Origin of the sequence: Acinetobacter sp. YH12064 (assembly GCF_013419735.1) — a bacterium.
GTDB lineage: Bacteria > Pseudomonadota > Gammaproteobacteria > Pseudomonadales > Moraxellaceae > Acinetobacter > Acinetobacter amyesii.
On the sequence record NZ_VOZP01000013.1, the window covers coordinates 1 to 115,343 of the forward strand.

The 115,343-nt window shown below is 40.8% G+C and carries 116 protein-coding genes, 3 tRNA genes and 1 pseudogene (1 of these 120 running past the window's edge); 56 read left to right on the forward strand and 64 right to left on the reverse strand.

Features of this window, described 5'->3' with window-relative positions; all coding sequences use genetic code 11:
- Positions 1-225: 225 nt before the first annotated feature.
- The gene (locus tag FTU13_RS12895) at positions 226-423 is read right to left on the reverse strand and encodes a hypothetical protein (RefSeq protein ID WP_180128498.1); all 198 of its coding nucleotides are present in this window, start codon (positions 421-423) and stop codon (positions 226-228) included.
- 21 nt (positions 424-444) lie between these two features.
- Between FTU13_RS12895 and FTU13_RS12900 the strand changes: the two are divergent.
- Positions 445-1,103 (forward strand): annotated as a pseudogene (locus tag FTU13_RS12900) (oxygenase MpaB family protein); the annotation flags it as partial.
- Positions 1,104-1,150: 47 nt separating this feature from the next.
- Here FTU13_RS12900 and FTU13_RS12905 read toward each other — a convergent pair.
- From FTU13_RS12905 to def, 3 genes are all read right to left on the reverse strand, one after another.
- Positions 1,151-3,265 (reverse strand): TonB-dependent copper receptor, encoded by a 2,115-nt coding sequence (locus tag FTU13_RS12905; protein WP_180128499.1) that lies wholly within the window; start codon positions 3,263-3,265, stop codon positions 1,151-1,153.
- Positions 3,266-3,337: 72 nt separating this feature from the next.
- Positions 3,338-3,757 (reverse strand): DUF2946 family protein, encoded by a 420-nt coding sequence (locus FTU13_RS12910; protein ID WP_180026133.1) that lies wholly within the window; start codon positions 3,755-3,757, stop codon positions 3,338-3,340.
- A gap of 90 nt (positions 3,758-3,847) precedes the next feature.
- Complete coding sequence (gene def, locus FTU13_RS12915) at positions 3,848-4,378, reverse strand: peptide deformylase (protein WP_180079234.1); 531 nt, start codon at positions 4,376-4,378, stop codon at positions 3,848-3,850.
- Positions 4,379-4,497: 119 nt separating this feature from the next.
- On the opposite strand from def, the gene FTU13_RS12920 reads away from it, so the two are divergent.
- The 3 genes from FTU13_RS12920 to FTU13_RS12930 all read left to right on the forward strand — a co-directional run bounded on the left by FTU13_RS12920 (position 4,498) and on the right by FTU13_RS12930 (position 7,545).
- Complete coding sequence (locus FTU13_RS12920; RefSeq protein WP_180128500.1) at positions 4,498-5,652, forward strand: LysM peptidoglycan-binding domain-containing protein; 1,155 nt, start codon at positions 4,498-4,500, stop codon at positions 5,650-5,652.
- A gap of 110 nt (positions 5,653-5,762) precedes the next feature.
- Positions 5,763-6,944: a DNA-processing protein DprA gene (gene dprA, locus FTU13_RS12925; protein ID WP_180128501.1), complete on the forward strand. Its 1,182-nt coding sequence runs from the start codon at positions 5,763-5,765 to the stop codon at positions 6,942-6,944.
- Between the two features lie 31 nt (positions 6,945-6,975).
- Complete coding sequence (locus FTU13_RS12930; RefSeq protein ID WP_111885874.1) at positions 6,976-7,545, forward strand: L-threonylcarbamoyladenylate synthase; 570 nt, start codon at positions 6,976-6,978, stop codon at positions 7,543-7,545.
- Between the two features lie 437 nt (positions 7,546-7,982).
- On the opposite strand, the gene FTU13_RS12935 is transcribed toward FTU13_RS12930, so the two are convergent.
- Complete coding sequence (locus tag FTU13_RS12935) at positions 7,983-8,864, reverse strand: DMT family transporter (protein ID WP_180022164.1); 882 nt, start codon at positions 8,862-8,864, stop codon at positions 7,983-7,985.
- Between the two features lie 122 nt (positions 8,865-8,986).
- On the opposite strand from FTU13_RS12935, the gene FTU13_RS12940 reads away from it, so the two are divergent.
- The 5 genes from FTU13_RS12940 to FTU13_RS12960 all read left to right on the forward strand — a co-directional run bounded on the left by FTU13_RS12940 (position 8,987) and on the right by FTU13_RS12960 (position 12,954).
- Positions 8,987-9,745 carry a helix-turn-helix transcriptional regulator gene (locus FTU13_RS12940; RefSeq protein WP_180128502.1) on the forward strand — a complete coding sequence of 253 codons (759 nt, stop codon included), beginning with the start codon at positions 8,987-8,989 and terminating at the stop codon, positions 9,743-9,745.
- A 144-nt stretch (positions 9,746-9,889) separates the two neighbouring features.
- On the forward strand, positions 9,890-10,435 hold the full coding sequence (locus FTU13_RS12945) for a glutathione peroxidase (RefSeq protein ID WP_180128503.1): 546 nt from the start codon (positions 9,890-9,892) through the stop codon (positions 10,433-10,435).
- Between the two features lie 250 nt (positions 10,436-10,685).
- The gene (locus FTU13_RS12950) at positions 10,686-11,012 is read left to right on the forward strand and encodes an RcnB family protein (protein WP_249707230.1); all 327 of its coding nucleotides are present in this window, start codon (positions 10,686-10,688) and stop codon (positions 11,010-11,012) included.
- A gap of 141 nt (positions 11,013-11,153) precedes the next feature.
- Positions 11,154-11,783: a hypothetical protein gene (locus tag FTU13_RS12955; protein ID WP_180128504.1), complete on the forward strand. Its 630-nt coding sequence runs from the start codon at positions 11,154-11,156 to the stop codon at positions 11,781-11,783.
- 157 nt (positions 11,784-11,940) lie between these two features.
- Positions 11,941-12,954 (forward strand): pirin family protein, encoded by a 1,014-nt coding sequence (locus FTU13_RS12960; protein ID WP_180128505.1) that lies wholly within the window; start codon positions 11,941-11,943, stop codon positions 12,952-12,954.
- Between the two features lie 7 nt (positions 12,955-12,961).
- On the opposite strand, the gene FTU13_RS12965 is transcribed toward FTU13_RS12960, so the two are convergent.
- On the reverse strand, positions 12,962-13,429 hold the full coding sequence (locus FTU13_RS12965; RefSeq protein WP_180095223.1) for a hypothetical protein: 468 nt from the start codon (positions 13,427-13,429) through the stop codon (positions 12,962-12,964).
- A gap of 105 nt (positions 13,430-13,534) precedes the next feature.
- Between FTU13_RS12965 and FTU13_RS12970 the strand changes: the two genes are divergently transcribed.
- Positions 13,535-13,978, forward strand: a complete 444-nt coding sequence (locus FTU13_RS12970; RefSeq protein WP_180128506.1) for an AAA family ATPase — start codon at positions 13,535-13,537, stop codon at positions 13,976-13,978.
- Positions 13,979-13,984: 6 nt separating this feature from the next.
- Here FTU13_RS12970 and FTU13_RS12975 read toward each other — a convergent pair whose 3' ends face one another.
- From FTU13_RS12975 to FTU13_RS13030, 12 genes are all read right to left on the reverse strand, one after another.
- Positions 13,985-14,290: a hypothetical protein gene (locus FTU13_RS12975; protein WP_168378803.1), complete on the reverse strand. Its 306-nt coding sequence runs from the start codon at positions 14,288-14,290 to the stop codon at positions 13,985-13,987.
- 140 nt (positions 14,291-14,430) lie between these two features.
- Positions 14,431-14,910 (reverse strand): DUF2846 domain-containing protein, encoded by a 480-nt coding sequence (locus FTU13_RS12980; protein ID WP_180085711.1) that lies wholly within the window; start codon positions 14,908-14,910, stop codon positions 14,431-14,433.
- Positions 14,911-15,040: 130 nt separating this feature from the next.
- Complete coding sequence (locus FTU13_RS12985) at positions 15,041-15,460, reverse strand: F0F1 ATP synthase subunit epsilon (RefSeq protein WP_078194022.1); 420 nt, start codon at positions 15,458-15,460, stop codon at positions 15,041-15,043.
- A 26-nt stretch (positions 15,461-15,486) separates the two neighbouring features.
- Positions 15,487-16,881, reverse strand: coding sequence for a F0F1 ATP synthase subunit beta (gene atpD, locus FTU13_RS12990; RefSeq protein WP_078191473.1), 1,395 nt, complete (start codon positions 16,879-16,881; stop codon positions 15,487-15,489).
- 29 nt (positions 16,882-16,910) lie between these two features.
- Complete coding sequence (gene atpG, locus FTU13_RS12995; RefSeq protein WP_078191474.1) at positions 16,911-17,780, reverse strand: F0F1 ATP synthase subunit gamma; 870 nt, start codon at positions 17,778-17,780, stop codon at positions 16,911-16,913.
- An 88-nt stretch (positions 17,781-17,868) separates the two neighbouring features.
- A complete protein-coding gene (gene atpA / locus FTU13_RS13000; protein ID WP_078194023.1) occupies positions 17,869-19,413 on the reverse strand; it encodes a F0F1 ATP synthase subunit alpha in 1,545 nt (514 codons plus the stop codon).
- A gap of 42 nt (positions 19,414-19,455) precedes the next feature.
- Positions 19,456-19,992 (reverse strand): F0F1 ATP synthase subunit delta, encoded by a 537-nt coding sequence (locus tag FTU13_RS13005; protein ID WP_078191476.1) that lies wholly within the window; start codon positions 19,990-19,992, stop codon positions 19,456-19,458.
- A gap of 12 nt (positions 19,993-20,004) precedes the next feature.
- Positions 20,005-20,475, reverse strand: coding sequence for a F0F1 ATP synthase subunit B (locus tag FTU13_RS13010; RefSeq protein ID WP_078191477.1), 471 nt, complete (start codon positions 20,473-20,475; stop codon positions 20,005-20,007).
- A gap of 38 nt (positions 20,476-20,513) precedes the next feature.
- Positions 20,514-20,759 carry a F0F1 ATP synthase subunit C gene (gene atpE / locus FTU13_RS13015; RefSeq protein ID WP_000424060.1) on the reverse strand — a complete coding sequence of 82 codons (246 nt, stop codon included), beginning with the start codon at positions 20,757-20,759 and terminating at the stop codon, positions 20,514-20,516.
- 84 nt (positions 20,760-20,843) lie between these two features.
- Positions 20,844-21,719: a F0F1 ATP synthase subunit A gene (gene atpB / locus FTU13_RS13020; protein ID WP_078194024.1), complete on the reverse strand. Its 876-nt coding sequence runs from the start codon at positions 21,717-21,719 to the stop codon at positions 20,844-20,846.
- Between the two features lie 102 nt (positions 21,720-21,821).
- Positions 21,822-22,220 carry an ATP synthase subunit I gene (locus FTU13_RS13025; RefSeq protein WP_078194025.1) on the reverse strand — a complete coding sequence of 133 codons (399 nt, stop codon included), beginning with the start codon at positions 22,218-22,220 and terminating at the stop codon, positions 21,822-21,824.
- Between the two features lie 170 nt (positions 22,221-22,390).
- Positions 22,391-23,230 (reverse strand): metal ABC transporter solute-binding protein, Zn/Mn family, encoded by an 840-nt coding sequence (locus FTU13_RS13030; RefSeq protein WP_180107643.1) that lies wholly within the window; start codon positions 23,228-23,230, stop codon positions 22,391-22,393.
- Between the two features lie 139 nt (positions 23,231-23,369).
- On the opposite strand from FTU13_RS13030, the gene FTU13_RS13035 reads away from it, so the two are divergent.
- The 3 genes from FTU13_RS13035 to znuB are packed head-to-tail and all read left to right on the forward strand — an operon-like array spanning position 23,370 to position 25,435.
- Entirely contained in the window at positions 23,370-23,867 is a 498-nt protein-coding gene (locus tag FTU13_RS13035; RefSeq protein ID WP_078191481.1) for a transcriptional repressor, read from the forward strand.
- 2 nt (positions 23,868-23,869) lie between these two features.
- The gene (gene znuC / locus FTU13_RS13040) at positions 23,870-24,631 is read left to right on the forward strand and encodes a zinc ABC transporter ATP-binding protein ZnuC (protein ID WP_078194027.1); all 762 of its coding nucleotides are present in this window, start codon (positions 23,870-23,872) and stop codon (positions 24,629-24,631) included.
- A gap of 3 nt (positions 24,632-24,634) precedes the next feature.
- Entirely contained in the window at positions 24,635-25,435 is an 801-nt protein-coding gene (gene znuB / locus FTU13_RS13045; RefSeq protein WP_180089681.1) for a zinc ABC transporter permease subunit ZnuB, read from the forward strand.
- 108 nt (positions 25,436-25,543) lie between these two features.
- Here znuB and FTU13_RS13050 read toward each other — a convergent pair whose 3' ends face one another.
- Entirely contained in the window at positions 25,544-26,164 is a 621-nt protein-coding gene (locus FTU13_RS13050; protein WP_180024704.1) for a LysE family transporter, read from the reverse strand.
- A gap of 159 nt (positions 26,165-26,323) precedes the next feature.
- Between FTU13_RS13050 and FTU13_RS13055 the strand changes: the two genes are divergently transcribed.
- A complete protein-coding gene (locus FTU13_RS13055) occupies positions 26,324-27,244 on the forward strand; it encodes a Dyp-type peroxidase (protein WP_180128507.1) in 921 nt (306 codons plus the stop codon).
- Positions 27,245-27,294: 50 nt separating this feature from the next.
- Here the strand turns inward: FTU13_RS13055 and FTU13_RS13060 are convergent, their stop codons facing one another.
- From FTU13_RS13060 to FTU13_RS13075, 4 genes are read right to left on the reverse strand one after another with little or no spacing between them, the layout of a single operon-like run.
- Positions 27,295-28,950 (reverse strand): DUF2235 domain-containing protein, encoded by a 1,656-nt coding sequence (locus tag FTU13_RS13060; RefSeq protein WP_180039766.1) that lies wholly within the window; start codon positions 28,948-28,950, stop codon positions 27,295-27,297.
- A gap of 12 nt (positions 28,951-28,962) precedes the next feature.
- Positions 28,963-29,379 (reverse strand): hypothetical protein, encoded by a 417-nt coding sequence (locus FTU13_RS13065; RefSeq protein WP_180039768.1) that lies wholly within the window; start codon positions 29,377-29,379, stop codon positions 28,963-28,965.
- Positions 29,380-29,401: 22 nt separating this feature from the next.
- Entirely contained in the window at positions 29,402-30,307 is a 906-nt protein-coding gene (locus FTU13_RS13070) for a DUF4123 domain-containing protein (protein WP_180128508.1), read from the reverse strand.
- Positions 30,308-32,923: a type VI secretion system Vgr family protein gene (locus FTU13_RS13075; RefSeq protein WP_180128509.1), complete on the reverse strand. Its 2,616-nt coding sequence runs from the start codon at positions 32,921-32,923 to the stop codon at positions 30,308-30,310.
- Between the two features lie 230 nt (positions 32,924-33,153).
- Here FTU13_RS13075 and FTU13_RS13080 point away from each other — a divergent pair, with 230 nt between their 5' ends.
- From FTU13_RS13080 to FTU13_RS13090, 3 genes are all read left to right on the forward strand, one after another.
- On the forward strand, positions 33,154-34,308 hold the full coding sequence (locus FTU13_RS13080; RefSeq protein ID WP_180128510.1) for a methionine aminotransferase: 1,155 nt from the start codon (positions 33,154-33,156) through the stop codon (positions 34,306-34,308).
- Between the two features lie 146 nt (positions 34,309-34,454).
- Positions 34,455-35,822, forward strand: a complete 1,368-nt coding sequence (locus tag FTU13_RS13085; RefSeq protein WP_180128511.1) for an MATE family efflux transporter — start codon at positions 34,455-34,457, stop codon at positions 35,820-35,822.
- A gap of 253 nt (positions 35,823-36,075) precedes the next feature.
- Positions 36,076-37,440 carry an LLM class flavin-dependent oxidoreductase gene (locus FTU13_RS13090; RefSeq protein ID WP_180110235.1) on the forward strand — a complete coding sequence of 455 codons (1,365 nt, stop codon included), beginning with the start codon at positions 36,076-36,078 and terminating at the stop codon, positions 37,438-37,440.
- 165 nt (positions 37,441-37,605) lie between these two features.
- On the opposite strand, the gene FTU13_RS13095 is transcribed toward FTU13_RS13090, so the two are convergent.
- A complete protein-coding gene (locus FTU13_RS13095) occupies positions 37,606-38,430 on the reverse strand; it encodes an ABC transporter ATP-binding protein (protein WP_180128512.1) in 825 nt (274 codons plus the stop codon).
- A 45-nt stretch (positions 38,431-38,475) separates the two neighbouring features.
- Positions 38,476-38,691, reverse strand: a complete 216-nt coding sequence (locus tag FTU13_RS13100) for a molybdopterin-binding protein (RefSeq protein WP_180122452.1) — start codon at positions 38,689-38,691, stop codon at positions 38,476-38,478.
- A 230-nt stretch (positions 38,692-38,921) separates the two neighbouring features.
- Between FTU13_RS13100 and FTU13_RS13105 the strand changes: the two genes are divergently transcribed.
- Entirely contained in the window at positions 38,922-40,016 is a 1,095-nt protein-coding gene (locus FTU13_RS13105) for a sigma-54-dependent Fis family transcriptional regulator (RefSeq protein ID WP_180128513.1), read from the forward strand.
- A 173-nt stretch (positions 40,017-40,189) separates the two neighbouring features.
- Here the strand turns inward: FTU13_RS13105 and FTU13_RS13110 are convergent, their stop codons facing one another.
- The 10 genes from FTU13_RS13110 to FTU13_RS13150 all read right to left on the reverse strand — a co-directional run bounded on the left by FTU13_RS13110 (position 40,190) and on the right by FTU13_RS13150 (position 50,124).
- On the reverse strand, positions 40,190-41,020 hold the full coding sequence (locus tag FTU13_RS13110; protein ID WP_078194039.1) for an ABC transporter permease: 831 nt from the start codon (positions 41,018-41,020) through the stop codon (positions 40,190-40,192).
- A 20-nt stretch (positions 41,021-41,040) separates the two neighbouring features.
- Complete coding sequence (locus FTU13_RS13115) at positions 41,041-41,874, reverse strand: ABC transporter ATP-binding protein (RefSeq protein WP_180128514.1); 834 nt, start codon at positions 41,872-41,874, stop codon at positions 41,041-41,043.
- Positions 41,875-41,876: 2 nt separating this feature from the next.
- Positions 41,877-42,932 (reverse strand): ABC transporter substrate-binding protein, encoded by a 1,056-nt coding sequence (locus tag FTU13_RS13120; protein ID WP_257226761.1) that lies wholly within the window; start codon positions 42,930-42,932, stop codon positions 41,877-41,879.
- A gap of 12 nt (positions 42,933-42,944) precedes the next feature.
- Positions 42,945-43,739: an ABC transporter permease gene (locus tag FTU13_RS13125; protein ID WP_180128515.1), complete on the reverse strand. Its 795-nt coding sequence runs from the start codon at positions 43,737-43,739 to the stop codon at positions 42,945-42,947.
- On the reverse strand, positions 43,736-44,584 hold the full coding sequence (locus FTU13_RS13130; protein WP_180107655.1) for an ABC transporter permease: 849 nt from the start codon (positions 44,582-44,584) through the stop codon (positions 43,736-43,738). The genes FTU13_RS13125 and FTU13_RS13130 overlap by 4 nt, the downstream gene beginning before the upstream one ends.
- Positions 44,581-45,834 carry an MFS transporter gene (locus tag FTU13_RS13135; RefSeq protein ID WP_180128516.1) on the reverse strand — a complete coding sequence of 418 codons (1,254 nt, stop codon included), beginning with the start codon at positions 45,832-45,834 and terminating at the stop codon, positions 44,581-44,583. The genes FTU13_RS13130 and FTU13_RS13135 overlap by 4 nt, the downstream gene beginning before the upstream one ends.
- Before the next feature lie 9 nt (positions 45,835-45,843).
- Complete coding sequence (locus tag FTU13_RS13140) at positions 45,844-46,761, reverse strand: ABC transporter substrate-binding protein (protein ID WP_373423904.1); 918 nt, start codon at positions 46,759-46,761, stop codon at positions 45,844-45,846.
- A complete protein-coding gene (locus FTU13_RS17505) occupies positions 46,743-46,898 on the reverse strand; it encodes a hypothetical protein (RefSeq protein WP_257226762.1) in 156 nt (51 codons plus the stop codon). Before FTU13_RS17505 ends, FTU13_RS13140 begins: the two co-directional genes overlap by 19 nt.
- Before the next feature lie 32 nt (positions 46,899-46,930).
- A complete protein-coding gene (locus FTU13_RS13145) occupies positions 46,931-48,412 on the reverse strand; it encodes a carbohydrate porin (protein WP_180128517.1) in 1,482 nt (493 codons plus the stop codon).
- Between the two features lie 881 nt (positions 48,413-49,293).
- Complete coding sequence (locus FTU13_RS13150) at positions 49,294-50,124, reverse strand: SDR family oxidoreductase (protein ID WP_078194047.1); 831 nt, start codon at positions 50,122-50,124, stop codon at positions 49,294-49,296.
- A gap of 224 nt (positions 50,125-50,348) precedes the next feature.
- Here FTU13_RS13150 and FTU13_RS13155 point away from each other — a divergent pair, with 224 nt between their 5' ends.
- The 3 genes from FTU13_RS13155 (at position 50,349) to phoR (ending at position 53,354) form a co-directional block, all read left to right on the forward strand.
- Entirely contained in the window at positions 50,349-51,032 is a 684-nt protein-coding gene (locus tag FTU13_RS13155) for a TetR/AcrR family transcriptional regulator (RefSeq protein WP_078191503.1), read from the forward strand.
- A gap of 229 nt (positions 51,033-51,261) precedes the next feature.
- Positions 51,262-51,972 (forward strand): phosphate regulon transcriptional regulator PhoB, encoded by a 711-nt coding sequence (gene phoB / locus FTU13_RS13160; RefSeq protein ID WP_078194048.1) that lies wholly within the window; start codon positions 51,262-51,264, stop codon positions 51,970-51,972.
- A 23-nt stretch (positions 51,973-51,995) separates the two neighbouring features.
- Positions 51,996-53,354 carry a phosphate regulon sensor histidine kinase PhoR gene (phoR, locus tag FTU13_RS13165; protein WP_078191505.1) on the forward strand — a complete coding sequence of 453 codons (1,359 nt, stop codon included), beginning with the start codon at positions 51,996-51,998 and terminating at the stop codon, positions 53,352-53,354.
- Here phoR and FTU13_RS13170 read toward each other — a convergent pair.
- From FTU13_RS13170 to FTU13_RS13180, 3 genes are all read right to left on the reverse strand, one after another.
- Positions 53,351-54,028, reverse strand: coding sequence for a glutathione S-transferase family protein (locus FTU13_RS13170; RefSeq protein WP_180102792.1), 678 nt, complete (start codon positions 54,026-54,028; stop codon positions 53,351-53,353). The genes phoR and FTU13_RS13170 overlap by 4 nt on opposite strands.
- 151 nt (positions 54,029-54,179) lie before the next feature.
- On the reverse strand, positions 54,180-54,578 hold the full coding sequence (locus tag FTU13_RS13175; protein ID WP_180128518.1) for an OsmC family protein: 399 nt from the start codon (positions 54,576-54,578) through the stop codon (positions 54,180-54,182).
- 68 nt (positions 54,579-54,646) lie between these two features.
- Positions 54,647-55,594 (reverse strand): pirin family protein, encoded by a 948-nt coding sequence (locus FTU13_RS13180; RefSeq protein ID WP_078194052.1) that lies wholly within the window; start codon positions 55,592-55,594, stop codon positions 54,647-54,649.
- A gap of 392 nt (positions 55,595-55,986) precedes the next feature.
- Between FTU13_RS13180 and FTU13_RS13185 the strand changes: the two genes are divergently transcribed.
- A complete protein-coding gene (locus FTU13_RS13185) occupies positions 55,987-57,162 on the forward strand; it encodes a diguanylate cyclase (protein ID WP_180128519.1) in 1,176 nt (391 codons plus the stop codon).
- Between the two features lie 143 nt (positions 57,163-57,305).
- Positions 57,306-58,640 (forward strand): GGDEF domain-containing protein, encoded by a 1,335-nt coding sequence (locus FTU13_RS13190; protein WP_257226238.1) that lies wholly within the window; start codon positions 57,306-57,308, stop codon positions 58,638-58,640.
- A gap of 46 nt (positions 58,641-58,686) precedes the next feature.
- Here FTU13_RS13190 and FTU13_RS13195 read toward each other — a convergent pair whose 3' ends face one another.
- The 3 genes from FTU13_RS13195 to FTU13_RS13205 form a co-directional block, all read right to left on the reverse strand.
- Positions 58,687-59,622: a restriction endonuclease gene (locus FTU13_RS13195; protein WP_078191511.1), complete on the reverse strand. Its 936-nt coding sequence runs from the start codon at positions 59,620-59,622 to the stop codon at positions 58,687-58,689.
- A gap of 163 nt (positions 59,623-59,785) precedes the next feature.
- A complete protein-coding gene (gene guaA / locus FTU13_RS13200; protein WP_180128521.1) occupies positions 59,786-61,354 on the reverse strand; it encodes a glutamine-hydrolyzing GMP synthase in 1,569 nt (522 codons plus the stop codon).
- Between the two features lie 212 nt (positions 61,355-61,566).
- Entirely contained in the window at positions 61,567-61,989 is a 423-nt protein-coding gene (locus FTU13_RS13205; protein ID WP_180128522.1) for a DoxX family protein, read from the reverse strand.
- A gap of 194 nt (positions 61,990-62,183) precedes the next feature.
- Between FTU13_RS13205 and FTU13_RS13210 the strand changes: the two genes are divergently transcribed.
- The gene (locus tag FTU13_RS13210; RefSeq protein ID WP_078191514.1) at positions 62,184-62,810 is read left to right on the forward strand and encodes a DedA family protein; all 627 of its coding nucleotides are present in this window, start codon (positions 62,184-62,186) and stop codon (positions 62,808-62,810) included.
- A 19-nt stretch (positions 62,811-62,829) separates the two neighbouring features.
- On the opposite strand, the gene FTU13_RS13215 is transcribed toward FTU13_RS13210, so the two are convergent.
- From FTU13_RS13215 to FTU13_RS13235, 5 genes are all read right to left on the reverse strand, one after another.
- The gene (locus FTU13_RS13215) at positions 62,830-63,423 is read right to left on the reverse strand and encodes a LysE family translocator (RefSeq protein WP_111885784.1); all 594 of its coding nucleotides are present in this window, start codon (positions 63,421-63,423) and stop codon (positions 62,830-62,832) included.
- Between the two features lie 307 nt (positions 63,424-63,730).
- The gene (locus FTU13_RS13220; protein WP_180026158.1) at positions 63,731-64,135 is read right to left on the reverse strand and encodes a hypothetical protein; all 405 of its coding nucleotides are present in this window, start codon (positions 64,133-64,135) and stop codon (positions 63,731-63,733) included.
- Between the two features lie 13 nt (positions 64,136-64,148).
- A complete protein-coding gene (locus tag FTU13_RS13225; RefSeq protein WP_078194059.1) occupies positions 64,149-64,985 on the reverse strand; it encodes a ParA family protein in 837 nt (278 codons plus the stop codon).
- A gap of 63 nt (positions 64,986-65,048) precedes the next feature.
- Positions 65,049-65,441, reverse strand: coding sequence for a SirB2 family protein (locus tag FTU13_RS13230; RefSeq protein ID WP_078194060.1), 393 nt, complete (start codon positions 65,439-65,441; stop codon positions 65,049-65,051).
- A gap of 8 nt (positions 65,442-65,449) precedes the next feature.
- Complete coding sequence (locus FTU13_RS13235; RefSeq protein WP_078191519.1) at positions 65,450-65,761, reverse strand: BolA family transcriptional regulator; 312 nt, start codon at positions 65,759-65,761, stop codon at positions 65,450-65,452.
- A 241-nt stretch (positions 65,762-66,002) separates the two neighbouring features.
- Here FTU13_RS13235 and FTU13_RS13240 point away from each other — a divergent pair.
- The 9 genes from FTU13_RS13240 to FTU13_RS13280 all read left to right on the forward strand — a co-directional run bounded on the left by FTU13_RS13240 (position 66,003) and on the right by FTU13_RS13280 (position 73,233).
- Positions 66,003-66,075: transfer RNA gene (locus tag FTU13_RS13240), tRNA-Gly, on the forward strand.
- 47 nt (positions 66,076-66,122) lie between these two features.
- Positions 66,123-66,198, forward strand: a tRNA-Gly gene (locus FTU13_RS13245).
- Positions 66,199-66,244: 46 nt separating this feature from the next.
- Positions 66,245-66,320 (forward strand) — tRNA-Gly (locus FTU13_RS13250).
- A gap of 399 nt (positions 66,321-66,719) precedes the next feature.
- Positions 66,720-67,946, forward strand: coding sequence for an SfnB family sulfur acquisition oxidoreductase (locus FTU13_RS13255; RefSeq protein ID WP_218955151.1), 1,227 nt, complete (start codon positions 66,720-66,722; stop codon positions 67,944-67,946).
- Positions 67,947-67,957: 11 nt separating this feature from the next.
- On the forward strand, positions 67,958-69,181 hold the full coding sequence (locus tag FTU13_RS13260) for an SfnB family sulfur acquisition oxidoreductase (protein ID WP_180128524.1): 1,224 nt from the start codon (positions 67,958-67,960) through the stop codon (positions 69,179-69,181).
- Positions 69,181-70,617 (forward strand): LLM class flavin-dependent oxidoreductase, encoded by a 1,437-nt coding sequence (locus tag FTU13_RS13265; RefSeq protein ID WP_180128525.1) that lies wholly within the window; start codon positions 69,181-69,183, stop codon positions 70,615-70,617. The genes FTU13_RS13260 and FTU13_RS13265 overlap by 1 nt, the downstream gene beginning before the upstream one ends.
- A 64-nt stretch (positions 70,618-70,681) precedes the next feature.
- Positions 70,682-71,512 carry a MetQ/NlpA family ABC transporter substrate-binding protein gene (locus tag FTU13_RS13270; protein WP_180128526.1) on the forward strand — a complete coding sequence of 277 codons (831 nt, stop codon included), beginning with the start codon at positions 70,682-70,684 and terminating at the stop codon, positions 71,510-71,512.
- A 10-nt stretch (positions 71,513-71,522) separates the two neighbouring features.
- Positions 71,523-72,593, forward strand: a complete 1,071-nt coding sequence (locus FTU13_RS13275) for a methionine ABC transporter ATP-binding protein (RefSeq protein WP_180128527.1) — start codon at positions 71,523-71,525, stop codon at positions 72,591-72,593.
- Complete coding sequence (locus tag FTU13_RS13280; protein WP_078191524.1) at positions 72,574-73,233, forward strand: methionine ABC transporter permease; 660 nt, start codon at positions 72,574-72,576, stop codon at positions 73,231-73,233. The genes FTU13_RS13275 and FTU13_RS13280 overlap by 20 nt, the downstream gene beginning before the upstream one ends.
- A 137-nt stretch (positions 73,234-73,370) precedes the next feature.
- On the opposite strand, the gene FTU13_RS13285 is transcribed toward FTU13_RS13280, so the two are convergent.
- The gene (locus FTU13_RS13285; protein WP_078194067.1) at positions 73,371-75,071 is read right to left on the reverse strand and encodes an NAD-dependent malic enzyme; all 1,701 of its coding nucleotides are present in this window, start codon (positions 75,069-75,071) and stop codon (positions 73,371-73,373) included.
- Positions 75,072-75,471: 400 nt separating this feature from the next.
- Between FTU13_RS13285 and FTU13_RS13290 the strand changes: the two genes are divergently transcribed.
- Positions 75,472-76,683, forward strand: coding sequence for an iron-containing alcohol dehydrogenase (locus tag FTU13_RS13290; protein ID WP_180078990.1), 1,212 nt, complete (start codon positions 75,472-75,474; stop codon positions 76,681-76,683).
- Between the two features lie 246 nt (positions 76,684-76,929).
- Positions 76,930-77,892, forward strand: a complete 963-nt coding sequence (locus FTU13_RS13295) for an alpha/beta hydrolase (protein WP_180128528.1) — start codon at positions 76,930-76,932, stop codon at positions 77,890-77,892.
- 21 nt (positions 77,893-77,913) lie between these two features.
- On the opposite strand, the gene FTU13_RS13300 is transcribed toward FTU13_RS13295, so the two are convergent.
- Positions 77,914-79,095 (reverse strand): transcriptional regulator, encoded by a 1,182-nt coding sequence (locus tag FTU13_RS13300; RefSeq protein ID WP_180128529.1) that lies wholly within the window; start codon positions 79,093-79,095, stop codon positions 77,914-77,916.
- 221 nt (positions 79,096-79,316) lie between these two features.
- Between FTU13_RS13300 and FTU13_RS13305 the strand changes: the two genes are divergently transcribed.
- Positions 79,317-80,828, forward strand: a complete 1,512-nt coding sequence (locus tag FTU13_RS13305) for an aldehyde dehydrogenase family protein (protein ID WP_180128530.1) — start codon at positions 79,317-79,319, stop codon at positions 80,826-80,828.
- A 98-nt stretch (positions 80,829-80,926) separates the two neighbouring features.
- Here the strand turns inward: FTU13_RS13305 and FTU13_RS13310 are convergent, their stop codons facing one another.
- Positions 80,927-81,520 carry a 2-hydroxychromene-2-carboxylate isomerase gene (locus FTU13_RS13310; RefSeq protein WP_180128531.1) on the reverse strand — a complete coding sequence of 198 codons (594 nt, stop codon included), beginning with the start codon at positions 81,518-81,520 and terminating at the stop codon, positions 80,927-80,929.
- A 50-nt stretch (positions 81,521-81,570) separates the two neighbouring features.
- The gene (locus tag FTU13_RS13315; RefSeq protein ID WP_180128532.1) at positions 81,571-82,320 is read right to left on the reverse strand and encodes an SDR family oxidoreductase; all 750 of its coding nucleotides are present in this window, start codon (positions 82,318-82,320) and stop codon (positions 81,571-81,573) included.
- A gap of 131 nt (positions 82,321-82,451) precedes the next feature.
- On the opposite strand from FTU13_RS13315, the gene FTU13_RS13320 reads away from it, so the two are divergent.
- The 8 genes from FTU13_RS13320 (at position 82,452) to glmS (ending at position 90,071) form a co-directional block, all read left to right on the forward strand.
- Positions 82,452-83,030, forward strand: a complete 579-nt coding sequence (locus FTU13_RS13320; RefSeq protein ID WP_180128533.1) for a TetR/AcrR family transcriptional regulator — start codon at positions 82,452-82,454, stop codon at positions 83,028-83,030.
- Between the two features lie 309 nt (positions 83,031-83,339).
- On the forward strand, positions 83,340-84,461 hold the full coding sequence (gene ribBA / locus FTU13_RS13325; RefSeq protein ID WP_180128534.1) for a bifunctional 3,4-dihydroxy-2-butanone-4-phosphate synthase/GTP cyclohydrolase II: 1,122 nt from the start codon (positions 83,340-83,342) through the stop codon (positions 84,459-84,461).
- Positions 84,462-84,472: 11 nt separating this feature from the next.
- On the forward strand, positions 84,473-84,943 hold the full coding sequence (ribE, locus tag FTU13_RS13330; RefSeq protein WP_111885509.1) for a 6,7-dimethyl-8-ribityllumazine synthase: 471 nt from the start codon (positions 84,473-84,475) through the stop codon (positions 84,941-84,943).
- A 4-nt stretch (positions 84,944-84,947) separates the two neighbouring features.
- On the forward strand, positions 84,948-85,397 hold the full coding sequence (gene nusB, locus FTU13_RS13335; protein ID WP_180024787.1) for a transcription antitermination factor NusB: 450 nt from the start codon (positions 84,948-84,950) through the stop codon (positions 85,395-85,397).
- Positions 85,398-85,417: 20 nt separating this feature from the next.
- Entirely contained in the window at positions 85,418-86,335 is a 918-nt protein-coding gene (thiL, locus tag FTU13_RS13340; RefSeq protein ID WP_180128535.1) for a thiamine-phosphate kinase, read from the forward strand.
- A gap of 22 nt (positions 86,336-86,357) precedes the next feature.
- Positions 86,358-86,834 (forward strand): phosphatidylglycerophosphatase A, encoded by a 477-nt coding sequence (locus FTU13_RS13345; RefSeq protein WP_180128573.1) that lies wholly within the window; start codon positions 86,358-86,360, stop codon positions 86,832-86,834.
- Between the two features lie 21 nt (positions 86,835-86,855).
- Positions 86,856-88,220, forward strand: a complete 1,365-nt coding sequence (glmU, locus tag FTU13_RS13350; protein WP_180128536.1) for a bifunctional UDP-N-acetylglucosamine diphosphorylase/glucosamine-1-phosphate N-acetyltransferase GlmU — start codon at positions 86,856-86,858, stop codon at positions 88,218-88,220.
- 12 nt (positions 88,221-88,232) lie between these two features.
- Positions 88,233-90,071, forward strand: coding sequence for a glutamine--fructose-6-phosphate transaminase (isomerizing) (gene glmS, locus FTU13_RS13355; RefSeq protein ID WP_180128537.1), 1,839 nt, complete (start codon positions 88,233-88,235; stop codon positions 90,069-90,071).
- Between the two features lie 69 nt (positions 90,072-90,140).
- Here glmS and FTU13_RS13360 read toward each other — a convergent pair whose 3' ends face one another.
- The 14 genes from FTU13_RS13360 to tviB all read right to left on the reverse strand — a co-directional run bounded on the left by FTU13_RS13360 (position 90,141) and on the right by tviB (position 105,473).
- Positions 90,141-92,015 (reverse strand): nucleoside-diphosphate sugar epimerase/dehydratase, encoded by a 1,875-nt coding sequence (locus FTU13_RS13360; protein ID WP_180128538.1) that lies wholly within the window; start codon positions 92,013-92,015, stop codon positions 90,141-90,143.
- A gap of 127 nt (positions 92,016-92,142) precedes the next feature.
- Positions 92,143-93,312: a DegT/DnrJ/EryC1/StrS aminotransferase family protein gene (locus tag FTU13_RS13365; RefSeq protein ID WP_180161120.1), complete on the reverse strand. Its 1,170-nt coding sequence runs from the start codon at positions 93,310-93,312 to the stop codon at positions 92,143-92,145.
- Between the two features lie 32 nt (positions 93,313-93,344).
- Positions 93,345-93,998, reverse strand: coding sequence for an acetyltransferase (locus tag FTU13_RS13370; protein WP_180024793.1), 654 nt, complete (start codon positions 93,996-93,998; stop codon positions 93,345-93,347).
- Positions 93,998-94,606, reverse strand: a complete 609-nt coding sequence (locus FTU13_RS13375; RefSeq protein WP_373684832.1) for a sugar transferase — start codon at positions 94,604-94,606, stop codon at positions 93,998-94,000. The genes FTU13_RS13370 and FTU13_RS13375 overlap by 1 nt, the downstream gene beginning before the upstream one ends.
- Positions 94,606-95,838, reverse strand: coding sequence for a glycosyltransferase family 4 protein (locus FTU13_RS13380; RefSeq protein WP_180014425.1), 1,233 nt, complete (start codon positions 95,836-95,838; stop codon positions 94,606-94,608). Before FTU13_RS13380 ends, FTU13_RS13375 begins: the two co-directional genes overlap by 1 nt.
- Before the next feature lie 6 nt (positions 95,839-95,844).
- Positions 95,845-96,915 (reverse strand): non-hydrolyzing UDP-N-acetylglucosamine 2-epimerase, encoded by a 1,071-nt coding sequence (wecB, locus tag FTU13_RS13385; protein WP_218955872.1) that lies wholly within the window; start codon positions 96,913-96,915, stop codon positions 95,845-95,847.
- Positions 96,916-96,920: 5 nt separating this feature from the next.
- A complete protein-coding gene (locus tag FTU13_RS13390) occupies positions 96,921-98,024 on the reverse strand; it encodes a glycosyltransferase (protein WP_180161121.1) in 1,104 nt (367 codons plus the stop codon).
- Entirely contained in the window at positions 98,021-99,109 is a 1,089-nt protein-coding gene (locus FTU13_RS13395) for a hypothetical protein (RefSeq protein ID WP_218955873.1), read from the reverse strand. Before FTU13_RS13395 ends, FTU13_RS13390 begins: the two co-directional genes overlap by 4 nt.
- Positions 99,106-100,251 carry an O-antigen ligase gene (locus FTU13_RS13400; RefSeq protein WP_180161122.1) on the reverse strand — a complete coding sequence of 382 codons (1,146 nt, stop codon included), beginning with the start codon at positions 100,249-100,251 and terminating at the stop codon, positions 99,106-99,108. Before FTU13_RS13400 ends, FTU13_RS13395 begins: the two co-directional genes overlap by 4 nt.
- On the reverse strand, positions 100,241-101,521 hold the full coding sequence (locus FTU13_RS13405) for an oligosaccharide flippase family protein (protein ID WP_180161123.1): 1,281 nt from the start codon (positions 101,519-101,521) through the stop codon (positions 100,241-100,243). The genes FTU13_RS13400 and FTU13_RS13405 overlap by 11 nt, the downstream gene beginning before the upstream one ends.
- A 3-nt stretch (positions 101,522-101,524) precedes the next feature.
- Positions 101,525-102,610, reverse strand: a complete 1,086-nt coding sequence (locus tag FTU13_RS13410; protein ID WP_180161124.1) for a DegT/DnrJ/EryC1/StrS aminotransferase family protein — start codon at positions 102,608-102,610, stop codon at positions 101,525-101,527.
- A 2-nt stretch (positions 102,611-102,612) separates the two neighbouring features.
- The gene (gene wbpD / locus FTU13_RS13415; protein ID WP_078194089.1) at positions 102,613-103,194 is read right to left on the reverse strand and encodes a UDP-2-acetamido-3-amino-2,3-dideoxy-D-glucuronate N-acetyltransferase; all 582 of its coding nucleotides are present in this window, start codon (positions 103,192-103,194) and stop codon (positions 102,613-102,615) included.
- A 14-nt stretch (positions 103,195-103,208) separates the two neighbouring features.
- Complete coding sequence (locus tag FTU13_RS13420) at positions 103,209-104,153, reverse strand: Gfo/Idh/MocA family protein (RefSeq protein WP_078194090.1); 945 nt, start codon at positions 104,151-104,153, stop codon at positions 103,209-103,211.
- Positions 104,154-104,177: 24 nt separating this feature from the next.
- Positions 104,178-105,473 (reverse strand): Vi polysaccharide biosynthesis UDP-N-acetylglucosamine C-6 dehydrogenase TviB, encoded by a 1,296-nt coding sequence (tviB, locus tag FTU13_RS13425; RefSeq protein WP_180128575.1) that lies wholly within the window; start codon positions 105,471-105,473, stop codon positions 104,178-104,180.
- Between the two features lie 418 nt (positions 105,474-105,891).
- On the opposite strand from tviB, the gene FTU13_RS13430 reads away from it, so the two are divergent.
- The 12 genes from FTU13_RS13430 to FTU13_RS13485 form a co-directional block, all read left to right on the forward strand.
- Positions 105,892-106,947, forward strand: coding sequence for a polysaccharide biosynthesis/export family protein (locus tag FTU13_RS13430; protein WP_180022948.1), 1,056 nt, complete (start codon positions 105,892-105,894; stop codon positions 106,945-106,947).
- Positions 106,947-107,375 carry a low molecular weight protein-tyrosine-phosphatase gene (locus FTU13_RS13435; RefSeq protein ID WP_078194091.1) on the forward strand — a complete coding sequence of 143 codons (429 nt, stop codon included), beginning with the start codon at positions 106,947-106,949 and terminating at the stop codon, positions 107,373-107,375. Before FTU13_RS13430 ends, FTU13_RS13435 begins: the two co-directional genes overlap by 1 nt.
- A gap of 16 nt (positions 107,376-107,391) precedes the next feature.
- Positions 107,392-109,578, forward strand: coding sequence for a polysaccharide biosynthesis tyrosine autokinase (locus FTU13_RS13440; protein WP_180161125.1), 2,187 nt, complete (start codon positions 107,392-107,394; stop codon positions 109,576-109,578).
- 246 nt (positions 109,579-109,824) lie between these two features.
- Positions 109,825-110,538: an FKBP-type peptidyl-prolyl cis-trans isomerase gene (locus FTU13_RS13445; RefSeq protein ID WP_078191625.1), complete on the forward strand. Its 714-nt coding sequence runs from the start codon at positions 109,825-109,827 to the stop codon at positions 110,536-110,538.
- A gap of 54 nt (positions 110,539-110,592) precedes the next feature.
- Positions 110,593-111,285 carry an FKBP-type peptidyl-prolyl cis-trans isomerase gene (locus FTU13_RS13450; RefSeq protein WP_180128548.1) on the forward strand — a complete coding sequence of 231 codons (693 nt, stop codon included), beginning with the start codon at positions 110,593-110,595 and terminating at the stop codon, positions 111,283-111,285.
- 193 nt (positions 111,286-111,478) lie between these two features.
- Complete coding sequence (locus FTU13_RS13455; RefSeq protein WP_180128549.1) at positions 111,479-112,219, forward strand: dienelactone hydrolase family protein; 741 nt, start codon at positions 111,479-111,481, stop codon at positions 112,217-112,219.
- Positions 112,220-112,271: 52 nt separating this feature from the next.
- Positions 112,272-112,631, forward strand: a complete 360-nt coding sequence (locus tag FTU13_RS13460; RefSeq protein ID WP_180128550.1) for an HIT family protein — start codon at positions 112,272-112,274, stop codon at positions 112,629-112,631.
- A 155-nt stretch (positions 112,632-112,786) separates the two neighbouring features.
- The gene (gene mutY, locus FTU13_RS13465) at positions 112,787-113,833 is read left to right on the forward strand and encodes an A/G-specific adenine glycosylase (RefSeq protein WP_180128551.1); all 1,047 of its coding nucleotides are present in this window, start codon (positions 112,787-112,789) and stop codon (positions 113,831-113,833) included.
- Between the two features lie 85 nt (positions 113,834-113,918).
- Complete coding sequence (locus FTU13_RS13470) at positions 113,919-114,425, forward strand: M23 family metallopeptidase (RefSeq protein ID WP_180128576.1); 507 nt, start codon at positions 113,919-113,921, stop codon at positions 114,423-114,425.
- 15 nt (positions 114,426-114,440) lie between these two features.
- On the forward strand, positions 114,441-114,686 hold the full coding sequence (locus FTU13_RS13475) for a hypothetical protein (RefSeq protein WP_180003637.1): 246 nt from the start codon (positions 114,441-114,443) through the stop codon (positions 114,684-114,686).
- Positions 114,687-114,706: 20 nt separating this feature from the next.
- Positions 114,707-115,276 carry a DNA-3-methyladenine glycosylase I gene (locus FTU13_RS13480; protein ID WP_180128552.1) on the forward strand — a complete coding sequence of 190 codons (570 nt, stop codon included), beginning with the start codon at positions 114,707-114,709 and terminating at the stop codon, positions 115,274-115,276.
- A gap of 24 nt (positions 115,277-115,300) precedes the next feature.
- On the forward strand, positions 115,301-115,343 hold the 5' portion of the coding sequence (locus FTU13_RS13485) for an NAD(P)-dependent alcohol dehydrogenase (RefSeq protein ID WP_180022938.1). It continues 980 nt past the right edge of the window; only the first 43 of its 1,023 coding nucleotides appear in the window; it begins with the start codon at positions 115,301-115,303; the stop codon falls past the right edge of the window.

Below are 115,343 nucleotides of genomic sequence, written 5' to 3' on the forward strand. Positions count from 1 at the left end.
ACCAGTAATTCAAATTATTTTTAAACTTATCAAATAAAACCCAACTCAATCAATTTAACCAAGTCATTGTTTTATCAGAAGTTTTAATCTTCATCACCGCCGATGGATGTGCATTCTACAGCATTTCTGATCCAACGCAACACCCTTTTCCATTTATTTTTAGTTTTTCATTACGTTTGTTTATTTATTCTACTAAATCAGTGTTTTTTACTTAAAAAAGTGCTTTTAGCGTACAGAAAGCATGCAATACGCCACAGGCACCCATAAGATAAACATTAAAACTGGCATAACACCGTACACTTCTTCAGGCTTTCTATACAACCACTGAATAAATGGAATGACGATACCAAATAATGTCGCCATCAATAGCACACCTACAAATCCACCTTTCAGCAGTAGCCAGACCAAAACTGGCACACTCATCAACAAGCCAATTATAAATAAAACACAGTTTATGTGCGTTTTATTCACGCTTTGGTACGGCATCAACTCCCAAAAGGCAAAGACTGGGATTTTGCAACGTGGGGGGGGCGCCGATGAATCAATTTGACTTGGCGATGACCCATCTTGCCTTTAGCAGTGTGGTACTTTTGGGCATTCGCGCTTTAGGGATTTTCCCATCAAAACAAGAAACTGAAAGTTTTTTGCATTTTTGGCGTTATGTGGGTTGGTTAATGGGTATTGATGAAAAATGGTTAATTGAAAAAGAATCTGACGGTTGGAAACTGCTGTATTGGATGCAATTTGTACACCCCCAATCCGATGCAAGCAGTATGGCACTCGGCGCCAGTCTCTCTAAGGAACCTTTTGAACGACAATACAAATACCTTCGACCACTTCAGCAAAAACTGGCTTATCGACAACATCTGGAGCTGACACAATTTTTTATTGGCAAAAAACGCATGCATAAATTAGGGCTCAAACCCCAGTTTGCCGCATGGTTTGCTTATTATTTATTGGCTAGAAATCTTGTCCTGTATTCAGGTGCTAAGCATCTCCCAAGTTTAAATCAAAAATTACAGCAAAAAGGCCGTGCGATTCAAAAACTCGGTTTAGCACTGTATCAAAGTAAGGCCAAACAACTGGCGAGTATGCACCAATAAAAAAAGCAGAGCGATCGCTCTGCTTTTTGGATGACAAATATCAAGATTTAGAATTTCATCGAAATGCGTGCCCAATAATTGCGACCAATATTATTAAACTGTTGATCGGTCGCTAAACCTGTCCCTGCATCACCCAGTTTATTTAGATGTTCGGTATAGGTTTTATTCAGGAGATTATCTACACCCACAGATACATCTACACCCTCATCAATATGATAAGTACCATTTAAAGACAGTGTGCCAAAACCTGCACTTTCTTTCAGGTCATAACCCACGATATTGCCTTGGTACGCACTGATACGATTTTGTCCATCAACCACACGCCAAAACGCTCCCAAAGTATAATTATCTTGGATATAACGTAGGTTGATACGTGCTTCTAAAGGTGAAATTTGTGGTAATGGCTTGCCATCTGTGGTGTTTTTTCCCCACGCATACATTGCGCTGACATCGGCTTGAATATGATCGTTAAATTGATAGCCAATCCCCGCTTCAGCTCCCGCAATAGTCGCATCGACATTTTTCGCACCCGCGCTAAAGGTTGAACCATGATCATGCTCACCTGTATTTGGATGATCGTGATAACTCATCAAAATAAAGTCTTGAATCAGTCCCGCATAGGCAGACGCCCATGAACTGAATGCGCCATGTTCATGTTGATAGCCCACATCTAACTGCAAGGTTTTTTCAGGCTCAACGCCATTAAAGGTGTTTGTTGTGCCTGCATTGCCATGTTTAGGACTAAATAATTCCCAATAATCTGGCATGCGTTCCACATAGCCTAGACCGATATAGGTTTTACCATTGTCATGTTCAGGGTGTTTATTTTCAAAACGAATAAAAGCACTTGGCAATGTTTCATTCAGCTCCGTGTTATAGCCACTCGCTTTCGAAGCGGCACGCTCATCTTTCACTTGCACTTGATCAAGACGAAGACCTGAAACCAACTTATTGTTGTCACTCAATTGATAACTGACTTCTCCAAAACCACCATAGGACTGAAATGCCATATCTTGCGTTAAGGGCTTATTCATCGAAGGCATCATTTTCGACGTCATGCTGCCAGCGTGTTTATTATTCTGCGTATCCAGTCCAGTAATGAACTGCAGCTTATCCCATTCATGGGTTACCGCCATACGTGCATTTAATGTACGGCGTGTAACCTGCATCGCCATTGGATTCGGCATCAGCATAGTCATACCATGACGGGTCATTTCAGCTAAAGGTGGCTCACGCAAACTAAAGTTGTCCATGATATGGTCGTTATAACTATAGTTGACCTGTGCTTCGATTTTTTTAATCACCTCTGTGGCATTCTTTTTCTCGACACGAAGGCCTAAGCTTTCACGGGCAAATTGCGAACCATCCATTGAACGGCCTGCGTATACCGCCTCACCATCGGCTTTACCTCCGGTAAGTTCTACCCATGTATCTTCGTTTGGCGTCCAACCGATTGCCAAATCTGTATTCCAGCGCTCCCAGTCTGACGGCACAGTATTACTATCTCCATCTTGGTAGCTGTCTGCAACAGAACGGCTGGCATTTAGACGGACATATTTATGTTCATCCCCCACGGCCGCTTCGACATTATGATCTAAACGACCATAAGAACCGATCATCACACCGGCTTGACCACGGTAGTTTTTATCAGCATCGAATTGTTCAGGTTTGCGTTCAAACAAGACTGTTGCAGCAGAACCTGTATTGGCATATTGAACCGTTTGAGGTCCTTTAATCACTGAAATACGATCATAGCTTTCAGGGGAAATATAAGAAGTTGGTGCATCCATTCGACTTGGACACGCCCCTAAATTTTCTGTGCCATCGGTCAATATTTTAATGCGTGAACCAAACATGCCACGGAAAGTTGGATCTGCATTGGTTCCCCCATTTTTAATGGCACTAAACCCCACAATACTTTTTAAATAATCGGCCCCATCACTGGCAGGTATCGGTTGAATCGGCTGTTTGGGATTGGCACGAACAATCAGGCCATTGGCATCATTACCCTGATGTGATGTCACCACAATCGGTGCCAAAGTCTGAACAGCATTGGTTTCCATCATCTCTACGGACATCTCGTCAGCCATCACCGTAGTTGAATAGCAGGCAACACAAATTGCAGCCGCAAGAGGCTGTAGAAAAAATTTAGGCTGAGCCATGTTTATCTCACAAAATACATAAATAAAGGCGTACCTGAGTCCTCAAAGACCCAAGTTAAAAAAACGTCGGATTTATGCAGCGAGTGGCGGGGCTCGACCTTGCGGAAGTAAAAAGAGTTGTTGAAGAACAAACCAGACATGCTTGAAAGCTTTTTGAAAAGCAATTAAACGAACTTGAATTCGATCAAGCACTTCTTTCACATCAAGCTCAGGGGGCAAAACCAAATTGCCATAGACCGTACAATACTGACATTGATGACTGGCATCATGTTCATGGGCAGTATGATCGACTTGAACTTGCTCAGCGTGAGCGGAAGATGAATGGTGTGAATGTGCGGTATGTTCAGCATGAACATTGGGAAGTAAAAGTGCACGCGTAATGGTTTCGCAGACCGGAGCAACTTGATATTGCTTGGGCAACAATGGCTGTAAAAAAACAGCAATCTGCAAAAAAACCGCTGCAAAGGACAGCAGCACTCCACTACGAAACAATACAGGCAAACCCTAACATTTGTCTGAACCAAGTATAACAAAGCCCAATCGAAATTGGGCTTGTCTCAGGTATTTTTTAACCGCGATCAATTAACGCTTAACTGCGACTTTATCTTTTTGGCGTTGGCGCACCAATTTTTCCACTTTGTCACGTGCACGTTGACGTTTCAAAGGCGATAGATAGTCGACGAATAACTTACCATTTAAGTGATCCATTTCATGTTGGATACAAACTGCGAGAAGTCCGTCTGCTTCCACTTCAAATGATTGACCTTCAAGATTAATTGCCTCAATTTTTACACGTGACGGGCGCTCAACTTTATCGTATATTTGAGGCACTGATAAACAGCCTTCTTCATAGGGCTGCGTCTCTTGCGTCAATGGCGTAATTTTGGGGTTAATAAACACCATGGGTTGATCTTTTTCTTCAGATAAATCCATGACTATCAGCTGAATATGGTGATCTACCTGTGTTGCTGCCAGGCCAATTCCCGGTGCTTCATACATAGTTTCAAACATGTCGGCTGCTAACTGACGAATTTCATCAGTAACTTCTTCGACTGGTTTTGCAATGGTACGAAGACGGGGATCGGGGAAACTTAAAATAGGTAATAAGGCCATACGACGTCCTCACTTATGCCATTGATCAAAAAACAAAATGAAGGAATGCTTCATCAAAAAATTGTGTGTAATATCGTTATTATAACGCAGTTACATACATAATTTTAGGAATTATGATAATGAAAAAGGTTTTGAAGGGCATGCCAACTTTTAGTGCCTTGGGGTTTAAAAAACAATTATTGGCACTTACAGTCTGTGTAAGTGTGGGGATGGGAATGGTCAGTGTTGCAGAAGCTGCCCCTGCTCGCAACGTCAATCCACCATCATTGAAGGCAGGTGCGCCTCAAGTTTATGTGGTGAAAAAAGGCGATACGTTGTGGGATATTTCCAAACGTTTCTTAAAAAATCCTGTGCGCTGGCCTGAAATCTGGGCAAGCAATAAACACGTGAAAAATCCACACTGGATTTTCCCAGGTGACCGCCTATTAATGTGTACCTACAATGGCCGCCCAATCATCGGTAAGGATGAAGGTGATGGCTGTGAAGGTATTATTCGTCGCTATACAGGTGGCACTAAACTTCAACCACAAGTTCGTGTTGAATCCCTCAACAGTGCGATTCCGGTTATCCCATTAGAATATATTAAGCAATGGCTTGAGCGCAGCATGATTGTTTCAGCTGATTCTGTTGAAGGCACACCTTACATTTTAGGTACAGCTGATCAACGTGTATTGGCAGCCAAAGGCCAAACAGTTTATGCACGCGGCCAAGGCATGCAAGTCGGTCAACGATATGCTGTTTACCGTGAAGGCGAACCGTACATCTTTACCGATGCAAACGGCAAAAAATACAACGCAGGCTTAGAACTGACTCAAGTCGCTTCAGGTGTTGCCGTTCGTGGTGAAAATGACATTACCACTTTAGAACTGACCGATACTTATAATGCCGAAGTTCGTCGTGGCGATCGTGTTCTTCCTGAATATGACCCAATGCTACCAACGCTGTTCTATCCAACCAATGCTGAAAATGTCACTGCTGGCGGTAGTATTGTTCGTGTCATGGGCTCGATTGGTACTGCAGCGGTTCACAGTGTTGTGACAATCGACCGTGGTAGCTTGCAAGGCGTTCAATCTGGTCAAGTCTTTAGCGTGAACCAAAAAGGTGAAATCGTGACTGATCCGAAAACCAAAGAACGTGTTCAACTTCCAGGACAACGTATTGGCAACATCATGGTATTCAAAACGTTTGATAACTTAAGCTATGCTTATGTACTTGAGAGCGAATTACCAATCAAAGTGGGTGCAACGATTCAGCCACCACTGATGGATGACTAAGACCAAATCCATAAAAATGAGGCTGTATTCAGCCTCATTTTTTATTATCCAACAACGATATCACTAATAATTTTAACCCATAAAAAGAAGACATATTCAAAGGTCTCATTATGCTCAACTCATTGACTGACTTGCATTTAGATTACATTCGCCTGTGGTTTGTGGTGCAACACTCACTTCGTAGTTTCTATAAAATTCAGCAGCACTATCCTGCCCTACACTACGCCCTTAAGCCTAATCAAATCACCACATGGCAAAAATTAGGACTGCATAAAAATCATTTAAAGCGCTTTGAGGAATTTCACAGCCCAAGTGGACAGCTTAGCTTTGAAAAATGTCTCAAGGATATTGAACAATACAGTGACTTTGTACTGATTCCTGAAGACCTGAACTATCCTCAACAGCTTTTACCTTATAGCGACAAGCCGCCCATTCTATTTGGACAAGGTAATGCTCAAGCCTTGATGCAACCCCAAATTGCGATTGTGGGTAGCCGCAAACCCAGTCCCCAAGGTCGACAAATTGCCTATGATTTTGCTTATTATCTGAGTGAGCAAGGGTTCTATATCAATAGCGGTTTAGCACAAGGAATTGATGAAGCGGCACATCGCGCTGCCATACAACACCACAGAACCATTGCCGTGATGGGTACAGGTTTAGATCAAACTTATCCGACCGCACATCAGCGTTTAAGACAAGAGATCATCCAACATGGGGGAACTGTAATCAGTGAGTTTCTTCCACACACTCCCCCATTGCAACACCATTTTCCACATCGAAATCGTATCGTGAGTGGGCTCAGTCTTGGTGTCATCGTAGCGGAAGCGGCATTAAAAAGTGGCTCACTGATCACAGCTCAACGCGCTGCCGAACAAGGCAAATCTATTTTTGCCATTCCAGGCCATATTTATAGTGAGTCGCATCAAGGTTGCCATCAACTCATACGCGAAGGTGCAATTTTGATTGATCATCCACAACAGGTCATTGAAGACTTGGCATTGGCTACACAATGGCAATCGCAGGCTGCCGAAACCTTAACAACCACCGAAATAGAGACACCCAAAACAGCAACACCAGACACCCCTCCACCCGAACCTATACCAGAACATTTAATTGCGCTGTATCGGCAGCTTGATTGGGTCGGCCAAAGCCTTGATCAATTGTCCATTCAACTCAAAATTGATACCGCGACATTGACCAGTCAACTGATGGAATTAGAGTTAATCGGCTATGCCACACAACAAGCCGGACACTACTTACGTTGTCGAATGGGTAAATTAGGTTCACAATAGTCCTTTGTCGAATCAGATAAGGTCTATAGAAATGATTACCACCTCTGTTGCAGAAGCAGCTTCCTGTCTAAAAAAAGGTCAGGTTCTCGCATATCCTACAGAGGCTGTTTGGGGATTGGGCTGTGATCCCTACAATGAGCAAGCCTTTCTCGAAATTTTGCGCTTAAAACAACGTCCCATTGAAAAAGGTGTGATTTTATTGGCTGCGAATGTCGCTCAAGTTGAACACCTGCTTCAAGGCTTAACAGAAGATATGCGTCAGCAAGTCATTGCAACATGGACCAACCGTAAACCCAATGAACGTGCAACTACATGGTTATTACCGGCTGGCGACCATATTCCAACATGGATTAAAGGCAATCATCCAAAAGTCGCAGTCCGTGTGACTACCCATTCTTTATGTGTAGCTTTATGCCAAGCTTTTAATGGCTTTATTGTGTCTACCAGTGCCAATCCTGCGGGATTAACCCCTGCACGTTCCTTACAAGAAGCCAATCAGTATTTTGCTAATGAACTAAATTACTTAAATGGTGATCTCGGCCTAAGCCAAGAACCAAGCAAAATAATTGATGCTGAAACAGGTGAAATCATCCGCGCATAAGCTCGGATGCCTGTCTATACCTGCCTTTTAGAAAATACAAACAAAAAAAAGCTCAGCCATATAGGGATGGCTGAGCATAAAAAAGGATGTGTATAAAATCACATCCAGAGGGTCTTGCAATCTCTGGGTAAATATCAAGTAATTATTAAGAATTACTTCCTCATTTACGATGAAAGTATTATGTAATATTTTTTTAAATTTAACAAATATATTTTTTATATAAATAAAACTACTGATAAGCACTTTATTTGTGATTTTATAACCACTTAGTCAAAATATGTATCTATTTTTGATTGATTTTTAAGACGAGAATTCGTTTTTTTAATTCAGTTTTACACTCAAAAATCCATTTTCAAAAGATTTGCTCTATAAAAAATAAGTTTGTTTGCCTATTTTTTAATCAATAATTCTCATAAATTTTCAACTTTTTACTAGATTTACTTACGCTGCGCCAAGATCACCCCAGTAATCGCCATCACTGTGCCGACGGTATGATAAAACATCCACTGCTCAGCCAACCAGAAATAGGCAATAATCGCGGTAAATACCGGCATCAAATTCATAAAAATACTGGTGCGATTCGGCCCGAGATGTTGCACAGCCAACATCCATACCAACGGTGCAATCAATGATGGAAAAATTGCCGCATAAAATACACTTGGCGCATTCGCAGGATTAATCGCGTCAATGCCTAAATACAACACGAATGGCAAGTGATATAAAACGGCAAAGAAAATTTGTACATATAAGCTCAACAGTAGCGGAAGTTTCAATTGCCATTTTTTTAAAAACACCCCATAAAAGGCATAAAAGAACACTGCGAAGATCATGAGGATGTCGCCGAAATGTCCGCCCATATTGAGTAATTGACTGAAATCTCCTTGCGCAATGACAAACAATAGCCCCGTAAATGAAATCGCGCAGCCCAAGATGGCATAGCGGTTAGGTACATCTTTAAGTATGAAAAATGCAACGGCAATCGTAAAAACAGGGATAAAGGCATTAATGATGCCCATATTGGTCGCCGTCGTATAATGCGCAGCGGTATAGCCCAAACCTTGATATAACACCATGCCAAAAGCACTCAGCACAGCCAACTGCTGCCAATGCTGCTTGATAAGCTGTCTTTGCTGCCAAACGGTTTTCAGCATAAAGGGGGTTAAAATCAAAAATGCAATAAACCATCGATAAAAACTAATACTGACTGGTGAAATATAATCAGTCACATAGCGGGTGACGGTAATATTCAACGACCATATAAATACTGCGATCAGAGGCAAACAAATTGCAAATTTCGCCCAACGCGCTTGAAGCAACATGTCTGACTCCTCAATATATCGTGCAAAGATTGGTTTAGGTATTTTGAGTGATGTCTGTTTTAATTGAAATACATGATTTCAGACATTTATATTGTAGTTCCGACATTGACTCTTAGGCTTATATGGCATCAGCACCGATTGAACAACAGATCGAGCTTTTTGAAGCGCACTACACCACATTAGATGCGGTCTATCCGCACAGTTGTCTGTGGGGTGATTTTAATTTTTGTCTCGATGGTATTTTCGAATATGAAATACAAGGGCAACATCATCTCTCACCTGCCAGTTATGGGGTGTGGATTCCCCCCCAGACAGAACATTGCTCAGTCGCGATTGATGAGCAACCCATTCATTATGTGGCAATCCGACTGGCACCTGATCTCTGCATAAATTTCCCCAAGCAGACGGAAGTATTTAGCATCCAGCCTTTCTTTCGTTTGTTGGTGCAAGAAATTTTGGCCTTTCCTACAGAGCAACATACCACACCACCCTATCGACACCTGCTACAGGTCTTATTCGACCAGTTAAAAACAGCACCCAAACATCAACATTATTTACCGCAAAGCCATGATGCGGTGTTAAAGCCGATCTTGGTGCAGCTCGCAGATGTAGATCATTTTAGCTTGAGCCTACAGCGATGCTTAGCCAATGTGGGTTTGAGTGAGCGTCAGTTACTGCGGCTGAGTCAGCACGAACTACAAATGAGCCTTTCTGAATGGCGAAACCGTGCAAAAATTATTTATGCCATTCAACAACTCCGCGCTGGTCAGTCTATTAAAGCTCTCAGCTATGAATTGGGCTATCAACACAGCTCAAGCTTTATTGAGTTTTTTAAACGCTATACAGGAAAAACCCCAAACCAACACCGTGCCACTAGTTAAATGCCAAGCACTCAAGCAAGCCTCAGCTCGAATTCTGCAAACTACTACAAAAATTATGCGAAAAGCCTATCGATAAAAGCTTGCTGTTCACCAGATTTCCCTTTAAAACAAGGATGAAAGGCACAACTTCAATTAGGAACGAATATGTCAGCTTCAGTTTACGATATCCCGGTAAAAACCATCCAAGGTGATAACACCACACTCAATCAATACCAAGGCAAGGTTTTATTATTGGTCAATGTGGCCTCTAAATGTGGGCTAACACCGCAATATGAAGGCCTAGAAAAACTCTATACAGAAAAGAAATCACAAGGTTTTGAAATCTTAGGTTTTCCTGCCAATAACTTTTTAGAACAAGAACCTGGTTCTGAAGCTGAAATTCAAGAATTTTGCTCAATCAACTACAAGGTTGATTTCCCACTTTTTGCAAAAATTTCTGTGGCAGGCGCGGATAAACACCCACTTTATCAAACCTTAACCCAAGCCATCCCTGAACGCATTGGTGAAGGCCCATGGTGGGATGATTTAGTTGAATACGGTTTAACACCAAATCCAAAGCCTGAAGTGCTCTGGAACTTTGAAAAATTCCTCGTGAATAAACAAGGCGAAGTTGTGGCTCGATTTGCACCTGACATCAAGGCAGATGATGCACGTATTGTCGATGCCATTAACGCTGAATTAGCCAAATAATTCGACAATATCTCAATATCTCAGTTAAGATTGTTGTGATTTTAACTGAGATTGATCATTTTAAATTATCACAATAATAGCTATTAATTATCATATGATGACAATTTAAATAATTTATTCATTATTTAAATATTTCACATACACATTGTTCAAAGTTTCCCTGTAAATACTCATTATGATGAGTCTTATCAATTCATATCCAGCAGTAAACAGGTGAACTTATGAATACATTAATGAAAGCTATCGTTTTATGTATTTTTTGACAGCACGTGTATCTGCGCTAACAATAGATGCACGGCAAAATCCTCAAAAGACGAAAACCCAACAGCACACTAAACAATACACACGAGTAAAAAACCAAAGCCAGAACAAGAAGAAAGCTGTAAATCCTTCACATGATTGGCGTTCTGGACAAAAAGTACCTTCTGAATACCGTTGTCATCGCTACAAAGGTGACCACAACAAATATAAAAAAATGTCTAAATCAGGCAAAAACCAACAATGGATTAAAGTGAATGGCGACTACATTTTAATGAATGCCGTCAGCCACGCCATGATCAAAATCATTGCAGGTTAAACCCATCAAAACATCAAAAGAGGGCAAATGCCCTCTTTTTTGTTCGAGCGATTATTTTGTTATTGCTTTGCAACAATCTATTTTTTATCCACATTCTGCCCCTATATTCAAAGCATAGACTTAACACATAGTGATGATTGAATGAAAAAGCTTGTGCAGAATGCCCTTCTCCCTTTTGCCATTTTTAGTGGTGTTTTGGTGCTGATTGGCTGTGAACCTGCCACAGCACCGCAACAGGAACAGGAACAAGAAATCGCAGCAGAAAATGATCGCCCTGCAACAACATCAACAAACGAAGATCAATCTGCGACACAAAGTCAGGCGACAGATCAAAGCCAATTAAAAAGCGGCAATATGTTTTATATCGTTCGCGATGTTGCGGATATGCAACTTAAAGCCGGCAATTATGTTGAACAACTCAAACAAACGCAGGTCGATTTAGAAGCCGCAGTCAGCAACCAAGATCATCTCCAATTGCAAAAAGCAGCAACCCAGCTGCAACAGCAGCTCAAAGGTTTCAATCAAGCATTGAATGATTTAAATCTAAAAAGCACTGAGATTAATGATATTCGCAGCAATCTACAGGCAGCGAATCAGCAAGTATTGGCCTCACCTTTTCTCAATGGACAAGTCGATTTAAGCAAAGTTGATTTTCAGAAAATCCAAAATCAAATGGGAAATATTCAAGCGGAAATGCTGAAATTGGCAGGTATGTTGATCCAAGACCAAGCAGCTAAAAGCTCATCTAATGCAACCACTAAAACTGAATAAGTAGCGAAATTTAGTATTTCCATTGCATTCCACCTGTTGTAAATCAAAAAAGCGTTAGACCTTGAGCTAACGCTTTTTTCTTACAGTTCCGCTATAGAACACGACTGTTTTTCCTTTTAGATTAATGCTGAATAATAAAGCCAATGATGGAACAGTTATGTCAAACGCTGTGATTTATAACATTACACCCATTACCTTTCGTTTAGATTTAAAAGATCCTTTCTTATTTACTGCTCATCATATTGATCATTTTCCTGCTGCAAATGCAGACATGGGGCCAAAAACAGCCGCAGAGAATGATGAATTCAATATGTACTATGGCGATGTGGTTCCAGGTTTCCCAGAGCATCCACACACTGGCTTTGAAACCATTACCTTGGTTGAACAAGGCTATGTCGATCACTTTGACTCATTAGGCAATGGCGGACGCTATGCTGCGGGTGATGTGCAATGGCTGTCTACAGGCAATGGCGTTGAACACTGTGAAATGTTCCCCCTACTGCATGAAGATAAAGCCAATCCTTTTGAACTTTTCCAAATTTGGTTTAATTCATCAGCTGAACAGAAAACCCATGATGCTGACTATAAAATGTTTTGGCGTGAAGAGATTCCTCACGTCTTTGAAACGGATAATGAAGGAAAAAAATCGGATATTCGCGTGATTTCAGGGCAGTTCAAATCCACTGATGCTATTTCCCGACCGCCACACTCATGGGCGGCTGCCGCAGAAAATAAGGTCAACATTTATTTAATCACCATGCAAGCAGGTGCAGAGTTGGTGATTCCCGCAACAACAAGTAGCTCCAACCGTTTTGCTTATTTCTATCAAGGCAATACATTAGAAATAGAAGGTCAAACCATTCAGATGAAGCATTTGGTTGAACTCCAATCAGATGCCGACGTCCATCTCAAAGCAGGTGGATTAGAAGCACGGATTCTGTGGTTAGAAGGTGAACCGATTAATGAACCCGTGGCGATGCGCGGTCCATTTGTGCTCAATACCACGGAAGAACTCGATGCAGCTTTTAAACGCTATCGTGAAACCCATTTTGGAGATTGGCCTTGGCCAACACCCGCACCGGTCTTCAAACGTGATCAGGCTCGATTTGCCAGTTATGAAGGCGGTAAACGTGTAGAGCACCCAGAGCAGGAAAACTCACAAGCGTCTTAAAGTTCAATTAGTTGGATTGAGCAAATTCAAAAGTATTACAGTTTTTATCTTGTCCAAGTGCGCGCTGAACATCTTGTTTAAAACGTGCTTGGGCAAAGGTATATTGCTTCGGTAAAAATAAGGTAATACGTGTCGTCTGCGGATCTAAACTTTCGACCAACATTTTATGCAAATACGCCCCATGCTCAGTTCGTGCCATCAATGTCCCCTGCTCCAAATGCTCTTCCAAACGATTATCGGTATAGACGTAGCGATTGTTTGCGGTAAACGCAACACAGTGATTATAGGCTTGTCGCAGATTTCGAAAGGCGGTCATATATGGGATTTTAAGCTCCGTACTGATGCCATTATCAACCGATTCAGCGACAAGTGCAGCTTCAGTGGGAAGATTGGGTGTCGTGACGTATTGGCTTTGACATGCAACGAGCAAACTATAACAAAGACACAGCGATAAACTGTTGAAAAATTTGTGCATACGGACCTTTGCAACTTGTTCTTATTTATTTTGCAGAGATTGTAGCAAAACTGGGTTGCTGATTTAATACTCTACTATTCATTCCGTGCTTTCATTGCAAATGCTATGCAGCTGATTATTTTTACAGGCGTTCAAGCCTCTGGCAAATCCACCTTTTACATGTTGAATTTATATCATAGCCATTTACGTATTAATTTGGATATGTTGAAAACCCGACATCGGGAAAATATGATCTTTGAAGCAGGTTTGGCATCCAAAACCAAAATGGTGATTGACAATACCAACCCAGATCGGGAAGCTCGTGCTCGCTATATAAAACGCGCAGTTGCTGCAGGGTTTGAAGTGATTGCTTATTATTTTGAAACCGATTTGGACAGTACCTTAAAGCGCAACAGTTTTCGTGAAGGCAAAGCCCATATTCCAGAAGTTGGCGTGCATGCGACCTATCGAAAGCTTCAAGTCCCGTCACAAGATGAAGGCTTTGATCAAATTTTTAAAATTAAAATTATCAGTCACGGCGAATTTTCAATTTTACCCATGTATGAATAACGAGCATTAACCTGCTTTTTGACTATCTTGCCATTTTTTAAAAGCTGATTGCATGGCCTGACGTTCATATGGTTTCACTAAACGACTTTCTAATGAAGCAAAATCACCTTTATAGGCAGCAGCGACCATCGATTTTGCCAGTTCTTGAATACTCACGCGCCCACGGTGTTCATATTGCTGGACTTCTTCATGGGTGAGTTCAACATCCCAACATGACACGACAGAACTTAGATCAACCGCAATGCTCAAATAATATTGATCAAAGTCTTGATAAAGTTCCCAAAAATGCGGCTCATAGGCGATAAGGTTCATGGTGCAATGCTAGCTGATTGAATTTAATCACCATAAAGATTGTATTGAATAAAATATATTCAACTTTAGATTGATCAATTTCAAATAATTTAGGGATAAAAACTACCCTTTCGAGTAGTTTTTTATCTACATATAAACCTTTATTTCAATGCGATGGTGGCTTTGCTGCAATTACCACCTTGTGCAAATGCATATTCGCTTACGGCCTTTTTGCCTGTTTGCTCATCAACCAGTTTTAAATTTGCCCCACCTACAAATGCGCCCATTTTAATAAATTGCTGAACAAAATATTGTTTACCTGCTTCAGTTTCAATATCCAAATGGTTAGGTGAAAATTCTGATTCAGTCGATATTGTATGTTTTTGATTACCCATTACTTCTTTATAAAAAAATACTCCACGAGAGGTTTCACCTAAACATTCCCCATCTACCCATACATCTTTCTTTAAGGCAGCGCCTTTCACAGAAGCTGAACGATATACATAAATTCCTGCATTGCCTTCTTGTGGGGCATTAAATTGTTTTACTGCTGTTGAAGCATTTTGATCTGCTTTAGGTACGGATGCACACCCAACAAATCCCAAAGATAATAGTAATGTACAAAAGATTTTATTAGACATCATTAATTCCATTGATATATTTTTAAGCATATGAAAAATAACAATTAATCAAAATATAATCAAATTTATTTATTATTCAGCCATAAAAAAACCACCCTCTCGGGTGGCTCTTTCAATCTCAAACTGCGTCTTATTGAGCGCGGTTTTTGATTTTGCGGATGGTTTCCAACTGAGCAGCAGTTTCTGCAAGAGCAGCCAAAGCAGCAGCTGAGTCCAAGTCGCTCTTTTGATTTGCTAACAATTGTTCAGCTTGTTTACGAGCTTCAATAATTGCTGCTTCATCAAGGTTGTCAGCACGTACTGCAGTATCTGCAAGTACAGTAACAACGTGCGGTTGAACTTCTAGTACACCACCTGATACATAGATTAATTCTTCTGTACCATTTTCAAGCAGAACGCGGATTGCGCCCGGCTTGAGCAAAGTTACTAGTGGCGCATGGCCAGGCATAATACCTAACTCACCACCAGCACCTTTAGCAATTAGCATAGTTACAGCGCCAGAGTACAAAGACTCTTTAACACTTACAACGTCACATTGCATAGTCGCCATGAGAATCTCCTAAATTAGGGAACTAATTAAAGTTTCTCAGCTTTAGCAATAACTTCATCAATACCACCAACCATATAGAACGCTTGTTCTGGAATGTGGTCGTATTCACCAGCTAGAAGACCTTTAAAGCCACGAATTGTTTCTTTAAGCGGTACAAGTTTACCAGGAGCACCAGTAAACACTTCAGCTACGTGGAACGGTTGAGAGAAGAAACGTTGGATCTTACGTGCACGGTATACAGTAAGTTTGTCTTCTTCTGCCAATTCGTCCATACCAAGAATTGCGATAATGTCTTTCAATTCTTTGTAACGTTGAAGAACGTTTTGAACTGAACGAGCGATTTCGTAATGCTCAGTACCCACTACAAGTGGATCTAACTGACGTGAAGTAGAGTCAAGTGGATCGATCGCTGGGTAAATACCAGAAGATGCGATGTCACGACTCAATACAACAGTCGCGTCCAAGTGAGCGAAGGTAGTAGCAGGCGATGGATCTGTTAAGTCATCGGCAGGTACGTATACCGCTTGGATTGACGTAATAGAACCAGACTTAGTAGACGTAATACGTTCTTGAAGAACACCCATCTCTTCTGCAAGAGTCGGTTGGTAACCTACTGCAGATGGCATACGACCTAGAAGTGCTGATACTTCAGTACCCGCTAGTGTATAACGATAGATGTTGTCGACGAACAATAGAACGTCACGGCCTTTACCGTTTTCGTCTTTTTCGTCACGGAAGTACTCAGCCATAGTCAAACCAGTCAACGCTACACGTAAACGGTTACCTGGTGGCTCATTCATCTGACCGTAGACCATTGCTACTTTGTCTAGAACGTTTGAGTCTTTCATTTCGTGATAGAAGTCATTACCTTCACGAGTACGTTCACCAACACCAGCAAACACAGATAAACCTGAGTGAGCTTTCGCGATGTTGTTGATCAACTCCATCATGTTTACAGTTTTACCAACACCGGCACCACCGAACAGACCAACTTTACCACCTTTAGCGAACGGGCAAAGTAAGTCAATGACTTTAATACCAGTTTCTAAAAGGTCAGTAGAAGCCGCTTGTTCTGCATAAGAAGGCGCTTGACGGTGAATTGGTAAACGAGCTTCAGTACCAACAGGACCAGCTTCGTCGATAGGGCGACCAAGAACGTCCATGATACGACCTAAACATGCAGTACCTACAGGTACAGAGATAGGCGCGCCAGTGTTAGTTACAGTAAGACCACGCTTAAGGCCTTCAGTAGAACCCATTGCAATAGTACGAACTACGCCATCACCAAGTTGCTGCTGAACTTCTAATGTAGTTTCAGTACCATCAACATGGAGAGCGTCATAGATCTTAGGAACGCTGTTACGTTCAAACTCGACGTCGATAACCGCGCCGATGATCTGAATGATACGACCGCTACTCATTGCTGTCTCCTCAATTCAAACTAATAATGTTAAACGGCAGCGGCACCACCAACGATCTCAGAGATTTCCTGAGTAATCGCGGCTTGACGCAGCTTGTTATAAATAAGTTGTAGGCTCTTGATCAATTCACCCGCGTTATCAGTTGCAGCTTTCATTGCAACCATACGAGCAGACTGTTCACATGCGATGTTTTCAATCACACCTTGATAAACCATAGACTCAATGTAACGAACCAATAAACCATTTAGAAGCTCTTCAGCTTCTGGTTCATAGATATAGTCCCAACCGTATTGACGATTTAGGCCTTCGCTTTCCTCAGCAGCTGCTAAAGGAACAAGCTGTTCGATTTTTTGGTTTTGAGTCATGGCGTTGACAAAGCCGTTTGACACTAGATAAATACGATCTAACTCGCCTTTATCAAACGCGTCTAACATCACCTGTACAGAACCAGTTAACTGTTCAAGACTCGGAGCATCACCTACGTTTGTAGTTGCACCAAGAACTTTACCGCCGTAGTTTTTAAAAAACGAAACCGCTTTTTGACCAATTAAAGCAAATTGAACTTCAATTGACTGCTCTTGTTGCTGTTGTACGTGTTTGACCACTTTTTTGAACAAGTTAATGTTCAAACCACCAGCAAGGCCGCGATCTGAAGAAACAATGATATAGCCAACGCGCTTTACAGGACGTTCAACCATATAACGGTGTTTGTATTCAGGGTTCGCTTGTACCAAATGAGCAATTACACGGTGCATATTTTCGGCATACGGACGGCCTTGAGCCATGCGCTCTTGCGCACGACGCATCTTAGAAGCTGCTACCATCTGCATCGCGCGAGTAATTTTCTGCGTGCTTTTGATACTAGCTACTTTGGCGCGAATTTCTTTTAAATTTGCCATACGCTTAACCTAGTATTCGAAAGCCCTTTCGAGCTTTCGAAGGTTGATCCGTGAACCAAACCAGAACCAGATTCAACATCGTTGAATCTTAGTAAGTTTGAGTCGCTTTAAAGCTTTCAATACCTGCTTTGATTGCTGCTTCGATTTCTTTATCGTAAGCACCAGTCTCGTCAATTTTTTGCATTAACGCAGCATGTTCTGAACGGAAGTAAGAGATCAACGCAGCATCAAATGCAACGATTTTCTTCACTTCTACGTCAGCCATATAGCCTTCGTTAGATGCATAAATTGAAACAGCTTGGTCAGCAATTGAGTACGGAGCATATTGTTTTTGCTTCATAAGCTCAGTTACACGTTGACCATGTTCAAGCTGTTTACGAGTTGCTTCGTCAAGGTCAGAAGCGAACTGAGCAAACGCAGCTAATTCACGGTATTGCGCAAGAGCGGTACGGATACCACCTGACAATTTTTTGATGATCTTAGTCTGAGCAGAACCACCAACACGTGATACAGAGATACCCGCGTTCACAGCAGGACGAATACCTGCGTTGAATAATGATGTTTCTAAGAAGATCTGACCGTCAGTAATCGAAATTACGTTTGTAGGTACGAATGCAGATACGTCACCGGCTTGAGTTTCAATAATCGGTAATGCAGTTAATGAACCAGTTTGGCCTTTAACTTCACCATTAGTGAATTTCTCAACGTAGTCAGCAGATACACGTGAAGCACGTTCAAGTAAACGTGAGTGTAGATAGAATACGTCACCAGGATATGCTTCACGACCTGGTGGACGACGTAGAAGCAATGAAATTTGACGGTAAGCAACAGCTTGTTTAGACAAGTCATCATAAATGATAAGCGCGTCTTCACCGCGGTCACGGAAGTACTCACCCATTGTACAACCAGCATACGGAGCAAGATACTGCATCGCTGCAGGATCAGCTGCAGCAGCTGCTACAACAGTTGTGTACGCCATAGCGCCAGTTTCTTCTAGCTTGCGCACAACGTTAGCGATAGTCGATTGTTTTTGACCAATTGCTACGTAGATACATTTAATGCCAGAGTTTTTCTGAGCGATGATCGCATCGATCGCCATAGCTGTTTTACCAGTTTGACGGTCACCGATGATCAACTCACGTTGACCACGACCAACAGGGATCATTGTATCTACTGATTTATAACCAGTTTGTACAGGTTGATCCACTGATTGACGCCAAATTACGCCTGGTGCTACTTTTTCAACAGCATCAGTAAGTTTTGCGTCAATAGGGCCTTTACCATCAATTGGGTTACCCAAAGCATCTACTACACGGCCTAAAAGTTCTGGACCAACCGGAACTTCTAATACACGACCTGTGCAACGAGCTTTTTGACCTTCTTGAAGGCTTAAGTAGTTACCTAAGACAACGGCACCCACTGAATCCTGTTCTAGGTTCAGTGCCATACCAAATAAGCCGCCGTCGAATTCGATCATTTCACCGTACATTGCATCAGCAAGGCCGTGAATGCGCACAATACCGTCGGAAACCATAACAATGGTCCCTTCGTTCTTAGCGGTCGCGCTGGTGTCCAGATCGCCGATACGCTGTTTAATGAGCGCACTGATCTCGGATGGATTCAGTTGTTGCATTGCGCTATACCTCAATCTTTTTAAAGTTCAGTCTTCAAGCTGTTAAGCAAGAAGACGAGTCCGCATTTTTTCAAGCTTGTTAAGCGCAGAATCATCTATCACTTGGTCGCCTGCACGAATAACTACACCCGCGATTAACGCTGGGTTAACTTCGACAGAAACATTTACAGCAGCTTCGAATTTTTTCTCTAATGCATGCGCAAGTAATTGTTCTTGTACAGAAGTCAATGGGAATGCAGATTCAATCACTACATCCACAGTATTGTTATTCTGTGATTTGAGCTGTTCGTATTCTTCTGAAATTTCAGGAAGAAGTGCCAGACGGTCATTATCAGCAAGCAATGTCAAAAAGTTTGACACTGCTGCAGTCTGGTCTTCACCTAAAACTTTTGCGAAAACACTTACCTGCTCAGCAGGAGTAAGCTCAGGGCGATTTAGATAAGCTGAAAATGCTTCGTCTTGCACCGCAGCACTGAGCAAGTTTAATGCATTTGACCAAGCGTCAGTTGCATTTTGCTCAGAAGCGTAAGCAAATGCTGCTTTAGCGTATGGGCGTGCCAACGTCAAGAGTTCAGCCATAATCCGCCTCTCTTAAAGTTTAGCAGCCAGCTGAGTCAGCATGGCATTGTGAGCTTCTGCGTCAACTTGCTGGTTCAGAATTTTTTCTGCGCCAGTAACTGCAAGAGCAGCAACTTGTTGACGTAATTCTTCGCGAGCAGCATTGATTTCAGTATCAACAGCTTCTTTAGCTTGTTGACGAATACGCTCACCTTCAGCCGCAGCTTGAGTACGCGCTTCTTCTACCAATTGCGCACCACGACGGTTCGCTTGTTCGATCAATTGAGCCGCTTGTGCTTTAGCCGCATCTAATTCAGCTTTCACTTGTGCTTGCGCATCCGCAAGGTCAGCTTTCGCTTTTTCAGCAGCGTTTAAGCCATCAGCGATTTTACGCTGACGCTCACTAATCGCATTGATTAGTGGTGGCCAAACAAATTTCATGCAGAATGCGACAAAAATCGCAAAAGCAATCGCTTGGCCAATCAATGTGAGGTTGATATTCATTGCTATTCCTCAATAGTTTAATTTAGGAATTAAGCTGATTAACCTACAAATGGATTAGCGAAGATGAAGAACAAGCCAATACCAACACCGATCATAGGCACAGCATCAAGAAGACCCGCGATTAAGAACATACGAGTTTGAAGTTGTGGAGCCAATTCTGGTTGACGAGCAACAGCTTCTAAGAAACGGCCGCCTAGAAGACCAAAACCAATCGCAGTACCTAAAGCACCAAAAGCGATCAAGATAGCAGATGCAATTGCAACTAGACCTAAAGTGAGTTCCATGATAATTCCTCAGAGGTTAGGTTTATACCAAATTAAGTTAAAAAATTGTGTGCCCAACCACCCTTTGACAGTTGAGCAATACCATTAATGCTTTTCGCTAGCCATACTCATATATACGATAGTCAACATCATGAAAATGAATGCTTGTAACGTAATAACAAGAATATGGAAGATCGCCCAAGGCACAGACAACGCCCACTGGATCCAGAACGGCAATAATGCGATCAAGATGAAGATCAACTCACCCGCATACATGTTACCGAACAGTCGTAGAGCCAATGAGATTGGACGTGCAATAAAAGTTACTAATTCAAGAATAATGTTTACTGGAATAAGTAATGCTTTTAAAACTGGGTTACTTGGGTTAAATGGGTTAAGTGCAAATTCTGCACCGAATCCGACAAGACCTTTCTCACGGATACTATAGAAAATAGTTAACGCAAATACTGACAATGCCATACCAAGGGTAATGTTAGGATCAGTAGATGGAACGATTTTGAAGTAAACGTGGTGAGGATCCATACCAAACACGTTAGCACCGATCAATTGAGCTGTATAAGGAATCCAGTCAACAGGGATCAAGTCCATCAAGTTCATGAGGAAAATCCACACGAAGATGGTCAACGCTAACGGCGCGATTAAGCGCGATTTGCCATGGAAAGTGTCACGGACACTTGAGTCAACGAACTCGATAATCATTTCGATTGCAGACTGGAACTTGGTCGGAACACCAGAGTTTGCAGCTTTCGCCACAACCCAGAACAACAAACAGAAAACAATACCAAGGCCGATAGACCAACCCATTGAATCCAAGTGAATAGCAGTGAACCCCATCTCTTGAGCTTCTTTAGCAGTCTCAGCTAACTTCCAAGTACCATCTGGCATTTTGCCATAGGTCATGTTAGTCAAGTGATGCTGAATGTACTCGGTCGAAGTAAGGGCATGTTCTTCAGCAGCCATAAATCACACCTGGTCAATGTCAAAACTAATAGAGAAAACGAATATCGCGTGCTGCCTGATATCTCGTTACTCTCCAAAAAACTTTTCAATTTTTTGTTGTGCTTATACTCGTTTTTTTAAGCGTGTTGCCCAAAAAGGAGCGACCCACGACATACTTTGTACGAGCATAAAACCACAAAACAATGCCACCGCTGACAACGGTTTGACATTGATCAAAATCAAAATGAATCCAACAATCACGATTGCAAACTTGCCCATTAAGCCACGATACATGTTTGACAGCACCTGTTTAGAGGCACGGGCACCAGCCGCACGAAACGACTGCCATGAAAAGTAGCTACTTGCTAGCCAGCATACCAACGCACCCAAAGCTGCACTATATGCTGTGATTGTGTCTTTAAGGACCCAACCAATAAGGGCTGAAACAGGAATCATTACTGCTTGTAAGATGACTAAAGCTTTCGCTAATCGTCGATCAATCATGCGACTAGTTCGACTCATTTTTGTTCACTCACAGCAATTCTGCTTGACAAGTTTAACTGATGATTATTTTTAATCGCAGGCATTATAGAGTTACACCCCTTAACTTGCAATCTTTTCCCGACCTTAGTCGTGTTTTTTTAAATTGGTAAACTGCTTTCAAACTAATCAATAGTTGTTTGTTTTTTACATTACTTTCGCGCATTTAGTGTGCACTTAAGGGTTTTATCAGCCAACTTCTTCCATGCTGTTACAAAATCCCCTGCCCCACTCATGGTTTCGTCAACAGGTTGAAAGATGATACCACCGAGCTTTTGATACTGATTTTGACTGGCATGTGCTTCTGCAAGTAAGCATACTTTGGGCTGTGCACGATGGTCTTTCAGGTATTTGATTTGTGCCAATGTCGGTGCGACATGTGGATCATCTGTCAACGCACCGGTAAATTTCAAATTCAGTGAGCGCTCAAGATATTGATAGGCATCGTGGTAAGACCAGTAAGGCTGAGCACGGCTCGACACATCTGTTTTTTGGGCTGTGATCAAGAGTTTCTGCGCAAATGCACGCGCATTAGCCCAATATTTTTCACGATGTTCTGGAAACTGTTGTGAACGTAAAGCAGCAATAAAAAAGCCGATTCGAACTGCATTGTTAGGTTCAAGCCAGACATGTGTATCGATTGTGCCTTTTAATGCATTGCCACGAACATCCCGTAATGGCAAAGCACTGATAATGCCTGAGTCTAAAATAGCGATACTTTTGCCACTTTCACCTAACATTTTTGCTAAAGGTGCTTCGTGTGCATGGCCTAACCATAAAACGAGATTGGCATCTTGCACGGTTTTACGGTGTGCAGGCGTCAAACTCACATCATGTCCAGATTGATGGTCAAGCAATAGTTTTGGCTGCTCTACACCCTTGAGTACATCCTTCGCGATTAGATAAATCGGTTGTGTAGAAACAACGAGGCCTTGCGCCCAGCTCATCACACTAAATAAAGCCAAACTACAAAAAAGAATTACACGGGACATGGGGAGAGAGCACCATAAAATGAATAGTGTTATAATATAACAAAATCGTAAAAAAACCTACGTCTGTTCGTAAGTCCTTACGCTTCATGTTAAGATTTAAAGTCTTTTTCTTTATACAGTTTCGTACTCGAGGTTGGCTATGAGCGCATGTTCACACGAACATCATAATGCTTTGCATGGTGTACACGATCATCATAATGTCGAACAGCGCCTTGCTGAAGCTGAGAGTCTCTGTAGTGCGACGGGTGCTCGACTTACGCCCTTGCGTAAAGAAGTATTAGAACTGATCTTAAATGCAACGGGACCAATGGGCGCTTATGACCTTTTGGCTAAAATCAAAAGCGAGTCTGACCGACCTGCAGCGCCGCCGACGGTGTACCGTACGTTGGATTTTCTGCTTGAAAAAGGTTTGATTCACCGCCTAACGTCGATTAATGCTTACATCCCGTGTTGCCATCCGCGCGAAGGACATCAAGCTGCATTTCTGATTTGCACCGATTGTAAAATAGTCAAAGAAGCATCTGCTCAAGGCTTGATGGCGCAACTCGATGAATTGTCTGCATCCGATGGCTTTACTGCACATCACAGTATTATTGAAATTTCAGGGATCTGTCAGCAGTGCCGCAGCAAACACTAAATATGAAGCCCATTGTGGCTTTAGAGCATGTTCATGTCCGAATCGATGAACGTGACATTTTAAAAAATGTAGATTTCGCCTTACACGAAAAAGAAATTGTCACCTTGATTGGTCCCAATGGTGCAGGCAAATCCACACTCATCAAAGTGTTGTTGGGTATTGTAAAACCTGTCTCCGGCAAAGTGATCAGCACACAAAAATTAAAATTTTCGTATGTGCCACAAAAATTTAATCCATCACACAGCTTACCGCTACGTGTGTGTGATTTATTGGCACTAGAAAAATGTGATGCCAATATCAAGCAAGAAATTATTCGTGATACAGGCATTGCCAAGCTACAACAATCTAAAGTTCAGCAATTGTCCGGCGGCGAACGTCAACGTGTATTGATTGCACGGGCATTATTGCGTCAACCGAATGTATTGGTTCTGGATGAACCTATGCAAGGCTTGGATATCCAGTCTGAAGCGGAACTGTATGACTACGTACGTAGCTTGCCTGAAAAATATGGTTGTGCGGTTTTGATGGTTTCTCATGATTTACAGTGGGTCATGCAAGGAACACATCGTGTGGTTTGCCTCAACAAGCATATTTGTTGTAGTGGCTTGCCTGAAAATGTGCAGCAACATCCTGAATATCAAGCGATCTTTGGAACAAATCGTGTGTTCTATCAACACCATCATGATCACTGTGCGCATGGCGATAGTGCAACGCCTTGCCAGCACGACTCTCGTCCCCATATTCACCCTGAACCGGAAGCATAATCCATGATGGAATGGCTACAACTCCTTTTGCCAGCATGGATCATGGGCACTTTGCTGGTGTTCCTGACTGCACCCCTCGGCTGTTTGATGCTATGGCGTCGCATGTCTTTTTTTGCGGATACCATGGCACATGGCACTTTACTCGGTGTCGCCATTGCCGGTGCAATGAGTCTACCGCTTTGGACAGGCGTTACATTGATTGCGCTCTTATTGGTTGCAATCTTATGGGTGTTACACGACCCTCGCTTGCCCAATGACGCCTTGCTCGCGCTATGTTCAGCAACACTCCTGTGCTCTGGCTTACTCTTCATACAACATTTGCCCAGCTTAAGACCTGAATTACTCAGCTATTTATTTGGTGATTTACTCACCATTTCTTGGTCAGATTTGCCTGTCTTTGCAGTGGTGATCATTGTGGCACTGACCGTGCTGTATAAAAGTTGGCAATCTCAAATTCAGATTGCCATTGACCCCGATATTGCGGTCAGTGAAGGTGTCAGTGCCAAATGGCAACGTCTGATTTTTATGTTATTACTGGCATTATTTACCGTATTGGCTTTACGTGCTGTCGGCTCATTGCTGATGGGTGCATTGTTAGTGATTCCTGCATTAACCGCTCGTTTATTGGCAAATTCCCCGAAACAAATGGTGCTGTGGTCTTTCATCATTGCCCAAGTCGGTGTGACCGTGGGGTTATGGTCAAGTGCTGGTTTAAACACCTCTACAGGACTGACTATTGTATTAACCATGGCGCTGCTCTTTGCCCTAATTTTTATTCTACAAAAATTTAAGAAAGTGGCTTAAGTAGCACCGTTCATTGTTCAATTCGCGACATATCAAAATGAAAAAGCCATGCAACTGCATGGCTTTTTTTGCACGTCAAATACGATGCTCAGAATCATCTAACTGGATTTATTGATGCACCAAACTCAATAAGCTCGCCGCACAAGCAAATAATACCGCAAAGGTTCGATTCAAATATTTTTGTTGTTTAGGTGATTTTAATAACCGCAGCACTTTTGCAGCGAGACCAGTATACCCCGCCATGACAATCAGATCGATGCTAATCATCGTTGCAGCCATAATGACATATTGAATCCATTGGGGTTTGGATAAATCTAAAAACTGCGGCAAAACTGCCAACAAAAATACAATCGCTTTAGGGTTGCTCATATTGACCAAAAAGCCATGTAAAATTAATTTTGAACGTGATTTATTTGATAAATCTTGTTGGATTTCAATTGACTCAGTTGGCGCTGTCCACTGTAAATAAGCCAAATACAATAAATAGACCACTCCAAACCATTTCACGATCAGAAAAGCCCATGGTGTCGTCGCAAATAAGACCCCTGCCCCAGCTGCAACAATGGCGATCTGAACCAAAAGTGCCAATTGCAGGCCGATTGCATTCCAATACCCATGCTTAAACCCATAATTCAAACCACTCGACATAGACGCAATTGCACCTGCACCTGGGGAAACACTAATTACCCAACATGCCAACATGTATGCAATCCAGATTTGATAGGACATCATTAGCTCAAGTTTGAAATGGGTCTGTATTATATGACATTTACTCTATTTTCATGACAATAATGCGAGCTAAAAGGCCAAATGAAGGCTACACTCTCAGCGCTGCTTAAGGCACAATATACACAGCCACTCAGAAATTATAATTTTTAGGAGCCATGAATGTCTGCTCAATCTGTAATTTTGCCATTACCCTCAGATCATGCTCGTTTTATTGTTTTACGTTTAAAAGATTTAACGATTAGCGAATTAAAAGAACAACTTGAAGACTTATTTAATACTCGTGATCGTCTGATCACCCAACATCCTAATGCACAGATTAAAACGGCTGTGGCTTTTGGACCAGAACTTTGGGCGCAACTTTACAGTCAAGCTCCGGCAGGCTTTAAACAACTTGATCCAATTCAAGGTTCGTTTAACATGCCTGTAGTGCCAGCAGATGTGCTGATTCACATTGCGGCACAGCGTACAGATATTTGCTTTGCTTTAAGCCAAACTTTCTTTGATGGCATTCAAGATAAAGTTGAGGTTTTAGATGAGCGTGTTTGCTTCCGTAATTTCGATGGCCGTGACTTAACTGGCTTTATTGATGGTACTGAAAACCCTCAATTTCCAGATGACCGTGCTGAAACAGCATTATTAGCAGAAGATGCGGGTATTTTTGCTGATGGTTCTTTTGTCTTTGCACAGCGTTATGCACACAATTTAGATAAGTGGAAAAAGCTCAAAGTTGATGCACAAGAGCATGTGATTGGGCGTACCAAACTTGAATCGATTGAGTTGAACGAAGACGAACAACCTGAAAACTCACATATATCACGTACCGTTGTTGAAGATGGTGAGGGTGAAGAACTCGCAATTTTGCGTCATTCATTGCCTTATGGCGATGGCCGCGGTGACCAAGGTTTGTTCTTTATTGCTTATACCAAAGATCTCAGCATTATCGACAGTATGTTGGTTCGTATGTTTGGCACCAGTGGTGACGGCATTCATGACCGCTTACTTCACTTTGTTACGCCAATGGACGGAGCGTATTACTTTGCACCAAGTGAAGAGCTGTTGGAAGAAGTTTTAGAAGGGTAAAGTAGAAAAAGCCGACGAGTGTCGGCTTCATTTATTATATGTTTATACATTCATGACGCTATTTCATAATTACTAGCAACAGCAGATTCATATGAATCAATAAATTCCTCTTGAGGAATATCATCAGCATTAATTTCACAAACGGCTTTTTCTTCACTAAGCTTTTTATCTATTTCTTTACCTTGATCACTTCTACGTGATTCATATACAGTTCTTTGTCTAAAATAACTAAATGGTTCAGCATTGAATAAAAAACCATATTTAGAATCATGCACAAAGTCAGAATAAAATTTTGTTACATCTTCATGAGCAGGTTCATTCCAACTCTCTAAAATCCAGTTTTCCATATTAATTAGATATTCATAACTTTCAGATACGGGTGAGGTCACCTTAAATATTCCAGCACCATTTCTTAATGCCTGCAACCGGTCCATTTCTGTAGCCATGTCTCGAGGACTCCAAAACATCAAAGTATCTTTTACTTTATTACCTATGCCTTTTCTCGCATTTTCACTAACTGAATCCACATTATTTCTAGATAAGGTGCCATAAGCACTGTAATAAACTTTCATAAATGAAATAATCTGCTCTTCAATACTTCCAGCATTAGATATTTTATCTTTTACTGCATTATATAATCTTTGCGTTTCTTCTTTAATTTCAAATTGCTGTTCAAAAAGTTGGCTATGATCTTTCTCTAACTCCTCATAACTCAGCATTCTTACACCAGCATTTGTTGCCTCTTGAAGCATGTCTTTTAACGGAATTCTAGCAAAGTTATCATTTACATTTTGGCTACCTGGCGTATAGCCACCACCCACATCAGAATGCATACCTGGGTATACCAACTCTTTCCAATTAGAGTTAGATATTTCACCATTTTTTTTATGTATTAAATCAACAGGAAATGCAAAACGCAATTCATTACCAGCCACATGATGAACACACATTTTTACGCGCTCATCAATTACCATATCACGGCCTTTAAATGTAATATTATTGTTTAAATTTGCTGCAGGCAAACCAAAAGATGCAACAGTATCGAATATACCCATAAATTTAAACTCAATGGGATATTTACCTGTTCCATAGGTTAAACCATCACAACTGGATTCGCACTGCCACATAAACTGATTTGTAAATGCCCTTGCTAAAGCAGCTCCTCGAGAAAATCCAAAGGTGGAAATATTAATTTTTTTTATTAAACGATGCTCATCCAAACTTTTAGCTATTTCAGCAAAACTATAATCTTTTTTCTCATTAACATATTTACTAACATCAATCTCAGCTTTCTGTGCATTAAAAATCATGACTTGCTTAAGTGCATCGTTTAACTGCTCTTCGCTATAATCTAAACGCCTAGCCCCACCTAACCCTAAACCTGCACCTAAACCCAAATGATCTTGAAGTACCGAAATAGCACGTTGAAAAAAATTTAAGTCGGCGTTAAAACGAGTACCAACACCAGAAGCATAAATCGCATAATTCGAGCAATCTCCCTTTTGACTATCAATGAATGTACGAGCATTTCGCCATAGTCGTGCTGGATTAGACCATTTCTTTTTATCACTGTCCTTGTCCTTGTTATTTCCAGTCCCGTCGAAGAAAACTGAAATATGTACTACATCGCTACAATCTTGTTTAGCAGTAGGTTCATTATTTGGAACATCACTATTTGTTTCAATTACACGATTTATTTCAGACATTTTAAATCTCGCTTAATTATTATTTTTTAGTTTATTTAACCATTTCAAGCCTTTTTCTGTCGGTACTGGTAAATTATTAGATGTAATTATTTCAACAGTATCATCTGGGTAAATATGAGCAGCAAGATATTTTTTATTCCTTAATTCAGCTTTATTAAGAAAAATTTCATTTTTAGAAAAGTGGATATTTTCACTATTAGTCTCACCCCATACTATTTCTTGTTTACCAACATGAATTTTATTTGTAGAAATTGCCTTACCAAACCCTCCTCCTATTTCCTCTCCATTTACTTTCAACATATAATCGGAATAATGAGGACTATAATTAAATGAAGTAGTAGCCATCATATAAGAAGTCTTTACTCCAGCACACCCTATAGTGCTTAAAGCCAAACTAACAGGTAAAATTATTATTTTAAAAATATTCACTATTCTCTCCTAAATATTTATACTAACTAGCCTTAATAACTAACAATTTCATTGCTTCATCCATATCTATTTTTTTATCTTTTAATAGATTTAGAACCTCATTAACTTTTAAATTATTTAAGTAATCATTTCCATAAATTATTTTCATACAAATAAAGTTTAAAATATCTCTTGTACCACTTAATCCATACAATCTAGCCTCAGGAATTGAACAAGTAACAAAATCATATAATTCAATTTCAGGGATATCTTTTATTAAGAAAGAGTTATTTAATTTCAGATAATAGATTATATTATCAGGAAAGGTTGCTTCAACCATTAATTCTTCCTGATCAGAGGTAAAAACTAATGGGGGGGGTTTGTTTTCTTTAAAATCGTTATAAACATTATTTAAACCAAATAAAACCTGTAACTTGCCTAATCTATCCCAGTACCACCAACTTTGAATAGGTTCCAATAAAACTGAAGCTTGCTCACAATCAAATACTGGTCCATTAACATATAAAGTTTTATCTTTCTCATTACCAATTAATGTTGCCAGTATTAATGGATCCCAAAAAGCTAGTATCATTTCAAGCCCACCTTCAAATTTAACCTCCAGGAAACTACGTAAATGATCATATAACTCCTCAAAAGAAAGTTTACTAATTATAATTGTCATTTTAGGAGTACCTGAAATATTTTTTGAAATCCAACTCCACTCTATACTTTCAAAGTCTTTTGGTAATGTAATTAAATGAGGAGAGATTTCTCGCGCTTTATCACCACTTGCTTCCTTTAATAAACATTTCATTCTTAAATTATTTAATTTAGTTAAAAACTTCTTGTCTTGTGCTGCATCTGCAAGTGCATATATATTTAACCCTATATCTTCTAAAGGATATTTTTCAAATGTCTTAAATAAAATATTAATTTGATTATCTATCATTTACAACCCGTCCCCTTTATTTACAAATGCACCTCTTTGAGAGGATCTACGAGCAAGACATTCCCAACAAATATTATTTGGAAAAATTGGCAATTTAGGAGTTACAGATACACCCGTTGTGAAAATATGTTGACTTGCTTTTGATGTAAATGTTTGAGGAGTAATAATAGTGACTCCATTACCATCAATTTTAATAGCACTGTTTTTTGCCTTCAAAACTATTTCATTTGGGCTGTTTATTTCCACTTTCCCTTCAGAAGATGTAATGGTTAAGTCCAACCTTGAGGATAAATCCATCGTATTATCTTGGACTTGTACATCCATCTTTCCTTTGGCTGTATAAACTTTTAAATCATCTTCACCAACAAAAAAACTAGCTTTCTTTTTAGCATTTAAAATAAGATTTTCACTACTACTTAAGTTTATTGATTTTCCGCTACCGATTGTTAAACTATCTAATGCATTTAGATGAATATTTTTCCCTGCAAGCATTCCTATACTTTCAGGTGAAGCTATCAACATAAAAGCTTCTTTCATTGCATTTAATTCAAGCCATTGCTCTTCAATTTTTTTTATATAAATTTCAATATTTTGAAGCATATCAGCAGGCTCAGCCTTTTGCTTTTCAGCATACTCAGAAAGTATTTGCATCTCTGATAAACTTTCAGAAAGTTGATCAATTGCATCTTTAATTTCTAATTGATTTTTTTCAGCTTTGGGTTGTTCATATGTAGATATATATAGCCCTTTACTGCGTATTGCACCAGCTAAATCACTCCTTAATTCAAACCCAGCGCCTCTACCTTCACTTGTATCGTTTTCTTTTGAGTGACTAAGGTTTCCTAAATTTAACTGGCTATTTCCATGACTACTCTGTAATTGGGTACTGATCTGCCCCGTCGTGTCATCAAAGCGTAGTTGGTTAAAGCCTGCTCCCGCAACTTCCTGCGAACGGATACCACTGAGCTTTTTGGTTTCAGGAAGCTGACCTTTGAGATCAAACATGGTCTGAGAGCGCTCAGCCTCATGTATTCGTCCTACTACAAAGGGTCGATCCACATCGCCCTCAAAAAAGTCGATGACCACGATCTCGCCAATACGAGGATGAAAACGTGCGCCATAACCTTCACCTGCCCATGGGGTCAGTACATCAACCCAAGCCGAGTCACTGTCATTATCATTACTCCCTGCTCCGCCATCATGACTGTGGTCATCGCTACGGGTAAACGTAAAACGAACTTTGATACGCCCCCAAGCATCGACATAAATACTTTCACCTTCTGGACCGACCACTTTAGCCCGCTGTGGAAACGCAGGTGGCCGGTGTAATAAAGGATCATATTCAGGCACCACGAAAATTTGCCGACGGACCACATACAACTCATTGGCCTGCCGTTCATCCCCTAAAGATAGCCAACGGCTCGCCGCAAGTAACTTTTCTAATTGAACCAAAATATCTTTGGGTAAATTATTTTGGTTATAAAATGCTTTGCCCAATATGAGAAATTCACGATCTGTCGTTTGATGTTGATCGATTTCAGGATGATTTTCTAATTCAAACCAATACCCAACTTGTGCATCCCTTACGCTACTGCTGGCGGTAAAATATTTGGCTTGTAATTCCTGATATTGATTGAGTTGCCGATTCAACTGATCCAATTGCTGTGTATTTGAAGTGGTCGCCTGATCTGCACCTTTAAGGTCAGTTGTCCAAGCCGAACTTACGGTCCACGCCTGCTCTAAACTTAAGGTTTCATTATGCTGTTGCTCACTCTGTGCATGGGCACTTAAGAGCGGATTACTTTGGTCTTGTGCCAATTGTTGAGCTTGCCAACGCTGCGTTTGAATCGTGGTCGATTGTAAAAAGCGTTCTGCCACAAAACTGGTAATCGTGTCCAAACGTTCCGTGGCATGACTCCGATGAAAGCGAATTTTTTTCCGCTCTAAAGCACTATAAGCCTGATTCGTATCAATTAAACGCAGCCTCTGTGCTTGCATCGGTGCAGCCGAAAATGCGACAAATAACTCCGCTTCATCAATTAACCAATTGATCCCTTCACTGCGCCAAAGGCGGGTTAAAAATGCATAATCACTTTCATTCGCCTGCATGGTGAATGGACGCACATCATAAGTACGTGCCAACCCCTCTAAGTTCAGACTTAAACTGGCAGCAAACAGCGCACTTTTTTTCTGCCATTCACTAAAAATAATCTCGGTCATCTCCCGTACCGATTTATTCATAAAGACACGGCTGTTACGACGCTTATGCCAGAGCGCTGTGGCATCCTCAATCACCAGTTTATAAACGGTCAGTGCACCATCACTTTGACCTTGGCTAGCCCCCGTAATTACACCAGTCAGGCGACTGAGTTGTCCCAAATCTGTCACTTGATCGACAGCCACTCGGCCACCGATAAACTGCTTTAAAGCCAGATGAGCATTGGTCGAGAGACAAATAATTTCCGCACGAAAGCCTTGATTGATACGGTGTTGACCCTCAATCCGTTGAATAAAAACTTCTGTGTTTAATGATTCATTTGAAAAATGAATATGTAGCGCACGTTTCTGTACGCTAAAGCCAAAGTTTTCCACCATGGCGTGAATATTTTTAAGCATTGTTATAAGGAAAATATTTTTTATAAACTTCGTATTTTAGAAAATGATTATTTTTTCGTCCACCTTGTTTTGTAAGTAAATTGTTGAATTCTTCTTTTTGGCTTTTGCATCACTTTAGGATTCAAGAGAATAGGAACGTCAATACTGGATCAATTTTGCTGATCTAACTTTTCGCAGCCGCTGAGATGCTGCTACACTCAAAATGCAACCTATTAAAAATTTTAAGCTCCATGATCACAATTGAATCCAAACTGCCTGCACAAGGTGTGACTATTTTTAGCGTCATGAGCGCAATGGCGCAGCGTCTAAATGCACTGAATTTATCTCAAGGTTTTCCTGATTTTCCTGCACCTCCAGCGCTGTTAAATGCGCTAAGTGATGCGACGCAACAGGGTTTTAACCAATATGCACCCGGCGATGGACTGATGCATTTACGTGAGCAATTGGTCCAACTGTTTGCCCATCGAGACCAATTAAATATTGACCCTCACACCGAAGTGACCATTACCCCGGGTGCAACCATTGGTATTTTTAGTGCCATTCAAGCCGTGGTTCATGCGGGTGACGAAGTGATTATTTTTGATCCGAGCTATGACAGTTATGCGCCCAGTGTAAAATTGGTTGGGGCTCATCCCATTCACATTGCCTTAGAGACGCCCCATTTTACTGTGGATTGGAATCGTGTTGCCGCTGCGATTAACCATAAAACCCGGATGATTATTGTCAATACACCGCATAATCCAACAGGTGCTATTTGGGATCGTGAGGACTGGCTCAACTTGATCGAACTGATTCGAGATAAAAATATTATTGTGCTGTCGGATGAGGTCTATGAGCATTTAATTTTTGATGGTCGTCAGCATCTATCTGCTTTGTCATTTCCTGAGCTGCGTGAACGTAGTTTTGTCGTGGGTTCATTTGGTAAAACTTTTCACGTTACAGGGTGGAAAACTGGTTATTGCATTGCAGCGCCAGCCTTGATGCAAGTGTTTCGCCAAATCTATCAATTTGCCAATTTCTGCGGTGTTACGCCCGTACAAATGGCATTGGCTAACTTTATGGCAGAACATCCTGAGCACATTGCTGAATTGGCCGATTTTTACCAAGCCAAGCGTGACCGTTTCAATGCGGGCTTAAGCCACTCTAGATTTGAGTTGATTCCATCGGCAGGTACCTATTTCCAAAACCTTGATTACAGTGCCATACGCCCAGATTTAAGCGATGTGGAAATGTGTCAGTTGTTGGCAGAACAACATAAAATCGTGGCGATTCCTGTCTCGGTATTCTATCAAAAACCGCCGGAAAATTTACGATTATTACGTTTCTGTTTTGCCAAACAAGATGCCACCTTAGATCGAGCTGCAGAGATTCTCTCCGCGGTTTAAAGCCGTATCTGCCCAAACGTTTTTTAAAACAGACATGTAGAAATAATGAAGCCTTGGTTACTCAAAAACTAAGGCTTTTTTGAATGCCAACATGATAGTGTTATCAGTAACTTAAAATCATAAAAAGCCGCGTATAGGACCTGAGCATGTCAAAACAACAGTCCCTCGTTACTCAGCAAAATTTATGGAAAACGTTTTTAGTTTTTCTGGTGCCTTTGATCGCCACCAATATTTTGCAGAATTTATCTGGGACCATTAACACCGTTTTTGTCGGTCAGATGCTTGGGGTGCATGCCATTGCAGCGGTTGCGGTATTTTTCCCGATTTTGTTCTGTTTAATGGCTTTTGTGATTGGACTCTCGGCAGGTGCAACCGTGTTGGTGGGTCAAGCTTGGGGCGCGCAAAACCTTGAAAAAGTTCGTACTGTGGTGGGTTCCACCCTTTTTATGACCTTGATTGGTGGCAGCATCATTGCCTTTTTAGGGGTGATATTTGCCAAGCCCATTTTATTGGCCTTAGGCACAGCCCCTGACGTGATGCATTTATCTTTGCCTTATGTGCAATGGATGCTTGCGGGTAGTCCACTACTCTTTATTTATATTATTTACACCTCGATTTTGCGTGGGGTCGGTGACAGTACAACACCGCTGATTGCGTCAGGTATGACCATTGGTTCAGGGCTGATCATTACACCCGTGCTGATTGCCGGAAAATTTGGATTTCCAAGTTTAGGCATTATTGCCCCTGCCATTGCCAGTCATATCGGCTTTTTAATTGCCTTGGTATTTTTATATTTCTACTTAAAAAAGAAAGATCATCCGCTCAAACTTGACTTCGCGTTACTCCGTCATATTCGCCATCAACATGATCTCAGCAAAATTATCTTAAAACTAGGCATTCCTACGGGTATACAGATGGTCACGACCTCTGTGGCCGGTCTCGTGATTGTCGGTTTAGTTAACCGCCATGGTGCTGATGCCACTGCTGCATATGGCGCGGTCAATCAGGTTTTGAATTATATCCAATTCCCTGCCTTGTCTATCGCGATTGCAGCTTCTATTTTTGCCGCGCAAGCCATCGGTTCGGGTCAATCTGAATTAATTAATCGCGTGAAACGTACGGCCATCGGGATGAATTTCATAATTACTGGTATCTTGGTGGCATTGGGCTATTTATTCTCTAAACATTTAATGGCGCTGTTTATTACAGATCCTGAAGTTGTGGTTCTCGGTCAAGAATTGCTGTTCATTGTGCTTTGGTCGATTTTATTTTTTGGTGCCAGTGCGATTTTTGCTTCCATTATGCGGGCCAGTGGAACGGTGACCGTGCCGATGATTATTAATATTATGGCGATTATTTGCATTGAAGTGCCGTGTGCCTACCTATTCAGTGAATGGTGGGGCTTAAAAGGCATTTGGTATGCCTATGCTTTGGCTTTTGTCAGCTTATGTATTTTACAAGGGCTGTATTACCAACTGGTATGGAGACGAAAAGCCATCAAAGTATTGCTATAAAGTTTGCTAATAGCGTTCAATGCCAATACACGCTTTAAGTTTACATATGGAAAATCTTGTACTGATCCATGCATAAAGTTTGCCGTTAAACTGCTGTTTATTTTTCAACATTTGGTTTTATATCCTGTTGATTTATCTACACCTAGAACCAATTAAAATTAAAACCCTCTTATTTTCAAACAATTACGGTTTGGCATAGATTTTGTTCTTATCCCTTTTATCTTTTAAGAATAATTGGGATGAGAAATTTTTTATGTCTAAACGTCAAATAAAGCTTGGGGCTTTTATTCCAACTACCTCACAGCATGTCGCAGGTTGGCGTCATCCCGAATCTCGCCCACAAGATCATCTCAATATTGATTATGCAATTGAACTGGCAAAAACCGCAGAACGTGGTCTATTCGATGCCTACTTTCTTGCCGATGGTCTGTCTGTCCGTTGGAGTTCTGCTGTCGAAGGTGAGAAAGGTTTGGGCGATAAAGGCGTTGGCTTTGAACCTGTTACATTGTTTGCTGCACTGTCGGCTGTGACGCAAAATATAGGCTTTATTGCCACAGCATCCACGACTTATGAAGACCCTTACATTTTGGCGCGTAAATTTGCTTCTTTAGATCATATTTCTAAAGGTCGTGCTGCGTGGAATGTGGTAACGACAGCCTCTGCCGATGCCGCAAAAAACTTTAACATTCAGCAGCACCCTGAACCCAAAGAGCGTTACGAACGTGCCGATGAATTTATTGAGGTGACTCAAAAACTTTGGGACTCATGGGAGGATGATACCTTCCATTACAACAAAGAAACTGGGCAATTTTTTGATGCCCGAAAACAACATCAGCCCAATCATCAGGGCCAATACTATCAGGTACTGGGTGCTCTCAACGTCTCTCGCCCACCGCAAGGCTATCCGGTGATTGTTCAAGCTGGGCAATCTGAAGATGGTCGTGAACTAGCCGGTAAATATGCCGAAGTGATTTTTACAGCACAGCAGAACTTAGCAGATGCGCAAGCCTTTTATCGTGATGTCAAAAACCGCTTAGTGAAATATGGCCGCCATGCAGATGACCTGAAAATTATGCCGGGGGTTTCGATTTTTGTTGCCAAGACAGAGCAAGAAGCCCAAGAAAAATATGACTTTTTAAATAGTTTAATTCACCCAGAAGTGGGTTTAAGTTTATTGTCTGCTTTGGCAGGTGGCATTAATCTGGCCAAATTTGATCTAGATGCCCCTTTCCCGAAAATAGAAGATGCAGACATTAATTTCTCCAGTCGTCAGCAGATGATGATTGATATTGCCCGGAAGCACAATTTTAGTATTCGTCAGCTCTATCAATATATCGCTTCAGCCCGTGGACATTGGACCTTGATCGGCACGCCTGAACAAGTCGTAGACCAACTGCAGGAATGGTTTGAGAATGACGCTGCCGATGGTTTTAATGTACTGCCGCCAACAACACCTGCAGGGTTAAATGACTTTGTCGATCTCATCGTTCCTGAACTACAACGTCGCGGTCTATTCCGAACGGCATACGAAGGCAAGACCTTACGAGAAAACTTAGGTTTAAAACGACCTGAAAACCAATATGTTTTAGAAAAAAGACATACCTCCCAAGCCTCATAAACCAACGTTTAATAAAACTGAAAAACAAATGCCCCAACTGGGGCATTTTTATGGACTGATATTAATCCAACTTAAGCGATGATCATACTGACCTATATTTGATAAGCCTAAAAAAAGCCCTGAATTCAGGGCTTTGACATTGTCTAGGTGATGGTCAATTCAGACTTACCATGCAAATTTATAATCGGCAAATCGGTGAGATAAAGGTTCAAGCAACTGATCTTTTACTGGATCACTAAAGTCAGTCAAAATGTCATTTTTAATATTGGTCAGACGGACATCTTCGCGTTTACGCGGATGGGCTAAATGAATATCTACAATACGTTTAATTCGTCCCGGATGCGGCTGCATGACCACCACTCGATCGCCCAAAAAGACAGCCTCTTCGACATCATGGGTGACAATGATCATGGTGATTTTTTCACTTTGCCAGATTCGCTGTAATTCATCCTGTAAATTTTGACGCGTCAATGCATCAAGTGCGCCAAAGGGTTCATCGAGCAGTAAAATCTGTGGTCGATTCACCAAACTGCGGGCAATCGCCACACGTTGATTCATCCCACCAGACAACTGCGAAGGATAAGCATCTTTAAATTGGGTTAATTTGACCAACTCTAAATGTTCATCAATCAATACATCTTCTTCTGCACGGCTAAACTGGCTTTTATGCAAGGCAATCCGTACATTTTCCCGTACCGTCAACCATGCAAACAGGCGATGATCTTGAAAAACGATACCACGTTCCAAACTCGTGCCCTGTATAGGCTGACCATCAACCAAAATCTGGCCCTGAAACTGACGCTCTAGACCAACCAACAACCGTAATAATGTGGATTTTCCGCAGCCACTACTTCCCACAATACTAATGAACTCACCCGGCTGAATATTCAGGTTAATGTCCTTAAGTACGGTTAAGTCTTCTTGCTTTTGTGTGGGATAATGTTTCGTTAGCTGCTGAATAGAAACCGAACCAGCTTGTTCTACGCTCATATCATTATTCTCTATTTGTGCTGACAAACTTTGCTGGACTAAACCTTAGAGTTTAGCCAGCGACACTTCCGTCGATTTAATTAACACCACCACCTCTGAACCTACTTTTAAATCTAAATCCTTCACCGAACGCGTCGTGATCACGGACGTAAAAAAGCCTGCTTTGGTTTCCACATCAATTTCTGAAACCACAGGACCCACTACGATTTCATTAATCACGCCTTTGAATTGGTTTCGCACATTTACTGAAGTAATCGCCATTTTAATTATGCCTTTTGTTATTAAGAGAGCTTTACTATAAAACAGTTCAATCACTTGCTATATCTTGATTTATCCTTTAGTTATCCCGATTTTATTTATCTTAAAATCAGATAAATAATCCACGCATGAATTTATCGGTGAAACTGATATTTAAATATCGAATTATTATTTATCTTTTATTTTTAAATCTTTCATCATGATCTGCATTTTCAACAACTATAAGAAACGATATGTCTATTTTGACCCACCCTGCAGTGCCCTCTGCACTGAAACATAAACGGGCAACAGCAACGGTCTTTGCAGACCCGTTATCGCAAGCGTTGTTGTCTCGAATTGAACAAATTGCACCAAGTGAGGCCAATGCACTCATCATTGGTGATACAGGCACAGGAAAAGAGTTAGTTGCACGCCAAATTCACCAATTGAGCCATCGTGCCAAAGGTCCTTTTATCGCGGTGAACTGTGGTGCCTTTACCGAATCCTTGGTCGAAAGCGAATTATTTGGACATGAAAAAGGAGCGTTTACAGGGGCAATTAATAGCCGTGTCGGTTGGTTTGAAGCAGCCCATAATGGCACCCTATTTTTAGATGAAATTGGTGATCTGTCCTTGCCGATGCAAGTCAAATTACTCCGTGTTTTACAAGAAAGAGAGATCGTTCGAGTCGGCTCCCTCAAGTCCATCCCGATTAATGTCCGGATCATAGCCGCAACCAATGTCGATTTAGAGCATGCCGTACAGGAAGGGCGTTTCAGGGAAGATTTATTCTACCGCTTACATGTGGCGTTGCTGCGCATTCCACGTCTCGCAGAGCGTCGTGGTGACATTTTGCCATTGGTTAAACACTTCATTCAGGTCTATCAAACCAACCCACATGACACACCATTACGCCTCAGCCAACTGGCTCTCAAAAAACTCAGTTTGCATAGCTGGCCGGGCAATATTCGCGAATTAGAAAATACCATTCAACATGCGATTTTAGTCAGTGAAAAAGGTGTGATTGAACCGGAAGATATTAGTTTTTCGAGTATTCAAAGTGCATCTTCATTTTCGCGTGCCGAACCCTTTAACTTACAAAATGCCACTTCGGCTGTAGCCAATATCAAGGATATTCAAGATGCTGGACAGTTACTTGAGCAGACCTTTTTACAAATTTTTCAAGCCGCAAATCAACTGAAACAAGACAATATTAATGAGCTGATTGAAGAAAAATTTATCCGAAGTGCGTATCAACACTGTCAATACAATCAAGTGCATACGGCTCGTTTGCTTGGAGTGACACGCAACGTCATTCGTACTCGCCTAATTAAATATGGCTTATTATAAATAAGTCATATTTTTATTTTCTCCACATTAAAATAATAATCCATAAAAACTGATAAATAAATATTCATCTACATTATTCTTTATTCATTACATTATTTAAAATATAAAAAATCAGCAATAAAAAACCTCGGTATATCCCGAGGTTTTTTATTTATTTTTCTATTTCATTTAGATTATTCCACAGGGTTGCGTTTCCACGCTGTGAAGTATTTCTCTAGACCAATCAAGAAGTAGTTGAAGGATAAACCCACGAGGGTAATGACTAATATGCCCACAAACATTTGTGGAATTTCAAAGCTAAATTGCGAATAAATAATCAGATATCCCAGACCTGCTTTGGCACCAAACATTTCTACTGCCACTAAGGCCAAAATCGAAATCGCCCCTGCCAGACGGATACCGACAAAAATCGTGGGTACGGATGCAGGTAGAATCACTTTTCGGAACAATTGATAGGGTTTTAGGCCCATGGTTCGTGCCGATTTAATCAGTAAAGGATCGACTGTTTGTACGCCTGTAATGGTGTTCAATAAAATCGGCCATGTGCATGCATACACCAACAGGCTGATTTTTGAGGTTTCACCAATACCTAAAAATAAGATGAACAGCGGCATTAATGCCAATGCTGTGGTATTTCGAAACAATTCTAACAATGGATTTAAGGTTTCAGCCACGAGCTTGTACCAACCAATGATGAGACCCAAAGGAATAGCGATCGCTAGGGCCAAAATGAACCCAATAATGGAACGCTTTATACTGGCCAAGAAATGGATGCCTAATTGCCCGCTTTGATATAGCTGCCATGTGGTTTCCAACACCACAGATAACGGCGGTAAAAAGGCTGGATTGACCACACCACTCCGCGGCAGAATCTCCCACAACAGGAAAAAAGCCACAATAGCAATGGTGCGTTTAAATACCGTGTTTAACCAAGTGAACTGTAGTCGGGGTTTAATGTCGTTATACGATTGCGTATAACTGATGGCTTGTTTAGTCGATGACATAAATAAATCCTCTGAATATTTTAGTTATGTGCAAGCTGTTTATGTTTTTCGAGGGCTTGCGCTTTAATCACTTCTTCACTGAGCAATGACCAAATTGTGTGGCGAATTCGGCCATATTCAGGCAATGAACGGACATCTTCACTCGAGCTGCGCAGGCTTTGCGGAATTTCAATCACTTCCTTAATCCGACCCGGTCTTGAGGTCATAATCGCCACGCGCTGACTCAGATAAATCGCTTCATCAATACTGTGAGTAATAAAAACGATGGTTTTTTTCGAGCTTTTCCAGATATTGATCAACTCGGCTTGCAAGGTTTCTCGGGTTTGCGCATCTAGGGCAGCAAAGGGCTCATCCATCAATAAAATTTCTGGTTCATAAGCCAAACTACGGGCAATCGCAACCCGCTGCTTCATCCCGCCGGAAAGCTCATTTGGATAATGCTTTTCAAAGCCACTTAAGCCTACAAGCTGCAAATAGTATTCGGCTTTTTCACGGCGTTCTTTTTTTGCTACGCCTTTGGCTTCTAGACCAAATTCGATATTTTCCAGTGCGGTTAACCATGGATAGAGCGCATATTGCTGAAACACAATGCCACGGTCTAAACCCGGTTGAGTAATCTGCTTACCACTCAGTAAAATCTGCCCTGCCGAAGGTTTGGTTAAACCCGCAATTAAGTCTAATAATGTAGATTTTCCACAGCCACTTGGCCCCACGATTGAAACAAATTCACCCGGCTGAATATCCAAAGTGACATTTTCTACAGCAACAAATTCAGGCTTATAGTTTTTACTGCCGACATGGTTTTGTGCAGGAAATACCTTACGCACGTGATCTAAATGTAATGCACTGGTCATTGTTATATTCCTTTTGATTTTTGGTCTTTCGCATAGGGATTAAATTCATTGCTATAGATGCGACTGACCTCAATTTGATTTGGTTTTAATTTGTGTTCTTTTTCTAAGGCACTCACCCATGGGGCAAAATCCTGATCTTTTTGCACGCCACCGACTTCGTGAACACCAGTACCTGTGTAATATGGAATAAGTGTTGTATTTTCATTGCGTTGGCGTTTTTCGATAATACTTTCCATACGGGCAATGATTTGCTCTTTCGGCGTGTTGTGTAACCATTCCTGTGCTTTGGCTACGCCACTGACAAAGGTGCGAGCCAACTCAGGATGCGCTTGAATAAACTCTCCGCGCATCGAAAAACTGCCTGCGGTAAAGGGGCCGTATAAATCAATATCTTTAAAGATGCTGCGTACACCACCATTTTTTAAGGCACGTTTTTCCAAAATGCCAGAGAACACTGCAATATCAATTTGCCCATTCCTTAAGGCTTGTTCTGAGCTCACCGGTGGCAACATAATCAGCTCAACTTGACGGATTTCATCATCGGTTAATCCATGGCGAGCCAAATAATCTTTCACCACAAAGTCATAATGCGCCCCGTAGGCATTCACTGCGACTTTCTTGCCAATAAAGTCTCGTGGGCTACGAATAGGACTATTTTCTAGCACATAAAAACCCACGTTTTGTTCAGCATCACTGCCATAAGAGGCCACTACGGGAACGACATCTAGACCCGCAGCGATGACCTTCACCACAGCGCCATTAAAGGCGCCAGCGAAATCAACATCTCCTGCCACCAAGGTGAGTAAATCTTGTGGCCCACCTTGTACTGTGCCGACATAACTGAGTTTAACGTCGCCTAAATAGCCCAAGTCTTGTGCCAATTCAGGTAATGACACCAGTCCCGGATAGCTTTGATAGCGTAGTTCTTTTAAAGCCACTTGCTGAGGTTCATCCGCTCGCTGCGTGCTGCAACCCACCAAGGCTGTGCCACCGACCAATGCTGCAAGGAACATATTGCGCCAGAGTTGAGGAATGTTATGGATTGTCATTTTTTTCATTGTTATGTTCTCCTATCCAACCTGCTGCCAAGCTAAAACTTTACGTTCAACCCAAGTCAGTACCGTATTGAGCAACACGCCCACAATGCCTATCAGCAACATGCCAAAAATAATCAGTTCGACATCAAAAGCCTGACGCCCTTGAATCACGATATTGCCCAGACCATTGCCATAGTTCGCCAATAAAAATTCAGAGCCGATGGTGGCAAGCCATGCGAAAATCAGCCCAAGTTGTAAACCGACAAAAATCTGCGCAGAAGCACCGGGTAATATCAATTTACGAAACGCGTATGTCTTGGGAAATTGGTAGACTTCGGCCACTTCACGATATTTATGCGAAATACTGCTCACGCCTTCAAAGGTATGTAGCGCCACGGGGTAAAACACCGACAAAGTAATAAACAGCACTTTGGCGCCATGTCCCTCACCTAAAAAAGTCGAAATTAGTGGCAACCATGCAAACAGTGAAATTTGACGCAATACATGAAAGCTCGGTGCAAATAACCAATTCGAAAGGCGTGAACTCGCGATTAAGATGCCAAACAGCACACCCGCTATCGCACCTATGCCATAGCCGATAAAATTTCGCGCCAAACTTTCGCTAAAGCCTGTCAAAAAGCTCGGTTGTTGGAGCACGGTTACTGCTTTTTGCAGCACGAGCCATGGACTAGGAATCAACTTTGGATCAACCCAATTTTGCTGTGAGGCTACTGCCCACAGTGCGATAAATGCCACAGGTAGAACGAGTGCTTTTGCTGCTTTAACTAAGACTTGGCGCGCTGCCCCGTGTAATGAAAGAATGCTCATGAGTTCCCTCCTACTCGGGTTGCGTGAAAGCGCGCAGTTTTTTCTAACCAAGCCAGCAAGGTATCTAAGACATAGCCCGTAATACCAATCACAATGATCGCCATGAAGATCAAGTCCATCTGCATTAGCTGACGTCCCCACACCATGAGATAACCAATTCCTTCACTACTCGCTAATAACTCGACAAAAACCAATGCCAACCACGCCTGCATAATGCCTTGACGTAAACCACTGATCACACTGGGTAGTGCAGCTGGGAAAATCACTTCTTTGAGTTTCTGCCAATTGCTGTATTGGTAAACCTCTGCCACTTCCATCAAACTATTCGGCACATGAGTAATGCCCTTATAGGTTGCAATCAACACCGGTGGTAAAACAGCCAATGAAATAGCGGCAATCTTCAAAGCCTCATCGATGCCTAAGAAAATCATCAATAATGGAATCCAGCCAACTATGGGAAATTGCGCAACAAGATTCACCGTCGGAAAAATAAAGTCCCGACTACGTTTGGCCAATCCCAACACAGTACCAAGCAAAATCCCGACACTGGCACCAAGCAAGACACTCCATAAAATACGTTTGGCACTGATGGCAAAATGAAAACTCAATTCACCGCTTTGCCATAATTCGACTGTGCTTTGCCACACCAGACTCGGTGCAGGTAAAATCTGCTCAGGCAACCACTGTTTAAGTGTTGCCACATACCATAGACCGAACAACAAAACTGGCATCAGGAGTCCACACGCCACTTGCAAAGTTAGTTTTAAATAGGTCTTAAAAAAATCCAACGCACTTCGGTCACTTTGCAAGGGAACCGAATGTGCAGATACATCCGTAAGGCTCATAATTCTTGTCCTTTTACGCTCTGTTCTGAGACATCAGGTTTTAAAAATTGAATAAATTCCTGATCTTTGCTGATCAAAATAATCAGACCAATAAACACCAGCCCGATTGGTAAAAATAAATTTTGTAGTCCAACCTGTGCGCCAAATACGGCGCCTATCAAGCCACCCAACAGTCCACCCGAAGGTCCGACGAGGGCTAAAATTGGAGAAATCTTAGCCATCGCGGTTTGCTCACCCACTCGGGCGAAAGACATAAAATTGGCGATATGCAACATACCGAGTCCAAGTCCAAACATGACCGAAGCAGGCCACATCAACAGCGTGATTTTGGTTAAGGCTAAAATCAGTAATGCCGTTGCCAACAGGCTTAGGCCAATCAAATAAAATTTTTGATAACCCATCAACTCAGCCAAACCGCCCATGCTAAATAGCGATCCCACAAACACAATGCCTTGTACGGTCAGCAGCATCACCGCCATTGGCTCTGAAAGTGCAAAACTTTGGATAGCAATCACCACAATGAAAAAGCCAAAGTAGTTATTTGCCACGCTGCTCAAAAATTCCAATATGCAAACAATCCGTAATGAGGCATGGGTTTTGATGAGTGCCAAAGGCGCCACAATATCCCGCCATTGAAAATATGGGCGATTCGTCGCTTGCGGAGTGCTACGTTGAAAGCACCACGGAGCCAACAGCAAGGTGCCTAAAAAAAGCAAAGACACCACATAAAAACTTCCGCCATAGCCGAAATGCTCGATCAACAACACGCTTAGCGCAGGTGCAATCAGGAAATAGCCCATCATGTGCGAACCGCGAAACCAACCCGCACGGGCTGGACCTAAACGCTTTAAGTTGCTCAAAAAAACGGTATTGATCGAAACAAAACGCATGGGTAAGACAAAACTCACCAAGGCTGTCACCGCAAAGAGATACCATGCACCGGCTTTGAGTGGCGTTAAGCTATAGATCACAGCGCCCAACACACTGCCGATGCAGAATATTTTCAAAGACCCAACGCGCTGTACCAACACGCCAATCGGCAATGCCATGATCAAAATGCCAAAATTTTGCGCTGCTGAAATTAACCCCAATTGCAATTCGGTGGCTTCTAAATGCACGGCATACAAGGAAATTAATACCCGTGCTATGCCTACCCCTAGTCCAGCCAAAATCGTGAGCAGCACAAAACTGCTCATAAATTTAGTGGTTAATGGACTGGCAATTACATTGCTTTCAATCGGACGACTCATGGCTGCGACTTACTTCGGTTGACCTTGAGCATTAAATTGGCGCCAGTAACCCTCTAACTTCAGCTCTTTCAAGGCATTATTTAGATACTTCGGCTCATACCACGTTTTGGTATCCACATCACGACGGATTAAGCGAGCGTCTTTGGCAATTTTTAAAGCACTATCAATTTGTGAACGATGGAACTCGTCTAGTAGTGGTGTAGTACGGTCTTTTAAATTCCAGCCATCCCACGTTTTTTGATAATCCACCAATGGAATGCCACTTTGTGCCCAAAGTTTATATTGCGCACTACGGTTGGCTTCTTGAGAACTCCACTGCGCCTGTTTAATCAGTGTCGTGACGACACGTTGCACCACCTCTGGATATTGTTTTTCAAAGCTTTCGGTCACCCAAAAGTGTGCAATCGGTGCAACTTTCGGATCTTTAATTTCTAGTAAAGTTTTCGCCACACCACGTGCTTGCAAACTAAACGGCGAAGTAATCGTGGCATCAATATCTCCCGTCGCTAACGCAGTACGTGCCGAATAGGCATCTTGCGAAATCACTCGTAAATCGCGCTCAGTTAAGTTGTATTTTGCTAACACGCGGTTAAATACGATCTGACCATTGGTCCCTTTGAAGACGGAGAATTTTTTGCCTTTTAGATCTGCAAAGGATTTAGCATTTGATCCGGCAGGCACCACCACATAAGTTGGGCCAAAACGCCCTGTTGAAAACAACACTTTGGTTTTTAATCCCGTCGAACGTCCAACCAATGAGGGCAAATCGCCATGCAATGCAAAGTCCACTTTGCCATTGGCTAAAGCTTCGTTGGTTGCAGGGCCTGCTCCTGGGAAGAACAGCCAATTCACCTTAATGCCATCTTTTTTAAATTCTTGTTCGAGTACACCTCGTAAATGTGCTGTAGCTACAAAACTACCGCCCACTTTGGGTTTACCCCCTCACCCGCAGCTGATACAGAAATGCGAATTTCTTTGGGATTAGCAGCATGCAATTGAACGCTTAGACCAAGTGCTGAAAGTGCCAAGAATGTGGCTGCGATTTTTTTAGAAAAGTTATTCATATCGAATGTCCTTAATGATTTAAATTTTTGAATTAAAAGGTGTACTGAACTTGAGCTTGCAGCTCATTGGTGTCTTTTTGATTTGCCGTTTCGACATCAAACAGATAGTGATTCAGCTGTAATTGGAATTTTGTGGTTTGCGCAAAAAATAGGTTTAAACCCAAAGAGTGAATGTCATATTCACCAATACGACCGCTAGCGGTATCGAGATAGCTTGCGTTGTTTCTATTCGGGTTATAGCGGTCAAAACGGTAATAGCCTTGGACTGACTTTGGCCAGAAATCATCAAATTTGGCATTGGATTTAATACTGTTGTAGAACTGATCGCCCAAGGTGTAAAAAGCGGTAAAAGTATGCCCTTCCGCTTTGGCTTCTTTGATGTCTTGGGCTACAGTGTCGACATAATCGGTCTTGCCTTGCAGATATTCATAGGTCACACCAAATGGAGCGTGGTTATAATAAATATCGAAACCTAAACGATCACGTTTTGCAGCATTATCAGTGATTCCGCCGGCTGAAATTTTCGATTCGCCTTTGATATAAGAGGCACCAAACTTCAACTCACGGAAAATGCTGGCGTAGTCCACTGGCAAGGTAAAAGCCACACGACCGATGTAATCTTTGCCGTTGTTGTCATCCGCCTTATTACTGGCGTTCCCATTGGTCACCCCTAAGGCATACTCAAATAGCGGCGCACGGTAGTTCGATGCAAAGTCGACAAAAGGTTTGGCATCTCCACGGACGATAAATCCATTTTGACGATTAAACAGTCCTAAAAAGGTCGAAGCTGCAGCGGTACTAATGGTTGGACGCAAATCTTCAGGAGACTGCACATCTAGACCAAAGGGCAATAACTGCTGACCGAGCGTAAAGTTGAGTTTGGTTGTTTCGGGGCCCGCATTGGTGGCAAAAGCGTTATAGCGAACAAAGGCATCCAGTAAATTAAAGTTACTGTTATTAGTGCCATCATTGCGTTTGCCATAACCAAAGGACAATTGATAATCGAGGTTTTTGCCTTCGTTATAATCCCGGAATAAATTCCCGCGCACACCAATTAGCGCAGTCCCAATATCAAATGTCGATTTGGTTGCACCCAACACACCCGTTTCATCGAGCGCACTGGCACGTAGTTGAACCGTGCCATACAGGGTTGTGTCACGGGTCGATTTGGTGGTTTGACGTTCATATTGACGTGACTGATCGTACTTATAGTTTTCAATATCTGCACGTAAGCCGTCGATATCTTCGGATGTTGCTGTGGTTACTTCTGCAACCTGCGTTTCACCTTCAATATCAGTGGCGTTGCTCGTATCGTCTGTCGTCACAGCGGCCGTTTCGACGACTTGGCTTTTCGTCGCACCAGATTCCACGGCATTTAAGCGTTTTTGCAAACTCTCAATTTGTTGTTTTAAGCTGCTCAGTTCTTGCTGAAGTGCTTCATCCGATGCAAAACTCAGCTGACTGGTTGCGGATAAAATCAGTCCGACCGCAACGGTTAATGTGGTTTTTTTCATGATTTCGTTTCACTAACATTTTTTCCCAAAGCGCAAAATCCCCCAACCCCATGCAAGGTGCATGAAGTGAATGTACTGCGTGGGTTTTTTAAAAATTAATCTGAGTGGTCGTAGGTTTTATTCAACTTATGCACGACCGAAACTCGAAGACAGCTTTTAGAATTTAAGCGCGCATCATCGCGAGTGTCATAGCACAACAACATGCCTGTTGTAGGACACGAAAAGCAGAAAGATATCGATGCGTAAAAGTACTCATAAATGTTCCATACAGTGGTGAGTTTTGTTCACTCTAATATGGCAACAACTGTGCCAACATTTTAAGTAATTATTTTTTAAAGTTTTATTATTTAAATCTGATAAATTCTGTTGGTTTTAACACCAAAAAACTGTTGGTTATTCAACAGTTGCTTATTTCAAATCATCAGTTATTTCCATTTTTATATCTCATTTTATGAAATAAGAAATACGCTTTGGGCTTTTAATAACTGATGTTACGCCTGTAAAAGTAATTTCGGATTTTTAAAATGATTTTTAAATCTATTCGATGGGGTCTTACATCTAGGGATTGAATAACGGGATTAGCCTTCGGCTGGAGGTACTCTTACGAAACGTTGTTTCTCATTCGACAAAATGAGAAGCGTGCTTCGCAAGGAAACCATCTTGCGGTGCAATACACCTCACCGACAAAACTCGTTCAATACCATCAAATGATTCAAAGGATCGCAAAAACATTTTTGATTAAAAGTCGTCTTGTCTCAAACAATTGCGGATGACACTACCGCGTATCGTTCTTTTATTTGGATCAAATTGCGCTTCTGATATTACTAGAGCATAAAAAAACCCACTGACGTGGGCTCTTTTCAATTGATTTTAATTACCGCTTATTGACCAAATTTAGTCGCCATGGCAGTTAATTTTTGATAACCCGTCGGTAGCAAACGTTGAATTAAATCAATCGCTTTTGCATCATTACCAATCAATAAACGGCGCTTATCTTTTTGTACTGCTTCAATGATTTGACGAGCCGCTTCTTCAGGTGGACAACGCAAGAATTTATTAAATGACTGTGCCGATTTTTGCGGGTTCATGCCTAAGCTTTTCAAGCTGTCATTCATTTTTGCGGCATTGGCAATATTGGTACGAATACCGCCCGGATGTACACATAGCGCACTCACGCCACAGTTTTCAATATCCAATTCTTGGCGTAAAGATTCGGTAAAACCACGTACTGCAAATTTAGTGGCATTATATGCCGACTGTGTTGGCTGTGCTGTTAAGCCAAACAAGCTGGAAATATTGATGATATGACCTTCACCACTTTGCTTGATATACGGTAAAAATTCTTTGGTGCCATAAACCACGCCCCAAAAGTTAATATTGACAATCCACTCCAGTTCTTCATAGCTTGCCCCTTCAACGGTCGTACCCAATGCCACCCCCGCATTGTTAAAAATCATATTCACGGAACCATGATCTTTAACGGTCTGTGCTGCCCATGCTTTCATTGCTGCAAGGTCTGACACATCGAGTTTTTGCGTCGTTACACGTACATTGCTGGCTTTAACCAATTCAACGGTTGCCGCTAGACCCTGTTCATTCACATCGCTTAAAGACAGATGGCAGCCTTGTTTAGCCAAAAGCACAGCCAATTGCTGACCAATACCTGAACCTGCACCTGTAATGGCAGCCACTTTATTTTTGAAGTTTTTCATTGTGATTCCTTATTCCTTTATGCTGCCGCTTGGCTTTATCACAGCGTGATCTCATTTGCCAATGTGTGCAGTTCGTCGACTTAATATAGGTTTGACAATACATATTGTCAATGTCATCTTAGGACGTGCTAAGCTGTTGAAATCGCCAATGCTTAAACATAGGTTTAAACTGAAATTATTGCTAAAATAAGACAAAATTCTGCTTTAGTTCAGCGTATATTTTCATGACAGATGCAACAAATCACACAGAACAACAACAGGCAAAAAATGTGAAGGAACGTCAATTTAAAGGGCTTTCTCTCAGTGAACGTAAGCAAGCGCGACGTGAAAAACTGATTGAAGCCGGTATAGAAGCCTATGGTACACATGGCTTTTTTTCCGTGACTGTGAAAGATATTTGTTTGGAAGCCAAGCTGACCGAACGCTATTTTTATGAATCATTTAAGAAAAGTGAGCAACTGTTCCAGACCATCTTTTTAAAATTAATCGATGAACTGCAACAAAACGTGATGCAAGCCATCATGCAAGCATCCACCGATTCTAAAAAAATGATTGAAGCAGGTTTAACCGCCCTACTGTTAACTTTAAAAAATAATCCCCGTATGGCGCGCATCATTTACATCGATGCTATGTTGGTACAAGAGCTACATAACCAAGCCACGATTCATGAAACCATGATGCGCTTTGACCGTATGATTCATGCCTTTGTCATGCTCATGATGCCGAATATTGATCGTTCAGAACGTGAAATTTCGATGGTCGCAACTGGTCTCAATGGTTATGTCACTCAAATCGCGATTCGTTGGGTCATGAGTGGTTATAAACAGCCGATTGATGAGGTTTTATCGTCATGTAGCGTGGTCTTTTTGGCCTTGTTGGATGCTTTTTCTGAAAAACCCAGTAAATAAATTTTGGCCTCAACACTGATCTTTACAATTTTTTGAATGATTTTTTTGTGACAACAGCATGATGCAAAGCCCATGTTGTTGAATATTTCAGGATTTAAATTGTCACAATTTCTTTCTAAACCCCAATGAAAGATCATTTTTGCAATGATACTGTCATAATTAATCTTTGTAATAAGCCTGTCATAAATATAAAACGGTCTACCGTTTACATAAAATAGGGTATTGCGCTGTGAAAGATGACTATATTTTAATCGTCGACGACGAACTCCCGATTCGGGAAATGATCCATACTTCACTGGATATGGCTGGTTTTCAATGTCAGCAAGCTGAAGATGCCAAACAAGCGCACCAAATGATTGTGGATCAGCGTCCTGCACTGATTTTATTAGATTGGATGATGCCTGGCGGCGTGAGTGGTGTAGACCTATGTCGTCGTTTAAAACGCGATGAAAATTTGTCAGAGATTCCAGTCATCATGCTCACTGCGCGCGGCGAAGAAGACCATAAAGTCCAAGGTCTAGACGCGGGCGCAGATGACTACATGACCAAACCATTTTCCACCCGTGAGTTGGTGTCACGCATTAAAGCGGTGCTACGTCGCTCAAATGCATTGGGGGGTGAAAAAACCATTGATGCCAATGGCTTAATCCTCGATCCAGTCAGCCAACGTGTCAGCTTTGGTAACACCATTTTAGATATGGGACCGACTGAATATCGTCTACTGGCCTTCTTCATGACTCATCCTGAACGTGCCTATACCCGTGCTCAATTATTAGATCAGGTTTGGGGTGGAAACGTGTATATTGAGGACCGTACCATTGACGTGCATATTCGTCGTTTGCGTAAAGTTCTTGAACCTTTCCAAGCCGATCGTTATGTCCAAACTGTTCGTGGTACAGGTTACCGTTTCTCTACCCGTGCAGACGCTGTGATGGGTTAGTCATTTTAGGTCTTTAATTTTCTATGTACGAACCGTATCCCGTCCCTGAACTTGCCAGTGAACATAAAAAATTCCGTTACAGCAGTTTATGGACTTTTGCCAAGCAGGATTTGAGACTTCTGGCATTTTTCCTACTCATTGCTGCACTCATCGGCTTTGGTATCGGGTACTTATGGATCTGCATCTTAATCGCCTTTGCAGTGTTCTTTGCATTGCAAATGCGTTCGCTGTACTTGGTCAACGAATGGATTTCAAATCGTCCCTATGATGTCCCGCCAAATTTAGACGGTATTTGGGGGGCTTTGCTCTTTAATGTATACCGTGCGCAGCGTCAAGAACGCATTGTACAAGCTGAAATGGTTGGTCTGATCGACCGCGCTCAATCTTCCTTAGTGGCACTTGCTGAAGCTGTGGTATTGATTGATGAATTACACCAAATCGAATGGTGGAACCCTGCCGCAGAAAAACTTTTGGGGATTCAACAGCTCGATCAAGGGCGCAATATTTTAAGTATTTTAAGACAGCCTAGTTTTATCGAATACTTTACCAATATCGATTTAGCCCCCGATGGTTTAAAAATGAAATCATCGGTACTTGAAGACCATTATGTACAAGTCAAATTAACCCGTTTTGGTCGCGAAAGTCGTTTATTGGTGGCTTATGACGTCACGCGCATGCATAACCTTGAGCAAATGCGTAAAGACTTTGTCGATAATATTTCACATGAGCTACGCACACCACTTACGGTTTTAAGTGGCTATATCGAAACCTTTACCGATCAGGAAGATTTAAATCCACGCTGGAAACGCGCATTCGATCAAATGCAGTCTCAAACCCGCCGTATGAATGCTTTGGTCAATGACTTGTTATTATTATCTCGTCTGGAAAATGATAAAAAAGTTGCTAAAAATCAAATCATTGAAATGCCCAGCCTAATGAACCAACTATATGACGATGCACATGCTTACAATGTGGATTATGGACATACACTGAATCTCGAGATTGATAGTCACTGTGACCTGATCGGATCAGATATGGAATTGGCGAGTGCCTTTAGTAACCTCATCACCAATGCAATTAAATACACCCCCAAAGGCGGTACTGTGACCATTGGATGGCATGATGATGGTACGCATGGTTATTTTACCGTTGAAGATACGGGTATCGGGATTGACCCGAAACACTTACCCCGTTTAACGGAACGGTTTTACCGTGTGGACAGCGCACGTAGTCGCCAAACGGGAGGAACAGGTTTAGGTCTTGCCATCGTGAAACACGTTTTGATGCAACATCAGGCACACCTTGAAATTGAGTCCAAAGAAAACCGTGGTTCGCTGTTTAAAGTAGTCTTCCCTAAAGAACGCTTGTATCATGTGAGCTAAGCAGAATCATCCCGCCGGTCTTGCTGTGCTTCCAACTGTTGTTCTTGTTGTTTGGCACGGCGATATGCAGGACGCTGTTGCATCCGTTGTAAGAAAGCCTGAATTTGTGGATATCGCCCTTGAGTTCTGGTCATGACGGCTTCTAATGGAAACGTCATCTGAATATCCGCAAAGCTAAACGGTCCCGCAAAATATTCATTTTCCGCTAAATGTTTTTCTAAAAACTCGATATGTTCTTTTAAGCGAGGTCGTACAAAACCTTTTTTGACCCCATCACAAATGCGATTAGCTACGGGTTTGATGACCCAAGGTACATGGCGTGGCACATTGCTCATGACCAACTGCATCACCAACAACGGCATTAGAGAACCTTCGGCATAATGCATCCAAAAGCGATATTGTTGTTTTGAATGTTCCGCCTTGGCTGCAAAAAAATCATGCCGATCATACTTCTCTTGTAAATACTCCAAGATCGCTGCAGATTCTACCAAGACCAGTCCATCATCCTGCAATATGGGCGACTTCCCTAAAGGATGGATGGCTTTAAGCTCAGGGGGAGCAGACAAATTTGGCTGGCGCAGATAAAACTGAACCTGATAATCCAGTCCTAATTCCTGCATTGCCCATAAAATACGAAATGAACGAGATTTTTCTAGATGATGTAGCACCCGCATGGGTTCATCTCCTATATGAAGTCTAAAATTTTCTTATTTCTGGCATGCCATTATTATTTTGAAGTAGTTAAATCATAAAAAGTGTCAGATCACTGCTTGGATCTGTATCAAAACTAAATTTTGCACATTACAGTAGCGACCTGCATTTAAATTAAACTAGAGTGGTTTTAATGTCTACACTGCGCAATAAAGTTTTTGTCACTGGGGTTTTTTCACAAATGGACAAGATCTTTTGCTCTAATTCTGCATCCAAGGATATTTGAAAATGCAGGCGTCGCTCAACCCATTCAGCACCTTCACGGTTCGCACAAAAGTCTGCCTCGACACTAAACTCCCCCAATTGGATTTGTTTATGTACTGCATACATGCGCAAGGTAATCATGGTGCATGAAATTAAAGAGGCGCACAGTAAATCATACGGTGCTAAACCTAAATCCCCGCCGCCAAATGATTCGGGCTTATCGGTAATAAGTTGATGTTTTCCACTCTGAATTTCACCTGACCACGGTGCTTCTAAGGTGTTTACTGTTGCCGTTGCGACGATACCCATAATGACTCCCTCATGGTTATGCCGCACCATTTTCACCACAGGTACGGCTGTTCATTTTGATTTTTAAGTTAACGTGATGGACGCATTTTATCAGGGAAAGCCGGTGCTTCTAGTCGTGGACCATCATAGTCTGGAATAGAGCCAAAGCGTTCGTCCTGATTAATCCACTGCTCACGGGCAATATTCAATTCTTCTTGTGTGCGCCCCACAAAATTCCACCACAGCAAAATCGGTGATTCAAAAGGTTCCCCCCCTAATAATAAAACACGGCCACCTGCATGTAGGTCAATTTTGACTTGGGTTAAGCCCGGCTCAAGTACCACCATATTGTCTTCATTTAGCTCGTGACCATTGATACTGGCAGTCCCTTCGAGGGCCATAAAGCCATATTCAAATTTTGGATTGAGCGGCAGGACGGTACTTTGACTTTCCGAACTACGCAGATCGACACCCAATAATTCACTATGTACTTTTACCGGCGATTTAGTCTGTAAAAATTCACCCACCAATACCGTCAATTCAATCCCGTCTTGTGTCACCACAGGCAACTCTGGGTAATGGTCAAACTGGGGCGCCATATTGATTTTGTCATCTGGCAATGCAATCCAAAGTTGCGCAGCATGCATTTGCGTTTCAGATTCTGGAGCAACCTCAGTATGCGAAATACCATAACCCGCCGTCATGAGATTGACTTGTTTGGGCTGAATTAACTGATGTGTGCCCAAACTGTCGGTATGCATCATGGTACCATCAATCATCCAGGTAAACGTTTGCAAACCAATATGTGGATGCGGCCCAACATCTAAGCCATCACCTTGCGGAAAATGCACTGGACCGGCATGGTCAAGGAAACACCATGCCCCAATCATCCGTTTATGCCGACTCGGTAAAGCACGTTTTATCACTGTGCCTTGACCAATTTCAGCACGGCGCAGTGGAAATTCTTGAATGAACTGATTGACGTATTTTTCACAATCGTCGGAATGAGATATTTCTGTGTAATTGGTATTGGTCATATTCTTACCCTAAATTTGGCTAAGCCGATGCAAGGACTATCGGCTAGAGCTATGCATTTTTTCCATTATATCTGCATTAACTCAATCTTCTTCAGCTGTCATTAATACGCTGAATCACAGAGATAGGACAATCGTTTTTTTGTTGCCTAATATGACATACAGCATAACAGTTTTCGATGCTTATTTAGACAATATCCAATGCGAAATTACTTGTTCAAATCACGTGAAATGTAAATTTAAGTAACATAAATTAACATTCACTTTTGACCAAACAATACCAAATAATTCACAAATCATTGAAATAACGTGTTTAATTTTAAACAAAAATGATATAGATTATTTGAGTTACATAAATTTACATAAAAACCATGCTCACCCGTCGGTAATCTTGCATGATCAATGAGTATAAGAAAGAATCACGTGCACTGATCCAAAAAGCCTTGAAAGGAACCGTTGTTCGCGTTCCTGCTCAATTTCGTCAAGAATTTTTCCACTACCATCGTCGTCAACTTTTTAAATTCTTTTTCCAAGTCAACATCGTTGCACAATTGGCCTATCTCTCTTATGCCATAGCGGATTGGTTTATGTTGCCCGATGTGGGCTTGCTCGCGATAGGCTTAAAAACGGCCTATACCTTACTGATGATGGTCATCACATGGGTCATTTATACATATAGCAAGAGCATTTTACTCTTTGACTTGATGCTTCCCCTATCGATCGTTGGTGCTTCTGCGCTGTGGTTTAGCCTACTCAATTTATCCAATAGCCCCGATGTGCCGATCTATTTATATGCATCTTTGGTTTTTATTGTGTTAGCCAATTTATGTGTGCAAATCCGCTTTAAGGCTGCTGTGCTCATTTCTCTATGTATCAGTCTAATTTTACTGATTGGGGTGTATTTCGCCATTTCTGGCAATATCCATCAACTGCAACTGTTTATCTTGATCTATTCTCCCGTATTGTTATTTAGTTTGTATATCAGTTGGAATTCAACGCAAAAATCCAGAATTGTATTTTTACATAGCAAACTCGATCAGTTGAACCGTGAAGCGCTCAATATTATGGCGCATACCGACGTGCTGACCGGCTTAAACAATCGCCGTCAATTTATTCAACTTGCCAATTATCATATTCATCATCAGTCCAAATCGTTACAGCCACTTTCATTACTGATTTTTGATGTCGACAAATTTAAAAATATTAATGATCAGTTTGGGCACTATATTGGTGATCATGTTTTACAACAAATTGCCGAAACGTGCCGACATACTTTACGTAGCCAAGACATCATTGCCCGCTTCGGTGGTGAAGAATTTATTATCCTTTTACCGCAGACACACCTGCGTCAGGCTCAAGATATTGCCGAACGTCTGCGACGGGCAATAGCCGATGATTATTTAGAACTTGATACACTACAAAAACTTAAATTTACCGTTTCAATTGGTGTTGCCGAATTTGGTCAAAAAAACCGAGATTTACAAAGTGTAATTCGCATGGCCGATCAGGCACTTTACCAAGCAAAATCTGCAGGAAGAAATCAAATATCAACTTATAAAACAGCAAGTTAATAATATATTTTGTAACATTCAACAGACGATTTTTTATCATTCATTCGGAAAATCCCAAGTTTCAGGTAGATATTTTTGTATGTTTTTTATTCATAATTTTCCTAAGCCATTTATGGAGAAGGGACATGTCTGTTGATGTACGAATGAGTTCTCGGACTAATTCGTCTGCTCAGGAAGTTCGTAAAAATCATAATCATACTTTGAAACTTTCTGAGTGTGATCTTGCCAATCGTGCCGAGATTGAACAAGCCATTGCAGATCCTTTTGCACGTATTCCTACGCAGTTTAGAAACTATTTTCTACAACATCAGTATGCCCATCAGTTACCTTATTTACGTCAAGTGAATTACATGGCGCAGATTACATTTCTTCTTTATTTCTTTGCTGACATTTTTATTATCCCTGACATGTTCTTTTGGTCAGGTCTTTCTCGAGTGGCCATGATTATTGCTGCCCTATTAGTTAGCTTCTATCTGTTTAAATACAAAAAAGATATTCGTGTGCTCGACATGATCTTACCGATTGGGACGGTCTGTAGCACCGCGATTTGGATTGGCTTATTATTGGCTTCAGATAGCCCAATGGTCTCGTCCTATATCTATGGTGCAGCGATCTTTATATTAATTGCCAATGTCTGCGTACAAACACAATTTAAGCCAGCCTTGTATTGTTCGGGTCTCATTTCGCTATTGGTATTTTTTGCGGTGAGTCAACTTTTATCATGGCAAGAAGCACTGATTTTTGTGGTGGTGTCTATTCCTGTTTGGATGATCAGCCTGCATATGAGTTGGAACAATACACTCAATGCACGTCGTCATTTTTTACGTACCCTGCTTGATGACTGGAATATGCATACGCTGAAAAATCTAGCCCACACAGATGAGCTCACCCAGTTATACAACCGTCGTCAGTTTGTTCAGTTGGCTGAGCATCGCATCCATGAATGGCCAACGCCTGCAAGTACTTGCTTACTGATGTTTGATGTCGATCATTTTAAACATATTAATGATAATTACGGACATGATGTTGGTGATCAGGTATTGCAATGTATCGCTGAAACAACCCGCAAAGAAATGCGCCAAAAAGATGTCTTGGCTCGCTTTGGTGGCGAAGAATTTATTGTGCTTCTGTCGGAAACGCAAATACAGGATGCAATGTTAATCGCGGAACGTATTCGTTTAACGCTTCAAAATCAATCTTTGCTGAATGTCGCAAATCACCCGATCCAATTTACCGTCTCCATTGGTGTTTCACAGCTTAAATCACATAAACAAAATTTAACTGAACTGATTAAGCAAGCGGATATTGCGCTGTATCAGGCAAAAGAAAATGGCCGTAACCGTGTAGAGCGCTATGATTCAAGTATGAAACCGGAACGTAAATCGACGAAGTCTTGGCAAAGCTTTACCCATAAAGTGAAGCCTAAAGCTGAACCGAATAATGAAAGCGATAGTAGTTGGTCAATTGTTTATAAATAGAATGTTGAGATATAAAAAAGGACGCCGAGGCGTCCTTTAAGTTTATTTAAAAACTATCTTCATCAAAACGGTCTTGATCTATTTTATAAATATGGAAACTTCTTTCAATTTGAATACCCAAGCCAAATTCAATCATGAGAGATGTAAGCTTGTCTCCATCAATTAAAACAATGCCTGATTTCTTTGCTGACTCAATTGCTTCTTTACTAAAACAAGAAGTAGTAATAAATACGCCCTTTTTCGCCACTTGATCAGCCAAAGCTCCCTTAAACTGTTGAATGTCAGGGCGCCCCACCGTATTTTCCCAACGTTTAGCTTGAATATATATTTTATCTAAACCTAAACGATCTTCACTGATAATACCGTCAATGCCGCCATCACTGGTTTTACCTATTGCTTGGGCTGCGTCTTGATGTGAACCGCCATACCCCATTATTACCAACAAATCGACAACTAATTGCTCAAAGAATTTGGGTGAATTACTTTTAATTTTATTTAATAGCTCATCTTTAATTGTTTGATTAAGCTCCTTTGATGATTGTTCGATTATTTCTGCAGGCGTCAAATGTTCTGTTTGAATAGATGTAGCATGCTCTTCTATTAGAACTAGATTTTGAATATTTTTATTATGGTTAGAACCAATTTTATAATCAGAAAACCCTTCAAACTGCATCAAATACTGATTAGTTATATTGGATAAGCTGGACAAATCAATAGACCAACCTAAAGTACTTAATTCGCAAAGACCACGTGATGGTTGTTGTATCAAACCTGCTTTAACCAAATATGTTTTCGCCCAGCCAACACGATCATAAAATACTGTTTTTGTACCACTAGATAGCCTTAAATTTAAATCAGCTTCAGATAACCCAGATCTTTCAGCTAAAATTTTTGTGGCAGAACTTAATTTTATTGCCTCTTTTTGTTCTGCTAAAAGTTTCATTAATGGAAGCATCAACTGATCGTATGTAGGCAATGACATTTAACTTGCTCTTTTTAAAATAGTATTTTTCATAATTATAAACAAAAAAAAGGACGCTGAAGCGTCCTTTTTTTATTAGAAATATTTAGGTTTCCCTAAATAACCTCAAGCATAGCTCTCGGTGTAATTTAGGCAAGAAGCTTCGCTTCTTGAAATCCCTAAATTACTCCCATTCAATCGTTGCTGGTGGTTTAGACGATACGTCATAAACAACACGAGAAACTTCTGCAATTTCGTTCATGATACGTGTAGAAATCTTGTCTACAAGATCATAAGGAAGGTGTGCAAAACGTGCAGTCATAAAGTCCACAGTTTCTACAGCACGAAGCGCGATTACCCATGCATAACGACGACCATCACCTACGACACCCACAGATTTCACAGGTTGGAATACAGCAAATGCTTGCGCAGTTTTGTCATACCAGCCGCTTGCGCGAAGTTCTTGCATGAAGATGTCATCTGCTAGACGAAGGATGTCAGCATATTCTTTTTTCACTTCACCAAGAATACGTACACCTAGACCTGGGCCAGGGAATGGATGACGGTAAAGCATTTCAAATGGAAGACCAAGAGTTGTACCTAAACGGCGTACTTCGTCTTTGAACAAATCACGGATTGGCTCAACCAATTCGAATGCTAAATCTTCTGGTAAACCACCCACGTTGTGGTGTGATTTAATCACGTGCGCTTTACCTTGTTTGCTTGCCGCAGATTCAATTACGTCTGGGTAAATAGTACCTTGAGCAAGGAAGTTCACACCGTCAAGCTTACGTGCTTCTTCAGCAAAAACTTCAATGAATTCACGACCGATGATTTTACGTTTTTTCTCTGGATCAACTTCACCAGCAAGCGCTGTTAAGAAGCGATTTTCAGCGTCAGCACGAATCACGCGGATACCCATGTTTTTCGCAAACATGTCCATCACTTGCTCGCCTTCGTTCAAACGAAGTAAACCGTTATCTACGAATACACAAGTCAATTGGTCGCCAATCGCACGGTGTAAAAGTGCAGCTACAACAGATGAATCGACGCCGCCTGAAAGACCCAATAGAACTTTTTGATCACCAATTTGCTCACGAAGTTGTTCTACGCGAAGATCGATGATGTTTTCTGAGTTCCACAAGTTACGGCAACCACATACGCCATGTACGAAGTTAGACAATAACTCAGCACCTTTCGCAGTATGAGTTACTTCTGGGTGGAATTGGATACCGTAGAAATGACGTTTTTCATCAGAAACCATCGCCACTGGGCAGCTTGGTGTGCTTGCAGTGATTTGGAAACCTTCAGGAATTTGAGTCACTTTATCGCCATGACTCATCCATACTTTTAATTGGTCTTTGGTATCTTCAAGATCACCAATTAAAGCATCACGGACTTTAATATCAACTTCTGCATAACCAAATTCATGCACAGTACCTGGCTCAACTTTACCGCCAAGCTGTTCTGACATGGTTTGTAGACCATAGCAAATACCTAAAACAGGTACACCAAGTTCAAATACAACTTGTGGTGCGCGCGGACTACCTTCTTCATGAACACTTTCTGGACCACCTGAAAGAATGATCCCGTTTGGGTTAAATGCACGAATGTCTTCTTCAGACATATCAAATGCGTACATTTCTGAATAAACACCAGCTTCACGTACACGACGTGCAATAAGCTGACTATATTGAGAACCGAAATCCAAAATCAGGATACGGTCTTCAGTAATTTGGGTATTGGTAGTCATGGCAAACAACTATGCAGGCAACGAATATAAGCGCCGTATTCTAACATTTTTCTTGGACTTTCGCACACTATTCGGACAGGGGCAAAAATACCAAGCCAAACGGTGTTTTTTACAACACATTTCAGGACTTTACCCATCCGCTTTCAATCAGCGGTAGACATGAAAAAAGCGGCAGAAGGCCGCTTTGATGGATGCTCGGACTCATGACAACTTTATTTTGATTTTTCAATCCAATGATCAAAACTAAATTGACCAGCACCATGCAGCAAGAGAAATAATAAGCCGCCAGACATCGCCAAGTTTTTCATAAAGTTAATGCCATCTTCTGCACCGCCATGAAATAAAAATGCAGTGATTAAACTAAATACGGTTAGACCTAATGCCGCAAAACGTGCTTGAAAACCAAACAATAAAGCTAAGCCACCACCCAACTCAACTAAAATGGTGATTGGAAGTAGCCCTGCCGGTACACCCATTGACTCCATATAACCTGCGGTTGCAGTGTAAGCCGTAATTTTGCCCCAACCTGCCACAATAAAAATATAAGCCATCAAAATACGTGCAACGAGACTGATCACTGCATTGATTTGAGGCTGTTGACTTAGATTTTTCACCACTAGATTTGGATTAAACATACTGAAACCTATTTTTAATACTGTTCAAAAGATGTGCTTAGATTAGGTCGTTTCTTATTCTCTTTAAATATGCTTTTATAATACTCATCATTTCATATATAGAACGATTTTATTGATAATTAATTACGTTTTAATACTGACTTTGCTGCCCCAGACTGATAGCATCAGACCACTATTTTACGCATATACGCCCCATGGAACTGATTGATTTTATACTACATGTTGATGACCATTTACTCGAGTTCATTACCAATTATGGCGTATGGATTTATGCAATTCTGTTCCTGATTATTTTTGTTGAAACCGGTTTAGTGGTCATGCCCTTTTTACCGGGTGACAGTCTTCTGTTTGCAGCAGGCGCGCTCGCTGCGTCAACAGGTGCCATGGATCCGTGGGTTTTGGTGATTTTGCTATTTATAGCGGCAGTCTTGGGCGACACGCTGAACTACCATATTGGTAAATATATTGGTCCACGTGTCTTTGAAATTGAATCACGCTTCATTAACCGTCAACATTTGGTGAATACGCAAAAATTCTTTGAAAAACATGGTGGTAAAACCATTATTTTTGCCCGCTTTATTCCTTTTGCACGAACCTTCGCGCCTTTTGTCGCAGGTGCAGGCAGCATGAACTACAAGTACTTCCTGACTTTTAACATGATTGGTGCGATTTGCTGGGTTGGCTCATTTATCACTTTAGGTTATTTATTTGGCAATATGCCAATCGTGAAAGATAACTTCACCCATCTGATCTTTGGCATCATTATTATTAGTGTTTTACCGGGTGTAATTGGTTTTATTCGAGCAAAATTAAAGAAATAAACCGATGTGGTGAACACCTTTAAGCAAAAAAGCGCAAAACCACAGGGAACATACATAAAATCAGCATCAGGGCCGATCCTTTATACAGAAGATCGGCCTTAATTTTTTGAGTCTTACCCGCCAAAATCGTCCGTCCAAATGACATCCAAAACAACGCAACAGGCAGCAAAACCACACTAAATACAGCGAAAACCAAAATAAAATTTAATGGGCTTACCCAAGTTTCAATCGGGAAAATACCTGCAGCAAAAAGCAAGGCTTTCGGATTTTTTAACGAGGAAATGAATAATTCACGTGGTTGAATTGAAGGATGTTTTTGATTGTACTGATGTAAATGCGTCGATTTCCACAAATGAAAAGCCAACCATAAAACATAGGCAATACTGAGAAAATGCAGTAAGTGAATTAAATTCGGCCACACTGGAGCGCTTAAATGAATAATCAACGCCCACAAATTAATAGCATAGAAATAGCCCAATAATTCTGCAGGAATCAGCATGCAGGTCTTTGCAATGCCTTGTTGATGTGCAGAGCTTGCCATTAGTGCATTGCTAGGTCCCGGTGTCATCATCACCGCAATCATTGCCAATACAAAAAGCCAACTCTCAATCATAAATACCCAGACAATGTTTCAAAGCGCACACCTTAGCCGAAATGAATTTAAAAAAACAAGTACGTGCTAGATCAGTTTTATCCTTGTACAAGTCAATGCACTCACGCTGAATGTTCAAGACCAGTAGGAGGTATTAAAATTTACGAATAATATTTAATTTAATTTTTTCATAGATTTAAATATTTTATTGGCTCTAAATAGTGCAGTTTATTTGGCTCAAAAAAAATGCCAGTAGACGCCTCGCCTACTGACAAATTTTATTACACTTTTCTCATAGCACAGGCCTAAGCCTCTGCTCATGATCCGTTTATGATTTTGCTGCAGTAGCCGAATTTGTGCGAACGATAATCGGACAACCCTTAAATTTTGCTGCCTGTACAATCGCTTCTTGCTCACCTAGAACGCGTGAAAGTTCGGTACGTTTGGTATTTGAAGATTGTCCCATATTGACCGAAATACTCGGACCAATTCCCCAACCTCCACGGCTGCCCCAGCCACCACCGAGGCCAACACCGACACCAACGCCTGTGCGCTTCGGTGTTTCTACACCATTTTGAATATAGTCGTGGATCCGGTTGTATTCGCTTTGCAATTGTTGGCAACTCAAAGACTGATACTGTGTAGGTGAAACATAGCTTGGTTTAGGCGTACTTGCACATGCACCCAATACAACAGCAGTGAAAGCAACTAGACCACATTTAAGTGCATTCATACTTTTCTCGATACTACTTTTGCTCAATTTCATTGAACAATGATTGATAGGCTTGCGTCAATTTATGATCTGCAGCCAAATGGATTAAAGGTTGATTTTTATGATGAGATTCTTTCATCAGCACTGAAGGCGGTAACATGCTGTCCAATACAGGAAGACCTTCATCTTTGAGTTGTTGTACAACTTCACGCGGTAACTTCGCCTGTGCTTGAAATTGATTGACCACAATGCCTTCAATTTCCAAACGATCATTATGATCATCCTGCGTTTCCAACACATTTTCGATCAGGGTCTGTAAAGCTCGTTTTGAAAACACGTCACAGTCAAATGGAATCAGCACACGATCTGCCGCAATCAACGCAGATAAAGTAAAAAAGTTAAAGGCCGGCGGTGTATCAATAAACACTCGATCATATTGACCGCTCATCTGCTGCAAAGCATCACGCAGTTTGTAAATTTTATGCTTAGATTCTAAGGCATGTGCCAACGCACCCAAATTTGGGCTTGCAGGAATTACATCTAAATTTTTAAACGGTGATTGATGTACATAGCTTTCTAGACCTTTAGTACGATTTTTTAAAATCGAACCAATGGCATTTCCCAACAAACCTTTACTTTGTTGCGTCCCCAAGACTTCTTCAAAATAATTTTCAATATTGGGTTCAAGTGCGGGCTTATCTGCTGAGTAGGTCGCATCATCCCCCAACAAATATTGACTTGAATTGGCTTGAGGGTCGAGGTCAATCACCAAAGTTTTTAAACCTTGGTGCGCGCTTATCGCAGCTAAATTGACCGTAATACTCGATTTCCCCACACCACCTTTTTGGTTAAATACCACACGCGTACACATTCAAAACCCTCTAATCTTTGTTTTTCTACTCAAGCCTTGAAATCGGCCATGTGGATAAGCCATTTATCCAAAAACTGGTTTAATTATAACCAATGTAATGATGAAAATAAGTGCAACAGCTGCAATAAATAAGCCCGCACGGCGCTGAACCAATAAAACACTGTCATCTTTTTTATACGCTTTAGATAAAGAAGACAGCAACGCTAGAAATAGTACAACTTTGGCATAGAACCATGGCTGCACATCAAAGTTCTTCATAAACAATAAGATAATTCCTGTCACAGCAATTAAAGCCATTGAGCCATGTTGCAATGCAACAAAAAACTTACGACCTGCTGGATTGGGTAAATTGCCCTGCGTCCCTTTAAACAGCGTAAAAGCACGAATGAAAATGGCAGCACAGCCTAGAGCCACGCCACACATATGAATGATTTTAATGATTAATTGCGTTTCCATGGCTCACCTTAAGATGACTTGGGTGCATGCGCACATTCAGGGCTAGTGGTGTCTTGACCTTTCCATTCTTCGGGTAAAAACGCATGAATGGCCAAGGCATGAATTTGCCCCGGACTAAGTAAATCACCGGCTGCGGCATAGACTTTTTGATGACGTTGCACCAAACGCAAGCCTGCAAAAGCCTCACTCACGATCACAGCTTTAAAATGCGATTCTTTACCTGGGAAATAACCACCATGACCTGCGGACTCATTCACCACTTCAAGATGTGTAGGCGCTAATGTCTGTAGACGCTCAATTAATTGCTGTTCTAAACTCAAAACGGCTCTCCCAAATTCAAAAAAAGTTCAACTGGTCTTAGTATAGCCTGTATTTGTTGAAGTTCTTGTGTCACAAAGTTGCTGAAACCGCTTGAATTGCATGATTTCATCAAAATGGAAGCCTTTGACCTGCAAAAATATTCCAATTTTCAAACAAATTGTTTTTATTTTATGCAAACGATGCACAGTTTTTCATAAAGTTATTGACCTGAAAAATCCTTAATGTATTATACGTGGCTATGCGGGAATAGCTCAGTTGGTAGAGCATAACCTTGCCAAGGTTGGGGTCGGGAGTTCGAGTCTCCTTTCCCGCTCAAAATTTTTTCATTCGGTTTTTTATTTAAAAAATTGGATAGACTCCGCGGGAATAGCTCAGTTGGTAGAGCATAACCTTGCCAAGGTTGGGGTCGGGAGTTCGAGTCTCCTTTCCCGCTCCAAATTTTTTTCGATTCAGTTTTTTAGTAAAAAAACAGGATAGACTCCGCGGGAATAGCTCAGTTGGTAGAGCATAACCTTGCCAAGGTTGGGGTCGGGAGTTCGAGTCTCCTTTCCCGCTCCAAATTCAAAAAGCCCTCATCGAAAGATGGGGGCTTTTTTATTGCAGAATGAAAAACATTTGAATCAATTTATAGCCCTTTTTTAATCTTTGCATAGCTCTATGATATTGAGCATCTATTGGAGTTCAAGCTGATTGACCACCATTAATAAAAAGTATTAAAAAAAACAGCTAAGCCCCTGTCTTAGATATATTATTTTTAAAGTTGAATATCTACAAAGTTGCTAACACCAGATTTTCATCATCAATCCTCTTGTTGTTTTTCCTACATCTATTGTTTTAAATCAAACACTTATTTTATCTAATTTGCATAATTTTTATGCAGATTAAATGCTAAAAAGACATTCTGCTAAGTTAAGAATAATCCATCATTTAAAGAATCACGCATTTACGAGTAGCGTTTTGATATCTATTAAAGGTGTCATTATGTCTCATTTAATCTCTGAAAATATTCATGTTATTGAAAATGACTTAGAAGCAATCCATGCAGCGTATCATGTTGCAGATTTTGCTTTGGAAGGTCGAAATGAACGTGATCAGAACCGCCTGCTGCCTTTTGCAGAAATCGACTTATTCAGTCAAAAAGGTTTAGGTGGCATTCGTATACCCAAGCAATTTGGCGGTGCCTACGTGTCGAACAAGACACTGGCGCAGGTTTTTCGCATTATCAACAAAGCAGATTCTAGCGTGGGCCAAATTCCACAAAACCAAATTGCCTTGCTGTATATGATTGACCTCATGGGAACGGATGAGCAAAAAGCCTTTATTTTTAATGAAATTTTACAGGGAAAACGTTTAGCCAATGGTGGCCCAGAGCGCAATACCAAAGACACTAAAACCTTAAACACAACGCTGCGCATTGAAAATGGAAAGTATGTTGTTAATGGTGAAAAGTTCTATTCAACCGGCAGTAGTTTTGCAGATTGGTTGGCGATTAAAGCCGTTCACCCTGAAGGTCATGTTGTCCTGACCATCATTGATCGACACGCTACAGGCGTAGAAGTGATTGATAACTGGAATGGTTTTGGTCAGCGTACAACGTCTAGTGGCACCGTCAAACTAAACCATGTGGCAGTAGACCCCCTATTAATTTTTGATGAACGTAAGCTTTCTGCAGGGCCAACGTATCGAGGTGCCTTTTCACAATTGATGCAAGTCGCGATCGATGTCGGGATTGCGGAAGCTGCCTTTGCAGACACCCTTTCTGCAGTACAAAAAGCCCGTCCGATTGTGGATGCACAAGTTGAGAAAGCCAGTTTTGAGCCCTACACCCTACAAGAGGTGGGTAAATCTGCAGTTTTATTGGATGCTGCGATTTTACTTTTAGATGAAGCCGCAGATTACCTCGATGAATTAGATCAGCTTGATCAGCTGAGTGAACAACAAGCTGCTCTGGCTTCGATTCGTGTCGCTGAAGCTAAAATCTATGCCAATGATGCAGCCTTACAGATCTCTGAAAAACTCCTTGAATTAGGCGGCAGCCGTGCAAGTTTGAGTGTCCATAACCTTGATCAACACTGGCGCAATGCCCGAGTACACACCTTACATGATCCTGTGCGCTGGAAGCTGCATACCTTAGGCGACTATTACTTAAATCATAAATTACCTGCACGCCATGCGTGGATTTAAGGAGAATTCTGATGACCTCATTTCCAAATATTAATTCGCTACAGACCATATCAACAACACCTGCACATATTATTCAGTCCGATGCAGAAGCACTTGAAATTGCAAAACAATTAGCCGAACAATTTAGAAAAAATGCCGTGCAACGTGATGCCGAACGCATACTGCCGTTTGATGAAATCGAGGCCTATAGTCAATCTGGTCTCTGGGCAATCACGGTTCCCAAGGCATTTGGCGGTGCCGAAGTTTCAAGTTATACCGTGGCGCAAGTGATTGCGCTTATGAGTGGTGTAGATGGCTCAATTGGGCAAATTCCACAAAACCATTTTTATGCACTAGAAGTATTACGTAACACCGGCACAACTGAACAAAAGCAAAAGCTTTATGCCGAAGTACTTGCTGGCGCTCGTTTTGGCAATGCCTTAGCCGAGTTTAAAACCAAAACCGCTGCGCAAAAACAAACGTCGATTCGCCCTCATGACAATGGTTTTGTGGTGAATGGTGAAAAGTTTTATTGCACCGGCAGTTTATTTGCACATCGTATTCCCACATTGGTAAAAGACCAAGATGGTCGTGAATATTTAGCCTTTATTGCACGTGAAAGTACAGGTTTAGAGCTGATCGATGATTGGACAGGGTTTGGACAGCGCACCACGGGTAGCGGCTCTGTAAAATTTCACCAAGTTGCAGTTCCTGCCATAGATGTCATTTCCTTTGATCGTGCATTTACGGAGCCGACATTGGTTGGGCCATTTGCGCAAATTATGCATGCTGCGATTGAAGTCGGTATAGCGCGCGCAGCCTTTGAAGAAAGTTTGCACCGCGTACACCAAGCACGACCATGGATTGATTCAGGTCTTGATCTTGCAAGCGAAGATCCTTTAACCAAATACGAACTCGGTCGCATTGCCGCAGATGTTCGCGCCAGTGAGGTCTTGCTGAAACAAGCCGCTCGTGCCATCGATGCTGCTCGCCCACAGCCCAATGCTGAAAACATCGCAAAAGCTTCTCTAGATGTCGCGAAAGTGCGTGCGCATAGTACTGAAACCGCACTGAAAGCGGCATCAAAATTGATTGAGCTTGCAGGCAGCCGTGGCAGTCAGCGTGAAGATGGTCTAGATCGATTTTGGCGTAATGCACGTGTCCATACCTTGCATGATGCAGGGCGTTGGAAATATTTCTTCATTGCCAATTACCTCCTGAATGGCGTATTGCCCCCACGTCGAGGGACCTTGTAATGAGCCAAATCACCACAGCAGATACCCAATCACATTCTGCCAAGAAAATTTTACTGAATGCCTTCGACATGAACTGTGTCGGCCATATCAATCATGGCTTATGGACCCATCCACGCGATGAGTCACACCGCTTTAATGAACTGAGCTATTGGACCGATCTTGCCAAAACCTTGGAGCAAGGGCTGTTTGACGGGCTATTTATTGCGGATATCACCGGGGTCTATGATGTTTATGAAGGCAATATCGATCTCACACTTAAAGAGTCGATCCAACTGCCGAGCCATGACCCCAGCACCCTAATTTCTGCAATGGCTGCGGTCACTGAAAACTTAGGTTTTGGTGTAACAGTCAATTTGAGCTATGAAACGCCTTATCAATTTGCACGTCGATTTGCCAGCCTAGACCACCTGACCCAAGGTCGAATCGGCTGGAATATCGTGACTGGATATTTAGACAGTGCAGAACGCTTGATTGGGCAAAAAGGCTTGAAAGATCATGATCTACGCTATGAACAAGCCGAAGAATTTTTGCAGCTTTGCTATAAGTTTTGGGAAGGCTCTTGGGAAAATGATGCCGTTCAAAAAGATAAAGCAAATCGTATCTTTAGCGATCCAAAAAAAGTACATGCCATTCAACACCAAGGCAAGTTCTATCAAAGCCAAGGGGTATTTCAAGTTTCTCCATCGATTCAGCGCACCCCTGTGTTGTATCAGGCCGGTGCTTCACCACGTGGCTTAGCTTTTGCTACGCAACATGCAGAAGGCATGTTTATCGGTGCAGACAGCGCTGAAAAAGTCAAAAATCAGGTACAAAAAATTCGCAGCCAAACCGCAGCGCAAGGTCGTGAGCCACAAGCCGTAAAACTCTTTGTCGGCATTACGGTGGTAACCGCAGAGACCGATGAGCTCGCCCAAGAGAAATTGGCTGAATACATTCGCTATGCCAATCCTGAAGCTGGACTGGCACACTTTTCCAGCTCGATTGGGATGAATCTCGCCAACTTTGCAGAAGATGAAGCCATTCCATATCAGCAGACCAATAGCATCGCATCGGTCAATCAAAAATTTAAAGAGCAAAAAATCACTCGCCAAGATTTGCGTGCTCAGCACGTTCTAGGTGGGCGTTATCCGCTCTTTGTTGGGAGTGGTGCCAACGTTGCAGAACAGTTGATTGACTATTTGGATGAAACTGGCATCGATGGATTTAATCTGACTCGCACCGTCGCACCTGAGTCACATCAAGATTTTATCCGTTTGGTCATTCCAGAATTACAGCAACGTGGTCGCTATAAAACTGCATATGACACCGGTAGTCTACGGCAAAAACTGTTTCAACAAGGTGACCATTTAGCAATGACACATCCTGCTCATCGCTATCGATGTCCCACTTTCGACGCGGGATCTCAGGCAGCACTTAAAAACGTTGAGACAGCATAAGCTGCAATTAAAAAACAATATTTTAGACAAAAAATTTAATTATTTCGAAATATAGAGGTGTGCCATGGCACAAACAGCAAAATCTAAATTCACACTGATTGGTGTGATCGTAGCCATCTTGGTGATTGGCTTAGTTATTTGGAATCAACAAAAGAAAAGTCATCAAAGTGAATTGGTGATTGGGATTAGCCCATCTTTTGCTAAACCCTTACAAGTCGCCGCAGATGAAGCCAAGCAGCAAGGACTGAACGTGAAATTGGTGGAATTTTCGGACTGGAATACCCCGAATATCACCCTAAACCACGGCGATATTGACGCGAACTTTTTCCAACATCAGCCGTTTCTAGACAATGCAAAAAAAGAAACGGATTTTAAAATCAAAGCCTTTGATGTCGGTGCTGCTACCCATGTCGGACTGTATTCAAAAAAGTATAAAAACTTTGCTGATTTACCCCATAAAGCCAAAGTGGTGATTCCGAATGATCCGGTCAATCAGGGCCGTGCCTTACAACTGTTACAGCAAGCCAAGCTCATTGAGCTGAAACAGCCAGATAACTTTTTATCGACTTTAAATGACATTGCTGCGAATCCTAAACAGCTTCAATTTATTGAGGTGGAAGGCCCTCAAACGGCACGTGCAATTGATGATGTCGATCTGGCTTTTGGCTATCCACATTATTTACGTTTAGCAAAAACTGCCGATCCTGAAAATGCATTGTTATTTGACTCCAATACCGACAAGCGTTTTGCCATCTTATTTGCCGTACGTGATGACTATGTCGATCGTGACGATAAACTGCGTAAATTTGTCAATATTTATCACAACTCACCTAAAGTTAAACAGGCATTGGACGCAGATTTTGGTGCAAAACTGTGGTTCCCTGGTTGGAAATAAGGAGTCGCTCATGGTGAGTTTCGATTCATCGGTTGAATTTGCCGTCCCGCATATCCAAATCAAAAATTTAAATAAATTTTATGATGTGCAAGGACAGCAGGTTCATGCCTTAAAAGATATCAATCTGAATATTCCTCAAGGCAAAATATTCGGCATTATTGGGAAAAGCGGCGCGGGTAAATCTTCGCTGATTCGAACGCTGAATGGCTTAGAACAAATCAGTGATGGCAGTATTCACATCCATCAACAGGAATTATCAAGCTTAAATCACGCAGAGTTGATTGCCCTGCGTCAGCGTATTGGGATGATTTTTCAGCATTTTAATTTGATGTCTGCCAAAACCGTGTATGACAATATCGCGCTGCCCCTTAAAATCGCCAATTTCAGTCAAGCCGATATCGCTCAGCGAGTGAATGAAGTGCTGAAGTTGGTAGGTCTTGAAAATAAAGCAGCGCACTACCCTTCTCAACTTTCGGGCGGGCAAAAACAACGTGTTGGGATTGCACGAGCGTTAGTTCATCATCCAGAAATTTTACTCTGTGATGAAGCGACTTCTGCACTCGATCCTGAAAGTACTTCTGTTGTGCTGTCTTTGCTTAAAGAAATTAATCAAAAGCTCGGTATTACCATTGTGTTGATTACCCATGAAATGCAGGTCATTCGCGAGATTTGCGATCAGGTTGTAGTGATCGATCAAGGCGAAATTGTAGAAGCAGGACAGGTTTGGAAAGTGTTTTCTACGCCTCAACAGCAGATCACACAAGAGTTACTCAACCTTGAACAACTTGATTTACCAAGCGACATTCAGCCACAACCGTCAGATTCAAATGATCAAATCATTTTAAAATTACGATATGAATCGACACTACAACAGTCGCCTGACTTAAAGTTTATTTTTGATCAATTTCACGCGCCAGTACATCTGTATCAAAGTCATCTCGATAGTATTCAAGGGCATTTAATTGGCTCGTTGATTGTTGCTGTGGACCACAGCCATTTAGAGATCAACGCCTTATCTGAACAACTTAAACACCATATCGCACAGATTGAGGTACTTGGCTATGCACGACCAACTCATTGATTTACTGATTAGTGGAACCATTGATACTTTACTGATGGTCGGCGTTTCAGCTTTTGTGGCCTTTCTGATCGGCCTGCCTTTAGCAGTCGTATTGGTGTGTAGTGCTGAACACGGGATTTATCCTTCAAAAAGCCTAAACCACACCCTAGGTTGGTTGGTCAATATTACCCGTTCGGTGCCTTTTCTTATTTTAATGGTGGCGCTCATTCCGCTCACGCGCTTTATCGTGGGCACCAGTTATGGCGTTTGGGCTGCCGTCGTGCCTTTAACCCTTGCGGCCACGCCTTTTTTTGCACGCATTGCAGAAGTGAGTTTACGTGAAGTCGATCAAGGTCTGATTGAGGCCGCTCAAGCCATCGGCTGTAATCGCAAACAAATCATTTGGCATGTGCTGCTCCCTGAAGCGCTTCCTGGCATCGTCGCGGGCTTTACTGTGACCTTGGTGACCATGATTAATTCTTCTGCCATTGCAGGGGCTATCGGTGCAGGTGGTTTGGGGGATATTGCTTACCGTTACGGTTATCAACGCTTTGATATGCAAATCATGCTGGCAGTGATAGTGGTCTTGGTCGCGATCGTGATGCTGGTTCAAGCCTGTGGAGATCACATTTCCAACCAGCTCGATAAACGCAAAATTTAAAGCGCCCCGCTCGATAATTTTTCGTATTTCTTAAAAAAAATATGCCTCTATACATAAAAAAATACCCTAATCTGGATTAGGGTATTTTTCGATTAGATGCAAAATCGATTCTGTTCAATCAGCATCTTTAGACCAAATTAATAAGTCACACGGACATAATCACGATATTCAGGTTTCCAGAAATTCTCTTCAATGGCCTGTTCTAGTACTTCAATGCTGACATTTGGCGCAACACCATCAGCAATCGCAGCTAATGCCACTTTCAATGCGATTTTCTTCGAAATATCCTGTAAATAATCCAAACTTGGCAATAAATCGGCATTTGGATCTGCCAATTTTGGTGAACAGTCTGCCAACGCCGTACTCGATGCCATCAGCATATTTTCAGTCACACGTTTCGCCCCAGATGCAATCACACCGAGACCAATCCCCGGGAAAATATAGGAGTTATTACACTGTGAAATCTGATGAATCTTGCCATGATAATTCACTGGTGCAAATGGACTGCCAGTCGCAATCAGGGCCTTACCTTTGGTCCACTCTATAATATCTGCAGGCACCGCTTCGACACGCGATGTTGGATTAGACAGTGGCAACACAATAGGCTGTTCACAATTCGCAGCCATCGTTTCAATGACCTCTTGGCTAAACAGTCCCGGTTGTCCCGAAACGCCAATCAATACAGTCGGTTTAGCATGTGTAACTACATCCAATAGCGAAATGACTGAATCTGCATTTGCCCAATGAGCAACGTTATCCGGTGCTTGCGCAAGTTTGCGTTGGAAATCTAAAAGATTCGGCTGATTTTCAGTAATTAAACCAAAGCGATCGACCATAAACACCCGCGCACGCGCTTGAGCATCGGTTAAACCTTCCGCCACCATTTGCTTGATAATCTGCTCTGCAATCCCGCAACCTGCTGAACCTGCCCCTAAGAATGTGACGATTTGATCTTTGAGCTGTTTACCTGCTGCACGTGATGCCGCAATTAAACTTCCGACAGACACCGCTGCTGTTCCTTGAATATCGTCATTGAAGCAGCAAATTTTATCGCGATATTTTTCCAGTAAAGGCATCGCATTTTTTTGTGCAAAGTCTTCAAATTGAATCAGTGCTTTAGGCCAACGTTGTTGAATGGCTTTAATCACGTCATCGACAAATTGATAATATTCTTCACCACTGATGCGAGGCTGACTCCAACCCATATAAATCGGGTCATTCAAGAGCTGTTGGTTATTGGTTCCGACATCTAAAGTAATCGGCAGAGTATAGGCTGGACTGATCCCACCACACGCGGTGTACAGTGACAACTTACCAATCGGAATCCCCATCCCCCCAATGCCTTGGTCACCAAGTCCAAGAATACGCTCACCGTCCGTAATAACGATCACTTTCACATTCTTTTTATTCACGTTATGAATAATTTGGTCAATATGATCACGGTCAGGATATGAAATAAAAATCCCACGATGACGACGGTAAATATCCGAAAAGCGCTGACAAGCTTCACCCACTGTTGGTGTATAGATGATCGGCATCATCTCACTGAGGTGGTTTTCAATTAAGTGATAGAACAGCGTCTCGTTGGTGTCTTGAATATTACGCAGGTAAATATGCTTATTGATATCACTATTAAATGCACAATATTGCTGATAAGAACGCTGACTTTGCTCTTCAATGCTTTCTGTGACATGTGGAATTAAACCGTGCAAATTAAAGCTCTTACGTTCATCTTCATTAAACGCAGAACCCTTATTTAAAAGTGGGAGTTCTAAAAGTGTATTTCCGGCATAAGGAATATATAAAGGTCGTTTCGTTTTCAAATTTTCACTGGGCATTATTTAACTCGTTTAATTAATCTTTTGTTTCGCACTGCAAAAAGCGAAATGCACAAAAGTGACTATCTCGTTATTTGTTATAGCCTATCCTGATTCGAGCGCTTTGGGGCATTTAGTAAATTGATAGTAGTTTTAGTTAGATTTTATAATCTGATAACTCGATCATGCATCCAATCATCGCAACGCCTATTTTGGCTTAAATGTATACGACTTTTAGCGAATCTTAGAAAATAACAAAAATAATTAATGATTAAATTTCAATCAATTAAATAAATTCAAAACAAAGCCTTAATTTTGGTAGGTCTTTGGTAGGTGTGAATTTAAAACGTCCCTCGCAATACTCAGTTTAGGTGAGTATCACCCATAACAAATGACAATGAATGGTAGAAGGAATCGCACCATGGCTTTTAAAAATATTGCAGATCAAACAAACGGTTTTTACATCCCTTGTGTTTCACTTTTTGGCCCCGGCTGTGCTAAAGAAATTGGTGCAAAGGCGCAAAATCTTGGCGCAAAGAAAGCGCTTATCGTGACCGATGCCGGTCTTTACAAATTTGGTGTAGCAGATACGATTGCCGCATATTTAACTGAAGCTGGCGTAGAAAGTCACATTTTTCCGGGCGCAGAACCCAACCCAACTGACACCAACGTGCATAGCGGTGTAGATGCCTACAATGACAATGGCTGTGACTTTATTGTCTCTCTCGGTGGCGGCTCTTCTCATGACTGTGCCAAAGGCATTGGCTTAGTCACTGCCGGTGGTGGTCATATTCGTGACTATGAAGGCATCGATAAAAGTACAGTTCCAATGACTCCACTCATTGCGATTAATACCACCGCAGGTACGGCATCAGAAATGACCCGTTTCTGTATCATTACCAATACTGAAACCCATGTAAAAATGGCGATTGTCGATTGGCGTTGTACCCCACTTATCGCTATTGATGACCCGAAACTGATGATTGCGAAACCTGCGGCGCTCACTGCAGCAACCGGTATGGATGCATTAACGCATGCGGTCGAAGCTTATGTTTCTACAGCAGCCAATCCTATTACCGATGCTTGTGCTGAAAAAGCCATCAGCATGATCAGTGAATGGCTCAGCCCTGCCGTAGCCAATGGCGAAAACTTAGAAGCGCGTGATGCGATGAGCTATGCACAGTACTTAGCAGGGATGGCATTTAACAATGCATCTTTAGGTTATGTCCACGCGATGGCGCACCAACTTGGCGGCTTCTACAACTTGCCACATGGCGTATGTAATGCCGTGCTGCTACCACACGTTTGCGAATTTAACCTGATCGCCTGCCCTGACCGCTATGCACGTATCGCACAGCTCATGGGTGTGCCAACCGACGGTTTAACGGTGACTGAAGCGGCTTATGCAGCGATTGCAGCAATCCGTGAACTCTCTGCTTCGATTGGCATTCCATCGAGCCTTTCTGAACTCGGTGTGAAAGAACAAGACCTCAGCATCATGTCTGAAAATGCACAAAAAGATGCCTGTATGCTCACCAACCCACGTAAAGCAACTCATGCTCAAGTGGTTGATATTTTCAAGGCAGCGCTTAAAGCCAATGCCTCTGTGGTCGACTTCAAAGCGGCCGTTTAAGTTAAGCCCTCAAAGGTCTTCATGTTTAAGTGACCTAAGTGCCTACATTACCCTTTGAGTCTGGTGATGTAGGCTCAACTGAATCCATTTCACCTTTTATTTCAGGGAAGCGACTATAGATTGGTCGCTTTCATACTGAGGTCACTCTTTTTTAGTCGGTAAAACAGCATCGATTATTCATTTGACAAAAGCTCATGACTCATCAAGGATAAAGCATAATGTCCAATAATATTGATGAGTATAATAATGAGCCATTCACATATTCAGTATCAGCCTGACATTTTGGGCGCAGGCTATGAACAAGCCACGCTGACCTTCCCAGATGATTATGAAGGCCCTGTGGTTGCCACACTGGTTCGCAAAAAAGCAGCGGCTCCCACCTCCAAAGCGGTGCTCTATATCCATGGTTTTATCGATTATTTTTTCCAAACCGAAATGGCGGAACGCTTCAATCAGCACGGTTTCGACTTTTATGCCTTGGATTTAAGAAAATATGGTCGCTCCATCCGCCCGCATCAAAAATACTATAATGTGCATGCACTGTCTGAATATGATGCCGAAATAGATCAAGCCCTAACGATCATTGCTGATGAAGGTCATGATGCCTTGCTGCTCTGTGGTCATTCTACCGGTGGCTTAACCACCACTTTGTATGCGGCGCATCATCAAAATCATCCTTTAATTCAAGCCCTTTGGGTTAATAGCCCATTTTATGATTTCAACATGAATCCGGTGAAACGCGCACTGGGTATTCCACAGCTGAGTAAATTGGCAAAAACCTTTCCCAATTTAAAATTTCCGAGTGAACTGAATAAATGGTACACCGCCAGCTTACACCATGAACTCAAGGGTGAATGGGACTTCAATTTAGACTGGAAAAAGACCCGCTATCCAATGGTATACATCAGTTTCGTCCGCAGTATTTATGAAGCTCAAAAGGAAATTCATCAAGGTGTGACGATTGATGTACCGGTATTAGTGATGCACTCGCATCAAACTAAAAATCCCAAAAAATGGGGTAAAGCAGCGCAGACCAGTGATGTGATTTTAGGTGTAAAAGATATCCAAAAATATGCCAAGAAAATTCAAGGCGATGTCACCATTCAAAGCATTCACAATGGCTTGCATGATTTAGTACTTTCGGAAAAAACCGCGCGAGAACAAGTCTATACCCAGCTCTTTCAATGGCTGGCCAATAAAGGCCTTTAATAGCCTGAATCACATTGCAAATTAATGTTTTAGTTTCAACAAAGTCTGATGTACGGGATGTGATCTCGGCATCAGCTCAATCAGGCGTTCAACCGCATCGATAGCTTCAGGGAAACGCGCGACATGTTTGAGTAGAACATCCGTTTCTTTGGCATTAAAAATCGCTTGGCTCAATCGTGACTCAAGACAATCACGCCATGCCCCTAAAAATGGGCTTTCAGTTTTAGCCAAGAAAACCCCTGAACACAGTTTTAAGGCCGAATCGATATAACCTGCATCTAAAGCTTGCTCAGCTTGCAAAAAATCGGCTTCGACTTGTGCCAATAAACGATAGGGACGTGAGCCTAACATGCCGCCCAAAATATCGCGTAGCTGCGACATTTCCGCTTTTAAAGTCCCAACACTCACCTTTCGTTCACCATATAAGGCTTGATGCAAAGTATCTAAGGTCATGCCTTGCGGACATAGCGCCAAGATGGTCAAAATTTCTATTTGCCGCGGGGTCAGCACCATCACTTTGCCATTAAATAACACTTGCGGCACAGCAAAGGCCCGAATATACAAATGCTGTTTTTGAAAATCGAGTAAAGCCGATTGAATAATCGAAGCGCAGCGTTCAGCCGCAAGTAGCCCTAAACTATTGTGGTTTTTCCACACGGTGGATAAATCAACCACGCCCAAAATTTGCTGCGTATGTGGATCGATAATCGGTGCTGCATAGCAGACCCATTCATGTACTGATGGCATGTAATGTTCATTTGAAAACACACAACTCGACTGCTGAGTTTTTAAAGACAACGCTAATGCATTGGTGCCGACCAATTCTTCGCGCCATTGCCCACCTGCAATAAAATGCACACTTTCCGCAGCACTTTGCATTTGCCGACTCGACGCACTCCAAATAATCGTGCTACCTACATCGCCCACGGCAAGTACCATCGACGACTGTTCGGCTATGTGTTTTAAATCTTCTGCACAATGTTGTAAGGCATGATGCAATGCCGACTGTTGTTGACTTTGAGGGTTCAAATTCACCAAAGGCGCAGCACTCCGATTTTCCGGAATTTCCGCCTGCGCCGATCGCTGCCAAGAACTTGCAATGCTCTCATTCAATTGCGAGCTTTGCTGCTTTGACAGACTCATGGCCTGCCTTAACCGTTCAACATTCTGTCGTTTTTCAGATAAATCCTTCTGTATCATCATTCATTATTCTCACAACAATTCATGACTAAAAATCCGTTTCCCGGCTTTTGTTTTTAAGACTGAAAAAAAATATTGTAAACCTTCTTGTCTCCAACCTTTTTCCAACCTTATACAGGCTATGCTAATCAAATAATGTACAAAAGTACCTTATACCAAAGCTGTAGATTGCCACAGATGGGCAGCCCAACAAGATCATAATAAACAAGCAAAGGAAAATTCATATGCGTTATGTCGATCCTAATCAACCCGGTTCAAAAGTTCAGTTTAAAACTCAGTATGAAAACCTGATTGGTGGCCAATGGGTCGCGCCAGTGAAAGGTGAATACTTTGAAAATATCTCCCCTGTAGACGGTAAAGTTTTTACCAAAGTGCCACGTTCTTCTGCTGAAGATATCGAATTGGCTTTGGATGCAGCGCATAAAGCCAAAGCCCAATGGAACGCCTCTTCCCCAACGACACGCTCAAATATTTTATTAAAAATTGCCGATCGACTTGAAGAAAACCTAGAGCTCCTTGCAGTTGCAGAAACATGGGACAACGGTAAACCGATTCGTGAAACCTTAGCCGCTGATATTCCACTGTGTATTGATCATTTCCGTTATTTTGCCGGCTGTATCCGTGCCCAAGAAGGCGGCATTTCTGAAATTGATGAAAATACTATTGCTTACCATTTCCATGAACCACTTGGTGTGGTCGGTCAAATTATTCCGTGGAATTTCCCAATCTTGATGGCTGCATGGAAACTCGCACCTGCACTTGCCGCAGGTAACTGTATTGTATTGAAACCTGCAGAACAAACACCGGTGAGTATTTTAGTTTTAGCTGAACTCATTCAAGACCTACTCCCACCGGGCGTGCTGAATATTGTGAATGGTTATGGTGTTGAAGTCGGTCGTCCACTAGCGACCAACCCACGCATCTCAAAAATCGCCTTCACAGGTTCAACCGCTGTCGGTCAAATGATCATGCAATATGCGACTGAAAATATCATTCCTGTGACTTTAGAACTTGGCGGAAAATCACCGAACATCTTTTTTGAAGACATCATGGACAAAGACGATGAATTCTTAGATAAAACACTCGAAGGTTTTGCCATGTTTGCGCTGAACCAAGGTGAAATCTGTACCTGTCCTTCACGTGCTTTGGTGCAGGAAAGCATTGCTGATCGATTCTTGGAAATGGCAGTAGAGCGTGTGAAACGTATTAAGACGGGTCATCCTTTAGATACTGACACCATGATTGGCGCACAAGCATCGCAAGAGCAGCAAGATAAAATCTTGGGCTGTATCGCTACAGGTAAAAATGAAGGTGCACAGCTCATTACCGGTGGTGATCCACGTAATGAAGTCGGTACTGGTTTCTATATTGAGCCAACGATTTTTAAAGGCACCAATGACATGAAGATTTTCCAAGAGGAAATCTTTGGCCCTGTGCTTTCAGTTGCCACCTTTAAAGACTTCGACGATGCCATTAAAATTGCCAATGACACGATTTATGGTCTAGGTGCAGGGGTTTGGTCGCGTTCAGCACATACTTCATATCGTGCGGGTCGTGCCATTCAGGCGGGCCGTGTATGGACCAACTGTTATCACATCTATCCTGCACACGCTGCATTCGGCGGCTACAAAAAATCAGGGATCGGCCGTGAAAATCACAAAATGATGCTTGATCATTATCAACAAACCAAAAACCTCTTGGTGAGCTATGACACCAAGCCAATGGGCTTCTTCTAAGTCTTGATTTGAGTTAGATCATAAAAAAGCGAATCGAGGTTCGCTTTTTTGTTAGAGCTACGTTTAAATTGAATGAACAGTTTGCTGCGCTGGGTCATTCATTTTGCAGACAAGGCATGCTCAACAAAATGTAAATGATCAACACCCCAATACAATTCATCATTCACAAACCAACTCGGTGCGCCAAAAACACCTCGTTCAATGGCTTCTTCGGTCACCACTTTCAGCTCAGATTTGACTTTTTCATCTTCAAGCCATGATTTAACTTGCACCACATCCAATCCAAGATCCTGCATCAATTGAATTAATTCATTGAGATCATTTAAATTGCGTGGCTGACCAAACATTGCGTTAAAAATACCCGTCAGTACATTGAGAAATACTTCAGGCTCAAATAATTGGACTGCGGTAATCAAACGCATCAACTGCAAAGTATTGATCGGAAAATACGGATTCATTTGCACGGGAATCTGCCATAGATCTGACCAGCGCTTAAGATCCCGCATGGAATAGCGTGCCTTGGCAGGCACAGCCATCGGACTACTGTTGCCAGTAGCTTTAAACACTCCACCCAATAACATCGGTTTCCAGATAATCTCTGCCTGATATTGCTCAGCAATGTGCTGAATACGGTGAAATCCGATGTAGCTATATGGACTGCCAACATCAAAATAAAACTCAATGACTTTCATTTTTTTCGTCCTTTTTTTGCTTGTTTTTCCTAATATTTTTAAATCAGCGCTTACCAGCGTTCCATCCACGGTCGCAGATCTAATTCATGCGTCCATGCATCTCGTGGTTGCTGTGAGAGATGCCAATAATTTTCTGCAATATGTACGGGATTTAAAATACCATCTTGCTCTTTTTTAGCATAAAGATCAGGGAATGTATCTTTGATAAAATCGGTATCAATTGCACCATCAACCACCACATGCGCCACATGAATATTTCTAGGCCCAAGTTCACGCGCCATGCTTTGTGCCAAGGCACGAAGCGCATGTTTTGCTCCAGCAAAAGCGGCAAAGCCAGCCGCACCGCGCACACCTGCTGTTGCGCCAGTAAAAATAATCGTGCCTCGTTCACGTGTCACCATGCGTTTTGCCACTTCCCGACCAGTTAAAAAAGCCGAGAAACATGCCATCTCCCATATTTTGAAATATTTACGTGCGGTTTCTTCCAAAATACTACAAGGGACGTTGGCACCAATATTAAAGACCATGACCTCAATCGGGCCAATGTTTGATTCGATATGCTCGATGAGTTCAATCACTTGCTCTTCTTTTCGAGCATCAGAACCAAAGCCAAAAGCAGTCCCTCCCTGTGTTTGAATTTCAGCAATTAAAGGCTTTAATTTGTCTGCATTTCGTCGTGTCATACAAGCAATATAACCCTCCCGGGCAAAACGTTTGGCTATTTCACCGCCGGTGGCATCTCCTGCACCAATGATCAATGCCACACCTTTGGCAGGCTGAGATATATGATTATTTTCCATAACAATCCCCTCGTGCTGGATAGTTTTTTTATTCCATGTGCGATCAATTTTATTGAATAACGATCGTTACTATAACGAATACTATGTTATGATGAATTTATCGTCAATCATAATTTTTTAGGGTCATGCACATGCGCTACAAACCCGAATACAAACAACAAAAACGACAAGAATTACTCAACATTACGGGGCAAATTGCGAAAAAAAATGGCTTTGCTGCAACAGGTGTTGACGGCTTAATGAAAGCTGCAGGTGTAACCAGCGGTGCATTCTATTCACATTTTTCGTCAAAACAGGATTTACTCAAAGCATTGGTTGAATATGAATTGCAGCAAAGCTTTAACATGTGGCAAAGCAACCCGCATCACAATGCAGCCGACTGGATTAATTTTGAATTAGACCGTTACTTAACCCCTTTCCACCTTGAACATCCTGAACAAGGCTGTGTTTTGCCGACACTTGCAACCGAAGTGGCCCGTGCAGATGACACGATTAAACAGGCCTATGAAAAGGAATTACTGCGCGGTCATGCTTTATTCAGCGCACATTTGGCGAGTGAAGAAAAAGCTTGGGCCATAATGTCCCAACTGGTCGGTGCCATTTTAATTGCGCGTGCAGCCGCAGATCCACATTTGCAAAAAACTATTTTAAACGCCAATAAGATGATGATTCGGCAATATTTAGAGAGCCATGTGGCTGCATCAACGTGATTGATTTTTATGTGATAGTTCATGGAGTTAAAGACCGACAGTTTTCCGACAAACTGTTCATCTCTTTCATTTGAATTATTTAAAATCTGTATAAGCTTACCCATTTTTATGCTTTTCAATCGCTTAAAGATTGGGCATAAATGGCACAATTCAAATAAAGTCCTCTTTTCAAGGTTCTGACGACTGTGTATAACAATGAGCCATTAAAGGAAAATGATAAGCATAGGCAAAGAACGCAAAAAAACGTTAGACTATGCAACAATCAATGCAAGTAAATGTCATTCGAGACAAACAAAAAGGTGAAGATTGATGCCGCTCAATACTGTTGAAGAGCTCGTAGCTGATATTCGTGCAGGAAAAATGGTCATCCTGATGGATGATGAAGATCGTGAAAATGAAGGCGACCTTGTTATCGCTGCGACCCACGTACGCCCTGAAGATATCAACTTCATGATTACGCATGCGCGTGGTCTTGTGTGCTTAACGCTCAGCAAAGAGCGTTGCCAACAGTTAAATTTACCACTCATGGTTGATGCCAATGGTGCGCAGCACGGTACCAACTTTACCTTGTCTATTGAAGCAGCAAATGGCATTTCAACAGGCATCTCACCTGCTGAACGTGCACATACCATTCAAACTGCTGTAGCAGCACATGCTAAACCGGCTGACATCGTACAGCCAGGCCATATTTTCCCGCTGATGGCACAGCCTGGTGGCGTCCTTCACCGTGCAGGTCATACTGAAGCCGGTTGTGATTTATCGCGTTTAGCAGGTCTTGAGCCAGCTTCGGTGATTTGTGAAATCATCAATGAAGACGGCACCATGGCACGTCGCCCTGATCTTGAAGTCTTTGCTGAAAAGCATGGCTTAAAAATGGGGACGATTGCGGACTTAATTCACTACCGCATGACCAATGAGCAAACCATTGAGCGCATTGATCAACAAACTTTAGATACTGAATATGGTACGTTTGAATTGTTCCGTTACCGTGAAATTGGTAATCCAGACATTCATTTAGCCCTTGTGAAAGGCGAACCAAAACAAGGTGTAACCACTGTACGCGTACACGGTTTCAATCCAGTTCGCGACTTACTAAAACTGAATAAACAAGATGGCGCTCCGGCGTGGAATCTCGATAAAGCACTGAAAGAAATCGCATCCAGCGATCGTGGTGTTTTAGTATGGATTGGTCAGCGTCATTTACAGGACTTAGGTCCTGCTTTAGAAAATTTAACTGCACCGAAAAATGTTAAATCCAATGCAGCACTGTCTCAGCAGTATCAAACCATTGGTGTCGGCGCACAAATTTTACGTGATTTAGGCGTGGAGAAAATGAAGCTTCTTAGCTCGCCATTACGTTTTAATGCATTATCAGGTTTTAACTTAGAAGTGGTGGAATACATCACCGCAAATCAAACATCAGAGAAATAATCGAGGTTGCTATGGCAGTTCGCCGTATTGAAGGTATGTTACATCTCGCGAACGAAGACCGTTATGCGATTTTAGTTGGTCGTTTTAATAGCTTTGTTGTTGAACATTTGCTAGAAGGTGCCGTTGATACATTGAAACGTCATGGCGTATCAGAGGATAATATCACTATTGTTCATGCACCGGGTGCTTGGGAACTTCCAGTGGTTGCAAAGAAACTTGCAGCTTCAGATCGTTTCGATGCCATCATCGCGCTTGGCGCAGTGATTCGTGGTAGCACGCCTCACTTCGATTTTGTTGCTGGCGAATGTGCCAAAGGTTTAGGCGTTGTTGGTCTAGACACTGGCTTACCAGTAATTAATGGTGTATTGACTACGGATAGTATTGAACAAGCGATTGAACGCTCGGGTACAAAAGCAGGTAATAAAGGTAGTGAAGCTGCCTTGACTGCTATTGAAATGGTTAACTTGTTAAAGGCTATTTAACGCTATGTCGCAAACACTTCAAGCAACTTATGCAGCAAAACGTAAAGCACGTCGCTTTGCTGTACAAGGAATTTATGAATGGCAAATGAGCCGCAATCCTGTGCATGAGATTGAAGCACGTACGCGTGTGGAAAATGCCATGCACAAGGTAGATCTCGGCTATTACCACGAGTTATTGACCGAGGTTGTTGCCAATCATGAAGCATTGGATGCGCTTTTAATCCCTGTACTCGATCGCGAAGTTGAAGCCTTAGATGGCGTTGAACTTGCAACCCTTCGTTTAGGCTCGTATGAACTCAAAGAACACCTTGAGATTCCTTACCGTGTCGTACTCGATGAAGCGATCGAGTTAGCTAAACATTTTGGCGGTGCAGACAGCCATAAGTACATCAATGGTGTATTGGATCGTTTAGCGACTACATTGCGTGCAGCAGAAAAGCAACAAGCTAATTAATTTATTAAGTAGTACGTTGTATGGCTGAGTTCTCTATCATTGATACCTATTTTAATCGTCACAGCAGTAGTGCTGTCGATTTAGGGGTCGGTGATGACTCAGCCTTGCTCACCCCTCCTCCACAGCAACAATTGGTCATCTGTGCCGATACTCTCGTTGCTGGACGTCATTTTCCTCTCGACACCAACCCACATGCCATTGGCTGGAAATCTGTAGCCGTCAACCTTTCTGACATTGCTGCAATGGGTGCCAAACCGCATAGTATTTTACTGGCATTAAGCCTACCCCAAATTGATCATGAATGGCTCAAAGGCTTTAGTCAGGGTTTATATGATTGTTGCGATCAATTTGGTGTGAGTTTAATCGGTGGTGATACCACACAAAGTCCACATCTGACGATTTCAGTTACAGCCCTCGGCTGGGTAGATATAGGCAAAGCAGTAACCCGCTCAGGCGCTCAAGTTGGTGATTTCATTTGTGTCAGCGGTCAAGTTGGCGATGCTGCGTATGGATTACAGCATTTAGGACACCCACTGCAAAAGCGTTTAGATTATCCAACACCACGTTGCCAACTTGGTCAACAGCTCAAAGGCTTAGCCAACAGTATGATTGATGTCTCTGATGGGCTCGCACAAGATTTAGGACACATCCTCGCTGCTTCACACGTCGGTGCAGAAATTGAATTAGATCAACTTCCTATCGATCACGATGTAAAACAATTACAACAAGAAAAGCAGTGGCAATACGCCCTCGCGGGTGGAGATGACTATGAGTTATGCTTTACAATAAGTCCGCAGAATTATCAAAAACTTCTGCAACTAAAATTAGATGTAAACATTAGTAAAATCGGTCAAATCACCCCAAATTTGGGAATCCGTTATAACAACCACGGTGTGGACCAAGTCATAAAATTTAAGGGATACCAGCATTTTGCATAAGCCAGCCATTAACTTTAAATCCATGTCTTGGTTTAACCGAGTCATCGCCTTTTGTGGCGTGGGATTTGGCTCGGGTCTTGCACCCAAAGCACCGGGCACCTTTGGCTCTGCTTTTGCTTTGTTGTTTATTCCAGGTTGGCTTGCAATCGGCTTTTTCAACTCCATTATAGTCATGATCATCATGTCGATTATTGGGATCTATATTTGCGGTCAAACCGCCAAAGTCATGGGTGTTCATGATGATGGCCGCATCGTATGGGATGAATTTGCCGGTCAGTCCATTACTTTCCTTCCCGTTTTATACCTCGGGCAAATGAGCTGGACTTGGGCATTGATTGGTTTTGCTTTATTCCGTTTATTTGATGTCTGGAAACCGTGGCCTATTCGTGTCATTGACCGTCAAGTCGGTGGTGGCTTTGGCATCATGTTTGACGACATTATTGCAGGTCTTTGGGCCGCGCTTTGCATCTGTATTTATTTTTATATTTTGTCTATGTAATAGAAACACCTAGGATTAAACATGTCTACTAGCGTTATTATTCTTGCTGCAGGTAAAGGGACACGTATGCGTTCTCGTTTACCCAAAGTATTACAACCACTCGCAGGACAACCCCTACTTGGCCATGTCATCAACACTGCGAAAAAATTAAATGCAGAAGAAATAATTACCATCTATGGGCATGGCGGTGAATTGGTTCAAAACGCGTTTGCACATGAAAATGTCAAATGGGTTGAACAAGCAGAACAATTGGGTACAGGCCATGCAGTCAAAGTGACTCTCCCTGTCCTAGCAAAAACTGGGATTTCTTTGATTCTCTCAGGTGATGTGCCTTGTATCACTGAAGCAACATTACAAAAACTATTAGATGCATCTACTCAAACAGGTATTGGCTTAGTAACCTTAACGGTTAATGATGCGACAGGCTACGGGCGTATTGTTCGTGAAAATGGCAAGATTCAAGCCATTGTTGAACATAAAGATGCTTCTGAAGAACAACGTAAGATCAAAGAATTTAATACCGGTATTTATGCAGTGAGCAATGCCAAATTGCATGAATGGCTGCCAAAATTAAGCAATAATAATGCACAAGGTGAATATTACCTGACCGATATCGTGGCAATGGCAATTGCTGACGGTCTCGAAGTAGCATCTGTTGAACCAGAACGTGCTTTTGAAGTGGAAGGTGTCAATGACCGCGTACAATTGGCTGCATTAGAGCGTGAATTTCAAAGTTTCCAAGCAAAACAACTGATGCAACAAGGCGTTCACCTGATTGATCCTGCTCGTTTTGATTTACGTGGCACACTGACTGTCGGTCAAGATGTCCGTATCGATATCAACGTGATTATTGAAGGTGATGTTGAACTCGGTGATAACGTTGAAATTGGTGCAGGTTGTGTGATTAAAAACACCAAGATTGCGGCAGGCACTAAAGTTCAACCATATAGCGTTTTTGACAGTGCCATTGTTGGTGAAGACGCTCAAATCGGTCCATTTTCACGTTTACGCCCTGGCGCAAAATTAGCTGCAGAAGTACATATTGGTAACTTTGTTGAAGTTAAAAATACCACTGTCGGGTTAGGCTCAAAAGCCAACCACTTTACCTATTTAGGTGATGCAGAAGTCGGTGCTGGTTCAAACATTGGCGCAGGCACCATTACCTGCAACTATGATGGCGCAAACAAATTTAAAACCATTATCGGTGACTCAGCCTTCATCGGCTCAAATAGCTCATTAGTCGCTCCTGTCACCATTGGTCATGGTGCAACAGTGGGTGCTGGCTCAACCATTACACGTGACGTGGCAGACAATAGCCTTGCGGTAGAACGTTCGAAGCAATTTGCCAAAGAAAACTATCAACGTCCCCAAAAATTGAAGAAATAAGAGGATTAAATTATGTGCGGTATTGTCGGTGGCGTTGCAGAACGTAGTATTACCAATATTTTAATTGAAGGCTTAAAGCGTCTTGAATATCGTGGCTATGACTCTGCGGGTTTAGCGCTGATTAATAAAGGCCATGTTCTACGTGAACGTCGCGTAGGTAAAGTTGCAAATCTTGAACAAGCCGTTGAAGAAGCAGATATCGCAGGTTCGGTCGGTATTGCACATACGCGCTGGGCAACCCATGGTAAACCGACTGAAAATAATGCCCATCCGCATATTTCAGGCAATGTGGCTGTTGTTCATAACGGTATTATTGAAAACTATCAAGAGCTTAAAGATGATCTTGAAGCGCTTGGTTATGTCTTTACCTCACAAACAGATACAGAAGTTGTTGCACATTTAGTCAATGACGCTTTAAAAAGCACTCCGAGTCTTTTAGAAGCGGTTAAAAGTGTGGTGCCTCAACTCAAAGGTGCTTATGCACTGGGTATCGTACATACCGACCATCCTGATGAATTAATCACGGTGCGTGAAGGTTCACCTCTCGTGATTGGTGTCGGTATTGGCGAGAACTTTATTAGCTCGGATCAATTGGCACTTTTACCAATTACCAACCGTTTTATCTACCTTGAAGAAGGTGATATTGCACGTTTAACTCGTAATACTATTGAAGTATTCGTCGATGGTAAATTAGTGAATCGTCCAATCAAAGAGCTTGATGCGACTGTCAGCAATGCTTCAAAAGGTGAATATAAACACTATATGCTCAAAGAAATTTATGAGCAGCCTGAAGCGATTAAACAAACGATTTCTCAAGCCTTAAATGGTAATGCCCTTCGTGATGATTTTCTTGCCAATGCAGCTCAAGATTTCAGCCAAATTCAACAAGTGCAAATCATCGCTTGTGGTACTAGCTACCATGCCGGCATGATTGCCAAATATTGGTTTGAACAACTGATTGACGTGCCTTGCCAAGTCGAAATTGCCAGTGAATTCCGTTATCGCTCGCCTGTGATTGTGAATAACACACTGTATGTTTGTATTTCTCAATCAGGTGAAACAGCCGATACTTTAGCTGCACTGCGTGATACGCAAAAACGTGCAGCAGCGAAAAGCTTGAATATCACCACCATGACCATTTGCAACGTCGCAACTTCGTCGATGGTACGTGAAACCAACTATAGTTTGTTAACACTTGCAGGCCCTGAAATTGGTGTTGCTTCGACCAAAGCCTTTACCACACAGCTTGCGGCATTGATGCTATTGGTATTGAAAATTGGTCAAATTAAGCAAAGCATTTCAAATGACCGTATCTCTGAAATTATTGCAGCGCTTTGGCATACACCGAAAGTGATTTTAGATACTTTACAAAATAATGCTGAGATTCTACGTCTATCAGAATTATTTGTTGAAAAAAATCACTGTCTATTCTTGGGTCGTGGAACTGAGTTCCCTATCGCCCTTGAAGGTGCTTTAAAACTTAAAGAGATTTCATACATCCATGCAGAAGGCTACGCGGCTGGTGAATTAAAACATGGTCCATTGGCACTGGTTGATAATGATATGCCTGTGGTGATTCTAGCTCCACAAGATGACATGTTGGACAAACTCAAATCGAACATGGAAGAAGTGCAAGCACGTGGTGGTGAGCTATTTGTTTTCGCTGATGAAAATAGCGGTATCAAAGCCAAAGATCGTCAACATGTTGTGTATGTGCCAAGTGTGAATGAAATCTTGGCACCAATTGTGTATAGCATTCCAGTACAACTGCTCTCATACCATGTTGCAGTGCTGCGTGGAACAGATGTCGATCAGCCACGTAACTTGGCGAAGTCTGTGACGGTGGAATAATTTAAGGGTATTAAAAAGGGCGCTTAAGCGCCCTTTTTATTCAGTTTTATTTTTCAAAGAATAATGATATTAGTTCACTTTTATTTCTTTGCCACGTTGATAACCATCAACATAGAACTCCAATTGCTCCAATGCCCAATTAACATCGGCTTCAATTGCAGTTAAGTTATAAATTCGCTCAAAAATAGGCAGTAATTCCTCAAGCGGATAATGCTTTTCAAATGAGCGAAGAATACGACTATGATCCGTCACTTGAGTATCTTCCTGATCAATCAATAACTCTTCATACAATTTCTCACCAGGCCGTAATCCAGAATAATGAATTGCTATATCACCGATATCCGTTCCTTCTTCACGAACTTTTAAACCGCTTAAAGCGATCATTTGACGTGCTAAATCCTGAATTCGAACAGGATCTCCCATATCTAACAAAAATACATCACCACCTGTGCCGAGAGCTCCAGCCTGAATAACCAATTGTGATGCTTCGGGTATTGTCATGAAGTAACGAGTGACATCAGGATGTGTAACGGTAATCGGGCCACCTTTGGCAATTTGCTGTTTAAATAAAGGTACGACCGAACCTGAAGAACCTAGAACATTACCAAAACGCACAATACTAATTTGTGTTTGATTTTGCGCCTCAGCCATTGCTTGGCAATATAGCTCTGCCATTCGCTTCGAAGCACCCATCACATTGGTTGGGCGGACTGCTTTATCAGTTGAAATCAATACAAAGGTTTCCACGCCTTTTTTAACAGCTGCATTTACACTAAAAGCTGTACCCACAGAGTTATTTTTTAATCCTGCTAAAGGATTACATTCAACTAAGGGGACATGTTTATAAGCTGCTGCATGATAAACGGTTTGCACGTGGTATTGTTCAATGACTCGCTCAAGTTTAGCTTCATCTAATACTGTTCCTAAAATTGGAATAATTTCAATATTACAATTCAGACGTAGCTCTTTATCAATGCTATATAGTGCAAACTCAGTGAGTTCAAATATTACTAATTTTTGCGGGTGGTTTTTAATAATTTGCCGACACAACTCCGACCCAATTGAGCCTCCTGCTCCTGTTACCATCACTACTTTATTCTGGATGTTTTTCGCCAGTAATTCAGGAACTGGAGGTACAGGGTCACGACCCAATAAATCAATAATATCAATTTCACGAATATCGGAAACATGGATATCACCATCGACCAATTTCGTTAAGCCAGGAATTTCAGTAATTTTAATATGCGCTGGCTCTAAGAACTTCACAATTTCACTTTTACGTGTACGTCCTACAGAGGGTAACGCAATTAAGATTTCATCTACTTTTTCTTGATCAAGATGCTTAAGTGCTTGTTCGGCATTATAAACCTTTAAACCACCAATAATTTGCCCTGTAAGTGACTCATCATCATCGATAAAAAATAATGGAAAATGCTCATCAGAACGATTTAGCATCGCCGCAATTTGTTGACCTGCATAACCTGCACCATAAATCACAATTTTTCTTTTGGGCATATTCGTTTGTAAACTCGCTCTCACGATAAAACGAATTGCGCTACGACTAAACCACACCCAAGCAAACATTAAAAAACCAAACATCAATGGAATTGAAGTGGGTATAAATGCATGACTACAATACGCTAAAGCATATAAACCTAAGATTGTTAATCCTGTAGCAATTGCTAAACGCGTAAAAAAAACTTCGTTAAATGTACGAACAATAAAATGATAAAGTCCACAAATGAGTGACATAGCTACAGCAAGAGTACTTACCCAAAGTGAGCCGTATGCGATATTAGGAACAACTTCAGCCCCTAAATTAAATTCACGTAACGCATAACAAAACCAGATGAGAACTGGAAACGCTAAAAAATCTAAAATTACTAAAAATAATTGTTTGGCGTATCGAGGAGAATTCACCAAGGGCATAATGACTGATTTCACAGGATTAGTCTTCTCTATGCTATTTATATAATTGAACTAAAAATGTTTTTAGTCGATCTAGCATTTTTAAACAAATGTAAAAATGTAAGCGAGTTCAATTACTGAGACTCGCCACACAGAAAATGAATTAAATTTTTGAAAGTACACTTTGAATTGCGTGAATTGTTGTACTTAAACTACTTTCACTTAAGGTTGGATGCACAATAAACATCAGACTAGTTTCTCCAAGTTTTTGTGCATTTGGTAAACGCTGTTCAGGGCGCCAAGGCGTTCCATCAAAAGCATGTTCTAAATAAACCTCAGAGCATGAACCACTAAAGCATGGGACACCTTGTGCCGTGATTTCATTCATAATGCGATCACGTGACCAACCTTCAGGTAAATGCTCTGGATTCACTTGAACATAACATTTATATGCTGCATGTACATATTTCTCACTTGGCTGTGAGACAGTTATATATGGTGTTTCAGCAAAGGCTGCATAGATTTTCTGCATGTTTTCATTACGGACCTTGGTCCATTCAGCCATTTTTTTCAACTGAATACGCCCAATGACTGCTTGCATTTCCATCATGCGCCAGTTGGTGCCAAACGAATCATGTAACCAGCGGAAACCTGGCGGGTGCTGCTTGTTATAAATACTGTCAAAGTTTTTACCATGGTCTTTGTATGACCACATTTTTTTCCATAAGGCTTCGTCATTAGTAGTAACCATGCCGCCTTCACCGCCAGTGGTCATGATCTTATCCTGACAGAAAGACCATGCACCAATATGACCAATAGAACCCGCAGATTTCCCTTTGTATTTTGCGCCGTGTGCCTGTGCACAGTCTTCAATAACATAAATGCCTTTATCGTGCGCTAGCTGCATGATTGGATCCATATCACACATCCAACCCGCCAAATGTACACAGATAATTGCTTTAGTATTTGGTGTTAAAACAGCTTCGATTGTACGCGCAGATATATTTTGCGAATCTAACTCTACATCTGCAAATATAGGGTTTGCACCAGCGGTAACAATAGAGCTTGCAGATGCTAAGAACGTACGTGAAGTCACAATCACGTCATCCCCTGCTCCAATGCCCAAGGCTTTTAATGCAACATCAAGCGCAACCGTACCGTTTGCCAAAGCTACGGCATATTGAGTTTCTGCAAAAGCGGCAAATTCTTTTTCAAATTCACGGCATTCTTGACCCGTCCAATAATTTACTTTATTTGACAGTAATACTTTTGATACAGCATCTGCCTCTTCTTGCGTAAAGCTTGGCCACGGTTCAAATGCAGTGTTTAACATATCTCTTTCCTAAATTGATTTTTTAAAAATCTTTATTTCTTCTCTAAAATTCGGGCTGGATTACCTACAACAGTAACACCTGCGGGAACACTTTTAGTCACGACTGCCCCCATACCAACCACAGCACCTTTACCAATCACTAATGGTTTGTCTGGGGTACCTTGTTTGATCACCGCACCAGTACCAATATAGGCATGATCTTCAATGTGAATATTGCCATTGCATTTTACACCTGGTGCAAATGTGACATAGTCACCAATAACGCAATCATGCGCAACATAGCTATAAATGTTGGCATGGAAGAATTTACCAATTTTAATATTTGAAGTAATACATGTAAAAGGACACAGTAGACTGCCTTCACCTATTTCAACTTCATCTAGAATAACCGTATTCGCCGCTTGAATTTCTAAATGTTGAACATTGTCCTGATTTAAACGAGCTACCAATTTTTCACGTACTAGGCTATTTGCGATTGCAATTGTCACATGTTTATCGGTTTTAGAATCATTGATAAAATCAGTGTAGCTTAGTACTTTATATCCGTTTAAATCTGTATTTGCCTGACCGTCATCAATAAATACAAAATGTTCTTTATTTAATTCAGTAAATTGCGCACGTACTAGTGGCATGACTTCTTTACCAAATCCGCTTGCACCGTAAACACCAATCAATTTATTCGACATTATTTTTCATCCTTATGTTTTGATCCTGTAAAGCGAGTCATCGTTGCCTCACCTTCTGCACTAATGTCATCCTTCGCAATCACTTTCTGCACCGTCTTCAGCATGATTTTAAAGTCGAGCCAGATGGACTGGTTTTCAACATACCATGTGTCTAATTTGAATTTTTCTTCCCAGCTAATGGCATTACGTCCATTCACTTGCGCATGACCCGTCATGCCAGGGCGCACATTATGGCGTTTTGCTTGTTCTTCGTTATATAAAGGCAAATATTCCATAAGTAATGGACGTGGGCCAACCACACTCATATCACCTTTTATGACATTCCAAAGCTCTGGCATTTCATCCAAACTGGTTGAACGCAACATTTTGCCAAATGGGGTCAAGCGTTCACTGTCCGGCAGCGGATTACCTTGTGCGTCTACTGCATCTTTCATGGTACGGAATTTAATCATTTCAAATGGCTTACCATTGAGCCCTGGACGAACTTGACGAAACAACACCGGCGAACCTAGATTTTTTTTCACTTTATAAGCAACGTATGCATATAAGGGGGAAAGGAGAATAAGTGCAATAGAGGCTATAATAATATCTAACAGTCTTTTCACAATTATTCCTTAAATAATATTGAAGCCAATTTTTTAGTTAAACTTCCATATTCGTATGATTGAACTGCTTCCTGATGCCCATTTTGCCCCATAACAGCTCGTTCTTCAGGACTCATGTTATAAAGTTTAAGAACGCCATCTACAATGTGTTCTACATTTTCTGGCTCAATTTGAATGCCTGATTGGGAGTCAGTAACTGGCGTATAACGACCCGAATCAATTGCGTACAAGATAGGTTTGCCTGCATATAAATAATCAAAAAGTTTATTAGGTGAAACGCCAAATCTAAAAAGTGGATCTTTAGTTAAGCCGATATAACAAACATTAAAGACTTTTAGTAAACTTTGAACTTGTCTTTTGGGGATAGCATCGACAAAGTAAACATTGGTCAGACCTAATTCATTTACTTGCTGCTGTAGACGTTGTTTTAACTTCCCATTACCCACAAGTACAAATGCAATTTCCGAATATCCCTTTAACTCATTTGCTGCTCGAATAAAAGAATCTAAAGCATTCGCAATGCCTAACGTACCAGCATAACCAACAATAAACTTATCTTTAGGTATTTGATTTAACGTAGATTGCTCTAATGGTTGGGCACTCTCAACTTCTTCTTTTAGGAAGCCATTAGGTACCCATGCAAATTTTTCAGACTTCATTCCTCTAGATTGCATATGTTCATAAGAATTTTTTAAATTTGATAAAACAAAATCAGAATTCTTATAAGCTCGGTCCTCAATCCATTGTAATAACCGTATAAATGGATGATTTTCAGAATATCCACCTAATTCACACAAAGTTAAAGGCCAAATGTCACGGACTTCAAATGCCAATGGCACAGATAAATCACGTGCTAATTTTTCCGCACCCAAATATCCCACTAAACTTGGTGAGGAATATAAAATAACATCAGGTTTAGGCAAAATATTTTTGAGTTTGGTAATTTTCCATGCAAAAGAAAACCAATTAGCAATCCTTTTTTTACTATGTGCTTCAGCATACGTTGGCATTTTTACCCATACAAAATTAAAGTTGTCTGCAATTGGCTCAACTTTAAAATTATTTTCAAGAACTGGTGGTTCTCTAAGTAGGTGTGTAAACGCTGCACCAACTAAGTAAACCTCATACCCTAATTGTGCTAAAGATTTTGCAAAATAATAGTGTCTCCCCCCAACACCTGTTTCTGGTGTCGAAGAGTATTGATTGATTATCCAAATGGTTTTCTTCTGGCTCATCTTGAATTATATACCTGCTAATACATTGGCAATATTTTGCGATGCTTTACCACCACCATATAAATTTAAAGGGTCCTCAATAGTTTTATTTAACATCGCCTGTGTTGCATTAATAATTTTTTGAGTATCTGCACCAGCCAAAATATTGACACCATGTTCAATCAATTCAACCCATTCTGTTTGGTCACGCATAGTGATACATGGCTTTTTAAAGAAAAATGCTTCTTTTTGAACACCACCACTATCTGAAACCACAGCATTACAATGTTTTAGCAACCAGATCATTTCTAAATAACCCACCGGTTCAAGCACCAACATATCCAATTGCAACCCTAAGGATTTCACAACTTTTTGTGTGCGTGGATGTAAAGGTAGTACAACTGGTAAAATATTTTTATGAATGTAATTCAGTGCATCCACAATTGCTTTTAAGCGTACAGGATCATCGGTATTTTCTGCGCGATGCAATGTAGCAACAATAAAATTACTATCAGGTACAGCTTTAAGTGCTTCACCTTTTACTGCACGCTCAGCAAAAAACATTGATGAATCTTGCATCACATCGCCCACATTTAAAACCTGAACTGGTTTAGACTCAAAACCTTCATTTTTCAAGTTTTTAACAGCAGTTTCAGTTGGGCAGAATAAAATATCACTGACTTGATCCGTCAAAATTCGGTTAATTTCCTCTGGCATACGCATATTAAAACTACGTAAACCTGCTTCAATATGCGCAACAGGAATATGTAATTTAGATGCTGCTAATGCGCCTGCTAATGTTGAATTCGTATCACCATATACCATTAAACGATCTGGTTTTGACTCTAAGCAAATTTTTTCAATCGCTTCAAGCATACGACCAGTCATAGAACCGTGGCTACCGCTATTAATATCTAATTGGTAATGAGGCTTTGGAATACCTAGTTGGTCAAAGAAAATATTAGACATGTTTGCATCAAAATGCTGACCGGTATGAATAATCTCTTCAGACAAACCCGCTGTTTTTTCAATCGCAGCTGATACTACACTCGCTTTAATAAATTGTGGGCGCGCGCCAATTACTGTAAGAATTTTCATATTAATTACCTTACTTTAAAATTTTTTAATGTTTCGTGATAAACAACTGACATATTTTCTGCACACGATTGCCATGAGAAATTCGAATGTGCAAATTGTCTAGCTTCTACAGACATCGCTTGCCTAAGCTCAGTATCTAAAATCAGTTTTTTAATAGCATTTGCCGCTTGTTGAGGATTTTCACTATCTACAATAAAACCTGTTTTTCCATTTTGCACAACTTCAGGTAAGCCACCAACATTTGATACAACGACAGGAATACCCATAGCTTGGGCTTCAACCACAGCGACACCAAAGCTTTCTTGTCGACTGAGTGCAACATATATATCTAAGCGATTTAATTCACTTGGAACATCTTCATGAGACACAGATCCAGTAAAATGTGTTAGATGATCTATTCCCAATTCGACAGCAAGCTTTTTAAATTCATCCATATCTGTCCCACCACCAACTATTCTAAAATTTAATTGGTTAGAAACTTCAGGAAATTCATTTTTTATATCGCTAAAAACAATCGATAAAGCTTTTAATAAGATATCTATACCGTATACATGTTTAAGTGTTTTGACAGTGCCAATACAAATGGTTTGAGCATTTGCATTTTTATCAAAATAACTAGGGTTAAATTTTTCTAGATCTACACCAAAAGGCGTAATCTCAATTTTTTTATGGCCGTCTACAAATTGCTGAGTTTGTTTAGCCATGCTTAGGCTGGTAGATGCTATAACATCCGCACTTTTGAGATTTTTTTGTAATAGCTTTTTATGAAAAAAAGAACGGTAAGGAAATTCAAAAACATCACTCCCCCAAACTGAAAGCACATAGGGGTGAACGTTAGCTAAACGCGCAGTCGTACCATAACCACTCGCATAGTGAACATTTAAAATGTCTGGTTTAATTTCTTTTAAAAGTTTTTTTAATGCAAAAACATTAAAAAAATAACCTAAAAAACCAGAAAAGGGTAAAACATGGACTTTCACTTCTTTAGGAAAATTATCAGCTATAGGGTGCTGAGAGATCACTCGCACATCAAGACCTAATTTACATAGATAATGAACCCACTGTATTGTATGAATGCTATTAGTACTTGATAATAAAATTACTTTCACAAACTTACACCTAAATCAGTACATACTTTTTTAGCTCTACTTTCCCATGTTTCATGTATTTTCAACTCGCAAACTCGTTCAGTTTTTTTATCAAAATCAGTTTTAGACATATTGGACAATAAATTAACCAGCTCATTAACATCGTAATCAAGTACCCAACCAATATTATTATTAGCTACAAAATCACCAACCAATGTTGATGATGTACAAATTATAGGTTTGTTTCGTCCTATATATTCATATAATTTAAAAGGTACTGCGAACTCACGATAATCCTTTGGCTCAACAAATAAAATAGCTATATGAGAGTTATCATACAACTCTTCAAGCTCACTTCCACTTTTATGTACAATATTAATATTTTTAGAAATTAAACCATATTCATCTTTCACATTATTCCAATCACGCTCCCTTGTACAAATAGTTAGGCAAACATTTGGAAGTACGCTTACTGCCTCAAAAAGCTTATGCATCCTATAATCAACACCCATACCTCCAATATACAGTAGATTTAATTTTTCACTATAATTATTCTTAACTAAATAGTTAGATGTAGAGTGTGCAGGTGGCAAATTATCAATGATATTTTTATTATAAATTTTAACATAGTCCCCCATTTTTAAAGAAGGCAAATAAAGTTTATCTAGTAAATTGTTATACATCTTCAAATCTAATCGGTAAAAAAACAAAGCTAATTGTTTCTTATACCATGGTAAATTATTTCCATAATCATCAAACATCCAATATATATCTCTATAAAACAAACCAATTTTAATTTTTTTACTTTTTAAAAAATCAAAAAAATCAAAATCAAGAAATGGTCTCAATGGTAAATGATGTTGATCGGTTAAGGCTGTAGGCATAGTGGAACTTTCAGAATATACAAAATCATAAGTCGTTCCAGAATTAATTTTCTTTTTAATATTATTAATAATTTTTTTTCGATCTGAACTATTACCAGAAACCACATCCACATTAAAACCCAAGTCCTGAAAAGCTTCCAACATTTTAATCGGTCTAATACCACTTGCAGAAGTAGCGCTATAATTAAGGACAAATGGACAGTGAAAAATAATATTTATCATAAAGAAACCTTACGCACATTACCATTACTTCTAAAAGAAGAATAATATGAAAAAATGACACCAAAACAAAAGAAAAAATATAGCCAATAAAAACTTTTTGCAAATAGCACACCAAACAAGCCAAACAAAATAAATGAAAGAACAATATAATCAAAATAAAATATAGTCTTAGATGTATATAATTTAAATAAAGATATTAAACAAAAAATTAAAAATGCAACCAAAATAAATAACCCCAAAACTCCAAATTCAGCCAAAAATGAAATATAGTTATGGGCATAAGAACCTTCACCTAAAGAGTACTTATAATATCCAAAATCACCAACAAACTTATTACTTAAAAAAGTTTCCCAACCCATTTCATTTAAGTATTTTCGCTCATTCAAAGATGTGTCACTGTCAGTAGAAAAAATTAATCTCAAAAACCTATTATCATTATAATTCAATATTGATTCATTTAACCTTAAAATATAATAATATGCCAGCAAAACAATTGGAGAAAGAACCAAAGAAAATTTTAAAAAATTATTTTTCAAAAAAATCAAAGGAACCACACTTAACAAAAATAATAAAAGACCGGCCCTTGACTCAAGAAAATACAAACCCATTACCGATAAAATTAAAAATAAAACCTGATATTTAATTTTATCAAGCATGGAAATATAGAGCAAACATACAAGTGCAAAAGCATCACTTAAACGAAGGTAATTCTCACCCAAATCAAAATTGAATATTAATAAAAACATTAAAATCCAAAAAAATAATATTATATTTTTTATTTTTTTTGCATCTGTTTTTCTCAAAAAACTAAAAAACAAAATACCACAGCAAAATGCACCAGAAATCTTAAGCAAATAAAAATAATCTAACAAATTAGCATTATTTGAAATCCACATCAAATAACCCATAAAAACCGCAAAAACACAAACAAAAATATAGATAATTAAATTTCTTTTACTTGAGATAAAAAAATAAAAAAATAAAAAAATAAAAATAGAAATTAATGACCCAACAAAACCAATAGGAATTTCTAAACCCCAATTAGATGAAATCATATATGATATAAAATCTAAAGGATATATCATTAAAAAAAACAAAAAACCTAAAGACTCTTTTTTTATTTTCAGTAGATCAATACCCATCTTGCTCACTCAATAATAATTTATATAGTATTACAACCAAATATAATATATAAAAAAGAAATCCAGATAAAAAATAATATATTAATATTTTATCAGAAAATAAATTTACAACCAAAAGCAAACCTAAAACCCTTAATAAAAAGCCTGTGAATTGCAAAAGTAGAGCTACTTTTTGTTTACCTATTATATGAAGTGACATCGAAACAGGTGAAGATAATATTTGCATAAAACACCATGGCAACATTGCTAAGACATACAAGCCAACATCTTTCCAGGTTTCTCCAAATATATAACTAAAAATAAAAGGAGAAATTACAGCCAATACAACAAATGGAATAATTGTTATTTTAAATATTTTAAATATTATAGATTTTGTGTAAGAATAAAGTGTCTTTCTTTCTAAATATTGATTTGCATTTGCTAAATATACTTGTGAGAATGCAGAGCCAATTAACCCCATTGGTACACCTAAAACCTTCATAGCAAGCATTAAATACCCAACTGTTGGCCCAATTATATAGCTCGCCAAAAGAATCAAAGGCAACTGAATTGCACTCACATTTGCCAATGCTTCAAAAGTAGAATACTTGGGAAAATTGCTATACTTTGCAAATGTCGCTTTTAATGGACTGCTTTTAACAAAAGCTAAATCCTTTTTGGCACTCACAGCTAACTTAAATAGCCCACCAGAGAAATTTAAAAGCTGCCCTACAATCAATCCACCAAATCCAACAGAAAACATGCCACCAGCTAAACTTGCAGCATTTCCAGATATAGCTTGTGTCATGCGAGTTTTAGCAATATCTTTAAATCTTTTATGTCGTGTTGCCCAAAACTGTAGAGCAGAGTAAAACCCTGATACAAATACACCAAGTGGAATTAACCAAATCCAGTAAGATAGCTGATCAATTATTTTATAATGTTGGATGTATGGATAACTTATAAAAAGTACTACATAAAGAATGATGCTAAAAATTGTATTACTCAAAAAAGACAAGAGCAATAAAGCCTTTCCATCATTTTCATTTTCTGGAATAGGGATGGCAATATCAAATCTTAAGCATGAAATTACAGCTAAAATAGCCACTATTGCAACATACACACCTAAAACCGAATAGTCTTCTGGAGTATATAAACGCGTTAATATGGGTAAACACAAAAAACCAATTAACTGAGCAAAAGCAGTACCTCCCACCAAGACGGATACTGCTTTTAAAAAGCCTCCTTGTGCATTTAACTTTGCATTAACTTTATCAAGAAGGCTTTTCACAACTTATTTACTCAAAAGTGCCGCAACAATCTTTTCTTGAGCTTCTACAGTCAAGTAAGGATGCATTGGCAAACTCATTACGCGCTCAGCAATTGCATCACCTACAAGTAAGCTTACATTCGCATTGGCTACCGCTGGCTGCTTATTCAATGGAATTGGATAATGTACCGCTGTAGGAATACCCTGCTCTTTCAGCTTCGCTTGCACAGCATCACGGTTTTCAACTTGAATGGTATATTGCGCCCATGCACTCTGATTATGTGTTTCAATACATGGTGTAGTATTAACACCCGCTTCATTAAACAGTTTGGTATAGGTTTCTGCTACACGCTGACGCGCTTGCATTTCTTCATCCAAAATTTCAAGTTTTGGCAAAAGAATGGCAGCTTGTAATGTATCCAAACGACTATTCATACCTACACGAATGTGATGATAACGACGGTCTTGACCATGTCGTGCAATTTGGCGAATCACTTTTGCCAGTTCATCATCATTGGTAAAAATCGCACCACCGTCCCCATAGCAACCTAAAGGCTTACTTGGGAAGAAACTTGTACAAGCCACAGTAGTTAAGTTACAACTTTTACGACCTTTATAGGTTGCACCAAAGCTTTGCGCTGCATCTTCAATAACAGGAATATTATATTTCGCTGCAATTGCATTGATTGCATCAAAATCAGCGCATTGACCGTACAAGCTTACTGGAATAATTGCTTTCGTACGCGGAGTTATCGCTGCCTCTAATTGTTCAACATCCAAATTATATGTATTTGGATTGACATCGACATAGACAGGTGTCGCACCCAATATTGCAACTGTTTCAGCTGTTGCGATATAGGTAAATCCGGGCGTAATCACTTCATCACCCGGACCGATACCAAACGCCATTTGTGCAATTTGCAAGGCATCTGTACCATTTGCACACGTAATACAGTATTTTGCACCTACATAAGCAGCAAGTTTTTCTTCTAACTCTTTTACCTCAGGACCTAAAATGTATTGACCATGGGTTAATACATTTTGAATACCCGCTTCAATCTTATCTTTTAAACGAGCTTGCTGAGCTTTTAAATCAATAAATTCAATCATGTTTATGCCTGTTCTTTGATTACAGTGCTACCAGACAATCGGTATATCGCACCTGTATGTGAACACACAGATTCTGCATTACCGGTTAAAGGTAAATCTAACTGTTCACCGAACTCACTCATCCAACCAATTTGTTTTGCTGGAACACCTACCATCAATGCATACGCCGGTACGTCTTTATTAATGACTGCACCAGCACCGACAAACGAATATTCACCAATTGTTACACCACAAACAATGGTACAGTTCGCACCCAGTGTTGCACCTTTTTTAACCAAGGTATTACGATATTGGTCTTTGCGTTCAATTAAAGAGCGTGGGTTATACACATTGGTGAAAACCATGCTTGGTCCACAAAATACACCTTCTTCCAAGGTCACGTTATCGTATACCGACACGTTATTTTGAACTTTACAATGGTCGCCAATAACGACTTTATTGCCAACGAATACGTTTTGTCCTAAAGATACGCCTTGACCGATTTTGGCACCGCCACATACGTGAACAAAATGCCAAACTCGCGAATCGCTTCCTATTTGCGCACCTTCATCAACAATCGCTGTTTCATGTTGATAAAAACTCATAATCATTCCCTGATTTATTTTACTTTAGCTAATAATGGATGTGGGTTCGCAGGGTTTTCCACAATAGGAGCAACACGAATGACTTCCACTGTTTCAATTGCTGCTCGGTTTTCTTCCACACCGTAGCCTTTGCCTTCCAAAATACGTTGATAACTCTGCGTATGTAAATCTGTAAAACCGCCTGAAAATTCTAATTCTTCATTTTCAATCGTAATACTACGGTAGGTTAGCTTTTCACCTTTTACAGCATTTGACGGCAAGTTATTTGCATCGATAGACAAGAACCAACGAACACGAGCACGTTCATATTCTAAATAGCCTGATGCAGTTTTTTCATCACGAAAATGTACTTCATTTTTAACGATATCACCAAAAATGAAATGCAACATGTCATAGAAATGCACACCAATATTGGTTGCTACGCCGCCAGATTTTTTATCTACACCTTTCCACGATTTTAAATACCATTTACCACGTGAAGTTAGATAAGTTAAATCGACATCAAATACTTTATCTGCAGGCGCAGCTTGTACTTTATCGCGTAAAGCAATAATTGAAGGATGTAAGCGTAATTGAAGAATTGAGTTTACTTTTGCACCATACTGTTTTTCATACTCAGCTAACATATTTAAGTCTTCTGAATTTAAAACCAATGGCTTCTCACAAATCACCTCAATACCATTTTTTAGGGCATATTTCATATGAGGTGCATGTAAATAGTTTGGTGAGCAAATCGCAACGTAATCTAATTTCTGACCTTTAAGCTTCTGATCTTCAACATAGGCTTCAAACTGTTCAAACTCAGTAAAAAATTCAGCCTCAGGGAAATGACTATCCATAATCCCAACAGAATCGTTTACATCCATAGCAACGGCTAAATCGTTACCTGTTTCTTTAATCGCTTTTAAGTGACGTGGAGCGATATAACCAGCAGCACCGATAAGGGCAAATTTTTTCATTTATAAAACTTCTTAATTTTCAGATTAGAGACGGAATACAGTAAAACCTTGAGCAGTTAATTGATCGCGATCGAACAAACTTTTCACATCTGCAATGACAGGTTTTTCGGATTTCACCAAATTACGTAATTCTAAAGCGGACATATCACGGAATTCATTATGACCCACTGCAACGACTAAACTATCAACTTGGTGTTCAGCATCAACCTGACCTAATTCAACACCATATTCATGCTGGACTTCTGCTGCATCTGCCCAAGGATCACAAACCACAACGTTTACGCCCCATTGTTTAAATTCAGCAATGACATCCGCAATTTTACTGTTACGAATATCAGGGCAATTTTCTTTAAATGTCACACCCAAGATACCGACAGTTGCAGTGGTTACATCGATCCCATTTTTAACCATATGTTTAATGGTAGATTGAGCAACATATTGCGCCATGTTGTCATTAATACGGCGGCCCGCCAAAATTACTTGTGGGTTATATCCCACTTCTTCTGCTTTATGTGTCAAATAATACGGGTCAACACCAATACAGTGACCACCCACCAAACCTGGACGGAAAGGTAAGAAGTTCCATTTACTACCAGCAGCCTCTAATACATCTATAGTATCTATATTTAGACGATCAAAAATCACTGACAACTCATTTACTAGCGCAATGTTTAAATCACGCTGCGTATTTTCAATCACTTTAGCTGCCTCTGCGACTTTAATACTTGCAGCTTTATGAGTGCCTGCTGTGATAATACTGCTATATACAGCGTCAACTAAATTTGCGATCTCAGGTGTGCTACCACTGGTAATTTTTTTGATCTTGGTGAGTGTATTTACTTTATCACCAGGATTAATACGTTCTGGACTATAGCCTGCGTAAAAATCTTGGTTAAATTTTAATCCTGATATTTTTTCAATAACTGGAATACAAACTTCTTCTGTTGCGCCTGGGTAAACCGTCGACTCGTAAACAACAACATCGCCCTTAGATATTACTTTGCCTATCGTTTCACTTGCTTTACGCAACGGAGTTAGATCTGGTCGATTTACACCATCAATCGGGGTTGGCACAGTCACAATAAAGAAGTTACATTTTTTTAAATCGTCCAAATCAGCTGAAAATTGTAAATATTCTGCTTTTTTTAATTCTTCAGGCGAAACTTCTAAAGTGTGATCTTGACCACTTCTTAATTCATCGATTCTTTTTTGATGGATATCAAAACCAACAACTGGGCTTTTTTTACCAAATTCAACAGCTAAAGGTAAACCTACATAGCCCAACCCAATTACTGCTATTTTTAGTTCCGAGAGTTGCAACATTCCAGAGCCTTATAATTTATGATTTAATCATGTGAAAAACGCCTCATAATATAGCAGAAATAGCCCTTATATTTTTCGGGAATTATTATTTTTCGTAATCAAAAAATATAACTGCAAAATTCAACGTTTATTTTTTATCCAATATATTAATATTTGATTTTTAACACCAATTACTTAAATGAATTTATTATGTATTCATTAACAAATATGTGTTTTATTTCACACAATAATCATTACACTGTAGCAACACATTTTGACAGCAAATCCTAGGATGTTTACTTTACATAGTATAAAATGCTGCGTTATATATTTTAAAAATCAGGCGATTGCCTTTTTTACAATTCAATTATTTTTATAAGTAGGATTTCGAGTGAGTTACTATCGTTATAGCTTCTTGTTAGCACTCAGTTTAGGTATGACGGGTTGTGCAATCACATCAGGTCTTCAAACATATGATTTACCAAAAGAAGGTGTTTTCCAAACAGATCTAGGTTCAACTGTAAATGTCATCAAATTATCACAAGACAATTTAGCAGCCGTTCAACCCGCACAGATTAATCAACAAAATTTTGCTCACCTTTTCAATCAACAACAACAACAATATCGATTAAATTCTGGTGATATTTTATCCATTTATTTATGGGCATATCCGGAAATAACGCCACCTACAAATACCATTAGTAATGAAGAGGCGATAAAATCAAACGGTTACCAAATCGACCAAAATGGTTATATTCAATTCCCTATTATTGGCCGATATAAAGCTGCCGGAAAATCCCTAACAAAAGTCAATCAGGAGTTACGTAGCCAACTTGCCCGCTATTTAAAAACTCCAGATGTGATTGTTCGCGTTCTTTCCTACCAAGGCCAGCGTTATTCTGTCCAAGGTAATGTAATGAAAGGTGGTCAATTTAATCTCACCGACCAACCTACCAGCGTATATACTGCACTTGGTCTTGCTGGCGGTGTGAATACGCAATTTGGCGATAATACGTCTATTACCTTGGTACGCCAAGGACAAACTTACAACTTAAATAGCATTCAGTTAGAAAAGGCTGGCTATTCACTACATAATCTACTCATACAGCCTAACGATACAATTTATGTCAATTCACGCGAAAATCAGAAAATTTATGTAATGGGTGAATCTGGTAAAAATCAATCCCTACCAATGCGTGATCAAGGAATGAGTTTAAGTGATGTCTTGGGCGAAAGTCTTGGGGTAAACTCGCTTTCTGCAAGTCGAGGTAAAATCTACGTAGTACGTAGTGATATGAATAGTCCGATGACCGAAATTTATCATTTGGATTTAACCAGTATTGGTGACTTTGGACTCGCAAACCAGTTCAGAATGCGTAGCAACGATATTGTATATGTTGATGCATCTGGCTTGGCACGTTGGCAGCGCGTGATCAATCAGGTGATTCCTTTCTCAAATATGATCTATAACATCGACAGAATGGGTCAATAATGTTATTTAAAAATATTCTGGTGGTGTGTGTAGGTAATATTTGCCGAAGTCCTATGGCAGAATATCTTCTGAAAAAAAATCATCCCGATCTGAATATTTATTCAGCGGGAATCTCAGGCATGGTTGGACATCCAGCAGATGAAAAAGCTCAGCACTGTATGCAAAAAATTGGCATCGATATGAGTGGACACATTGCGCAAAAATTAAATGCTGAACTGATCAAGAAATCAGATTTAATTTTAGTCATGAGTTCAAATCAACAAAAGCATATTGAACAAACATGGCCATTTGCAAAAGGAAAGACTTTTCGTTTAGGCCATTGGCAAGGTAAAAATGTGCCTGACCCATATCAGCACGATCAAGCTTTTTTTGACCAGACCTCAGAACTGATCCAATCTTGCATTGCAGATTGGACTAAACAAATTTAACTTTTGATGTACGATTATGAGCCAAAATACCAATACAGAAGATACAATTGATTTAAAGGAATTATTTTTCTCTCTGATTGCACAGTGGAAGTTAATTGCTCTATGTGTAATTTTAAGTCTTGTTTGTGCTTTACTTTATTTAAGAGCAACACCGGATACTTATTCAGTCAATGCTTTAGTACAAGTAGAAGAGAGTAAAGGGACTTCCGCTGCACTCTTAGGTGATCTATCAGGCATGATTGATCAAAAGCAGCCTGCCCAAGCAGAAATTGAGATTCTTAAATCACGTTTAGTTCTTGGTAATGTCATTCAGAGTTTACATCTTGACCTAAAAATTTCCGGTACAGAGAATTCTTTCACTGATCGCTTATTTTCACCGCATGAATATGCCACCGAATATAAAAATAAATCAGTCGTTTTCAAAGATAATGAGAAAAGTTTTGAAATACGCCAATTTGATATTCCTGCACAATATCGTGACAAGAACCTTGGTCTCCAATTTCAAGATAATAAATTTTCTTTAATTGACCTCCAGACTGAACAAACAATTTTAACATCACCATTGAACCAAAAAAGCTCTTTGCGTACAGCAGAAGGTTTTTGGGAAATCTCAATTTATAGCAAAGATCAATTCAAAGATGACTATTTAATTCAAAAACAGTCTTTACCTGCTGCAGTTGACAGTATTTTGGCAAATTATTCTGTTGCTGAAAAAGGTAAAATGACGGGCGTGCTTGGCCTTAACTATCAAGGCCAAGATAAAGAACATATTACAAAAGTTTTAAATGCCATTTTAGCAGCCTACAGCCATCAAAATATTGAAAGACGTTCGGCTGAAAGTGCACAAACATTAAAATTCCTAGACGAACAACTCCCTGAATTAAAACAGCAGCTTGATGTCGCAGAACGTGAATTTAACAAATTCCGTCAAGAGTTTAATACCGTCGATGTAACCAAAGAATCTGAACTATATTTAACTCAAAGCGTCACTCTTGAAACTCAAAAAGCTGAATTAGAGCAAAAAGTTGCTGAAGCTTCTGCGAAGTACACTAGTGAACATCCAGTGATGCAGCAAATGAATGCCCAATTAGGTGCAATCAATAGCAAAATTGGTGAACTAAATACCACCTTAAAAAAATTACCAGACTTACAACGTCGTTATTTACAGCTCTATCGTGAAGTTGAAGTGAAACAACAACTTTATACAGCGTTGTTGAATTCTTACCAACAGCTTCGTATTGCCAAAGCTGGTGAAATTGGTAATGTCCGTATTGTGGATACTGCTGTAGAGCCAATTCAACCGATTGCACCAAAAAAACTACAAATCTTGATACTTTCAATTTTTCTCGGTGGTTTCCTCGGTACATTACTTGCACTACTACGTAACATGCTACGCTCAGGAATCAAAGATTCTTCAGAAATTGAGAACACCCTTGATCTTCCGGTTTATGCCACTGTGCCCCGTTCCCCTGTTCAGGAAAGTCGTATCAAGTTACTGAAGAAGAAAAAGACCATTCCTGTACTTGCGGTTAAAAATAGCGATGACATTGCGATTGAAAGCCTGCGCAGTATGCGGACTGCCATTCACTTTGCACTGACATCCGCAAAAAATAACCTGATCATGATTTCAGGGCCTGCACCAGAAGTTGGTAAATCATTCATTTCAACCAACTTGGCAACAATTCTTGCGCAAAGTGATAAACGCGTTTTAATTATTGATGCCGATTTACGTCGTGGTTATTTAAACAAATACTTCAATCATGACAACCAACCAGGTCTTGCAGAGTTTTTAAATGGGCAAAGTGGCATTGACAGTATTGTTAAAACAACAGAAATTCCAAATTTAAGTGTCGTAACTCGGGGTAAGAGCCCTTCTAATCCATCTGAGCTTTTAAGTTCTGGTAAATTTAAAGAATTCTTAGATCTAATTTCACCGATGTTCGATCATGTGATCATTGATACACCTCCAGTACTTGCGGTGACAGACGGTATCATTATTTCGCAATTTGCTGGCGTGAATCTGGTGATTGCTCGTTATGCGAAAACTCAGTTAAAAGAGTTAGAGTTAACCGTGAACCGCTTTGAACAAGTGGGTGTGAAGGTCAATGGTATTATTCTAAACGACATTCAACGTAGCTCAGCAGGCTATGGTTATGGCTATAACTATTCTTATGGTTATAAAGCTTCAAAAGACCTAGACTGATTCAGCGCGTTGTAAAAAAGCCACCAAATATGGTGGCTTTTTTTATGTGCGAAATTTATGTTGCATGCCACTTTCTGTATAAAAAATGTTTTATATATTCATACCGTTATAGTATAAAAATAAGAACATGACTATGATGATCTTTCCTGCACCTTACCTGATCGTAGAGATAGGTAAGCGCTGAACAGGAAAAGTCTGCTAGAATTTCAGCAACTTTTTACATATAAAATAATTGTGGGAAAATATATGAGTAAGGCCCTACCTATCGCTGTCGCTGTATTACTCGGCGGTGCCGCACTTGTTCCTGTTTACTATGCAACTAAAACGCCTGCTACGCAATCAGCAACATCAACTCAACCAGCTGCAAATGCTTCTGCTGTCGCTAAAATCAGTTATGCACTTGGTTATGAAGTTGCCCATCAAACACCTCCAGAATTAGATATTGATAGCTTTGTCACTGGCGTTCGTGCGGGTCATGCTCGTGCAAAACCTGCATATACTGAAGAAGAATTACAAAAAGCATATGCTGAGTTCCAGCAAGAAATGCAAAATAAGCAGCTCGAAAGCAATAAGCAAGCACAAAGTAGCAGCGATAATTTCTTAACGGAAAACAAAAGCAAAGCTGGGGTTAAAACCACTGCTTCTGGTTTACAGTACCTAACAACGAAAGAAGGTACAGGTAAACAACCGCAAGCCACATCAGTTGTTAAAGTTCACTACACAGGTAAGTTAGTGGATGGCACAGTATTTGATAGTTCAGTACAGCGCGGCGAGCCAATTGAATTTCCGTTGAACCAAGTAATTCCGGGTTGGACTGAAGGTCTGCAGTTAATGAAAGAAGGTGGCAAAGCGACTTTGTATATTCCCTCAAACCTAGGTTATGGTGCTCAAGGTGTTCCAGGAACAATTCCACCGAACAGTACTTTAATTTTTGATGTAGAACTCATTGAAGTTAAATAATAAAACCGGCACAGGAGAGCTTTTCGCTCTCCTGCTTTATTTTGAGACTCGGTCATGAAATTACAGATCAGTATGTTGTGTTTGGCACTCTGCTCAAGCACTGTATTTGCCAAAGATGTCAGTAATAAAAGTAGTGCTGCAGAACAAGTGGGTTATAGTTTTGGTTATTTAATGGGACGCAGTAATGCTGAATCCATTAAGGATTTGGATATTGATGCATTTGTTGCAGGTTTAAAGGCAGCATCTAAAGGTCAAGCTTCTTCATTAACAGATGAAGAAATGACTCGTGCTTTAACTCAATATAAAAAGCAAACCGAAGCGAAACAACTGATTGAATTGAAGAAAAAAGCGGATGCGAATGCCACCATTGGTGCCGCTTTCCTTGCTGAGAATGCCAAAAAACCAGGTATTCAGGTCACGAAATCTGGCCTGCAGTATCAAGTCATTCAAGCCGGCAAAGGTAAGTCACCCAAAGCCAATTCAACAGTGAAAGTTCACTATGAAGGGCGCTTAATTGATGGCACTATTTTTGATAGTTCAATTGCACGCAACCAACCTGCGATGTTCCAAGTGAGCCAAGTTATTCAAGGTTGGACAGAAGGTCTACAGTTGATGAAAGAAGGTGCAAAATATCGCTTCTTCATTCCTGCCAATTTGGGCTATGGTCAAATTGGTTCAGCAGACGTCATTGAGCCAAACAGCACACTGATTTTTGATGTAGAGCTCATCGAAGTTCTCTCTAAATAACAATACCCACTTCAGGAGCATCGACAAATCTCGGTGCTCCTCAATATTTCTTCGTACCATTATTTTCTTTTACAATTTTTTTGATTGATTTGACTTAAAATTCACATTGATATCTTATATTTATTTCACAAAAACCAATTTCCATTTATTTTAAATCTTCATCAACTGCGTAGCCGCACATAAGGATTTGACCATGACCGTTAAAATTAAGACTCGCGAAATTCAATATACAGCAGCGGATGGAACTCAACTTTTTGGCTATTTTGCTGCTCCAGAGTCAGACACTGCGATCGCAGGTGTGTTAGTTGCACCTGAATGGTGGGGACGCAATGAATATACCGAACAACGTGCACGTGAATTGGCAGAACAAGGCTATGCGGCTTTAGCGCTGGACATGTATGGTGACAAAAAAGTCACCACAGATGCCAAGCAAGCTTATGAATGGATGATGCAGACTTTTGATCATGCCGACACCATTGTGACCCGTGCGTCTGCTGCATTAAACACTTTGGCACAGCAAAAAGAAGTAAATGCAGATAAACTCGCAGCTATAGGCTTTTGCTATGGCGGAAAAGTCGTGCTGGATTTAGCTCGTTCAGGTGCTGCATTAAAAGCTGTGGTGACCTTCCATGCAACACTTACTACAGCGAATCCTGCACAAACAGGACAAGTCCAAGCAGAGATTTTAGTGCAACATGGTGAGCTCGATTCGATGGTGAGCTTAGATGATGTTGCAACCTTTAGAAATGAAATGGATGCTGCCCAAGTGCAGTATCAAATCAATATTTTTGAAGGCGCAAAACACGGCTTTAGCAACCCGATGGCGGATGAACGTGCCAAAGCCAACGGCGTAGATTTAGCTTATAACGCTGCTGCAGAACAGCAAAGCTTAGCAGCCATGTATGCCTTGTTAGCACGCCAGCTTGGTTCTTAAAGCCATAAGAACCGATACACAATATTTAATTTATAAAAATGAGGAGAGCACAATGACAGAACTCAATTGTCCATATTGCAATTTTGACGAATATGACGTTATTGCAAAAAATGATTTTGGTGTTGTACTTCCTGAACCACATACACTGTCTAAAGGGCATGCTGTCATTGTCCCGCTACGTCACGTTGGTTCTTTTTTTGAAATTACTGATAAAGAACGTAAAAGTTTAATGTCCTTACTTGAACAAGCACGTAATGAATTAAATTTACGTTATCAACCTACTGGCTTTCATATTGGGTTTAATGATGGACAAGTTTTTGGCGAAGCTACTGAACATGTGCACATTCACATTATTCCACGTTATGAAAACCAAACGTTGGCGCTTGATTCCCGCTGGGGCTTTAAAAGCTAAAATTTAAAAATTGACACTCACTAAGGAGCTTCGGCTCCTTTTTTGATAGCTGCTATTTTGGCATTTCCCCTGATATACAGATTTCGTTTTGAACAAAAAGAATACCTATAGAAAGATGTATACTAGGCAGGTTTTTTCAATTTTGACTGTTTTGCATGTTTAACTTTTCTGATGCCCTTCTCGACTGGTTTGATGTCCATGGTCGTCATGACTTACCGTGGCAAGTGAAGGATGACCCTTACAAAGTGTGGGTTTCAGAAATTATGCTACAACAGACTCAAGTCAAAACCGTCTTACAATACTTTGATCGATTTATTCAACGATTTCCAACTGTTGAAGATTTAGGTCATGCTTCTTGGGATGATGTGGCACCCTATTGGGCTGGCTTAGGCTACTATGCACGGGCTCGGAACTTACACAAAGCCGCGGGTATTGTTGCACGTCAGGGACATTTTCCAAGCAATCTTGAGCAGTGGATGGAACTACCGGGCATCGGCCCGTCTACCGCGGGTGCGCTGATGTCTTTAGGTTTAAGACAATATGGCGTGATTATGGACGGCAACGTCAAGCGAGTATTGTCTCGTTTCTTTGCTATTGAAGATGATTTATCGAAACCTGTACATGAACGGGCCATGTGGCAACTGGCAACAGAGCTCTGCCCCACTGAACGCAACCACGATTATACCCAAGCGATTATGGATCTTGGTGCAACCATTTGCACGCCGAAAAAACCGCTCTGTTTATATTGTCCCATGCAACAGCACTGCAAAGCACATGCTCAGGGTTTAGAGACTGAATTACCTTATAAAAAGCCTAAAAAGCCTGTTCCAGTGAGAGAGGCCCAAGTCATGCTGATTCAATCTGCAGGAGAATGGCTGTGGATACAACGTCCGAATAGCGGGCTATGGGGTGGTCTGTGGTGTTTACCTATTTTTGATCAACCCCATGAGTTTCAATCCCACACTCAGCAGCTTGGACTGAAACCTACCACCACTCAAGTGCAAATATCGCATAGTTTTACCCACTTCACTTGGCTTTTAGAAGCTACTGTATTTACTGTTGCTGCCGATCAAAAAGAGCATTTAGCGATTGAATGCAACGCGCAGTGGTATACCCCGATACAAGCCACTGCTCTCGGTATTCCTACTGCCATGAAAAAACTCATTTCTACGCTAGAACTCGAAAGCCATTCTATGCCATAGTTTTTAACTGCTCATCAATTGAATAGGGACAAATGTGACTCAAGAGTTTTTGCTTCGCAGAGGGTTTTTCGGCGGTATTGGTTTTATGTTGCTTTTACTCAGCGCCTGTACGTCAACTCCCCCCAAACCATCTGGTAGTGCATTGCCTGCACATGAAGTGAAAAAATTACAAAACATGCGTTTACCCAATCAATTGCCTGTTCCTGTTCATCAAGTCAAACGAAGTGCGCTCAAGGATACTTGGGGCGCAGCGCGTAGCCAAGGGCGGAGCCACGAAGGCATTGATATTATTGTTCCACGTGGAACAAAAGTCCTCAGTGCTACAGAAGGTTTAGTTGCTGACTTACGTAATAACAATTTGGGTGGTAAAGTGATATGGATTATGGGGCCCGCAGGTTCTTGGCATTATTATGCGCATCTTGATGGTCATAAACGTGGCTTAAACGTCGGCGACTATGTCAAAAAAGGTGATGTCATTGGCTATGTAGGTAATACTGGCAATGCTCGACATACTGCACCACATTTGCATTATGGCATTTACTTGGGTGGTAAAGGTCGCAATGCCGTTAACCCCTATCCGTATTTACGTTAATTTTAGGAAACATACATGTCAGAAGCGTTGATCAATCGTCTGGTGGAATTTGCAGAATCTGGTAATCAACAAAAAATCAGCCTCAATGGACAGTCTTATCAGGGCTGGATCATGGAGATCACTGAAGAAGCATTACTCATCAGCACCGGCTACGCAGACAAATCTGGTAAAGATGTATGGATTCAATTTGCCGATCTCGATCAAGCGGAACTGTTGTATTGGGACAATAAAAACGACCAATGGACAGCTTTTAAAATTTAAGTCAAAAAGGAGCATTCAACATGACGATACAACGCTGTGCTTGGTGCTCCGAAGATCCTTTGTATATTTCCTACCACGACACTGAGTGGGCTAAACCCAGTTTTGATGAGCAGCATCTCTTTGAAATGCTATGTCTTGAAGGACAACAAGCGGGGCTGTCTTGGATCACTGTGCTGAAAAAGCGGGCCTGCTATCAGCAGCATTTTTTTCAATATCCCATTGCCGAAATCGCAGCGTTGAGTGACCTACAATTACAAGAAAAATTACAAGATTCAGGTTTGATTCGCCATATCGGCAAACTCACTGCCATTCGTGATAATGCCAAAGCATGGCAACAGTTAAAAGCCCAAGGGATTCATCCTGTGGAATTTCTTTGGAATTTTGTCGAAGGACACATTGCCAATAATGATGTAGTTGAATATCGTAGCGCCCCTGCACAAACCGCTCAAAGTCAGGCCATGTCCAAAGCATTAAAAAAGCATGGTTTTAAATTTGTAGGCCCAACGACTTGCTATGCTCTAATGCAAGCTATCGGCATGGTCAATGATCATGAAAATCACTGTGACTTTAAATACACGCACGAAGAATGACCTCAAAACATAAAGGATAGAATAATGAGTGACAATACAATCCACGCCTATGCAGCAATGAACAGTG

Excerpts from the sequence above, each read along its gene's own strand:
- FTU13_RS13270 (WP_180128526.1), top strand. The coding sequence starts at position 70,682 with ATGGCACAAACAGCAAAATCTAAATTCACACTGATTGGTGTGATCGTA.
- wecB (WP_218955872.1), bottom strand. The coding sequence starts at position 96,915 with ATGAAAATTCTTACAGTAATTGGCGCGCGCCCACAATTTATTAAAGCG.
- FTU13_RS12985 (WP_078194022.1), bottom strand. The coding sequence starts at position 15,460 with ATGGCGACTATGCAATGTGACGTTGTAAGTGTTAAAGAGTCTTTGTAC.
- FTU13_RS13090 (WP_180110235.1), top strand. The coding sequence starts at position 36,076 with ATGTCTAAACGTCAAATAAAGCTTGGGGCTTTTATTCCAACTACCTCA.
- FTU13_RS13175 (WP_180128518.1), bottom strand. The coding sequence starts at position 54,578 with ATGGGTATCGTCGCAACGGCAACAGTAAACACCTTAGAAGCACCGTGG.
- mutY (WP_180128551.1), top strand. The coding sequence starts at position 112,787 with ATGTTTAACTTTTCTGATGCCCTTCTCGACTGGTTTGATGTCCATGGT.
- FTU13_RS13260 (WP_180128524.1), top strand. The coding sequence starts at position 67,958 with ATGACCTCATTTCCAAATATTAATTCGCTACAGACCATATCAACAACA.
- znuB (WP_180089681.1), top strand. The coding sequence starts at position 24,635 with ATGATGGAATGGCTACAACTCCTTTTGCCAGCATGGATCATGGGCACT.
- glmS (WP_180128537.1), top strand. The coding sequence starts at position 88,233 with ATGTGCGGTATTGTCGGTGGCGTTGCAGAACGTAGTATTACCAATATT.
- FTU13_RS13265 (WP_180128525.1), top strand. The coding sequence starts at position 69,181 with ATGAGCCAAATCACCACAGCAGATACCCAATCACATTCTGCCAAGAAA.
- FTU13_RS13085 (WP_180128511.1), top strand. The coding sequence starts at position 34,455 with ATGTCAAAACAACAGTCCCTCGTTACTCAGCAAAATTTATGGAAAACG.
- FTU13_RS12945 (WP_180128503.1), top strand. The coding sequence starts at position 9,890 with ATGTCAGCTTCAGTTTACGATATCCCGGTAAAAACCATCCAAGGTGAT.
- FTU13_RS13220 (WP_180026158.1), bottom strand. The coding sequence starts at position 64,135 with ATGAATGCACTTAAATGTGGTCTAGTTGCTTTCACTGCTGTTGTATTG.
- FTU13_RS12970 (WP_180128506.1), top strand. The coding sequence starts at position 13,535 with ATGCAGCTGATTATTTTTACAGGCGTTCAAGCCTCTGGCAAATCCACC.
- FTU13_RS13030 (WP_180107643.1), bottom strand. The coding sequence starts at position 23,230 with ATGTCCCGTGTAATTCTTTTTTGTAGTTTGGCTTTATTTAGTGTGATG.
- FTU13_RS13210 (WP_078191514.1), top strand. The coding sequence starts at position 62,184 with ATGGAACTGATTGATTTTATACTACATGTTGATGACCATTTACTCGAG.
- FTU13_RS13295 (WP_180128528.1), top strand. The coding sequence starts at position 76,930 with ATGAGCCATTCACATATTCAGTATCAGCCTGACATTTTGGGCGCAGGC.
- FTU13_RS13145 (WP_180128517.1), bottom strand. The coding sequence starts at position 48,412 with ATGAAAAAAACCACATTAACCGTTGCGGTCGGACTGATTTTATCCGCA.
- phoR (WP_078191505.1), top strand. The coding sequence starts at position 51,996 with ATGTACGAACCGTATCCCGTCCCTGAACTTGCCAGTGAACATAAAAAA.
- FTU13_RS13025 (WP_078194025.1), bottom strand. The coding sequence starts at position 22,220 with ATGAGTCGAACTAGTCGCATGATTGATCGACGATTAGCGAAAGCTTTA.
- FTU13_RS13155 (WP_078191503.1), top strand. The coding sequence starts at position 50,349 with ATGACAGATGCAACAAATCACACAGAACAACAACAGGCAAAAAATGTG.
- FTU13_RS13395 (WP_218955873.1), bottom strand. The coding sequence starts at position 99,109 with ATGATAAATATTATTTTTCACTGTCCATTTGTCCTTAATTATAGCGCT.
- FTU13_RS12905 (WP_180128499.1), bottom strand. The coding sequence starts at position 3,265 with ATGGCTCAGCCTAAATTTTTTCTACAGCCTCTTGCGGCTGCAATTTGT.
- FTU13_RS13480 (WP_180128552.1), top strand. The coding sequence starts at position 114,707 with ATGACGATACAACGCTGTGCTTGGTGCTCCGAAGATCCTTTGTATATT.
- ribBA (WP_180128534.1), top strand. The coding sequence starts at position 83,340 with ATGCCGCTCAATACTGTTGAAGAGCTCGTAGCTGATATTCGTGCAGGA.
- FTU13_RS13290 (WP_180078990.1), top strand. The coding sequence starts at position 75,472 with ATGGCTTTTAAAAATATTGCAGATCAAACAAACGGTTTTTACATCCCT.
- atpB (WP_078194024.1), bottom strand. The coding sequence starts at position 21,719 with ATGGCTGCTGAAGAACATGCCCTTACTTCGACCGAGTACATTCAGCAT.
- thiL (WP_180128535.1), top strand. The coding sequence starts at position 85,418 with ATGGCTGAGTTCTCTATCATTGATACCTATTTTAATCGTCACAGCAGT.
- FTU13_RS13315 (WP_180128532.1), bottom strand. The coding sequence starts at position 82,320 with ATGGAAAATAATCATATATCTCAGCCTGCCAAAGGTGTGGCATTGATC.
- FTU13_RS13445 (WP_078191625.1), top strand. The coding sequence starts at position 109,825 with ATGAGTAAGGCCCTACCTATCGCTGTCGCTGTATTACTCGGCGGTGCC.
- FTU13_RS13070 (WP_180128508.1), bottom strand. The coding sequence starts at position 30,307 with ATGATAGATAATCAAATTAATATTTTATTTAAGACATTTGAAAAATAT.
- FTU13_RS13300 (WP_180128529.1), bottom strand. The coding sequence starts at position 79,095 with ATGATGATACAGAAGGATTTATCTGAAAAACGACAGAATGTTGAACGG.
- dprA (WP_180128501.1), top strand. The coding sequence starts at position 5,763 with ATGCTCAACTCATTGACTGACTTGCATTTAGATTACATTCGCCTGTGG.
- FTU13_RS13345 (WP_180128573.1), top strand. The coding sequence starts at position 86,358 with ATGTCTTGGTTTAACCGAGTCATCGCCTTTTGTGGCGTGGGATTTGGC.
- nusB (WP_180024787.1), top strand. The coding sequence starts at position 84,948 with ATGTCGCAAACACTTCAAGCAACTTATGCAGCAAAACGTAAAGCACGT.
- FTU13_RS13135 (WP_180128516.1), bottom strand. The coding sequence starts at position 45,834 with ATGAGTCGTCCGATTGAAAGCAATGTAATTGCCAGTCCATTAACCACT.
- def (WP_180079234.1), bottom strand. The coding sequence starts at position 4,378 with ATGGCCTTATTACCTATTTTAAGTTTCCCCGATCCCCGTCTTCGTACC.
- FTU13_RS13100 (WP_180122452.1), bottom strand. The coding sequence starts at position 38,691 with ATGGCGATTACTTCAGTAAATGTGCGAAACCAATTCAAAGGCGTGATT.
- FTU13_RS13060 (WP_180039766.1), bottom strand. The coding sequence starts at position 28,950 with ATGTCTGAAATAAATCGTGTAATTGAAACAAATAGTGATGTTCCAAAT.
- FTU13_RS13105 (WP_180128513.1), top strand. The coding sequence starts at position 38,922 with ATGTCTATTTTGACCCACCCTGCAGTGCCCTCTGCACTGAAACATAAA.
- FTU13_RS13305 (WP_180128530.1), top strand. The coding sequence starts at position 79,317 with ATGCGTTATGTCGATCCTAATCAACCCGGTTCAAAAGTTCAGTTTAAA.
- FTU13_RS12950 (WP_249707230.1), top strand. The coding sequence starts at position 10,686 with ATGTATTTTTTGACAGCACGTGTATCTGCGCTAACAATAGATGCACGG.
- FTU13_RS13195 (WP_078191511.1), bottom strand. The coding sequence starts at position 59,622 with ATGTCATTGCCTACATACGATCAGTTGATGCTTCCATTAATGAAACTT.
- FTU13_RS13150 (WP_078194047.1), bottom strand. The coding sequence starts at position 50,124 with ATGAAAAACTTCAAAAATAAAGTGGCTGCCATTACAGGTGCAGGTTCA.
- FTU13_RS12965 (WP_180095223.1), bottom strand. The coding sequence starts at position 13,429 with ATGCACAAATTTTTCAACAGTTTATCGCTGTGTCTTTGTTATAGTTTG.
- FTU13_RS12960 (WP_180128505.1), top strand. The coding sequence starts at position 11,941 with ATGTCAAACGCTGTGATTTATAACATTACACCCATTACCTTTCGTTTA.
- FTU13_RS13455 (WP_180128549.1), top strand. The coding sequence starts at position 111,479 with ATGACCGTTAAAATTAAGACTCGCGAAATTCAATATACAGCAGCGGAT.
- FTU13_RS13010 (WP_078191477.1), bottom strand. The coding sequence starts at position 20,475 with ATGAATATCAACCTCACATTGATTGGCCAAGCGATTGCTTTTGCGATT.
- FTU13_RS12940 (WP_180128502.1), top strand. The coding sequence starts at position 8,987 with ATGGCATCAGCACCGATTGAACAACAGATCGAGCTTTTTGAAGCGCAC.
- FTU13_RS13115 (WP_180128514.1), bottom strand. The coding sequence starts at position 41,874 with ATGACCAGTGCATTACATTTAGATCACGTGCGTAAGGTATTTCCTGCA.
- atpA (WP_078194023.1), bottom strand. The coding sequence starts at position 19,413 with ATGCAACAACTGAATCCATCCGAGATCAGTGCGCTCATTAAACAGCGT.
- FTU13_RS13400 (WP_180161122.1), bottom strand. The coding sequence starts at position 100,251 with ATGGGTATTGATCTACTGAAAATAAAAAAAGAGTCTTTAGGTTTTTTG.
- FTU13_RS13460 (WP_180128550.1), top strand. The coding sequence starts at position 112,272 with ATGACAGAACTCAATTGTCCATATTGCAATTTTGACGAATATGACGTT.
- FTU13_RS13410 (WP_180161124.1), bottom strand. The coding sequence starts at position 102,610 with ATGATTGAATTTATTGATTTAAAAGCTCAGCAAGCTCGTTTAAAAGAT.
- FTU13_RS13205 (WP_180128522.1), bottom strand. The coding sequence starts at position 61,989 with ATGTTTAATCCAAATCTAGTGGTGAAAAATCTAAGTCAACAGCCTCAA.
- FTU13_RS13035 (WP_078191481.1), top strand. The coding sequence starts at position 23,370 with ATGAGCGCATGTTCACACGAACATCATAATGCTTTGCATGGTGTACAC.
- FTU13_RS13225 (WP_078194059.1), bottom strand. The coding sequence starts at position 64,985 with ATGTGTACGCGTGTGGTATTTAACCAAAAAGGTGGTGTGGGGAAATCG.
- FTU13_RS13365 (WP_180161120.1), bottom strand. The coding sequence starts at position 93,312 with ATGTTAAACACTGCATTTGAACCGTGGCCAAGCTTTACGCAAGAAGAG.
- FTU13_RS13190 (WP_257226238.1), top strand. The coding sequence starts at position 57,306 with ATGAGTTCTCGGACTAATTCGTCTGCTCAGGAAGTTCGTAAAAATCAT.
- ribE (WP_111885509.1), top strand. The coding sequence starts at position 84,473 with ATGGCAGTTCGCCGTATTGAAGGTATGTTACATCTCGCGAACGAAGAC.
- znuC (WP_078194027.1), top strand. The coding sequence starts at position 23,870 with ATGAAGCCCATTGTGGCTTTAGAGCATGTTCATGTCCGAATCGATGAA.
- FTU13_RS13440 (WP_180161125.1), top strand. The coding sequence starts at position 107,392 with ATGAGCCAAAATACCAATACAGAAGATACAATTGATTTAAAGGAATTA.
- FTU13_RS12980 (WP_180085711.1), bottom strand. The coding sequence starts at position 14,910 with ATGTCTAATAAAATCTTTTGTACATTACTATTATCTTTGGGATTTGTT.
- FTU13_RS13055 (WP_180128507.1), top strand. The coding sequence starts at position 26,324 with ATGTCTGCTCAATCTGTAATTTTGCCATTACCCTCAGATCATGCTCGT.
- FTU13_RS13215 (WP_111885784.1), bottom strand. The coding sequence starts at position 63,423 with ATGATTGAGAGTTGGCTTTTTGTATTGGCAATGATTGCGGTGATGATG.
- FTU13_RS13370 (WP_180024793.1), bottom strand. The coding sequence starts at position 93,998 with ATGTCGAATAAATTGATTGGTGTTTACGGTGCAAGCGGATTTGGTAAA.
- FTU13_RS12930 (WP_111885874.1), top strand. The coding sequence starts at position 6,976 with ATGATTACCACCTCTGTTGCAGAAGCAGCTTCCTGTCTAAAAAAAGGT.
- FTU13_RS12955 (WP_180128504.1), top strand. The coding sequence starts at position 11,154 with ATGAAAAAGCTTGTGCAGAATGCCCTTCTCCCTTTTGCCATTTTTAGT.
- FTU13_RS13380 (WP_180014425.1), bottom strand. The coding sequence starts at position 95,838 with ATGAGCCAGAAGAAAACCATTTGGATAATCAATCAATACTCTTCGACA.
- FTU13_RS13280 (WP_078191524.1), top strand. The coding sequence starts at position 72,574 with ATGCACGACCAACTCATTGATTTACTGATTAGTGGAACCATTGATACT.
- glmU (WP_180128536.1), top strand. The coding sequence starts at position 86,856 with ATGTCTACTAGCGTTATTATTCTTGCTGCAGGTAAAGGGACACGTATG.
- FTU13_RS13080 (WP_180128510.1), top strand. The coding sequence starts at position 33,154 with ATGATCACAATTGAATCCAAACTGCCTGCACAAGGTGTGACTATTTTT.
- wbpD (WP_078194089.1), bottom strand. The coding sequence starts at position 103,194 with ATGAGTTTTTATCAACATGAAACAGCGATTGTTGATGAAGGTGCGCAA.
- guaA (WP_180128521.1), bottom strand. The coding sequence starts at position 61,354 with ATGACTACCAATACCCAAATTACTGAAGACCGTATCCTGATTTTGGAT.
- FTU13_RS13095 (WP_180128512.1), bottom strand. The coding sequence starts at position 38,430 with ATGAGCGTAGAACAAGCTGGTTCGGTTTCTATTCAGCAGCTAACGAAA.
- FTU13_RS13320 (WP_180128533.1), top strand. The coding sequence starts at position 82,452 with ATGCGCTACAAACCCGAATACAAACAACAAAAACGACAAGAATTACTC.
- atpD (WP_078191473.1), bottom strand. The coding sequence starts at position 16,881 with ATGAGTAGCGGTCGTATCATTCAGATCATCGGCGCGGTTATCGACGTC.
- FTU13_RS13285 (WP_078194067.1), bottom strand. The coding sequence starts at position 75,071 with ATGCCCAGTGAAAATTTGAAAACGAAACGACCTTTATATATTCCTTAT.
- FTU13_RS17505 (WP_257226762.1), bottom strand. The coding sequence starts at position 46,898 with ATGAATAACTTTTCTAAAAAAATCGCAGCCACATTCTTGGCACTTTCA.
- FTU13_RS13185 (WP_180128519.1), top strand. The coding sequence starts at position 55,987 with ATGATCAATGAGTATAAGAAAGAATCACGTGCACTGATCCAAAAAGCC.
- FTU13_RS13125 (WP_180128515.1), bottom strand. The coding sequence starts at position 43,739 with ATGAGCATTCTTTCATTACACGGGGCAGCGCGCCAAGTCTTAGTTAAA.
- FTU13_RS13075 (WP_180128509.1), bottom strand. The coding sequence starts at position 32,923 with ATGCTTAAAAATATTCACGCCATGGTGGAAAACTTTGGCTTTAGCGTA.
- atpE (WP_000424060.1), bottom strand. The coding sequence starts at position 20,759 with ATGGAACTCACTTTAGGTCTAGTTGCAATTGCATCTGCTATCTTGATC.
- FTU13_RS13050 (WP_180024704.1), bottom strand. The coding sequence starts at position 26,164 with ATGTCCTATCAAATCTGGATTGCATACATGTTGGCATGTTGGGTAATT.
- FTU13_RS13435 (WP_078194091.1), top strand. The coding sequence starts at position 106,947 with ATGTTATTTAAAAATATTCTGGTGGTGTGTGTAGGTAATATTTGCCGA.
- FTU13_RS13430 (WP_180022948.1), top strand. The coding sequence starts at position 105,892 with ATGACGGGTTGTGCAATCACATCAGGTCTTCAAACATATGATTTACCA.
- FTU13_RS13470 (WP_180128576.1), top strand. The coding sequence starts at position 113,919 with ATGTTGCTTTTACTCAGCGCCTGTACGTCAACTCCCCCCAAACCATCT.
- FTU13_RS13450 (WP_180128548.1), top strand. The coding sequence starts at position 110,593 with ATGAAATTACAGATCAGTATGTTGTGTTTGGCACTCTGCTCAAGCACT.
- FTU13_RS13180 (WP_078194052.1), bottom strand. The coding sequence starts at position 55,594 with ATGACCAATACCAATTACACAGAAATATCTCATTCCGACGATTGTGAA.
- FTU13_RS13275 (WP_180128527.1), top strand. The coding sequence starts at position 71,523 with ATGGTGAGTTTCGATTCATCGGTTGAATTTGCCGTCCCGCATATCCAA.
- FTU13_RS12975 (WP_168378803.1), bottom strand. The coding sequence starts at position 14,290 with ATGAACCTTATCGCCTATGAGCCGCATTTTTGGGAACTTTATCAAGAC.
- FTU13_RS13475 (WP_180003637.1), top strand. The coding sequence starts at position 114,441 with ATGTCAGAAGCGTTGATCAATCGTCTGGTGGAATTTGCAGAATCTGGT.
- FTU13_RS13110 (WP_078194039.1), bottom strand. The coding sequence starts at position 41,020 with ATGTCATCGACTAAACAAGCCATCAGTTATACGCAATCGTATAACGAC.
- atpG (WP_078191474.1), bottom strand. The coding sequence starts at position 17,780 with ATGGCAAATTTAAAAGAAATTCGCGCCAAAGTAGCTAGTATCAAAAGC.
- FTU13_RS13170 (WP_180102792.1), bottom strand. The coding sequence starts at position 54,028 with ATGCGGGTGCTACATCATCTAGAAAAATCTCGTTCATTTCGTATTTTA.
- FTU13_RS12920 (WP_180128500.1), top strand. The coding sequence starts at position 4,498 with ATGAAAAAGGTTTTGAAGGGCATGCCAACTTTTAGTGCCTTGGGGTTT.
- FTU13_RS12935 (WP_180022164.1), bottom strand. The coding sequence starts at position 8,864 with ATGTTGCTTCAAGCGCGTTGGGCGAAATTTGCAATTTGTTTGCCTCTG.
- FTU13_RS12895 (WP_180128498.1), bottom strand. The coding sequence starts at position 423 with ATGAGTGTGCCAGTTTTGGTCTGGCTACTGCTGAAAGGTGGATTTGTA.
- FTU13_RS13130 (WP_180107655.1), bottom strand. The coding sequence starts at position 44,584 with ATGAGCCTTACGGATGTATCTGCACATTCGGTTCCCTTGCAAAGTGAC.
- FTU13_RS13310 (WP_180128531.1), bottom strand. The coding sequence starts at position 81,520 with ATGAAAGTCATTGAGTTTTATTTTGATGTTGGCAGTCCATATAGCTAC.
- FTU13_RS13420 (WP_078194090.1), bottom strand. The coding sequence starts at position 104,153 with ATGAAAAAATTTGCCCTTATCGGTGCTGCTGGTTATATCGCTCCACGT.
- FTU13_RS13120 (WP_257226761.1), bottom strand. The coding sequence starts at position 42,932 with ATGAAAAAAATGACAATCCATAACATTCCTCAACTCTGGCGCAATATG.
- FTU13_RS13230 (WP_078194060.1), bottom strand. The coding sequence starts at position 65,441 with ATGGAAACGCAATTAATCATTAAAATCATTCATATGTGTGGCGTGGCT.
- FTU13_RS13005 (WP_078191476.1), bottom strand. The coding sequence starts at position 19,992 with ATGGCTGAACTCTTGACGTTGGCACGCCCATACGCTAAAGCAGCATTT.